This is a genomic window from Kocuria massiliensis, assembly GCF_900169715.1.
GTDB lineage: Bacteria > Actinomycetota > Actinomycetes > Actinomycetales > Micrococcaceae > Rothia > Rothia massiliensis.
This window is the reverse complement of the sequence record NZ_LT835161.1, coordinates 115343-230685: the sequence shown is the minus strand read 5'-3', so window position 1 is coordinate 230685 and position 115343 is coordinate 115343. Positions and strand designations below refer to the sequence as shown.

At 62.8% G+C, this 115343-nt stretch carries 99 protein-coding genes and 1 pseudogene (2 of these 100 running past the window's edge); 45 read left to right on the top strand and 55 right to left on the bottom strand.

The window, feature by feature from the left end:
• From B9Y51_RS05305 to serS, 4 genes are all read right to left on the bottom strand, one after another.
• Positions 1-440: the 5' portion of a hypothetical protein gene (locus tag B9Y51_RS05305; RefSeq protein ID WP_085529053.1), read on the bottom strand. The gene continues 253 nt to the left of window position 1, outside the view; the window shows 440 of its 693 coding nt (coding positions 1-440); it begins with the start codon at positions 438-440; its stop codon lies off the left edge, out of view.
• A 133-nt stretch (positions 441-573) separates the two neighbouring features.
• A complete protein-coding gene (locus B9Y51_RS05300) occupies positions 574-1374 on the bottom strand; it encodes a carbon-nitrogen hydrolase family protein (RefSeq protein ID WP_085529052.1) in 801 nt (266 codons plus the stop codon).
• Positions 1375-1438: 64 nt separating this feature from the next.
• Positions 1439-2296 carry a Cof-type HAD-IIB family hydrolase gene (locus B9Y51_RS05295; RefSeq protein ID WP_048681476.1) on the bottom strand — a complete coding sequence of 286 codons (858 nt, stop codon included), beginning with the start codon at positions 2294-2296 and terminating at the stop codon, positions 1439-1441.
• Between the two features lie 144 nt (positions 2297-2440).
• A complete protein-coding gene (gene serS, locus B9Y51_RS05290) occupies positions 2441-3748 on the bottom strand; it encodes a serine--tRNA ligase (RefSeq protein ID WP_085529051.1) in 1308 nt (435 codons plus the stop codon).
• A 98-nt stretch (positions 3749-3846) separates the two neighbouring features.
• On the opposite strand from serS, the gene B9Y51_RS05285 reads away from it, so the two are divergent.
• Positions 3847-4998: a diacylglycerol/lipid kinase family protein gene (locus B9Y51_RS05285; protein WP_085529050.1), complete on the top strand. Its 1152-nt coding sequence runs from the start codon at positions 3847-3849 to the stop codon at positions 4996-4998.
• On the opposite strand, the gene B9Y51_RS05280 is transcribed toward B9Y51_RS05285, so the two are convergent.
• Genes B9Y51_RS05280 through B9Y51_RS05270 form a run of 3 tightly spaced genes read right to left on the bottom strand, consistent with a single transcriptional unit; the run spans position 4995 to position 6625 of the window.
• Positions 4995-5318 (bottom strand): hypothetical protein, encoded by a 324-nt coding sequence (locus tag B9Y51_RS05280; RefSeq protein ID WP_126855814.1) that lies wholly within the window; start codon positions 5316-5318, stop codon positions 4995-4997. The genes B9Y51_RS05285 and B9Y51_RS05280 overlap by 4 nt on opposite strands.
• A 43-nt stretch (positions 5319-5361) precedes the next feature.
• Complete coding sequence (pheA, locus tag B9Y51_RS05275; protein WP_048681489.1) at positions 5362-6282, bottom strand: prephenate dehydratase; 921 nt, start codon at positions 6280-6282, stop codon at positions 5362-5364.
• 13 nt (positions 6283-6295) lie between these two features.
• Complete coding sequence (locus B9Y51_RS05270) at positions 6296-6625, bottom strand: rhodanese-like domain-containing protein (RefSeq protein ID WP_048681492.1); 330 nt, start codon at positions 6623-6625, stop codon at positions 6296-6298.
• A 231-nt stretch (positions 6626-6856) separates the two neighbouring features.
• On the opposite strand from B9Y51_RS05270, the gene hutG reads away from it, so the two are divergent.
• A complete protein-coding gene (gene hutG, locus B9Y51_RS05265; protein ID WP_082156790.1) occupies positions 6857-7879 on the top strand; it encodes a formimidoylglutamase in 1023 nt (340 codons plus the stop codon).
• 65 nt (positions 7880-7944) lie between these two features.
• A complete protein-coding gene (pgm, locus tag B9Y51_RS05260; protein WP_085529049.1) occupies positions 7945-9579 on the top strand; it encodes a phosphoglucomutase (alpha-D-glucose-1,6-bisphosphate-dependent) in 1635 nt (544 codons plus the stop codon).
• Here pgm and B9Y51_RS05255 read toward each other — a convergent pair.
• Positions 9576-11279, bottom strand: coding sequence for an ATP-binding protein (locus B9Y51_RS05255; RefSeq protein WP_048681499.1), 1704 nt, complete (start codon positions 11277-11279; stop codon positions 9576-9578). The genes pgm and B9Y51_RS05255 overlap by 4 nt on opposite strands.
• Before the next feature lie 221 nt (positions 11280-11500).
• Between B9Y51_RS05255 and B9Y51_RS05250 the strand changes: the two genes are divergently transcribed.
• From B9Y51_RS05250 to B9Y51_RS05215, 7 genes are all read left to right on the top strand, one after another.
• Positions 11501-12976 (top strand): peptide MFS transporter, encoded by a 1476-nt coding sequence (locus tag B9Y51_RS05250; RefSeq protein WP_048681502.1) that lies wholly within the window; start codon positions 11501-11503, stop codon positions 12974-12976.
• 259 nt (positions 12977-13235) lie between these two features.
• Positions 13236-13772: a DUF4242 domain-containing protein gene (locus B9Y51_RS05245; RefSeq protein WP_085529048.1), complete on the top strand. Its 537-nt coding sequence runs from the start codon at positions 13236-13238 to the stop codon at positions 13770-13772.
• An 849-nt stretch (positions 13773-14621) separates the two neighbouring features.
• A complete protein-coding gene (locus B9Y51_RS05235) occupies positions 14622-15707 on the top strand; it encodes an acyl-CoA dehydrogenase family protein (RefSeq protein ID WP_245826078.1) in 1086 nt (361 codons plus the stop codon).
• Positions 15708-15713: 6 nt separating this feature from the next.
• Positions 15714-16463, top strand: coding sequence for an ABC transporter ATP-binding protein (locus tag B9Y51_RS05230; protein WP_143468009.1), 750 nt, complete (start codon positions 15714-15716; stop codon positions 16461-16463).
• Entirely contained in the window at positions 16460-17656 is a 1197-nt protein-coding gene (locus tag B9Y51_RS05225) for an ABC transporter substrate-binding protein (protein WP_085529046.1), read from the top strand. The genes B9Y51_RS05230 and B9Y51_RS05225 overlap by 4 nt, the downstream gene beginning before the upstream one ends.
• Positions 17653-18501, top strand: a complete 849-nt coding sequence (locus B9Y51_RS05220; RefSeq protein WP_245826077.1) for an ABC transporter permease — start codon at positions 17653-17655, stop codon at positions 18499-18501. The genes B9Y51_RS05225 and B9Y51_RS05220 overlap by 4 nt, the downstream gene beginning before the upstream one ends.
• 78 nt (positions 18502-18579) lie before the next feature.
• On the top strand, positions 18580-19944 hold the full coding sequence (locus tag B9Y51_RS05215) for a uracil-xanthine permease family protein (protein ID WP_085529045.1): 1365 nt from the start codon (positions 18580-18582) through the stop codon (positions 19942-19944).
• Here the strand turns inward: B9Y51_RS05215 and B9Y51_RS05210 are convergent.
• Genes B9Y51_RS05210 through B9Y51_RS05195 form a run of 4 tightly spaced genes read right to left on the bottom strand, consistent with a single transcriptional unit; the run spans position 19941 to position 23037 of the window.
• A complete protein-coding gene (locus tag B9Y51_RS05210) occupies positions 19941-20765 on the bottom strand; it encodes a glycerophosphodiester phosphodiesterase family protein (RefSeq protein WP_085529044.1) in 825 nt (274 codons plus the stop codon). The two genes, B9Y51_RS05215 and B9Y51_RS05210, sit on opposite strands and share 4 nt — an antisense overlap.
• Positions 20758-21561 carry an HAD family hydrolase gene (locus tag B9Y51_RS05205; RefSeq protein WP_048681519.1) on the bottom strand — a complete coding sequence of 268 codons (804 nt, stop codon included), beginning with the start codon at positions 21559-21561 and terminating at the stop codon, positions 20758-20760. The genes B9Y51_RS05210 and B9Y51_RS05205 overlap by 8 nt, the downstream gene beginning before the upstream one ends.
• Positions 21558-22085, bottom strand: coding sequence for a YbhB/YbcL family Raf kinase inhibitor-like protein (locus tag B9Y51_RS05200; protein ID WP_048681521.1), 528 nt, complete (start codon positions 22083-22085; stop codon positions 21558-21560). The genes B9Y51_RS05205 and B9Y51_RS05200 overlap by 4 nt, the downstream gene beginning before the upstream one ends.
• Positions 22072-23037, bottom strand: coding sequence for a carbohydrate kinase family protein (locus B9Y51_RS05195; RefSeq protein WP_048681523.1), 966 nt, complete (start codon positions 23035-23037; stop codon positions 22072-22074). The genes B9Y51_RS05200 and B9Y51_RS05195 overlap by 14 nt, the downstream gene beginning before the upstream one ends.
• 251 nt (positions 23038-23288) lie before the next feature.
• Between B9Y51_RS05195 and B9Y51_RS05190 the strand changes: the two genes are divergently transcribed.
• Positions 23289-24731, top strand: coding sequence for a glyceraldehyde-3-phosphate dehydrogenase (locus B9Y51_RS05190; RefSeq protein WP_281252074.1), 1443 nt, complete (start codon positions 23289-23291; stop codon positions 24729-24731).
• A gap of 102 nt (positions 24732-24833) precedes the next feature.
• Here B9Y51_RS05190 and B9Y51_RS05185 read toward each other — a convergent pair whose 3' ends face one another.
• Together B9Y51_RS05185 and B9Y51_RS05180 are read right to left on the bottom strand one after the other, a co-directional pair.
• Positions 24834-26147 (bottom strand): M18 family aminopeptidase, encoded by a 1314-nt coding sequence (locus B9Y51_RS05185; RefSeq protein ID WP_085529043.1) that lies wholly within the window; start codon positions 26145-26147, stop codon positions 24834-24836.
• Positions 26144-27307: a CPBP family intramembrane glutamic endopeptidase gene (locus tag B9Y51_RS05180; RefSeq protein WP_158088257.1), complete on the bottom strand. Its 1164-nt coding sequence runs from the start codon at positions 27305-27307 to the stop codon at positions 26144-26146. Before B9Y51_RS05180 ends, B9Y51_RS05185 begins: the two co-directional genes overlap by 4 nt.
• Before the next feature lie 218 nt (positions 27308-27525).
• Between B9Y51_RS05180 and B9Y51_RS05175 the strand changes: the two genes are divergently transcribed.
• The 3 genes from B9Y51_RS05175 (at position 27526) to B9Y51_RS05165 (ending at position 32309) form a co-directional block, all read left to right on the top strand.
• Positions 27526-28716 carry a hypothetical protein gene (locus B9Y51_RS05175; RefSeq protein ID WP_085529041.1) on the top strand — a complete coding sequence of 397 codons (1191 nt, stop codon included), beginning with the start codon at positions 27526-27528 and terminating at the stop codon, positions 28714-28716.
• A gap of 126 nt (positions 28717-28842) precedes the next feature.
• Positions 28843-30519: a 5-oxoprolinase subunit B/C family protein gene (locus tag B9Y51_RS05170; RefSeq protein WP_085529040.1), complete on the top strand. Its 1677-nt coding sequence runs from the start codon at positions 28843-28845 to the stop codon at positions 30517-30519.
• Positions 30504-32309: an acetyl/propionyl/methylcrotonyl-CoA carboxylase subunit alpha gene (locus B9Y51_RS05165; protein WP_085529039.1), complete on the top strand. Its 1806-nt coding sequence runs from the start codon at positions 30504-30506 to the stop codon at positions 32307-32309. Before B9Y51_RS05170 ends, B9Y51_RS05165 begins: the two co-directional genes overlap by 16 nt.
• Before the next feature lie 84 nt (positions 32310-32393).
• Here the strand turns inward: B9Y51_RS05165 and B9Y51_RS05160 are convergent, their stop codons facing one another.
• A complete protein-coding gene (locus B9Y51_RS05160) occupies positions 32394-33617 on the bottom strand; it encodes an NRAMP family divalent metal transporter (protein WP_048681662.1) in 1224 nt (407 codons plus the stop codon).
• A 243-nt stretch (positions 33618-33860) separates the two neighbouring features.
• The gene (gene rarD / locus B9Y51_RS05155; RefSeq protein ID WP_085529038.1) at positions 33861-34937 is read right to left on the bottom strand and encodes an EamA family transporter RarD; all 1077 of its coding nucleotides are present in this window, start codon (positions 34935-34937) and stop codon (positions 33861-33863) included.
• Positions 34938-35238: 301 nt separating this feature from the next.
• On the opposite strand from rarD, the gene B9Y51_RS05150 reads away from it, so the two are divergent.
• Genes B9Y51_RS05150 through B9Y51_RS05140 form a run of 3 tightly spaced genes read left to right on the top strand, consistent with a single transcriptional unit; the run spans position 35239 to position 37695 of the window.
• On the top strand, positions 35239-35976 hold the full coding sequence (locus B9Y51_RS05150; RefSeq protein ID WP_048681537.1) for a GntR family transcriptional regulator: 738 nt from the start codon (positions 35239-35241) through the stop codon (positions 35974-35976).
• A gap of 60 nt (positions 35977-36036) precedes the next feature.
• Positions 36037-36927, top strand: a complete 891-nt coding sequence (gene iolB, locus B9Y51_RS05145) for a 5-deoxy-glucuronate isomerase (protein ID WP_085529037.1) — start codon at positions 36037-36039, stop codon at positions 36925-36927.
• Positions 36928-36930: 3 nt separating this feature from the next.
• Positions 36931-37695, top strand: coding sequence for a sulfite exporter TauE/SafE family protein (locus B9Y51_RS05140; protein ID WP_085529036.1), 765 nt, complete (start codon positions 36931-36933; stop codon positions 37693-37695).
• 22 nt (positions 37696-37717) lie between these two features.
• Here B9Y51_RS05140 and B9Y51_RS05135 read toward each other — a convergent pair whose 3' ends face one another.
• The gene (locus B9Y51_RS05135; protein ID WP_048681544.1) at positions 37718-39181 is read right to left on the bottom strand and encodes an NCS2 family permease; all 1464 of its coding nucleotides are present in this window, start codon (positions 39179-39181) and stop codon (positions 37718-37720) included.
• Between the two features lie 135 nt (positions 39182-39316).
• Positions 39317-40663: a guanine deaminase gene (guaD, locus tag B9Y51_RS05130; RefSeq protein ID WP_202975615.1), complete on the bottom strand. Its 1347-nt coding sequence runs from the start codon at positions 40661-40663 to the stop codon at positions 39317-39319.
• Positions 40664-41278: 615 nt separating this feature from the next.
• Here guaD and B9Y51_RS05125 point away from each other — a divergent pair.
• From B9Y51_RS05125 to xdhC, 3 genes are read left to right on the top strand one after another with little or no spacing between them, the layout of a single operon-like run.
• Positions 41279-42748, top strand: a complete 1470-nt coding sequence (locus tag B9Y51_RS05125; RefSeq protein WP_048681547.1) for a xanthine dehydrogenase small subunit — start codon at positions 41279-41281, stop codon at positions 42746-42748.
• Entirely contained in the window at positions 42745-45186 is a 2442-nt protein-coding gene (gene xdhB, locus B9Y51_RS05120; RefSeq protein WP_085529035.1) for a xanthine dehydrogenase molybdopterin binding subunit, read from the top strand. The genes B9Y51_RS05125 and xdhB overlap by 4 nt, the downstream gene beginning before the upstream one ends.
• Positions 45186-45974 carry a xanthine dehydrogenase accessory protein XdhC gene (gene xdhC, locus B9Y51_RS05115; RefSeq protein WP_085529034.1) on the top strand — a complete coding sequence of 263 codons (789 nt, stop codon included), beginning with the start codon at positions 45186-45188 and terminating at the stop codon, positions 45972-45974. Before xdhB ends, xdhC begins: the two co-directional genes overlap by 1 nt.
• A 72-nt stretch (positions 45975-46046) precedes the next feature.
• Here xdhC and B9Y51_RS05110 read toward each other — a convergent pair whose 3' ends face one another.
• Positions 46047-47261, bottom strand: coding sequence for a Gfo/Idh/MocA family protein (locus B9Y51_RS05110; RefSeq protein ID WP_085529033.1), 1215 nt, complete (start codon positions 47259-47261; stop codon positions 46047-46049).
• 110 nt (positions 47262-47371) lie between these two features.
• Positions 47372-48490: a PLP-dependent cysteine synthase family protein gene (locus B9Y51_RS05105; protein WP_048681555.1), complete on the bottom strand. Its 1119-nt coding sequence runs from the start codon at positions 48488-48490 to the stop codon at positions 47372-47374.
• A gap of 400 nt (positions 48491-48890) precedes the next feature.
• Here B9Y51_RS05105 and B9Y51_RS05100 point away from each other — a divergent pair, with 400 nt between their 5' ends.
• The 3 genes from B9Y51_RS05100 to B9Y51_RS05090 all read left to right on the top strand — a co-directional run bounded on the left by B9Y51_RS05100 (position 48891) and on the right by B9Y51_RS05090 (position 52127).
• Positions 48891-49742 (top strand): siderophore-interacting protein, encoded by an 852-nt coding sequence (locus tag B9Y51_RS05100; RefSeq protein WP_085529032.1) that lies wholly within the window; start codon positions 48891-48893, stop codon positions 49740-49742.
• A gap of 125 nt (positions 49743-49867) precedes the next feature.
• Positions 49868-51076 (top strand): Gfo/Idh/MocA family protein, encoded by a 1209-nt coding sequence (locus tag B9Y51_RS05095; protein WP_048681563.1) that lies wholly within the window; start codon positions 49868-49870, stop codon positions 51074-51076.
• A gap of 1 nt (position 51077) precedes the next feature.
• The gene (locus tag B9Y51_RS05090; protein WP_143468008.1) at positions 51078-52127 is read left to right on the top strand and encodes a Gfo/Idh/MocA family protein; all 1050 of its coding nucleotides are present in this window, start codon (positions 51078-51080) and stop codon (positions 52125-52127) included.
• Here the strand turns inward: B9Y51_RS05090 and ald are convergent.
• From ald to B9Y51_RS05050, 8 genes are read right to left on the bottom strand one after another with little or no spacing between them, the layout of a single operon-like run.
• The gene (gene ald / locus B9Y51_RS05085) at positions 52124-53251 is read right to left on the bottom strand and encodes an alanine dehydrogenase (RefSeq protein WP_085529030.1); all 1128 of its coding nucleotides are present in this window, start codon (positions 53249-53251) and stop codon (positions 52124-52126) included. The genes B9Y51_RS05090 and ald overlap by 4 nt on opposite strands.
• Before the next feature lie 35 nt (positions 53252-53286).
• Positions 53287-54756 (bottom strand): NAD-dependent succinate-semialdehyde dehydrogenase, encoded by a 1470-nt coding sequence (locus B9Y51_RS05080; RefSeq protein WP_245826076.1) that lies wholly within the window; start codon positions 54754-54756, stop codon positions 53287-53289.
• Positions 54753-56057, bottom strand: coding sequence for an aminotransferase family protein (locus tag B9Y51_RS05075; protein WP_085529028.1), 1305 nt, complete (start codon positions 56055-56057; stop codon positions 54753-54755). The genes B9Y51_RS05080 and B9Y51_RS05075 overlap by 4 nt, the downstream gene beginning before the upstream one ends.
• A gap of 28 nt (positions 56058-56085) precedes the next feature.
• Complete coding sequence (locus B9Y51_RS05070) at positions 56086-56841, bottom strand: SDR family NAD(P)-dependent oxidoreductase (RefSeq protein ID WP_085529027.1); 756 nt, start codon at positions 56839-56841, stop codon at positions 56086-56088.
• Positions 56842-56844: 3 nt separating this feature from the next.
• The gene (locus tag B9Y51_RS05065; protein WP_218189203.1) at positions 56845-58317 is read right to left on the bottom strand and encodes an MFS transporter; all 1473 of its coding nucleotides are present in this window, start codon (positions 58315-58317) and stop codon (positions 56845-56847) included.
• 48 nt (positions 58318-58365) lie between these two features.
• Entirely contained in the window at positions 58366-59598 is a 1233-nt protein-coding gene (locus B9Y51_RS05060; RefSeq protein ID WP_085529026.1) for a M20 family metallopeptidase, read from the bottom strand.
• Between the two features lie 2 nt (positions 59599-59600).
• Positions 59601-60827, bottom strand: coding sequence for an aminotransferase-like domain-containing protein (locus B9Y51_RS05055; protein WP_085529025.1), 1227 nt, complete (start codon positions 60825-60827; stop codon positions 59601-59603).
• Positions 60828-60829: 2 nt separating this feature from the next.
• Complete coding sequence (locus B9Y51_RS05050; protein ID WP_085529024.1) at positions 60830-62044, bottom strand: M24 family metallopeptidase; 1215 nt, start codon at positions 62042-62044, stop codon at positions 60830-60832.
• A gap of 148 nt (positions 62045-62192) precedes the next feature.
• Here B9Y51_RS05050 and B9Y51_RS05045 point away from each other — a divergent pair, with 148 nt between their 5' ends.
• A complete protein-coding gene (locus B9Y51_RS05045) occupies positions 62193-63101 on the top strand; it encodes a LysR family transcriptional regulator (protein WP_085529023.1) in 909 nt (302 codons plus the stop codon).
• Here the strand turns inward: B9Y51_RS05045 and B9Y51_RS05040 are convergent.
• Positions 63094-64224, bottom strand: a complete 1131-nt coding sequence (locus B9Y51_RS05040) for a zinc-binding dehydrogenase (RefSeq protein WP_085529680.1) — start codon at positions 64222-64224, stop codon at positions 63094-63096. The genes B9Y51_RS05045 and B9Y51_RS05040 overlap by 8 nt on opposite strands.
• A 188-nt stretch (positions 64225-64412) precedes the next feature.
• On the opposite strand from B9Y51_RS05040, the gene B9Y51_RS05035 reads away from it, so the two are divergent.
• Both B9Y51_RS05035 and B9Y51_RS05030 read left to right on the top strand, forming a co-directional pair.
• Positions 64413-66170 carry an ABC transporter ATP-binding protein gene (locus B9Y51_RS05035; RefSeq protein WP_085529022.1) on the top strand — a complete coding sequence of 586 codons (1758 nt, stop codon included), beginning with the start codon at positions 64413-64415 and terminating at the stop codon, positions 66168-66170.
• On the top strand, positions 66167-68092 hold the full coding sequence (locus B9Y51_RS05030) for an ABC transporter ATP-binding protein (protein WP_085529021.1): 1926 nt from the start codon (positions 66167-66169) through the stop codon (positions 68090-68092). The genes B9Y51_RS05035 and B9Y51_RS05030 overlap by 4 nt, the downstream gene beginning before the upstream one ends.
• Positions 68093-68226: 134 nt before the next feature.
• On the opposite strand, the gene B9Y51_RS05025 is transcribed toward B9Y51_RS05030, so the two are convergent.
• From B9Y51_RS05025 to iolC, 8 genes are all read right to left on the bottom strand, one after another.
• Positions 68227-69672, bottom strand: a complete 1446-nt coding sequence (locus B9Y51_RS05025; RefSeq protein ID WP_048681589.1) for a sugar porter family MFS transporter — start codon at positions 69670-69672, stop codon at positions 68227-68229.
• A 79-nt stretch (positions 69673-69751) separates the two neighbouring features.
• Complete coding sequence (locus B9Y51_RS05020; protein ID WP_048681592.1) at positions 69752-70630, bottom strand: sugar phosphate isomerase/epimerase family protein; 879 nt, start codon at positions 70628-70630, stop codon at positions 69752-69754.
• Between the two features lie 200 nt (positions 70631-70830).
• Positions 70831-71808, bottom strand: a complete 978-nt coding sequence (locus tag B9Y51_RS05015) for a Gfo/Idh/MocA family protein (RefSeq protein ID WP_085529020.1) — start codon at positions 71806-71808, stop codon at positions 70831-70833.
• Between the two features lie 45 nt (positions 71809-71853).
• On the bottom strand, positions 71854-72780 hold the full coding sequence (locus B9Y51_RS05010; RefSeq protein ID WP_085529019.1) for a sugar phosphate isomerase/epimerase family protein: 927 nt from the start codon (positions 72778-72780) through the stop codon (positions 71854-71856).
• A gap of 131 nt (positions 72781-72911) precedes the next feature.
• A complete protein-coding gene (locus B9Y51_RS05005) occupies positions 72912-74417 on the bottom strand; it encodes a CoA-acylating methylmalonate-semialdehyde dehydrogenase (protein ID WP_085529018.1) in 1506 nt (501 codons plus the stop codon).
• Between the two features lie 65 nt (positions 74418-74482).
• Entirely contained in the window at positions 74483-76399 is a 1917-nt protein-coding gene (gene iolD / locus B9Y51_RS05000; protein WP_048681693.1) for a 3D-(3,5/4)-trihydroxycyclohexane-1,2-dione acylhydrolase (decyclizing), read from the bottom strand.
• A gap of 36 nt (positions 76400-76435) precedes the next feature.
• A complete protein-coding gene (locus B9Y51_RS04995) occupies positions 76436-77386 on the bottom strand; it encodes a Cgl0159 family (beta/alpha)8-fold protein (protein WP_245826075.1) in 951 nt (316 codons plus the stop codon).
• Positions 77383-78357 (bottom strand): 5-dehydro-2-deoxygluconokinase, encoded by a 975-nt coding sequence (gene iolC / locus B9Y51_RS04990; RefSeq protein WP_048681603.1) that lies wholly within the window; start codon positions 78355-78357, stop codon positions 77383-77385. Before iolC ends, B9Y51_RS04995 begins: the two co-directional genes overlap by 4 nt.
• 247 nt (positions 78358-78604) lie before the next feature.
• Here iolC and B9Y51_RS04985 point away from each other — a divergent pair, with 247 nt between their 5' ends.
• Positions 78605-79618: a sugar phosphate isomerase/epimerase family protein gene (locus B9Y51_RS04985; RefSeq protein ID WP_048681606.1), complete on the top strand. Its 1014-nt coding sequence runs from the start codon at positions 78605-78607 to the stop codon at positions 79616-79618.
• A gap of 95 nt (positions 79619-79713) precedes the next feature.
• Here B9Y51_RS04985 and B9Y51_RS04980 read toward each other — a convergent pair whose 3' ends face one another.
• Both B9Y51_RS04980 and B9Y51_RS04975 read right to left on the bottom strand, forming a co-directional pair.
• Positions 79714-80709 (bottom strand): aldo/keto reductase, encoded by a 996-nt coding sequence (locus B9Y51_RS04980; RefSeq protein ID WP_085529017.1) that lies wholly within the window; start codon positions 80707-80709, stop codon positions 79714-79716.
• Positions 80710-80744: 35 nt separating this feature from the next.
• Positions 80745-81701, bottom strand: coding sequence for a CE1 family esterase (locus B9Y51_RS04975; RefSeq protein ID WP_158088256.1), 957 nt, complete (start codon positions 81699-81701; stop codon positions 80745-80747).
• A gap of 341 nt (positions 81702-82042) precedes the next feature.
• On the opposite strand from B9Y51_RS04975, the gene B9Y51_RS04970 reads away from it, so the two are divergent.
• Both B9Y51_RS04970 and B9Y51_RS04965 read left to right on the top strand, forming a co-directional pair.
• Complete coding sequence (locus B9Y51_RS04970; protein ID WP_085529015.1) at positions 82043-83509, top strand: NCS2 family permease; 1467 nt, start codon at positions 82043-82045, stop codon at positions 83507-83509.
• Between the two features lie 17 nt (positions 83510-83526).
• Positions 83527-83943 (top strand): YchJ family protein, encoded by a 417-nt coding sequence (locus tag B9Y51_RS04965; RefSeq protein WP_085529014.1) that lies wholly within the window; start codon positions 83527-83529, stop codon positions 83941-83943.
• Between the two features lie 37 nt (positions 83944-83980).
• On the opposite strand, the gene B9Y51_RS04960 is transcribed toward B9Y51_RS04965, so the two are convergent.
• Both B9Y51_RS04960 and B9Y51_RS11335 read right to left on the bottom strand, forming a co-directional pair.
• Positions 83981-84898 carry a LysR family transcriptional regulator gene (locus B9Y51_RS04960; RefSeq protein ID WP_085529013.1) on the bottom strand — a complete coding sequence of 306 codons (918 nt, stop codon included), beginning with the start codon at positions 84896-84898 and terminating at the stop codon, positions 83981-83983.
• Positions 84899-84932: 34 nt separating this feature from the next.
• Positions 84933-85076, bottom strand: coding sequence for a hypothetical protein (locus tag B9Y51_RS11335; protein ID WP_245826074.1), 144 nt, complete (start codon positions 85074-85076; stop codon positions 84933-84935).
• On the opposite strand from B9Y51_RS11335, the gene B9Y51_RS04955 reads away from it, so the two are divergent.
• The 3 genes from B9Y51_RS04955 to B9Y51_RS04945 all read left to right on the top strand — a co-directional run bounded on the left by B9Y51_RS04955 (position 85075) and on the right by B9Y51_RS04945 (position 87649).
• Positions 85075-86088, top strand: coding sequence for a TDT family transporter (locus tag B9Y51_RS04955; RefSeq protein ID WP_245826073.1), 1014 nt, complete (start codon positions 85075-85077; stop codon positions 86086-86088). The genes B9Y51_RS11335 and B9Y51_RS04955 overlap by 2 nt on opposite strands.
• Before the next feature lie 38 nt (positions 86089-86126).
• A complete protein-coding gene (locus B9Y51_RS04950; RefSeq protein ID WP_173834738.1) occupies positions 86127-86522 on the top strand; it encodes an SRPBCC family protein in 396 nt (131 codons plus the stop codon).
• A gap of 554 nt (positions 86523-87076) precedes the next feature.
• The gene (locus B9Y51_RS04945; protein ID WP_143468007.1) at positions 87077-87649 is read left to right on the top strand and encodes a hypothetical protein; all 573 of its coding nucleotides are present in this window, start codon (positions 87077-87079) and stop codon (positions 87647-87649) included.
• A gap of 25 nt (positions 87650-87674) precedes the next feature.
• Here the strand turns inward: B9Y51_RS04945 and B9Y51_RS04940 are convergent, their stop codons facing one another.
• Both B9Y51_RS04940 and B9Y51_RS04935 read right to left on the bottom strand, forming a co-directional pair.
• Positions 87675-88562, bottom strand: a complete 888-nt coding sequence (locus B9Y51_RS04940; RefSeq protein WP_218189201.1) for a spermidine synthase — start codon at positions 88560-88562, stop codon at positions 87675-87677.
• A gap of 34 nt (positions 88563-88596) precedes the next feature.
• Positions 88597-90066, bottom strand: coding sequence for an MFS transporter (locus B9Y51_RS04935; protein ID WP_085529011.1), 1470 nt, complete (start codon positions 90064-90066; stop codon positions 88597-88599).
• A 308-nt stretch (positions 90067-90374) separates the two neighbouring features.
• Here B9Y51_RS04935 and B9Y51_RS04930 point away from each other — a divergent pair, with 308 nt between their 5' ends.
• A complete protein-coding gene (locus B9Y51_RS04930; RefSeq protein WP_143468006.1) occupies positions 90375-91073 on the top strand; it encodes a TetR/AcrR family transcriptional regulator in 699 nt (232 codons plus the stop codon).
• Between the two features lie 101 nt (positions 91074-91174).
• On the opposite strand, the gene B9Y51_RS04925 is transcribed toward B9Y51_RS04930, so the two are convergent.
• Together B9Y51_RS04925 and B9Y51_RS04920 are read right to left on the bottom strand one after the other, a co-directional pair.
• Positions 91175-91798 carry a GNAT family N-acetyltransferase gene (locus B9Y51_RS04925; protein WP_158088255.1) on the bottom strand — a complete coding sequence of 208 codons (624 nt, stop codon included), beginning with the start codon at positions 91796-91798 and terminating at the stop codon, positions 91175-91177.
• Positions 91795-92103: a thiamine-binding protein gene (locus B9Y51_RS04920; protein WP_085529008.1), complete on the bottom strand. Its 309-nt coding sequence runs from the start codon at positions 92101-92103 to the stop codon at positions 91795-91797. The genes B9Y51_RS04925 and B9Y51_RS04920 overlap by 4 nt, the downstream gene beginning before the upstream one ends.
• A gap of 248 nt (positions 92104-92351) precedes the next feature.
• On the opposite strand from B9Y51_RS04920, the gene B9Y51_RS04915 reads away from it, so the two are divergent.
• The 3 genes from B9Y51_RS04915 (at position 92352) to B9Y51_RS04905 (ending at position 96333) form a co-directional block, all read left to right on the top strand.
• On the top strand, positions 92352-93371 hold the full coding sequence (locus tag B9Y51_RS04915; protein WP_085529007.1) for an LCP family protein: 1020 nt from the start codon (positions 92352-92354) through the stop codon (positions 93369-93371).
• A gap of 124 nt (positions 93372-93495) precedes the next feature.
• Entirely contained in the window at positions 93496-95604 is a 2109-nt protein-coding gene (gene pta / locus B9Y51_RS04910) for a phosphate acetyltransferase (RefSeq protein WP_085529006.1), read from the top strand.
• A gap of 123 nt (positions 95605-95727) precedes the next feature.
• The gene (locus B9Y51_RS04905; RefSeq protein WP_085529005.1) at positions 95728-96333 is read left to right on the top strand and encodes a short chain dehydrogenase; all 606 of its coding nucleotides are present in this window, start codon (positions 95728-95730) and stop codon (positions 96331-96333) included.
• A gap of 5 nt (positions 96334-96338) precedes the next feature.
• On the opposite strand, the gene B9Y51_RS04900 is transcribed toward B9Y51_RS04905, so the two are convergent.
• A complete protein-coding gene (locus B9Y51_RS04900) occupies positions 96339-96800 on the bottom strand; it encodes an acyl-CoA thioesterase (RefSeq protein WP_082156899.1) in 462 nt (153 codons plus the stop codon).
• Between the two features lie 151 nt (positions 96801-96951).
• Here B9Y51_RS04900 and B9Y51_RS04895 point away from each other — a divergent pair, with 151 nt between their 5' ends.
• Complete coding sequence (locus B9Y51_RS04895) at positions 96952-97443, top strand: GyrI-like domain-containing protein (RefSeq protein ID WP_085529004.1); 492 nt, start codon at positions 96952-96954, stop codon at positions 97441-97443.
• A gap of 29 nt (positions 97444-97472) precedes the next feature.
• Here B9Y51_RS04895 and B9Y51_RS04890 read toward each other — a convergent pair whose 3' ends face one another.
• Positions 97473-98054 (bottom strand): NADPH-dependent FMN reductase, encoded by a 582-nt coding sequence (locus B9Y51_RS04890; protein WP_085529003.1) that lies wholly within the window; start codon positions 98052-98054, stop codon positions 97473-97475.
• Positions 98055-98269: 215 nt separating this feature from the next.
• Here B9Y51_RS04890 and B9Y51_RS04885 point away from each other — a divergent pair, with 215 nt between their 5' ends.
• From B9Y51_RS04885 to B9Y51_RS04875, 3 genes are all read left to right on the top strand, one after another.
• Entirely contained in the window at positions 98270-99505 is a 1236-nt protein-coding gene (locus B9Y51_RS04885; protein WP_085529002.1) for an acetate/propionate family kinase, read from the top strand.
• A gap of 111 nt (positions 99506-99616) precedes the next feature.
• Positions 99617-100552: a class A beta-lactamase gene (bla, locus tag B9Y51_RS04880; protein ID WP_158088254.1), complete on the top strand. Its 936-nt coding sequence runs from the start codon at positions 99617-99619 to the stop codon at positions 100550-100552.
• Positions 100553-100648: 96 nt separating this feature from the next.
• Positions 100649-101425, top strand: a complete 777-nt coding sequence (locus B9Y51_RS04875) for a VC0807 family protein (protein ID WP_085529000.1) — start codon at positions 100649-100651, stop codon at positions 101423-101425.
• Here the strand turns inward: B9Y51_RS04875 and B9Y51_RS04870 are convergent.
• The 8 genes from B9Y51_RS04870 to B9Y51_RS04840 all read right to left on the bottom strand — a co-directional run bounded on the left by B9Y51_RS04870 (position 101416) and on the right by B9Y51_RS04840 (position 109599).
• Complete coding sequence (locus B9Y51_RS04870; protein WP_245826072.1) at positions 101416-102621, bottom strand: hydroxymethylglutaryl-CoA synthase; 1206 nt, start codon at positions 102619-102621, stop codon at positions 101416-101418. The two genes, B9Y51_RS04875 and B9Y51_RS04870, sit on opposite strands and share 10 nt — an antisense overlap.
• Complete coding sequence (locus B9Y51_RS04865) at positions 102622-103668, bottom strand: hydroxymethylglutaryl-CoA reductase (RefSeq protein WP_085528999.1); 1047 nt, start codon at positions 103666-103668, stop codon at positions 102622-102624.
• Positions 103669-103686: 18 nt separating this feature from the next.
• Positions 103687-104007: a hypothetical protein gene (locus B9Y51_RS11330; protein ID WP_245826071.1), complete on the bottom strand. Its 321-nt coding sequence runs from the start codon at positions 104005-104007 to the stop codon at positions 103687-103689.
• A gap of 48 nt (positions 104008-104055) precedes the next feature.
• Positions 104056-104835 carry a beta/alpha barrel domain-containing protein gene (locus tag B9Y51_RS04860; protein ID WP_245826070.1) on the bottom strand — a complete coding sequence of 260 codons (780 nt, stop codon included), beginning with the start codon at positions 104833-104835 and terminating at the stop codon, positions 104056-104058.
• Positions 104832-105962, bottom strand: coding sequence for a phosphomevalonate kinase (locus B9Y51_RS04855; protein ID WP_085528998.1), 1131 nt, complete (start codon positions 105960-105962; stop codon positions 104832-104834). The genes B9Y51_RS04860 and B9Y51_RS04855 overlap by 4 nt, the downstream gene beginning before the upstream one ends.
• Positions 105959-106951, bottom strand: a complete 993-nt coding sequence (gene mvaD, locus B9Y51_RS04850) for a diphosphomevalonate decarboxylase (protein WP_085528997.1) — start codon at positions 106949-106951, stop codon at positions 105959-105961. Before mvaD ends, B9Y51_RS04855 begins: the two co-directional genes overlap by 4 nt.
• On the bottom strand, positions 106948-107892 hold the full coding sequence (mvk, locus tag B9Y51_RS04845; RefSeq protein ID WP_158088253.1) for a mevalonate kinase: 945 nt from the start codon (positions 107890-107892) through the stop codon (positions 106948-106950). The genes mvaD and mvk overlap by 4 nt, the downstream gene beginning before the upstream one ends.
• A gap of 348 nt (positions 107893-108240) precedes the next feature.
• Positions 108241-109599 carry a gluconate:H+ symporter gene (locus B9Y51_RS04840; RefSeq protein WP_085528995.1) on the bottom strand — a complete coding sequence of 453 codons (1359 nt, stop codon included), beginning with the start codon at positions 109597-109599 and terminating at the stop codon, positions 108241-108243.
• A gap of 168 nt (positions 109600-109767) precedes the next feature.
• On the opposite strand from B9Y51_RS04840, the gene B9Y51_RS04835 reads away from it, so the two are divergent.
• From B9Y51_RS04835 to B9Y51_RS04815, 5 genes and pseudogenes are all read left to right on the top strand, one after another.
• Positions 109768-110661: a LysR family transcriptional regulator gene (locus B9Y51_RS04835; protein ID WP_085528994.1), complete on the top strand. Its 894-nt coding sequence runs from the start codon at positions 109768-109770 to the stop codon at positions 110659-110661.
• 121 nt (positions 110662-110782) lie between these two features.
• Positions 110783-111730, top strand: coding sequence for a 5-dehydro-4-deoxyglucarate dehydratase (kdgD, locus tag B9Y51_RS04830; RefSeq protein ID WP_085528993.1), 948 nt, complete (start codon positions 110783-110785; stop codon positions 111728-111730).
• Positions 111727-113298, top strand: a complete 1572-nt coding sequence (locus tag B9Y51_RS04825; RefSeq protein ID WP_085528992.1) for an aldehyde dehydrogenase (NADP(+)) — start codon at positions 111727-111729, stop codon at positions 113296-113298. The genes kdgD and B9Y51_RS04825 overlap by 4 nt, the downstream gene beginning before the upstream one ends.
• A 21-nt stretch (positions 113299-113319) precedes the next feature.
• Positions 113320-114665, top strand: a pseudogene (locus tag B9Y51_RS04820) (enolase C-terminal domain-like protein).
• 8 nt (positions 114666-114673) lie between these two features.
• Positions 114674-115343, top strand: partial view of an L-talarate/galactarate dehydratase gene (locus B9Y51_RS04815; protein ID WP_245826069.1) — the 5' portion only. The gene runs 464 nt beyond the window's last position; only the first 670 of its 1134 coding nucleotides appear in the window; it begins with the start codon at positions 114674-114676; its stop codon lies beyond the right edge, outside the window.

Here is a 115343-nt window from a genome sequence, read left to right as displayed (position 1 = left end):
CAGCTCTCGGACGTCGGGCTTTCGGCCGGTCGAGTTCCGAACCAGAGGAGATCTTTGTCTGTGTCCTCAACGTAGCCAATGGGCTTATCGTTCTGGTACAGCGCGTAGGCCGCGTTGCCCCGCGGCGGCCCGTCACCTTCAGAGCGCTTATCCCAATAGGACACCACGGTCATGGGTCCATAACGGGGATGTTTGACCTCGACGCTGCCGCCCTCCACGCAGTAGTCGTGGCAGGGGTCGTCAATGACCCTGAGCTGCTGATACTTCCCGGAGGACGAGGCTGACCCCGATGACGAGGCAGATTGTGCCGCGCCCGTGGGTTCGGCACTCGGAGAGACGACCGTCGAATCGCTGGGAGGTTCGGTGCACCCCACCATCAGCGGAACGGCCACCACCGCCAACACGATGAATCTGCCCACCATCACGGAGCGGTCCATCATGGCTTCCTCCTCCGGCCCTTCCCGTCTCTTGTCATTGAGAATTCCAATCGATCAGGGGTTCGTCAATGGTCTGACCAAGATTCGGAACACCATCCGTGGCACCACAGGCGTCCAGCACGCTGGACGTCTCCGACTAGTACCCCAGCTTCGCGTTCTCCAACACCGGAATCGACTTCTCGGCACGACGCACCACGTCCAAGTCCAGCTCGATGACGCGCAACTGCTCATCCTCACCGAAACTGTGAAGGACGTGACCGAAAGGGTCCGAGACCAGGCTGTGCCCAATGCCCGTGGGCGCGCCGGGAGTCACCGAGATCCCGGAAGCCGCGGGGTCGGCCTGATCTACCGAAACCACAAGAGTGTTGCTATCCAGAGCTCTCGCCCTCGCCAAGGTCTCCCACTGCTCGACCTTGCCCTCTCCGCCAGCCCACGAAGCACTCACGACACAAACATCGGCGCCCTTCCGGGAGAGTTCGGCGTACAACTTGGGAAAGCGAATGTCGTAGCACAAGCTCAGACCCACATTGACCCCAGCAATGTTGACGACCACCACGTCCTGGCCCGCTGACACGGTCTCGGACTCGGTAAACCCGAACGCGTCGTAAAGGTGCATTTTCGCGTAGTCCAGCCGCTCCCCTGACGGCGTGTACACCGCCAGGATATTGCGCACCTTGCCGTCTTCCGCGGGGGCGAACTCGCCCACGATCACGGTGATCTCCGTTTCGGCCGCGAGCCACTGCAACTCGGTCTTCCAGTGTTCGCCGTGCTCCTGTGCGGCCGCGGCAAGATCGGAACCAAACGCCGTCATCGTGGCTTCGGGAAAGACGACGACGTCGGCCCCCGACTCGGCCGAACGTCGCGCGTAATCCTGAACCTTCGTCAAGTTCTCGGCCACCGTGTGGCTGCTGTTGATCTGCGCAATCGCTACCTTCATGAATCCTCCCAGGTCCGTTGTTCTCACTCGAGACTACGGCGTGCGCGCGCCAGGGAGGAACCGGTTAGGCGAGGATGGTGCGGAGAATTCGGGCCGCGCCGTCGTCGTACACCGATTCGGTCACTTCGTTGGCCGCCGCGATGACCTCTTCCGGGGCCTGACCCATGGCCACTCCGCGCGCGGCCCATTGGAGCATCTCGACGTCGTTGTGTCCGTCGCCCATCGCGATCGTATGGGCCGGGTCCACACCCAGCTGGCGACGAATCAATTCCAGGGCAGAGGCCTTAGAGACCCCACTCGCGGCAATATCCAACCACGGCGTCCAACCCACGGCGTACGTCACGCCGTGCAAACCCACCTCGTCGATGATCTCGGAGAAGGTCCCCAAGTCGATTTCACTCGAGAAGACCACCACACGCACGGCCTCGAGCTTCAGCAGCTCCTCGAAGGAAACCTGCTGCGCCTCCATGCCAAAACTGCGATCTTGAAATTGCGCGGTGGAGTAAAAAGAGCCGTCGGCGGCCTCCAACGCGAACTTCGCGCCGGGCAGACGGTCTCCGAGGGCCGCGAGCGCCTTGGCGGGCTTAAAGGTTACGGCGTCCACCACGCGGTATCCCTCCCGAAAATCCGGGCCGATCTCAACGGTCACACCGCCATTCGAGCTCACCGCAAATCCGCGTTCGATCCCGGTGAGTTCCACAATGGGGAGGGTGGCGCCTTTCGACCGACCCGTGGACACGACCACATGGTGCCCCTCGCGGGCGACGTCTTGGACGGCTTGCCGTACCGCGTCGCTCATGTGGCCGTCATGATCGACGAGTGTTCCGTCGACATCAAGGGCCACCAGGTACTTCACCCCTGCTTCTTGGTGCCAGTGCCCTTGCACCGGCGGGTGAATCATCTCTTCTGTCATAAGTTCCATGCTTTCATCCGACAGGCCCGCCCTAACGGGACAACGCCATTTCGGCGACGTCGCGGTGAACCCACGGCAAAAACTGCGTCGTGGAAGCGAATTCTTCGAGTTCTGAACCGCGCCCCGCGAGGCCGGGCGGTTTAACGACTGTTCTTACTCGCCGGCGGCGTCGAGAACTTCCATGCCGCCCATGTAGGGTCGCAGCGCCTCGGGGATGCGAACCGATCCGTCCCGCTGCTGATGGGTCTCCAGGATCGCGACAAGCCAGCGCGTGGTCGCCAGCGTCCCGTTGAGGGTGGCGACCGTGCGAGTTCCGCCCTTTTTCGTTTTGCCTTGTCCGTCCACGAAATCCGGCTTACGCTCGCGAATATTCAATCGACGGGCCTGGTAGGTCGTGCAATTCGAGGTGGAGGTCAGCTCGCGGTACGTGCCTTGCGTGGGGATCCACGCTTCGCAATCGAATTTCCGGGCCGCGGAGCTCCCCAAGTCCCCTGCGGCGGTATCGATCACGCGGTACGCGAGCTCGCACTTGGCCAGCATCTCTTCTTCCCACGCAAGCATTTTCTCGTGCATGCCTTCGGCCTCTTCGACCGGGCAATACACGAACATCTCAGCTTTATTGAACTGGTGAACGCGAATGATTCCGCGGGTGTCCTTGCCGGCCGAGCCCGCCTCGCGGCGGTAGCAGCTGGACCACCCCAGGTACTTTTTCGGGCCCTTCTCGAAATCAATGATTTCGTCGGCGTGATACCCCGCGATGGCAACCTCCGAGGTTCCCACGAGGTAAAGGTCGTCGCGTTCCAGGCGGTAGATTTCGTCGTCGTGCTTGACGTTAAATCCGGTTCCGGCCATCGTTTCGGGACGCACGAGGGTGGGCGAGGTCAGCATGGTGAAGCCGGCCTTGGTGGCCTGATCGAGGGCCATCCAGAGCAGGGCCTGCTCGAGGCGAGCGACGGCTCCCTTCAGGAAGTAGAAGCGGGCACCGGAGACCTTGGCGCCGCGCGCCATGTCGATGCCGTCGACCAATTCACCGATTTCCAAATGATCCCTCGGTTCGAACCCTTCCGCGCTGAAGTCCCGAGGTTCGCCAACGGTCTTGAGGGTAACGAAATCGTCCTCGCCGCCGGTGGGGACGCCGTCGATAATGAGGTTCTCCATGCGGGACAGGAGATCGTCCTGAGTCGCCTGTGCCTCGTTTGCGGCAGCTTCAGCGGCCTTGACGCGCTGGGACAGGTCCTTAACCTCGGCGAGCAAATTCTGCTTTTCCTCGCCCTGAGCTTGCGAGACCTTCTTGCCGAAGGACTTCTGTTCGGCTCTCAAAGACTCGAAATCACTCACCGATTGGCGCCGATGAGCGTCGGCCTCAAGGATTTGGTCCACGAGTTCGACGTCGGATCGGCGGGCTCGCTGTGAAGCCCGGAAGAGGTCAGGATTTTCGCGCAGCAGGTTAATGTCGATCACGCCCCTAACTTACCGCACCGCCGGGGAAGTGCCACGCGCGGTTCGAGGCACACCGGCGTTGTCACGGCAATCACGACGGCGACCGGTAACCTGGGTATATGCGCCTTCCCGGAAAAGCCGTCGGCATCGCGAGTTTCGTCGGGCTCGCCGTCGCCGCAGCGGCCAGCGTCATCACGACTTCACGAGGTCGTCCTCCCCTCTTGACCCAAGCGGTTCCGTGGCGTCCCCGGCTCGAGCCGGGCGAGCCCCGCCACGTGGGCGTCGTGTACAACCCCACCAAGTCCCTGGCGCATTTTTCGTGCGACGCCCTGACCCACGCCACACGTCGCGCCGATTGGCCGACGCCACGGTTTTACGAGACCACCGAGGACGATCCGGGGCACGGCATGGCCCAGCAGGCACTGGCCGATGGCTGTGACCTCCTGATCGCGATGGGTGGAGACGGGACGGTCCGGCAGGTCGCAGAGGTCCTTCAAGGGACCACGGCGAACTTGGGCATTGTGCCCCTCGGCACCGGCAACCTTTTGGCACGGAATTTGGAATTGCCGATCTCGGATCTGCATTCGGCCATCGACACGGCCCTGCACGGTCGACCTCGTCGGATCGACACGATTCGCTTGAACGTGCGTCGACCGGACAAATCCTCCGACGAGACGACGTTCCTGGTCATGGGCGGCGCAGGTTTCGACGCACAGGTCATGACGGACACCCGTGAAGACCTCAAATCCCGATGGGGATGGTTGGCCTACGTGGAGGCGGGATTGCGGAATCTCGTGTCGCCTCGGAGCGCCGTCTCTCTTCAAATGGACGACGAACGGCCCATCCGACGCAAGATTCAGTCGGTTCTGGTGGCCAATTGCGGCGAAATCACCGCCGGAATTCACCTGGCCTCGCGCTCCACCGCCGACGACGGCCAGCTCGAACTCATTTTGATGACGCCGCGGAACCTGATTGGGTGGGCGTCCCTCACCCGTCAGGTCATTATGCGCAATCGGAGCGGACTACCGGTGATCGAGCATCTTCACGGCTCGAGAGCGGTGCTCGACTTCGGTCATCATCCCCAGCCGGTAGAAATCGACGGCGACCTCATCGGAACTGCCGAGCGGCTGGTTGCGGAGGTGCTCCCCGCAACGCTCAGCATCAATACCTACCCCGAAACCATGACTCCATTTCGGAGCTTGGCGAATCTCAGCAAGTCCGCAGGCGATTCACGCTCCGGGTGGAATTGGCGCCGTCTCGTGCGGCGCTAGGCCGGTAGGGAAGGCGACTTCTCCGACGACGACGTCTGAGCAGCCTCCTGCATCCGCTTCTCGATCAACTGATCGCGAGCGCGTTTTTCACCCACGAGCCCCGAGATGGTCATGATGAGTCCCAGGATGAGCAAGGGGATGCCCGCGAGCATCATGATGGGGGAAGCGATCTTGGCTCCGCTATCGGCTTCCGTATCGTGGCCAAGCTCGAGAGCCCAAATGCCGAGACCGTAGCCACCCACAAAAATGCCCAAGACGAGCATGATCACGCCCGCCTGCAGCCAACCGGGTACCCGCATTCCGCCTCCAAAGTCGTTCATCAGCTTAAGTGTTCAGGATCGGCCGACATGGGTCAACATGGCCTCAGAGGCCGTCGACCCAGGCATTCGCACGGGCAAAGGCCTCGTCCGTGTGGTGCGGATCGACAATCGGCTTGCGCCCATCGGCCCGGGGATAAGAACCGAGGAATTTCACTCCGGGTGAGACTCTATGAAGCCCACGCAAGGCATGACGCATCCGCAAGTTGTCCACGTGACCTTCGGCGTCGATCGAGAAGAAGTACATGCCAAGGGCCTCGCCTGTGGGGCGGGATTCGATGCGCGAAAGATTGACACCTCGAGCAGCAAATTGCTCGAGCAGATCCATCAGGGCTCCAGCGCGATCCTTGGGGAGTGGAATGACCACGGTCGTTTTGTCCGCGCCGGTGGGTGCCGGCGTCGGCAATCCTCCCTTTACGGCGGTCACGAGGACGAACCTCGTGATCGCATTGGCGTTGTCGCCGATATCGGTCGCCAAGACGTTCAATTCGGGGTGATGGTCGGCCACGATGGGAGAACACACGGCGGCGTCGTAATCGGGGGTTCCATCGAGCAGGGCGACGGCGGCGGCGGCCGTCGAGCTGGCCGGAACGTAGTCGGCCCCCGGAAGGGTTTCTTCCATCCAGCCGCGCACCTGGGCCCACGCGTGGGAGTGCGTCGAGACCACGCGCACCTCATCCAGACGGATGCCGGGCGCACCCACGAGGATGAAGCGAATCGGCACGAGAACTTCTCCAACGATGCGGAGGTCGTCGCCCGCGGCGATGGCATCGAGAGTTGCGGTGACCCCACCCTCGACCGAGTTCTCGATCGGCACCATGGCGGCGTCGACCTCCCCCTGACGGACCTTGCTGAGTGCAGCAGGCACCGAATGCGACGGAATGCGTTCGGCTTCGGCCGCCTCCGGGACGGAGAGCAACGCGGCCTCGGAGAAAGTTCCCTCCGGGCCCAAATAGGTGTACTTCATGAGGGCAGCCGGCCTACCGAACCTGCGGGGTCTGGCCGTTTTCGGACACCATCGGTTTTTCGGCGTCTTGCCAGGCGCCCATTCCGCCCACGACGTTGTACGCATCAAATCCGTACTGGTTCAGGTACGCCGTGGCCCGCAGGGACCTGCCACCGGAACGGCAGATGACGTAGACGTCCTCGTCCAACGGGACCTCGCCGTATCGTGCGGGAACCTGATCCAACGGCAGGTGCTGAGCACCAGCGATATGGCCTTCTTCCCACTCGTAATCTTCGCGGACGTCGAGGATCTTGGCGCCTTCCGGAATGTCGTCGACCTTGACGTTGGGAACGTTCTCGTCCATGGGTACCTCCTGAATAGCGGCCGGTGAACGGCTCGTCGTACTTCTTCCCCACAACTTACCGCGCATCGCATCACCGAACGAAGTTCTCCACAGGATTCCGATATCTGGTCTTTCGACCCCCGAATATCCACTTTCGAAGGGAATCCAGCGTGTGTCCCTTGCCACAGAGCTCCCGAAGGTGTTACTTGTTCAACAAGCACAAGGGCCCAATTTCAACAGTTAGGACACACCATGGAAACGACACCGTGGATGGGACGCGACGAAGGTCCGGGGGCCGTTCATACCCGCTGGCACCACATGGTCTATGCGGGACAGGTTCAACGGCAGCATGAGCCCAAGGGCTTGGCGATCTGCGGATTCGCATCCCACGAAGGAACAATTCGCGACCAAGGCCGTCCCGGAGCGAACAAGGGGCCCTATAACCTGCGCCATGCTCTGGCTCAGCTCGCCTTTCACGGTGGCCAGATCGTGCACGACCGCGGGGACGTGACCGTCACGGACCACGACATGGAGTCCGCTCAAGCCGCGGCCGGGAAGAAACTGGCCGACATCATTCCGGAGCATCGCATGACGGTGCTGCTCGGCGGAGGACACGAAACCACCTACGCCGGTTACCTCGGATTGGCTGCCTCCGGCGCCCTCGACTCGGCGAAAACCTGGGGCGTTATTTCCCTGGATGCACACTTCGCCATGCGCAACACGCCCAAACCCAGCGAGGTCACGTGCGTGCGTCAGATTTTCGCGGACGAGAAGAAGGCTGGCCGAGACTTCCACTACAGCGTTCTTGGCATCAACACCGCAGACAACGTCCGCGCTCAGTTCGAGCACGCCATCAACTTTGGGGCCAGCTACCTCAAAGACACCGAGTGCCAGGAGACCAAGTCCGCCGACGTCGCCGCCTTTGTGGCCGAGCAGATCGCCGGTCTCGACCTCATCTACCTGAGCCTGGACCTCGACGTCTTGCCCGGTTATCAGGCTCCGGGAGTCAGCGTCCCCTCGAGTCTGGGCGTTCCACTGATCATCGCCGAAGAGGTTGTCACGCAGGTGGCTCAAAGCGGCAAGCTCCTCATGATGGACGTCGTCGGACTCATCCCGGAGCTGGACCTCGACGACCGAACGGCTCGAGCCGGTGCACGCCTCATCGAACGGGCCACGCTCGAGGCATTCAACCGTCCGTCACCCGACGCCGGAAACCAAGAAGAGCTGGACGTCTTGGCTCAACGCGAGGAGGCGTTGCATTCCCGCGGCCTCTAAAGATGGTTCGCGCGCCCACCACGGTGTGGGCGCGCGAAGAGGCGCATTCGGGATAGGTTAGACGCATGGAAAGCCGTGCCGGAACCCCCGCCCAGACTGAAGACCTCGTCGACCTGGATGCCCTGATCGATGCCTACTATTCCGTGGCACCCGACCCGGAAAACCCCGATCAACGTGTTGTGTTCGGGACCTCGGGGCACCGAGGGAGTTCACTCAAGGGATCCTTCAACGAGGCCCACATTGCCGCGGTGACGCAGGCAATCGTCGAGTATCGCGCCCGCGAAGGGTATACGGGTCCGATCTACATGGGTCGGGATACCCACGCACTCTCTGGGCCCGCACAAGACACCGCGCTCGAGGTGCTCGCCGGCAATCACGTGCCCGTACTCCTGGATTCCAATGCCGGATACGTGCCAACCCCCGCGCTCTCGCACGCGATCCTCAAGCACAACGCCCAGCCCGATGCCCCGCGTGCAGACGGCATCGTCATCACCCCGAGCCACAACCCGCCCTCCGACGGCGGCTTCAAATACAACCCACCTCACGGCGGCCCGGCCGATTCCGACGCGACCACCTGGATCGCCAACCGCGCCAATGAGCTCCTGTCCGACCGTCTCCGCGGGGTGCGGCGCGTGGACCTCGCCCAAGCCAAGACGGCGGACACCACGGGGCTCTTCGACTACATGGCGTCCTACGTATCCGAATTACCCGAGATCATCGATCTGGACGCGATTCGCAATTCCGGGCTACGCATCGGCGCCGATCCCATGGGGTCCGCCTCCGTCGAATACTGGATCACCATTTCCGAGCGTTTCGGCCTGAACATGAACGTGGTCAACCCGGAAGTCGACCCTCAGTGGGGCTTCATGACCCTCGATTGGGACGAGAAAATCCGCATGGATTGCTCCTCCCCGAACGCGATGGCTTCCCTCATTTCCAACCGTTCGAGCTACGACATTGCCACTGGCAACGACGCCGACTCCGACCGGCACGGCATCGTCACCCCCGACGCGGGTCTGATGAATCCAAACCACTTCCTCGCCGTGGCCATCGACTACCTCTACCGGAATCGTTCCGGATGGAACCCCGAGACCGGAATCGGCAAGACCTTGGTGTCCTCCTCGATCATCGACAAGGTTGCGGATTCGCTGGGCCGTCGGCTCGTGGAGGTGCCGGTCGGCTTCAAATACTTCGTCCCCGGTTTGTTGGATGGCTCCCTGGGCTTCGGTGGAGAAGAATCAGCGGGCGCCTCGTTCCTCCGAAAGAACGGCTCGGTGTGGACCACCGATAAGGACGGCATCATCCTCGCGCTGCTGGCCTCGGAAATCACGGCCGTCACGGGCAAGACGCCGTCCCAGCGGTACGCCGAGCTGACCGAGGAATTCGGCGCCCCCAGCTACGCCCGGATCGACGCGCCGGCCAACCGGGAGCAAAAGGCACAGCTCAAGAAGCTCTCACCGTCCGACGTCACGGCCACAGAACTCGCGGGCGACCCCATCACGGCGACGCTCACTGAGGCCCCCGGCAACGGCGAACCCATCGGAGGGCTCAAGGTGGTCACGGACAACGCCTGGTTTGCCGCTCGCCCTTCGGGTACGGAAGACGTCTACAAGATCTACGCCGAATCCTTCCGCGGGGACGAGCACCTCGCGCAGGTTCAGGACCAGGCGAAAACCCTCGTGGACGGCGTCTTAGGCTAGAACGCGGCGCTGCGACGGGCGGCCCGCACCTTGGCGGGGTCAGCCAAGACATAGGCGCGGCGGTGGCTGCGCGGCGGAGCGGTCGGTTTCACGTGTCCGGCGTCGATCATTTTGCGGAGCAACCGATTCGCCGCCGACTGCGACAGGCACAAGGCATCTTGGACCCGATGGCTCGTGACCGGTCCGGACCATCGACTCATGAGCTCGAGCAATTCGTGCTCATGCGCGTAGTCCCCCGGGTCCACCGGTGTTGCCTCTCGCGCTCGGGCTCCGCTGCCCCTCGGTCGGAGGCGACGTCGAGCGGCCGGCCTGACCGTCTGGACCGACCGCTCGTCGTCATACCCGCCCTCCACGGAAACCAACGCCCCACGTACCTCATGCGCGAGGACCGGGGCCACCGCAGGCTCACGTTCCTCCACGCCGGACCACGCTGGCTCCCGACGCCGCGACCGTACCGGCGCGTGGCGCAGAATGACGGTCACGGAGGTGGGTGTCACCCGGAACTCCGGGGCGGCCTTACCCGCTTGTTCCATGGCGAAGGCCATGCGCGCGATGCCGGACCCACGGTTTTCGCACACCGATGATCCCGTGCGAGGCATCTCGACTTCTTCCAAGAGCTTGGCCAGCGCGGCATTACGGGACGACGAGGTGAAAACGCGGCCCAATTCTTCGACCCGCACACCGCCGTAGAGACCACCGGGGTTCCGAATTTCGAGCCGGTCCGAGTACATCTCCATCTGCACTTGGATCCCCCGGGCGTACGAGCTGTAGTCCCGATGCATGAGGGCGTTGGTGATGGCTTCTCGGACCGCGACGTCAGGATAGTCGTACACATCGGTCCGCCCTTCGCCGGTGATAATCGCGGCACGATTCGAATTCCGGCGTACGGCCTCCACGGAGGCGGTGATCAAAGCCGGAATGGGCCCATTGAAGGACTGATTATCCGTGAACGCGACGCCGCCCGCATCCACCTCACCGAGGGACGTTCCCGGCACGGCCACAAAGGTCACGTTGAGCTGCGGGAAGAATTCCTGCGGATAGACACCCAGCGCAAGCAAACCGGCCAACGTGGGACGAGCCCTCTTGGTGGCCTCGGTGGTGACGTTCAGCCTTTTCAGGGCGATCCGCGGCTCAACCCCAGCAAAAGCCGACGGCGTGCGCGCCCGAGCCTTGTCCAAGAGGGTTTCCACGGCCTGATGATTCAAGGTCTCTTGGTTACCGTTTTCCACGGGTTCGCGGTCGTACCCGGGCTGGACGCGATTATCGCGCAGTTGCGAGACTTCATACTCCGAGAGTTTGTGGTCGCCTTCGCCGATCCGAATGTACGAACCCCCATAGGCGCCCTTACTGCCGACGAAGCACGGCTTGTCGAAGTAGGGCATTTCCTCGACGTCGGCCCGCACCACCCGACCTCCCTCGAACTCCTCCACCGAGAGTTCCACGGCCGGATGAGGAGTGAGCTTGGCACGCACCGCATTGGAGACGGCGTCGTGAACCCGCTGAGCGTCGAAGCCCTTGACGGGGCGAAAAGTTTGGTCCGTGAGGCCGAATAAAATCGTGCCACCCGAACCGTTGGCGAAGGCGCTCATGGTCTCCAGAGCGGACTTGGGGAACCCGTGCAGACCGGACTTCACCTCAACCTCGGTAGACTCGGATCCCGCGGCTCTTAGTTCCTTGACGAGCTGTTTGGTGCTCTTCATAGTCATGATGCTAGTCACATAGTCCCTCATCGTCACCCAAATTTTTGGTGACTATGAGGCAACGATCAGGCGGTATTTCACGGCACGAGAGTAAAGGTCATTTCAGATTTAACGGTTGTGACCAGCTGACCGGCAGGCCATCCGATTATGCGTCGGATCACATATTGGAGCTAGAGTTGCCAACGGCATAATTCTCAACTATTCATGAACGGTGCAATCCGATGTCCAGTCACATCGCTGAAGGCACGGAGGTTGACCCTCGGAATCCGAGCGGCAAGACCTTCTTCGGCCATCCGCGCATGCTCGCCAATCTCTTCTCCGTCGAGATGTGGGAGCGCTTCTCCTTCTACGGGATGCAAGGCATCCTCGTGTACTACCTTTACTATTCGGCCGCCGACGGAGGCCTGGGTTTTGACCAGGCCGCAGCGACCGGAATCATCGGCGCCTACGGCGGCATGGTCTACCTCATGGCCATCGTGGGCGGGTATCTCGGCGACCGAGTCTTCGGCCCCGAAAAGACCTTGTTCTACTCCGCCATCGCCATCATGTTTGGCCATTTGGCACTGTCCGCGATTCCGAACTTCGCCGGTGTGATCATCGGCCTGGTGCTGATCGCCGTCGGCTCGGGATGCCTGAAGACCAACGCGTCGGTCCTCGTCGCCTCGCTTTACGACACCAAAGACATGCGCCGCGAGGCCGGCTTCACGGTGTTCTACATGGGCGTCAATATCGGCGCACTCTTCGGTCCGCTGCTGACCAACTTCGGCTGGGGAGCCCTCGGCTTCCACTTCGGCTTCCTCCTCGCGGCGATCGGCATGGCCTTCGGTCTGCTCCAGTATTGGATGACCCGCAAGAATCTGCCCGAATCGGTGCACTATGTGAACAACCCGGCCAGCACTCGGCAAAAGTCGCTGTTCGTGGGCGCCGTCGTCGTGATCGTGGCCCTGGTGCTGATCCTGAGCGCCGTCGGCCTCATTACCCCGGACAACATTTCCAACTGGGTCATCGGTGTCACCTTGATCGGCGCGATCATCTTGTGCGTCATTTTGGTCCGCAGCAAGCAGACCACCGCTGACGAGCACTCCCGCGTTTTGGCGTTCATCCCGCTGTGGATCGGCAACGCCGTCTTCTGGGCCCTCTACCAGCAGCAATTCACGGTGATGGCCGTCTATTCGGATTCGCGCCTTGATTGGCATCTCTTCGGCATGGAGTTCAAGCCGGGGCTGTTCCAGTCGATCAACCCGGTGTTCATCATTCTTTTGGGAACCGTCTTCGCGACCCTGTGGACCAAGCTGGGCAACCGGCAGCCCTCCACGGTGACCAAGTTTGCGCTGGGCATGGTCGGCGTCGGCATCGCCTTCCTGATCTTCCTGCTGCCCGCCGGGCATCACATCGTGAGCCTCTGGTGGTTGGTGCTGATCCTGTTCGTGTGCACGATCTCCGAGCTCACGCTGTCCCCCACGGGAACGTCAGCCACCACGCGGTTCTCGCCGGAGGCCCACAAGTCGCAGATGATGGCGTGGTACTGGACCTCCGTCGCCATGGGCACGGCGCTGTCCGGCTTCCTCGCCAAGTACTACTCGGAGCCCAATGAGGTTCCATACTTCGCGACCATGGGTCTGATCAGCGTGATCGCGGGCATCATCTTGTGGCTCTTCCGCAAGCCGATTCTCACGATGATGCGCGGACTGCGGTAACCCTCACGGGCAAGGTCGCCGAGGCACCTTTCCGGAGAGCGAACGGGCGGGACTCCACACGGGGTCCCGCCCGTTCGTCGTCTCTGGCGCGACATTGCGGAGAAGAGCCTCGCCGAGGGTTCTGTGACGGGCCGAGGCAACATTGAGTTATGTGTCGCGAGGCTTGGAATGCTTTCCGGCGCGGTCCTAGGTTGAACAGCAGAACGAGCCGGAGGACCGCTTGAACCACCATGCGGCCTCCCCAACCGAAAGGATCCACATGTCACTGTTCCTCATGGAAATCGCCCCGCAACAGCCCTCCAAGGATGAGGCCGGCCAGATCATCAAGCGGGTCTCGAATGCCCTGGGCGCCGACGACGTCGCCGCCGAATTCATCGAATCTCAGGTCACCGCGGACCACGCACAGGTCTTCGTGATCGTCGAGGCCGATTCGGCTGAGGCCATCACCCCCGCTGTGGAGTCGGCCGTCGCCGAGCGCGCAAAGGTGACCGGCCCCGACCCCGTGCGCTTGGTCGGCGCCGAGCTTGAGGACATCAAGAAGCTCAAAAAGAACGCCGATTACCTCGTGGAGTGGGACATCCCCGCCGAGATCACGATGGATCAGTACCTCGCCCGCAAGAAGGCCAATTCGCCCAAGTACGCCGAGGTCCCGGAGGTTTCGTTCCTCCGCACCTACGTGCGTGAAGACACCGTCAAGTGCCTGTGCTTCTACGACGCACCGGACGAAGACGCCGTGACCCGCGCCCGCGCAGCGGTCTCGACGCCGATCGACCGCCTGCACAAGCTGGACGCGTAACACCCTCATTGTCGGGGGCGCGTGCTCGATCGGTCTTCTCGAATCGGCGGGTGTGAGCGTTTCGGGTTCCGGCGCTTCGCTGTGTCCTGGAATTTCGGGGTTGACTTCAGTGTTTGCGCTGGTCGGTGAAGATCGGTGGAGGTAGCGCTACGGTTGCCGGGTGTCTGCGCACGGGCCGACGTCGGCGTTTCAGGGGTGCAGACGGTTTCGCTTGGGACGTGTGGCGTTCGGGGTGGCGTGGTGCGTGGTGCGCAGCGGTGCGAGACGCGCGGTTTGGAGCGGTGCGTAACGCGCGGTGCGCAGACGGCGTCTCCCCCAGCCCCCCCTTTCGTGGCGGTTGCCCGACTGGGCCGTCACCCGATTCCGCGGTGGTTGCCTCGCCCGGCGGTGGCGGTTACCCGGTTCGGTGGCGGTTACCCGATTCGGAGGGGTCCACCGCTATTAGGTGACGGTTAAAGCACCACCTAATAGCGGTAGGCGCCACCAAAGGCGGGAAACCACCACCGAACGACGTCGCCCAGCCACCCGCCAAACGCGGGTAAACGCCACATAACCCGGGAAACCGCCCCCTGAGAGCCGCATCCCGCCAACGAACAACGCGGGCAATCACCACATCACCAGGGAAACCCCACCAGATAGCCGCTTCCCGCCAACCAGGCCGACGACGACCAGCAACCCCCGACGGGAAACCCCACCAGATAGCCGCTTCCCGCCACCGACCAGCCCCGGCAAACGCCCACCAGCCGGAAACCCCCACCAAAGAGCCCCTTCCCGCCGCCCAACCAACCGGCCAACCACCACCCAACGGGCCCCACAACCACACCCCGGGCCATCGCTAGGAGCCACACCATGACCGCCACGCCGAGCATCCAGTCCCGAACCTCTTCCGAAACCGCGGAGTCCCACAGCAAGGTCCCCGCGCTGGTCGAATACCCCGAACGCGCAACCGTGCTGAGTTTGGCCGCGGAACAGGCCGCGAGCGTGGACGCCGACGAGGCCTCCCCGTTCGAGACCCTGCGGCGTTTGGGAGAACTCGGCCTGCTGACGAAGGGGCGTCACGGCTCACTACTCCCGCAGGCTGCCGTGATCTATGACCTGGCGACCGAATGCATGTCCACAGCCTTCTCCCTCTGGGCGCATCGGTCCACCATCACGTTTTTCGACGCCGTCGGCCGTTCCTTGCCGGATGGCCTGGCTGACGGATCGGTGAGCGGAAGCACGGCGATGGCTGCGGCGTTCAAGGACGCGGCCGGCGTCGGGAACATCGCGGTCACGGCCGAACCTACGGAGGACGGCTACGTTCTCAACGGCGTGATCCCCTGGGCATCGAATCTGTACCCGCACGGCGTCGCGGTATTACCCGTGGTCACCGCCGAAGGCCACAAGCTGATCGTGACCGTTCGGACGGACGCCGCGGGTTTCGACGTCAAACCCATGAAAAATCTCTTGGCCTTGGACGCCACCGCCTCGGGATTCACCAAGGTCACCAATGTTCACGTTCCTTCCGAGGACGTGCTCTCCGACGACGTTCCCGGCTTCCTCGCCTCGGTCAGTGCGCCATTCTTGCTGATGCAGGCGTCGTTTTGCCTCGGCTTGAGCGCGGCCGCCCTCACCAGCGCCCAGGAATACCGGGACTCCAGTAATGGGGTCTTCCGCGAGGACTTCGACCGCCGCGAACAAGAATTCCGCGAGTTGTCGGAGGAGGTCATACGCCTCGCCGAGGATCCTGCGGCCGCGGGTCGGCTAGACGTCCTGAAGGCTCGGCTGAACGCCGCCCACCTCGCGCAAGCTGCGGCCCACCTGGAACTCACGGTCGTGGGAGGTCGCGGATACGTCGCCACCTCGGCCACGGCCCGGCGATTCCGCGAAGCGAGCTTCCTTCCGGTGCAGTCGCCCACGGAGGGCCACCTGCGGAGCGAAATTCGCAGAGGGTAGGTCGACGTGGCACAGCTGAGCGTCGCCAAGGCGCGCAAAACCTACCCCGGAGCGCAAGAACCGGCCCTGGACGACGTCGACCTCACCGTTGAAGACGGCGAGTCCTACGTCATCCTGGGCCCCTCCGGCTCCGGCAAGTCCACCCTGTTACGTTCCATCGCCGGCCTCGAAAACCTCGATTCCGGCGAGGTCCGTTTAGACGGATCCCCCTTGGCCGAGTCGTCCGAGCGGCTCGCGATGGTGTTTCAAGACGCCGCCCTCTACCCGTGGCTGACCGTCTCGCAAAACATCGCACTGTCTGGGCGCTTCTCCAAGAATCGAGACCGCCTCAGCGATACCACGGTCGATGATCTGCTCGGCACGCTCGGCTTGCGACACCTCAAGGACGCGTATCCTGAGCAACTCTCCGGCGGCCAGGCCCAACGCGTCGCCGTGGGGCGGGCCTTGGCGCTGACGCCGGACGTCCTCCTCCTGGACGAGCCCCTCTCCGCCCTGGACCCCGCGACGCGCGAAGACCTCCAGGGCTGGTTGCGGGATCTGATGCGCCGTCTGTCATTGACGTGCATCACGGTGACTCACGACGTCGACGAAGCCACCGCCCTGGCCGACCGCGTGGGATTTTTCGACGGTCCCGGAGGCTTCTCCCAGGAGTGGTCCGTGAACCGGGACCAGGCTTCACCGGAGGCCGATCCGGGAGCCTTGACGGCCTCCATCCGCGGTTACTACCGCCAAGCCCGCGGTGACTACTCGATATGACACGTCCCTCCTCAAATCAACCTTCGGGCGGGGTGTCCGGGTTCTCCGCGAATCGCCGCACCGTGTTGGGAGCCGGCGCAGGCCTTGCGGTGGCCGCCTCGGGGACGTGGGCGGCCGGCGTCGGGCTGGGATCCACCAGCGCGACGTCCTCACAGATTCGCATCGGCTACCTCCCCATCACCGACGCCGCCCCATTGCTTGTGGGCCACGCCCGCGGCCTGTTTGCCGAACACGGTGCCGACGTGCAGAAACCCACGCTGTTTCGCTCGTGGTCCTCACTCTCTGAGGCCTTCATCAGCGGCGAGATCGACGCCATGCACCTTCTCATGCCCATGGCCCTCCACCTGAAATACGGGCTGGGAGCCGACGCCCGAATCACCGCCTGGAACCACATCAACGGCTCCGCGTTGACCGTTTCCCCGACCATCGACGACGTCGGGGATCTCGCCGGAGCCACCGTCGCGATTCCCGCGTGGTGGTCCGTGCACAACGTCGTCCTCCAAAAATTGCTCCGGAGTGAAGGGCTCACCCCGGTCATTCGAACGTCTCCTTCGGCGTCGGCGGGCGAGGTTCAGCTCGTGGTCATGGCTCCCTCGGACATGATTCCGGCCCTGGCCAACGGGGTGATCAGGGGGTTCGTGGTCGCCGACCCGTTCAACGCGGCGGCTTTTGTCCAACACATCGGCAAAACCCTCCGTTACCTTGGCGATGTGTGGAAAGACCACGCCTGCTGCGTGACGGTGCTCCGTGGATCGATCGTGGACGACGACGCCGACACGGCTCAATCATTCATGGACGGCCTCGTGGCGGCGCAATCGTGGACCCGTGAGAACCGGGCCGAGGCCGCGAAAATCCTCAGCGACTCCTACCTGCCCCAGCCGCTGCCCGCGATTCGTCGGGCCCTCACGGACCACGCCGCCGACTTTCCGGGCGCGGTTCACCACCCGGGTTGGGGCGGGCAGCTCATCGACTTTGCGCCGTACCCGTACGAGAGTTTCACCGCCGAATTACTGACCGCGATGCGCGAAACGGTGGTCGACGCCCCGAGCGACTTCCTCTCGGGGCTTGACCCCGCCCAGGCCCAGCGCGACCTCATCGATACGCGCCTCGTCTCCCGATCCATCGAGAAGGTTGGCGGCATGGGCACCTTCGGCGCGTCGTCCACGCAGAGAACCGAGGAGATCGAGCCGTGACCCACCCCAGTGATCCGCAGGCGCCCGAGCGCACGACGTCGGCTCCACCCCGCGAGGCCATCGCTCCCCGGACGGCAATTCGCCGGCGGGCTTCCGCGAACAATCCGTGGCTCACCGGGGCCGTGGGTGTGATGATCGCGGTCCTCTTGTGGTGGATCTTCACGCACGCCGCGGGTGCCCACAACACGCTGTTGGCGGCCCTCGAGCCGGAACGCATGCCCGGTGCGTTTGCTTCCCTCTTCGGGCGCGGCGTCATCCTCCCGGACATCGGCGTGTCCCTCCTCCGTTTGGTCTTGGGACTTGGCCTTGGCATCGTCTTGGGCGTTCCCCTGGGTGTTGCGGTGGGCTCGTTGCCGCGCTTCGCCGGTGCGTCCTCGCCCGTCATCCAATTCTTGCGGATGGTCTCGCCCCTCTCGTGGGCGCCCATCGCCGTCGCATTATTTGGCGTGGGGCACGCGCCGGTGATTTTCCTGGTGGGAATCGCCGCGATCTGGCCCGTGGTCATCAACACCGCCGCCGGGGTGCGCGCCGTCGACCAGCATCACGTGGACGTGGCTCGGGTCCTGGGAGCCACCAGCTTCGAGGTCCTCCGGCACGTCGTCCTCCCCAGCGCGAGGGCGCACATGCTGACCGGAATCCGCACGGCATTGGGAATTGCCTGGGTCATCATCGTTCCGGCCGAGATGCTCGGCGTCACGTCCGGGCTGGGCTACGAGATTCTCAATGCGCGGGATCGCTTGGCATATGACGAGATGCTCGCGGTGATTCTGGTGATCGGCCTCTTGGGCATCGTCCTGGATGCCCTCGCCCAACGACTACTCCGCGAGCGCAAGACCCGAGGGTAGACTGGCCGAGGCCCAGAGGACGGAAGCCGTCCGGCCGCGGGCCGATTCGTCGTCAGTCATCACCCTTCAGGAGTCTGCGTGAGCTCTGCACCTCAGCCCCCGTCGTCGGAAAAGTCCCGGAAGGCAAGCTTCGGTTGGTCCCTTCACGGTGACGGCAAGACGGTCGCGCCAGGGAACGTCGTCGGCCCGCTCGAACGGTTGTCGTGGGGCCGCACCATCAGCATCGGTGCGCAGCACGTCGTCGCGATGTTTGGGGCCACGTTCTTGGTGCCGCTCATTACGGGGTTCCCGCCGGCGACGACGTTGTTTTTCTCCGGCATCGGGACCATCCTCTTCCTGCTGCTGACGGCTGGGAGGGTTCCCTCCTACCTCGGCTCCTCCTTTGCGTTCATCGCCCCCATTGGCGCGGCGATGAACCAGTATGGCCCCGGTGGTGCCCTCGGCGGGATCGTGATGTCTGGGCTGGCCCTCTTCGTGATCGGTGTGATCGTCCAGGTGGCTGGCACGGCGTGGCTCCAGAAGCTCATGCCGCCTCTGGTCACGGGGTCGATCGTCGCGCTGATCGGCTTCAACCTGGCGCCGTCGGCCAAGGATAATTTCATGAAGGCACCGATTACGGCGCTCGTGACCTTGGGCTCGATCGTTCTGATTTCCGTGCTTTTCCGCGGGATTATTGGCCGACTGTCGATTCTTCTCGGCGTCATCATCGGGTATGTCACGGCGGTGATTCGAGGTGAGGTTGATTTCAGCGCGATCCATGAGGCCTGGAAAAACGAGGGACTTTTCGGCCTGCCCCAGTTCCATGCCCCGGAATTTCATCTTGCTCTGGCCGGCCTCTTCGTCCCCGTGGTGCTCGTGCTGGTCGCCGAAAACATCGGGCATGTGAAGTCCGTGGCGCTGATGACCGGTGACAACCTCGACCACTACGCTGGCCGCGCCATCATGGCGGACGGTCTGGCGACCACGATCGCCGGCAGCGGCGGTGGGTCCGGCACCACGACGTACGCCGAAAACATCGGCGTCATGGCCGCGACCAAGGTATATTCCACGGCAGCGTATTGGGTCGCGGCGATCGTCGCACTGTTGCTCTCGGTCTTACCCGTCTTCGGCGCCGCGGTAGCCACCGTTCCCGCGGGCGTGCTCGGAGGCGCCGCGACCGTGCTGTACGGCATGATCGGCATGTTGGGTGTACGTATCTGGGTCCAGAACCGCGTGGACTTCTCGAATCAGGTCAATCTCACGACGGCGGCCGTGGCCCTGATCGTCGGCATCGCGGATTACACCTGGGATATCGCCGGCCTGCAGTTCGCCGGTATTGCCCTGGGCACGGGGGCCACGCTGGTCGTGTACCACCTCATGGCCTTCATCGCGCGGCGACGTCGCTCCGTGGGGTCGGACCCGCTGGAACCGGACGCCACCGAGCATCCTTCTCCGCTGGGCTAGTCCGCGGCGCCCGGGCCGAGCGTCGCCTGCGCTACGTCCGCCCGGTTGGTGACGATGCCGTCGACCCCGAGCTGCGCGAGCCTCATCATGTCGCGCGGGTCGTCGATGGTCCACACATCGACGCGCAGGCCGCACCGATGCGCGGCCGCCAGGAAGCGCGGGGTCACCACGCGCACCGTCAGCGGCCCCACCCGTTGCGTTTCGGGCACCTGCATCGCTCCGAATTCGGCCACCCACGGACGGATGACCCGAGAGATGACCGTCCACACTGCCGAACATGCCCGCAGTGGAATACACGCGCTCACGAGTTTGAAGGCCGCGATGCCGCCATATCCGGCGCTCGACGCGACGCCGCCCGGCAACTTTCGCAACACTCGGCGACGTCTTGATTCCGAGAACGAGGTCACGAGCACCCGGCCCGCGGCCCCAGAGGCCTCAATGGCCTGGGGCAGGGCCCCGACCGAGCCTTCGTCCTTGACGTCGATATTGAAGTAAGCGTCCGGAACGGCCGCGAGAGCTTCTTCCACGGTGGGGATTCTCTCCCCATGCACCAACCGCACACCGGAGATCTCCGCCGCGGTCATCTCGCCGACGACGCCGTCCACGCCCGCGACGCGCGAAAGGTCCGGGTCATGAATCGTCAGCGCCACACCGTCCGCGGTCGCGTTCACGTCGGTTTCGATCCATGTCACCCCAGCCTCCCGGGCGGCTCGAAACGCCGAGAGGCAGTTTTCGTCGCCGTCGCCCGCCAGCCCGCGATGGGCCAAAATGCGCACGGGCTCTACCCGAGTATGTTTCGGAGACTCGGATCGATCAGCCATGGCTCAAGATCTCCTCGATCACTTGGGCGACGCCGTCGTCCTCGAAACCGGGGCAGGTGCGGCCCACCTCTTCGATGACACCCGGCCACCCGGAAGCCATCGCGTACCCATGGCCAGCCCACTGAAGCATCGACGTGTCGTTCGGCATGTCCCCGAAGGCCAGCACGTCCTCCGCTGCGATCCCCTCGAGATCACACCACCGGGCCAACGTTCTCCCCTTGGACAGTCCGGGCTGCCCCACTTCAGCTAGGGGCAGATCGGCGACGGCGTGGGTCACGGAAACCGCATCCTCACCCAAACTCCGCACTTCCTCGTAGAGGTGTCGCGGCTCGAGAGAGTCATCCCGGACCAGGAATTTGATGACCTGGTCGCCCGGGGACAGCGCCTGATTCAGCGGCCCGAAGGTACGGCGCTCGACTTCTCGAAGGTTGGTCTCAGGCCACCCCTCTTCGGAAAAGATTCCGTCCAAGGTTTCGACCGAATAGGACGCGTGAGGAAGGCGCTCCGCGAGACGGTTTCGCAACGCGAGGATTACCTCGGCGTCGACCGTCTCGGCCTCGAGAACTTCTTCACGGGCGACGTCGTAAACCACCGCGCCGTTAGAACATATAGCTATCGAGTCATACTCCATTTGCTCGCGGACCGGCTCGATCCACCGGTGCGGTCTGCCCGTGACGTACACGATCTGCAGGCCGGCGGATCGAGCCGCCCGGAGCGCACGGATCGTCCGATCGCGGAACCTGAAATCGGGACCGAGAACGGTGCCGTCCAGGTCCGTGGCGATCAGTTTGATCACTCGGCGACCTCGTATGTTCCGGTCAGGAATGCCCGACCAATTCCGTGGAAGAACAGATTGAAGTTCACGACGGCGGGGGAGGCGCTTTCGTCGAGGTCGAGCTTTTCGGTGTCCACCGCGGTGACGCAGAAGATGTAACGGTGTGCGCCGTGCCCTGGGGGCGGAGCGGCGCCGGTGAACTCGCGGTTTCCTCCGTCGTTGAGGTGCTTAATGGCGCCCTCCACCTCCTGGGAGGCCCAATCCGTGGGAAGCTCCGTGACCGAGGCCGGGATATTGGACACACACAAGTGCCAGAACCCGGAAGGGGTCGGCGCATCGGGGTCGAAGCAGGTCACCACGTAGCTCTTGGTGCCCTCCGGGGCCCCCGACCAGGCCAGCTGCGGGGCGCGGTCTTGGCCGCCCTCAATCCCCATCGCGGCGGATGCCTGCTCGAGGGCGAGCGGCTGGCCTTCGGTCACGTCCGTGGAGGTCAGGGTAAATTCCGGCAGATCCGGCAAGTCGGCGTAAGGTTCACGATTCAGCATGGTGGTTCTCCTTGTCTCGTTGTTCAAAAGCGTCCAATTCCTCCCGGGTCGGCGAATCCGCCCCGTCCCGGGAAACCGTGATAGCGGCCGCAGCCGCGGCACGCGTCAGAATCTCGCGGAGTTGCTCCGTGCCCAGCTCGGAGAGCTTCTCGCCGGCCTGCGCGCCAGATATTCCGCGATCCACCAACGCCGAGAGCAGGGCCGCCATCAGGGAATCTCCGGCCCCCACCGTATCGGCGACCGTCACCTTCGGCGGCGACACCCGGACACCCTGCGGCCCCGTGCCGCGGGTCAACGCCCACGGTCCTAGCTGTCCGCGGGTGATCACCATGAGTCCGACCCCGCGGTCCAGCCACGCGCGAGCCGACTCTTCGACGGTGCGATGCGGATAGAGCCAGAGGAGATCCTCGTCTGAAGCCTTGACGACGTCGGCAAGATCCACCACGGACTCTGCCCACGCGCGAGCCTGACCGGCGTCGGGAATGATCGCGGGGCGGCAATTGGGATCGTAAGAAATGAGGGCGTGGTGGGCGGCGTCGCGGGTGGCCTCCACGACGGTTGTGGCTCCCGGCTCGAGCATCGCACCGATGGAACCAACGTGCAGGAGGTCAGTTTCCCGCAGCAATTCCGGCAATTGGTCCCGAGCGGACTCGAGGTTCCAGTCCAGATCGAAGCGGTAGGAAGCGCCACCCTCGGCATCGAGCGTGGATTCCGCGACGGAGGTGGGCGCATCGTCCGGGCCGACCGGCCGTTCGACGCCGGATTCACGGAGGTGCTCGTCGATCACCTCGCCGTGTTCGTCCCTGCCATAACGGCCAATAAACCGAGTGGCATGCCCCAAGCGGGAGAGGCCCACGGCGACGTTGAGGGGGCTACCACCCGGGTGGGTCCGAGGTGCCGCCCCTTCACGGTTCACGATGTCTACGAGGGCTTCGCCCATGACGGTCAACATGACTTCAGTCTATCGATCCTCGGTTCGGAGGAAACAGACGGGCTCGAGAAGCTCCTCGCAACCCGCCCTATGAGTACTCCGACATGGCGTGATGTGTCCAGTGCCACGTTGTTTTCCGGGTCAGATTCCCACAATTCGCAACGTGACCATCGAGACATCCTTTACGCTGGGAGGTGCTCAGTACGCAAGGAAGCGTCCAACGGACATGCCCGGGTCAGCGAAGCCTCGGGCGAGAAAGTGAAGGTCGAACCGTGGCCCATCCCGTCACCCCTACCGAATGGTCCCGTCGCGAAGAACTGGCCGAAGCCATGATTCCGCTCATCGGACGTCTGCATCGCGAAAACCGCGTCGTCGTGAATATCCACGGCCGCAGCCTGATCAACCAGTCGGTGACCGACATCATTAAGGCCCACCGTTGGGCCCGGCAGATCGACACCGTTGAGCTCAGCCTGGAAGAGACGTTCCCGATCGTCGAGGCCCTCAGCTCGTTGAACCTCGGCCCGGCCTCCGTGGATTTGGCTCGCCTCAATAAGTTGCACAAGGCTCAGGGCGCCGACGGCGACCTGACCGGTTGGCTCCGGGAGCAGCTCGCCGAGGTGGTCGATCAGAAAGGCTCCTCCGAGCATCCCAGCAAGGACATCGTGCTGTACGGCTTCGGCCGCATCGGCCGCCTCCTGAGCAGGATTCTCATCGAACGCGGCGTCGACTCCGGATTGAATCTGCGCGCCGTCGTGGTCCGCAAGAATGGCGAGAACGACCTCTACAAGCGGGCCTCGTTGCTCCGTCGCGACTCGGTACACGGCGCATTCCAGGGAACCATCCAGGTAGACCCGGACACCAACATCGTCACCGCCAACGGCGTTCCGATTCAGTTCATCTACTCCTCGGATCCTTCGACGGTCGACTACACCGAATACGGCATCGATAACGCGCTGGTCATCGACAACACCGGCCGCTGGCGCGACGAGGAGGGGCTCTCGCAGCACCTGAAGTCCAAGGGCGTGTCCAAGGTTCTGCTGACCGCCCCCGGCAAGGGACAACTCAAGAACATCGTGTGCGGTGTCAACGACGGCATCATCTCCGACGACGACCAAATTCTCTCCGCGGCGTCCTGCACCACCAACGCGATCACCCCGGTGCTCAAGGTGCTCGACGACGAATACGGCGTCAACCACGGACACGTCGAGACGGTTCACTCGTTCACCAACGACCAGAACCTCATCGACAACTTCCACAAGGGCGACCGGCGTGGACGTTCGGCGGCACTGAATATGGTGCTCACCGAGACGGGTGCGGCCAAGGCCGTGGCCAAGGCCCTCCCCCATCTGGAGGGCAAGCTCACGGGCAACGCCATCCGCGTTCCTACCCCGGACGTCTCCATGGCGATTCTGAACCTCCAGCTCGAGAAAGCTCCGGAGTCCAAGGAGACGCTGAACGCCTACCTCCGTGACATGTCCCTGAACTCGACCCTGCGGAAGCAGATCGACTACACCGATTCTCACGAGGTCGTTTCCACGGACTTTGTGGGCTCCCGTCGAGCCGGAATCGTCGATGGCCTGGCCACGATTGTCACCGGTCATTCCGTCGTCGTGTACGTGTGGTACGACAACGAATTCGGGTACTCCTGCCAGGTGATCCGGGTGGTCGAGGAAATGGCCGGCGTGCACCCCGCCAGCTTCCCGCGCGAGGCCTAAACGAGGCTCTCCGGAGCCTCCTGATACACCAAAACGGCCCGGGGCCGGCATCCATGACGATGCCGGCCCCGGGCCTCTTCATACCCTCACGGCGGCGAGGCCTTAGTCGAGGCGGTAAAAGCCGTCCAGCGCCTTCGCCAGGTTCAGCGCATCGCCGACGTGGCACATTTCCCGAGCGGAATGCATCGAGAGCAGACCGAGGCCGACGTCGATGGTCCGGATGCCGAGTCGCGTGGAGGTAATGGGGCCGATCGTCGAGCCACACGGAACGTCGTTATTGGACACGAATTCTTGATAGCTCGCACCGCCCTCTTCGCAAGCCTGCGCCCAGATTGCTGCCCCGACGGCGTCGGTGGCATACCGCTGATTGGCGTTGATTTTCAGCAACGGACCGGCACCCGGCCGCGGCTGATTTACCGGGTCATGGTGGGAGGGGTAGTTCGGGTGAACCAGGTGACCGGCGTCCGAGGAGAGGCAGACCGAATCCGCGAGCGCCCGTCGGTAGTCTTCTGAGGTGCCGCCACGGGCCGCGGAGATCCTCGTCAAGACATCTTCCAAGATGGGCCCCGCCGCACCGGAGCGCGACGAGGATCCGATCTCCTCGTGGTCGAAGGCCGCGAGCACGAGCGTCCGGCTGCCGTGCACGTCGCCCTGGGCGGCTCGAATCAGCGCCTCGACGCCCGCGTGAACGGAAGAGAGATTGTCCAGACGGCCCGAGGCCAAGAACTCTTCGGAGGCACCAAAGAGGCGGGGACGTTGAGAGTCGACCAGCACGACGTCGTACCCGAGAATTGCTTCCGCCGTGGCAGGCCGATCGGCCTGAGAGGCGAGGAATTCCAGCACGTCCCCAGGCTCTTCACCGGCACCCCAAATGGGCTGGACATGCTGCTGGCGGTCCAGCTTGAGACCCTCGTTGACCGAGCGATCGAGGTGGATCGCGAGCTGGGGAATGCGAGCGACCGGGCCGGTACTCACCAGCCGCTCCCCCACGGTGCCGTCCTCCTCGCGGACGGTCAGCCGTCCTGCAAAGCGCAGCTCGCGGTCTAGCCATGAGTTCAGGAGAGCCCCGCCGTAGACCTCCACCCCGGCCTGATGCCACCCGAAGCGGTCCACGGAGGAACGTGGCTTGAGCTTGAAGGAGGGCGAATCGGTATGTGCGCCCACGATCTTGTAACCGCCCTCGGCACCCGCACCGTCCGGGGCGAACCACGCGATGAGCGCGCCATCGCGAAGGATATACCGCCCGCCGGGTGTCGAGGAGAAAGGCTCCGACTCGGATTGCTCCACGAAACCGGCCCCATCTAGACGACGAGCGGCCTCACGAGCGGCATGAAAAGACGACGGGGACGCTTCGACAAACGCTCCGAGGTCTTCGGCGTAACGACGCGCTTCGTTGAGCGACGCGGACGGGGTCATGACTTCCTCCAAGTGATGGTGTGGTGCTGATCGGTGACCGGTTCGAGGCCCGCGTTATGCAGGGCCCAACCCGGCCAGGATTGGGCGGCCACAACGGCCGGACGGCGCGTTTCGACTTGTTGACGGCGTGCCATCCACAGCACGACGACGGCGTAGAGACCGTCGATGATCACCGTCATCACGGCTTCCGAGGGGCCGATGTCGGTGGCGCCAAAGGGGTCCGCCATTCCGAAAACACCCAAGAGAATGGTGGTGAGATTGTTGCTGACGTGCAGTCCTATCGAGGCCTCCAGGCCACCGGTGGCGATGCACAGGAATCCGGCGATAATCGCTAGGATACCCACGCTGATGAGCCCCCACAGGTCGTAACCGTGGCTCAGCACGAAGAGCGGCACCGGCAAGAGCACGGCCCAGGCAGGGTGTTTGAGCCACCGGCCGATGGACTGCAAGAGAAATCCGCGAAAAGCCAGTTCCTCACCCACGCACTGGATGGGCACCAGGATGATCGAGATGATGAGAAGCCACACGGTCACGGAGCCGTGGAGCGTGGGGGACGGCATGCCGCCGCTCAGGAGGACCCCCACCAACTGGGCGAGGATGAAAATCACCAGTCCGGCGATGAAACAGCGCATCAGCCATCCCCATCGCATCCGACCGGTGACCGAAAAGATCAATCCGAGAGGCCGGGGGCCCATGAAGAACCTGGCCAGGAGCACGCACGGCACCATGATCGCGATACTCAAGAACATCAGGCCGAAGATCGAGGGATGATCCAACATGGAATCGGGGTATCCGTTGGGACCCACGGTGAGTCTCGGACCCCCGGTGATCGCCGGTGCGGCAAACATGAGAACCGTAATCAGCACGGCCAGCACCATGTAGAGCGGACCGGAAATGCAGAATTCGACGAGAGGCTTCCACCACCGATGGGTGGGGTCCGAACGCCATAGTCGGTGGTAGGGAATATCCTCGATCGGCACGGGATTCAGCGGAGGTGCTCCGGCCTCTTTATAGGCTCGGGCCGCCTCCAGGCTCGCACGATCCGCTGCCTGCGGATGGCCTTCATCGGCAGGCTCTGAAATCCCCCAAGTAGGGCGCGGGGAGCCTTGAGAGGCTTGAGGCGGATCGGGGGTGCTCGGTCTGCCGGCGTCGTTTTCCATGGTCATCAGTCTAGGCGGCCCCTGAGGAGGCTCTCCACGAGCGGCTCTGGACGGCGGAGGAGACCCCTCATCAGGTGGAGTCCACGGAGAACCTCCGGATTCTGACACGACGAAGTCCCCCGATGAATTCATCATCTCTTAGTGCCAGGTGGGAATTTTGGAAGAGTTTTCTGTCAAAATGGCAATTATTAGCCACATCACTCGACCAAGGAACCCAAATGGCTCTCCGATTTAACCCACCACCGAATTGGCCGAAGCCGCCCGAGGGATGGCAGCCCGATCCCGGTTGGCGTCCGGATCCGCAATGGGGCCCGGCGCCGCAAGGTTGGCCTTTTTGGGTCGATGAGCGCGGGAACCCGGTTCCCTCGGCCCGACCGGAAGACCCCTCCGCCATCCCGGAGGAACCGACTCCGGAACCCGCGGCGACGCAGCACTATCCTCAGCAATCGTGGGATTCCCAGCAGAACAGCCAGAACGGTTCGTCGGCTCCGAACCCTTATGCCGCTCAGGGTGGGCAAAACACCGCGTGGAATCACGACAACACGTGGAACCAGCCCCCGAAAAAGAAGAATTTCTTCGCATCCCCCGGTGGAATTCTGTCGATCATCGGCGCCATCCTGGTGGTGCTCGTCGTCTTGTTGGTCTTGGCCCTGACGGGCGTCATCGGCGGACACCGGAATGACTCCGAAGCAACCTCCCAGGTTTCCTCGAATTCCGAGGCCGCCGACTCCAGCGGGAAGGCGACATCGTCCGGCGACGGATCCGCGAGCCATCCCGCCCAGGCTTCCGCCACCGGTGCGGGTCCCAGCGGCACCAAACCCCAGCAGAAGAACATTCCCGCGAACGACAGCAAACCGATCGTGGAGTTCTCCGGAAGCGGAGAGCAGTCCGTCAAGACCGACAAACTCGAAGACGGCAAGGTCTACTACCTCGAGTATTGGTACCAGGGCGATTCAAACTTTTCGATCTGGGGCTTGGATGACAAGAATGAGCACGCTGGCCTCTACGCCAATGACATCGATTCGTCCGTAGGGTCCAACTGGCTGGATCTTGACGGCCTCTTTGGCAATCCGAAGGGCTTCGACGTTGAGACCGAAGGCCAATGGGAGATCAAGGTCTACGATGCCAACGCGGTCCAGTCCAAGGGCGATCGGGATCTGAAGACCAACGGTTCTGTGGCCTTTGCCTACCAAGGGCCCAAGAAGACGGGCGAATTGACCAACCTCAGCAAGGAGAACATCAGAATCACGGCCTACGATCTCAAGGGCGATCTGGTCTTCCAAGAGCATCTGGATCAGGGCAAGAAGGCGACCCTCGATTTTCCGGATTCATCCAAGGATGACCAAACGGTTCTGGTCCAAGTGAAGACGGCGTACAACGACTCGGACTGGAAGATCACCTACAAATAATCCGCGGTCCGCACCGCGTCTGCCTCACGAGCCGAGCGTTTCGGGATGCCGAAACGCTCGGCTCGTGTGCCGTCTGGCTCAAGCACGGTGCTCCAGCCCACTACGATGGGACTAATGGAGAGACACATGACCCACGACTCGGCCGATTCGGCCCATCAGAGGACTGTCCACACCGTTGGACGCTCTGCCCTCCTCGTGACCTGCCCCGACCTCAAGGATGTCTTGGCCCTCCACGAGGCGCTGACGCATTCGCCACTACCGGGCCAGCTCGAACTCATTCCGGCTGCGACCACGGTGCTCGTTCGATTCCGGTCCAGGCTCTCCACCGACGCGGCGCACCGGACGGCAGCACACCTGCGATCTCTGCGTGGGGTCTCGGGATCAGCCTCCGAGGCGAACACCGTGGAGCTGCCTGTGCAGTATCACGGCGAGGACCTGGACGACGTCGCGGAACACCTGGGCATTTCGACCGACGCCGTCATCGACCGCCATTCGGGCCGCAATTGGACCGCCGCATTCTCCGGATTCTCCCCCGGATTCGCCTATCTCGTCCCCGCCGATGGCGATGACACCGCACCACTCACCGTGCCCCGACGCAGCAGCCCTCGAACCAAAGTTCCCGCGGGATCCGTCGCCTTGGCTGGTGATTTTTCCGCCGTTTACCCCAGCGATTCTCCGGGCGGTTGGCAGCTGATCGGCACCACGAACTCTCCGGTGTGGGATCTTTCCCGCGAGGTGCCCGCCCTCATTACTCCAGGCACGAGGGTTCGCTTTACCGCGACCCGGGAAAGCATGGAATTACAAGAATCCGCGTCGGCCGAACCGAGCGACTCTCCGGATGAGGGCACGATACGCATCGAAGCGCCGGGGCTCTCGACGATCGCTCAGGACCCGGGCCGTCGCGGACACATCGACTGGGGTGTGAGCCCCTCAGGGTGGGCCGACGCCGAGGCGGCCGAGTCGGCGAACCGGCTCGTGGGCAACGATCCCGCAGCGACCGTGCTCGAGAATACCGCCGGCGGCTTGAGCCTAACCGCCCTTCGGGACACGGTTTTGGCGGTCACGGGCGCCCGCACCGAAGTCACTGTGTCCGGCGACCAACCGCCACGCCGGCCGGAAAACCGGCCCTTTGCTCTCCTGGAAGGGCAACGTCTCACCCTCGGGCCGACGACGCGCGGCCTGCGGGTCTACGTCGCCGTCCGGGGCGGATTCCAGATCGACGCCGTGCTCGGCAGTTCCGCCACGGACACCCTTGCCCGGCTTGGACCGCCCCCAATCACCCGCGGCACCATGCTTCAGGCCGGCCCGGAACCGCGGCATGCCGTCCTCATGTCATGGCCCGCCGTCGACCTTCCGCCGGCCGACGGCGTCACCGACATCCCCTTCACCCCCGGCCCTCGCGACGACTGGTTCACCGAGGACTCCCTCAACCGGCTGAATGACTTCACGTGGCGGGTTGCCCAAGAAAGCAACCGTGTGGGGGTTCGTTTGGCCCCTCCCGAAAGCACCGAGGGCGCCACTCCCCTGGTCCGCACGAATGCGGCGCAGGCTAAGGAATTGCCGAGTGAAGGCGTCGTCGCCGGTTCGATCCAGGTTCCCCCGAATGGTCACCCCGTGATCTTCATGGCGGACCACCCCGTGACCGGCGGATATCCGGTGATCGGCGTCGTGGAGCCCGAACATCTTCGGCTGCTGGCCCAAGCGCCACCCGGCACCGCAGTCCGACTTCACCACAAGACATCCAACGCATACCCCGAATCACCCACCAACCTCACGGAGAACATCCCATGCGCAAAGTTCTGATCGCCAACCGCTCGGAGATCGCCGTCCGCGTGATCCATGCCTGCGCCGAACGGGGTATCGGCACGGTCGCCGTCTATGCCGAGTCCGACGCCGAATCCCTCCACGTGCACCTCGCCGACGAGGCGTACGCTCTGGAAGGCAATTCTCCGGCGGAGACGTACCTCAACATCCAGAAACTCCTCGACATCGCCCAGCGCGCCGGTGCCACCGACGTCCACCCTGGGTACGGATTCCTGGCCGAGTCCGCGGAGTTTGCCCGGGCCGTGGGCGATGCCGGCATGACGTGGATCGGCCCGTCCCCCGAAACCATCGAGGCCTTAGGCGACAAGATTCAGGCCCGCGCGATTGCGACGGCGGCCGGCGCCCCGTTGGCCCCGGGCACGGACGGTCCCCTCGAAGACGAGGCTCAGGCCAGGGCCTTCGCCGAGGAGCATGGTCTGCCGATCATCATCAAGGCGGCCCACGGAGGTGGCGGCCGCGGAATGCGCGTGGTCCGGGACCTAGACGAGGTCGAATCGGCGTTTGAGTCCGCAGCCCGCGAGGCCAAGGGCGCCTTCGGGCGGAGCGAATGCTTTGTGGAGCGCTTCCTGGAGAAGCCGCGGCACGTGGAGGCGCAGGTGATTGCCGACGCGCACGGTGGCGTCGTCGTGGTGGGCACGCGCGACTGCTCCCTGCAGCGACGCAATCAAAAGCTCGTCGAGGAGTCTCCGGCACCGTTCCTCACAGAGGAGCAGTTGCGCCACATTGAGGATGCCTCCGGTGCCATCTTCCGCGAGGCCGGATACGTCAACGCCGGCACCGTGGAATTCCTGGTGGGATCGGACGGACTCATCTCGTTCTTGGAGGTCAACACCCGCATCCAGGTCGAGCACCCGGTCACGGAAGAAACCTTCGGCGTCGATCTCGTGGGTCTGCAACTCGACGTCGCCGCGGGCGAGAAGCTCTCCCTCGAGTCCCCGCTCCGACCAAAGGGCCACTCGATCGAGTTCCGCATCAACGCGGAAGATCCGGGCCGGGGATTCCTTCCGGCGGGAGGGTCCGTGACCTCCCTGACCGTGCCGAGCGGCCCCGGGATACGCTGGGATGCCGGAGTGGTCGCCGGATCCTCCGTCGCCGGCGACTTCGACTCTTTGCTCGCGAAACTGATCGTGACCGGACCGACGCGCGAGGCCGCACTTCGACGAGCCCGCCGCGCCCTGAATGAGATGGTGCTGACCGGCGTCGCAACAACGCTCCCCTTCCACCGCGCCGTCGTGGACAACGAGGACTTCACGAACGATCCGTTCCGTGTGTACACCACGTGGATCGAGGACGTGCTGACTCCCTCTTTGGAAGCGGACGGTGGTTACCGTGCGCCGGAGTTGAGGGACCGCACGCTCTTCGGTGAGCCCGACGGCGGCTCCACGGGGTCCGTGACGGCCGGCGTCGAGATCGAGGGCCGCCTGACAAAGGTGCGGTTCCCGTCCGACGCACTGGCTGCCATCGGTGCCGGCTTGGCTCAGGGCCTGGGCGGCGTTCAGTTCTCGGGCGACAATGCCGCGACTCATTCCGCATCCGGCGAGGGAGACGACCTCGAACTCACCGCACCCTTGAACGGTTCCCTGGTTCGTTGGGTCGCGGAAGATGGCGCCACCGTGGAGCTGGGCGAGGTCGTGGCCGTTCTGGAGGCCATGAAGACCGAGATGCCTCTTGAAGCCGAGGCCGCGGGCGTGCTGCACCGTGGAGACGTTGAACCGGGCCAGAAATTGACCGCCGGCCAGGTCATAGGGCGCATCGACACCACGGCCTAATCGCGGCCGTTAACGCCAACGCGCCGGTGGACCCGTGATGGGCCCACCGGCGCGTTGTGTATCTCTGGACGTGAGAGCCAGAATTTATCCGTTCCAGAGCTTGGCGAGCCCCTGCACGGCGTTCACGCCGAAGTACAGCGTCAGCAACCACACGAACACACCGGCCACGATCAACCACTTGGGGTACTTGTAGCCCTGCAAGAGGTCTCGTCGGAAGATCGCAACGATCAGGATCACCGTGAAGCCCAACGGCAAGATCAAGCCGTTGATGGTTCCGGCGATGACCAGCAGCGTGGCCGGGGGCTTGCCGAGGCTCATGAACACGAGGCTCGAGAGCACGATCATGACGATGGTCAGCAAGTTGCGGATCCACGTTTTCGTGTGACGGGTGGTCATGAACGACACCGAGGTGTACGCGGCACCGATCACAGAGGAAATCGAGGCGGCCCACAGAATCACGCCGAAGAGGCGCAAACCGATGTCACCCGCCGCGTGCTGGAAAGCCTCCGCCGCCAGGTTCGAGCTGGTCAGCGCCACGCCACCAGCGACGACGCCGAGGATCGCCAGGAACAACAGGTAACGCATCACGCCGGTCACCACGATCGAGGTGATCGACGCTCCGGAAATGGCCTTGACGTCCTCGATCCCGGAAACACCGGCATCGATCATGCGGTGCGCACCGGCGTAGGTGATGTACCCACCCACGGTTCCGCCAATGAGCGTGGTCACCACGACCATGTCCACGTTGTCCGGCAAGACGGTTTGCCGGAAAGCATCCCCCACCGGAGGGCCGGAAATCACGGCCACATATCCGGTAATCAGGATCATCAGGACACCCAAAACCACCACGATCTTGTCCAGGGCCACCCCGGCTTTCTTGGACAAGAACACGAGGATTGCCAACACCGAGGTGATGATTCCGCCCCAGGTCGGGTCCAGCCCCGTCATGGCGCTGATGCCGAGTCCACCACCGGCGACGTTGCCGACGTTAAACACGAAGCCGCCGAAGACCACAAAGATGCCCAAGATGACGCCGATGCCCGGCAGAATCTTATTGCCCAGTTCGCCCGCGCGAAGGCCACTCACACCGATCACGCGCCACACATTCAGCTGCACGGCGATATCCACGATGATCGAGAGGAAGATCGCGAACGCGAAGGCGGCACCCATCTGAACCGTGAATGTCGCGGTCTGGGTGATAAATCCCGGGCCAATGGCCGAGGTGGCCATGAGGAACAGGGCGCCAAGAAGGATCGACCGTTTCGATTCCACCTTGGGTAGCTTCTGCTTGGTGACGACGTCGCCCATGGCGGTCTGGGGACGTGCTGCCTCGGACGAGCCGGTTGCGGCGTCGTCGCTCCACGGGGGCGTGCGATGCGCCCCGGAATTACCGTGCTGTGTCATGTGAGCCTTTCAGGGCGCGAAGTGATCAGGATGAAGATGACGGCGGGTTGACCGCCAGGGATGAAAGAGTACCAGAGAGTTAGTGCCCCAGAGCACATCCCCCCGAAGGGACAACGCCAAGGCCCTCTCGCGCTCCCCGCGTTTGCCCTAGCCAGCCAATTTTCGTGAGGCCCGGAGGGCCATGCGGTAGGAGCGAGCGGCTCGGAGAGCATCGATCACGAGAATCAGGATGGCGATCCACACGATGCCGAATCCAACCCACCGCCCCAGGGACATGTGTTCGCCGAGCAATAGGTAGCCCACGAGGAACTGCATGATGGGGTTGAAGTACTGCACCATTCCCACGTACGAGAGCGGCAGTCGAGAGGCCGCCCCGGCGAAGGTCAGCAACGGAACGAGCGTGATCACACCCGTCCCCACCAAGAGGGCCGTTTTGACCGCTCCGATGTGCCCAAAGGCCAGACCGCCGGCGAAGATCTGCACCAAGCTGAGCACCACACCCGCCGGGACGATCAACCATGCGGTTTCAAAGGTGAGCCCGGTCAGAGAGTCAACACGCCCACCTACATTCTTTTTGACCAGCCCATACAGGGCAAAGGTCCCCGCGATCGCCAGAGAAATCCACGGCACGGAGCCGTACTCGACCGACAGGACCCCGATCGCTACCAGGCTTACACCCACCGCCGCCCACTGGAGCTTGCGGAGTTTTTCGTGGAATACGACGACGCCGAGCACGATGGTTGCGATGGGGTTAATGAAGTAGCCGAGCGAGGCTTCCAGTACGTGCCCGCTGGTTGTCGCGATGATGTAAACCAACCAATTGATCGAGACGATTCCGCCCGCTAGGCCGAGCGTCAAGACGACCCGACGGTTCCGCAACGTCGAGGACACCCGCCCCCAGGTCCGAGTGACGGTCACGAGAATGAGGCACAAGATCAGGGAGAAGACGATGCGCCATCCCAAAATCTCGAAGGCTCCGGTGGGGGTGATGGCCGCGAAATACAGCGGCAGGAAGCCCCAGAGGCCGTAGGAGATAAAAGCGAGGATGAATCCCGTCTTCAGGGACTTCCCCGGGGCGGACCGAGGTAAGGGCTCGTCGGGGGCGATCACCTCAGGTAGGGCACCGGTAATTGCCAAGGGCTCGGGCCCGGACGCCGACTCTGTGGGTTCAGAGCCTTCCGCAGGGTTCCCCTGGGGCGAGGGGAAACCAGGGGTGTTGGTCATGCGACCGTCCTTCCAGTGTGATGAGGTGCCTCGAGGAAACAGGTCGGTCGCGCAGGCTGCCGATGTAGCTACGTGGCGCGAGAGACCGTGCCGAGGTGCGGAGCCCACCTTACCCGCCCGAAGCCCCAAGCGGCACGGAGTTCATCCAGGTCAGACCCCGAACCAAAGGGCCTCAGCACATGCCCTTCAATCTCCCCCGGAACAGACTGGCGGGTAGACCGCCGGTAGGTGACACATGCTACGGTTAACTCCTATTGTCTTTACATAGAGACATTCTCCCGGAACCAACCATGGAGCCACGATGACTGCCCACCTCGACATCACGATCGACCGATCGTCTCCCGTCCCGCTGTACCACCAACTGGTCCACGGAATCGAGACGGCCATCTCCGACGGCCATTTGCCTCCGGGAAGCATGCTCGACAATGAACTCTCCTTGGCGAAGAACTTGCACCTTTCGCGGCCCACCGTTCGCAAGGCGATGGATGAGCTCGTCCGTTCTGGCCTGTTGGTTCGCAAACGCGGCGTCGGCACGCAGGTCGTCGCGTCGGAGGTACGCCGCTCGGTTGGCCTCACCTCGCTCTTTGAAGACCTCAGCCAAGACAAGGAACTGCCTACCACCGAAGTCCTCGATTTCGAAGAGATTCCTGCGCCGGAAGACGTCGCCGAACGCCTCGCCGTCAAGCCGGGCAGCACGGTGTATCACGTCAAAAGGGTGCGGAGCCGCAATGGTGCACCTCTAGCGATCATGGAGAACTGGGTTCCGCAAGAGATTGCGCAGCTGAGCCGCGAAGCTCTGGAACAGCACGGTCTCTACACGATTCTGCGGCAACAGGGCATCAACTTCCGCCTCGCGCAGCAGAAGATTGGCGCCGCGGTGGCCACCAACGAGCAGGCCAAATTGCTCCACACAAGCCCCGGGTCGGCGCTGGTCACGATGTCTCGCACCGCGACCGACGATATCGGGCGGCGCGCGGAAACCGGTCGGCACATGTACCGCGCCGACTCCTATTCCTTCGAGGTCACCCTCTCCGCCTAAACACAGCGAGGGATCTCGACGAACCCGTCCGGAAACACCACCACGAAAGGACAGCGGAACATGACGAACTGGGTTTACCCTGCCGGAAGCGCAAGTGACGGCCCGTGGGATCTCTCCCTCGGAACTTACGACTCATCCCTGACGGTTGACGGCTGGGAGCACACCGGCCTCAAAACCGCGACCCTCTCCGGATCCCCTGTGACACTGGATGCCGCGGCCGAAGAGCGCATCATCATCCCGCTTTCCGGAGACGTGACGGCCGTTGTCGACGGCGAGACGTATGAGCTTTCGGGCCGCGAGTCCGTGTTCGCCGGACCAACGGACGTCCTCTACACCGGCGTTCAACGAGCCGTGGAGATTTCGGGCCAGAAGGGCGTGCGCGTGGCCATCGCCTCCGCGCCCGCGAGCAACGAGTACCCCACGCGCTTGATCACCAAGGACGAGGCCCCGCTCGAATTGCGTGGCGCGGGGAACTGCTCCCGTGAGGTCCGCAATTTCGGCACACCCGCTGCCCTCGAGGCTGACCGGTTCATCGTGTGCGAGGTACTGACGCCCGCCGGCAACTGGTCGTCCTACCCACCGCACAAGCACGACGAGGAAAAGGAAGGTCGCGAGACTCGGCTCGAAGAAATCTACTACTTTGAGACGCGCGTGACCCCCGATGCTCCCGTCGAGGCCACGGACCCCATCGGATACCAGCGCGTGTACGCCTCGGATGAGCGTCCCATCGATGTCAACGCCGAAGTTCGCACGGGCGACGTCGTGCTAGTCCCCTACGGCTGGCACGGGCCCGCGATGGCACCTCCCGGCTACGACATGTACTACCTCAACGTCATGGCCGGCCCCGGCCCCGTACGCAGTTGGCTCATCAGCGACGATCCGCACCACGGGTGGGTACGTCAGCAGTGGGACGCCCAAGAGATCGACGATCGCCTTCCGTTCGGTCGCTAAACCGTGACCTTTTCCGATCTGAGCGTGTTGGCCTGGGCAGGGCTCGCGCTGGCCGCTCTCCTGGTGGGGTTTTCCAAAACGGCCCTGCCCGGCATCAACACCCTCTCGGTGGCGCTCTTCGCCGCGATCCTCCCCGCTAAGTCCTCGACGGGGGCCCTCCTGGTGCTCCTGATGATCGGTGATGCCTTTGCCCTGTGGGCCTACCGCCGGAGTGCGCACTGGCCTACACTCATCCGCATGATCCCTGGGGTTCTCGCGGGCCTGGCGCTGGGTGGTGTGTTCTTGGCGTGGGCGGGCGACGGTACCGTGCGTCGCGTCATCGGCGTCCTGCTGCTCTTCCTGATGGGACTCACCCTGTGGCAACGCGCACGACCCGCCACGACGCCTGGGCCTACGGGCGACGCCGTCGGAAGCTCCTCGTGGCTCGCAACCGCCGGCTACGGCTCCGTGGGAGGTTTTACCACCATGGTGGCCAACGCCGGAGGCCCGGTCATGTCGATGTACTTCCTGGCCGCGCGATTTCCGGTGCACGCCTTTCTGGGAACGGCCGCGTGGTTTTTCGCCATCATGAACCTTCTCAAGTTGCCGGTCTCGATCGGTCTGGGACTGATCAGCACCCACACGTTGCTCCTGGACGTCGTGTTAATCCCGGCCGTCGCGGCTGGAGCCCTCGTGGGCCGGTGGGCGGCCCGACGGATCCGACAGAGCATCTTTGATCTGGCCGTCATCGTGGTCACGATCTTGGGTGCTGTCTACTTGCTTATCTGACGAATCCGCCGTCTGCCGTTGCCTACCCTCCGATGAGGGCCGTGATGCCGCCTCGAGTGAAGTAGAGCAGGAACCCCGCCGACACGACCCACATGAGCCAGTGCACCTGACGGGCCCGGCCGGTCAGCACGTGGATCACGGACCAGGAGATGAATCCGACGCCGATCCCGTTGGCGATGGAATAGGTCAGCGGCATCGAGACGATGGTCAGGAACACGGGGAGGGAAACCCGGAAATCTTTCATCTCGATGTCCTGAATCTGCACGACCATCATGGAACCCACGACGACGAGCGCGGCGGCGCCTGCTTCCATCGGGATCACCTCAATCAGTGGGGTGAAAAACATCGAGACCAGGAACAACACCCCGGTCACGCACGCGGCGAGGCCGGTCCGGGCGCCTTCCGCAACACCCGCCGCGGAGTCGACGAACACGGTATTCGACGAGGCCGAGGCGCCACCGCCGGCGACCGCCCCAAGCCCTTCGACGATGAAGGCTTGACGGATACGCGGGAAGGTTCCGTCCGGACGAGCCAGACCGGCATTTCCCGCCAGACCCGTCATGGTGCCCATCGCGTCAAAGAAGTTGGTGAAGAGCAAGGTAAAGACCAGCATCACTACGGACAAGGCACCGATCCGCTCGATCGAACCGAAAAGGTCGAACGCACCGACCAAACTAAAATCAGGCATGGCCACCACGTGGCTGGGCAATTCAGGGGCGCTGAGATTCCACCCCTGGGGGTCTGGGTTTTTCGGGTCACCCACCGTACCGAGGTGCGCGAAGGCCTGAACAATGATCGAGAGGATGGTCGCGACGATCATGCCGATCAGGATTCCGCCGGGAACTCGCCGCGTCACCAGCACGCCAATCAGCAATAACGCGAAGATGAAGATCACCGTCGGCAATGCGGTGATCGACCCGCCCTGGCCCAGCTGCACCGGCGGCCCATCCGGCGTCCTGGTCACGAAGCCGGAATTCACGAATCCGATGAAAGCGATGAAGAGGCCGATGCCGACGGTGATCGCCGTCTTCAGCTGAGGCGGTACCGCGTGGAAGATCGCGGTGCGAATTCCGGTGGCCCCTAGGACCACGATGATGATGCCGTTGATCATCACCAATCCCATTGCCTCAGGCCAAGTCACGTCTTGGACCACCGAGACGGCGAGGAAGCTGTTCATGCCGAGCCCCGCAGCCAAGGCAAAGGGAAGGCGAGCGACGAGGCCGAAAAGCAGCGTGATTCCGCCGGCCACCAACCCCGTGACGGCGGTGAGCTGCGCGAAATTGAGACTGTTTCCATCGACGTCTTGTGCCGCCCCAAGGATCAGCGGGTTCAGGACCACGATGTACGCCATGGCCACGAACGCCACCAACCCACCTCGCAATTCCTGCTTGATCGTCGAGCCTCGGGAGGTGATCTCGAAAAACCGGTCAATCGCGGATCGACGTTGACCCTGCGTTTCCTGTTCGGTGTGTTGATCGACAGCCATGATGTGCCTCTTTTCCCTGCCATTACGGGGAATGCAATGGAGATCGTTGTGGGGAGTGGCGAATAGGGTCATCCTGAGGCCCTACGGCACACGGGATGAGTAATGGACGTACGGGCTAGGCCCGTCGGGGGATGGTCATCGCGTCTTGGACCCAGCGACGTAGACGCCGTGGATGGTGCGGTCGTCGCCGAGCATCATCGTCGCGAAAAGGAGCTCTGCGGTGGTCTTCGCGTGGGAGGCCCGCATCCGCAGGACGGGGTTGGTTTCGGGATCGAGGATCACCACGTCAGCGTCCTTTCCGGCTTCCAAACTTCCGACGGAATCCTCGATGCCGAGAGCCTCGGCGCTGTCCAACGTCGCGAGCCTCAATGCCTCGAAGGAATCCAGCGGACCTCCCACGGACCGGCTGACTTTGTAGGCCTCGTTGAGCGATACCAACGGTGACAGGCTTGTTCCCGCCCCGACGTCGGACCCCAACCCGATCTTGAGGCCCGCGATCTGGGCGTTCTTCTTGAGAGTAAATAGTCCCGACCCCAAGAAAAGATTGGACGTGGGGCAATGGGCCAGAGAGGCTTGGCCGGACCCCAACCGGCTCAACTCGCTGTCCGAGACGTGCGTCGCGTGCCCGAAGACCGCACGCTTGCGCACCAGACCGAACCGTTCGTACACGGCCGTGTAGTCGGCCTCCTCTGGGAAGAGCTCCGAAACCCACGCGCACTCGGCGGGATTCTCCGAGAGATGAGTCTGAATCACCGCTTCCGGGTGCTCCTGAGCCAGCTGGCCCAAGAGTTCGAGCTGGCGCACGGAGGACGTGGGAGCAAAGCGTGGCGTGATCGCATACTCAAGGCGGCCGACGCCGTGCCACTCCTCGAGCAATTCTCGGCTCTGTTCGTAGGCCAGCTCGGGCGTGTCCAGCAGATGCTCCGGGGCGTGGCGGTCCATGCACACCTTGCCGGTCATGATCCTCAGGTTCTTCGATTTGGCCGAGCGGAAGAGAGCCCGCACCGACTCCGGGTGCACCGTGGCATAGACGCAGGCCGAGGTCACCCCGTGAGCGATCATCTGCGTCGTGAAGAAGTCGGCCATCTCGGCGCAGTGCCCGGCGTCGGCGAATTCGGACTCAGCCGGAAAAGTGAAGTTGTCGAGCCACTCCAGTAATTGCAATCCCGGCGAGGCGATCATGGCCATTTGCGAGTAGTGCGCGTGACAGTCGATGAACCCGGGGATGATCAGCCGGTCGCCGTAGGATTCGACGGACGCTTCGGGGTAGTCGTCGATCATGGTGCGAGCTTCCCCCACGTCGAGGATCCGACCATCGCAGACCACCACGGCTCCTCGTTCGAGGTCCAATGTTTCCCGGTCCGCCCCGCTGAGCGGGGACACCACATGACCCGTGATGATCTTGGTCGTCGTGGTGACGGACTGTGAAACGTTCTGCCGACGTCTTTCCAGAGTCGTGAACATCGTTGGTTCTCCATTCATCGGGCGTCGTCTCCTTAAGGCCGGCGCGGGCGCTCCTGCACAACGAAAGAGTCACGATGGCTGCAGTCTTCACGGAGTCATCCGAGACGCGCTCCTCGCGTCCTTCTCGTACGTAGCCGATGCGGGAGATTATTTCGCCATGCGGTAATTATCATCCGCATCGTGGACCCCAGTGTAACCTGGTCCACTTGAAATTTGACAAGGGGCTCGGGAAATTTCCTCCCTCACTCGAGGTTGAATCCGTGATCCACACACCCTGAGGCCCAGGTTTTGGCGACGAGTGACGCCAGACACCTCAAGGGTTAAAGTACTGAATAACCTGGCTTTCCCACCGAATGCGAACTGGCTCATATCCGCCTTTCAGGTGCCGCAAAACTGCACGTCAAGGGGTCAGAGGCGTGAATTAACGCCGAAAATACACCGGGTTTTCACGATGTGGAGTTTTAATTCCACCATTGGTGTTACGCTGATCTCACATAAATTTTGGAAGGATTTACTCGGCACACCTCAGCGTGTGATGGAGCACCTCCGACGAGAAAAGGCGATGTCTTCGCGAGTCCTTCCTGGGCATCGCCTCCTCGGGTTATTCACGAACGCTCAATCAAGGAGGACGTGATGGTGTCATTTCGCATCACCGTCAACGGCCAAACACGCGAGGAGACAGCTCCTCCCGTTCGACTCAATCTCTTGGACTGGCTCCGCGAGAACGGTCTGACCGGCGCCAAAGAAGGGTGCGCCGAAGGCGAGTGCGGGGCGTGCGCGGTCATGGTGGCTCGACCCGATCCCGACGGCACCTCGCGCTGGACCTCGGTCAACGCGTGCCTCATTCCCGCCGTCGCCTGCAACGGTCAAGAGATCGTGACGTCCGAGGGCCTCGGCACCGGCCCCGGCCCGGGATCCTTCGAAGACCTCCACCCGGTACAGCAGGAAATGGCGTACAGGGGTGGCTCCCAGTGCGGCTTTTGCACTCCAGGCTTCATCTGCTCCATGGCCGCCGAGTACTACCGGCCCGAGCGCAAGGCCGTACCCTCTGCTCGGGATACCGAAGAAGAAGGTGCCAACGGTTTTGATCTCCACGCACTCAGTGGAAATCTCTGTCGGTGCACCGGGTACCGACCCATCAAAGACGCGGCCTATGCGTTAGGCGCTCCCGACACCGAAGACCCCCTCTTCCAACGTCAGTCCACGTCGGCACCACGGCCCGCACCCACCGAAGTCACAGCCGAGGCCTCGACGTTCGTTCGACCCGCTGATCTTGCCGAACTCTCTGAACGCCTCGAGGCACACCCGGACGCCGTCCTCCTCGCCGGCGCAACCGACGTCGGCGTCGAAACCAACATTCGACACACGCGCCCCGAGACCGTTTTCGCGATCGATCACCTGGAAGAGTTGCGGACCTTCCGCCTCGAGGAGGACTACGCCGAGCTGGGTGCCGCCATCACCCTCTCCGAACTGGAGCGCCGTTTGGACGGCCGGATCCCTCTCTTGGCGCAGCTCTTCCCGCAATTCGCCTCGCGACTGATCCGGAATAGCGCGACGTTGGGTGGCAACTTGGGCACGGGTTCTCCCATCGGAGATTCTGCTCCGGTGCTTCTGGCCCTGGACGCTTCCCTCGTCCTTCATTCCACCGCGGGCGAGCGCACGGTTCCCCTGTCCGAATACTTCACGGGATACCGGAAGACCGTTCGGCAACCGGGGGAATTGATTCGCGCCGTCCGCATCCCGTTGCCCTTGGCCCAGACGACGGCGTTCTACAAAGTGGCCAAGCGCCGCTTCGACGACATCTCTTCGGTGTCCACGGCGTTCGCCTTGCAGCTCGACGACGGTCGGGTCAGCTCGATCCGGATCGGCATGGGCGGCGTCGCCGCAACACCGATTCGTGCTCTCGCCGCCGAGGAAGCCCTTCTCGGCCAGCCGTGGACGGAAGAAACGGCCCGCACGGCGTCGGCCGCCATGACCGCGGAAAGCACGCCGATGGACGATCATCGAGCCAGCTCGCGATACCGATCGGCGATGCTCGAGCAGTCCATGATGCGCTTTTTCGCCCAATACCGTCCCTCCGAATTATCAGGAGTGATCTCATGACCATCGTTCACGAACCCGCACATCCCGTTCCGGCCGGAGTCGGCACCCGAGTTGCCCACGAGTCGGCCGCCCTGCACGTCACGGGGGAAGCCCTGTACACGCATGACCTCGCGACCCGCGATCCTTCGTGCCTACATGCATGGCCCGTACAGTCCCCTCACGCGCACGCCCGCATCACGGACCTCCGCATCGACGCGGCTCGGGCCACGCCCGGAGTCGTGGACGTCCTGACTGCCGAGGCCGTCCCCGGGCTCAACGACGCAGGCGTCAAGCACGATGAGCCGCTCTTTCCTTCCGAAGCCATGTACTTCGGACACGCGGTGTGCTGGGTGATCGGCGAGACCGCCGAGGCCGCCCGGATCGGGGCCGAGGCCGTCGAGGTGGATTACGAGCCTCTCCCGTCGATCGTCACCGTGCCCGAGGCCATCGAAGCCCAGAGTTTCCAGGGGCCACAGCACCTCATGGAACGTGGTGATTCCGCGGCCGGTTTGAAGGATTCCGCTCATCGTTTCAAGGGCACCTTCGAATTCGGTGGACAGGAACATTTCTACCTGGAAACCCACGCCTCTTACGCCCGAGTCGACGAGGGTGGCCAGGTCATGGTCAATTCCTCGACCCAGCACCCCACCGAAACGCAGGAGATCGTCGCTCACGTCTTGGGCCTCTCCAGTCACGACGTCACGGTCCAATCCCTGCGTATGGGTGGTGCCTTCGGAGGCAAGGAGATGCAGCCGCACGGTTTGGCGGCCGTTGCCGCGCTTGCCGCCGTGCGCACCGGGCGTCCCGTGAGCCTGCGTCTGACCCGAACGCAAGACATCACGATGACCGGCAAGCGACACCCCTTCCACGCCGAGTGGGAGGTCGGATTTGATGAATCCGGCAAGTTTACGGCCCTGGAGGCCACCCTGACCTCCGACGCCGGGTGGTCCTTGGACCTCTCGGAACCGGTGCTGTCGCGAGCCATGTGCCACATCGACAACGCCTACATGATTCCCAACGTCAAGGTCCACGGCCGCATGGCGCAGACCAACAAGACGTCGCAAACCGCATTCCGTGGATTCGGTGGGCCGCAGGGCATGCTGGTGCTGGAAAATATCCTGGGACGCTGCGCTCCCTTGCTCGGCATCGAGGCCGGTGAGTTGCGGCGTCGGAATTTCTACCAGCCGGGCGACACCACCCCCTATGGGCAACCGGTGCGTCACGCCGAAGGGATGCCGGACATCTGGTCCACGCTGATGGAACGTGCGGAGGTCGTGCGTCGTCGCGCCGAGATCGCGGAATTCAACGCCGGTCACACGGACGTAAAACGGTCCCTGGCGATGACCCCGGTCAAATTCGGCATTTCCTTTAACTTCGCGGCCTTTAACCAGGCCGGTGCCCTGGTGCACATCTATAAGGACGGCTCGATCCTCATCAATCACGGCGGCACCGAGATGGGCCAGGGCCTGCACACCAAAATGCGGCAGGTGGCTGCGACGACCCTCGGAGTGCGGCTCGACCGCGTAAGGCTCGCTCCCACCAGAACCGATAAGGTTCCGAATACTTCGGCCACGGCCGCGAGCTCCGGAGCGGATCTCAATGGTGGTGCGGTCAAGAATGCCTGCGAGCAGATCCGCGAACGTCTGGCTCAAGTTGCGGCCGGGAAGTTCGGCGCGAATCCGCACGATATTCGCTTCGAGGACGACGGGGTCGCCGCTTTGGGCCACGAACAGATCCCCTTCGAGCAGGTCGTTTCCGACGCGTACATGCAACGAGTGCAGCTCTTTGCCGCAGGTTACTACCGCACTGAAGGCATCCATTGGGACTCCGCGTCGATGCACGGCTCCCCGTTCAAATACTTTGCGTACGGGGCCGCCGCGACCGAAGTCGAGGTCGAAGCGTACACGGGGGCTTACCGCGTGCTGCGCACCGATATCGTGCACGACGTCGGTGACTCGCTCTCCCCGCTCGTGGACGTGGGCCAAATTGAAGGTGGATTCGTCCAAGGCACCGGTTGGTTGACCTTGGAGGAGCTCCGGTGGGACACGTCCGACGGCGAACGACGCGGCCGGCTCGCGACCCAAGCGGCCAGTACCTACAAGCTGCCGAGTTTCTCCGAGCTTCCTGCCGAATTCAACGTGCACCTCTACGAGCGAGCCACCGAAACCGGCGTCGTCTACGGTTCCAAGGCCGTGGGCGAACCGCCGCTGATGTTGGCCATGAGCGTTCGTGAGGCGTTACGCACCGCCGTCGAGGCCTTTGGTCCGGAAGGTACAGAGGTGGACCTCGGTTGCCCGTCGACCCCCGAGGCCGTGTTCTGGGCGATCCAGGAGGCGTCGAAGGCGGAGGTCGTGGACGAACCCGCGGTTGACGCCAAGGATTCCGCCCCGGCGCAGACCTCGAGGGCCGACACCGTCGGATCAGGGGAACCCCAGGAACGCGAAGTCGAGTCCGTGTGATGCAGTGGTTGACCGGGCTCCAACGGCTCCGGGAGGAAGGGTCGGCCGGGGTTCTCGTGACCCTGATTGAAACCCGAGGGCATTCCCCACGGAGGGCGGGCGCCAAGATGCTCGTGTCCCGCGACCGCGCCTGGGACACCGTCGGCGGTGGGAATTTGGAAGCAACGCTGACGGACCTGGCCCGGCGCATGCTCGAGGAAGGTTCTGTGGTCCCCGTGACCGAGGAAATGTCCCTCAACGAACATGCGGTAACGCGCTACGGCCAACAGTGTTGCGGGGGTCGGGTGACGGCGTTGTTGGAACCTGTGGCCGCTCCACCGGTGGTGGCCGTCTTTGGAGCTGGGCACGTGGGTTGGGAAATCATCCGGGCGCTGGGTCGGCTTCCGCTAACCCTCCACCTCGTGGACAGCCGGCAAGACGCCGTGGACGAGGCTGACTCCCTGAGCGACGTCTCGTCTCTCCAGGTCCACCATGCCCCAGCCCCTGAGACAGCTCTGAACGAGCTACCGGCGGGAAGCCACGTGCTCATCATGTCCCACGATCACTCTGAGGACCTCATCCTGTGCGATGCGGCCTTGCGTCGAGGCGACCTTGGAAGCATCGGTCTGATTGGGTCCGCGGCCAAATGGGCTCGATTCCGCAAAAAGTTACGGGAATTAGGGCACGCGGACGCCGAGGTCGACAGCATCACCTGCCCGATCGGGATGCCCGAAATTACGGGAAAATCACCGGCCGTCATCGCGGTCAGCGTCACGGCGGCACTGACCCAGGCCCTCGAGCTCGCATGAGATTGGGCGCTCGAGGCCTGGCGAGTACCGGACGGCGACGTTCGGCGGCGGCGCTGAGGCAGGTAGGGGCGGCTAGGAGCCTACGGCCTGTTGGGCACTGGTGCCTTCGACCGGCTCCACCCGCTCCCAACGGCCACTCTCGGCGGAGGCTTCCGCGGCGCTGACCACACGGTTGGCGGCCAGCCCGTCCTTAATGTCCGCGTGTTGAGAGTCTTGCCCCAAGTAGGCCAACAGGAATTTTTTGGCCTCGATGGTCTTGAGGTCGTCGTAGCCCATGGGCGTTCCGGCGCCTGGTTGGAACACCGAGAAGTCACCAAAATCGGGTCCGGCCATGATGGTCGTATACCCCACGTGAGGCGCGGAATTCAGGGCCAGCTGCAATTCATTCATGCGCTCGAAGTCCCACCGGAGCGATCCTTGAGTTCCGTAGACCTCGAGGCCGTATTCGGCACGCGGCCCGTTGGCCACGCGAGAAGCCTCAAGCGTTCCGATGGCCGGGGACGCGCCGTCGTTCGACGGATAGCGGACCAGCATCGAGGCGTAATCCTCGTTTTCGACGGGCTTCATCTCGCCGTTCTCGACCACGGCAAAATGCGTGCCGCTGCCCATCGGCATCTCGGGCCGCTCGGCATATACCGTCGAGGTCGCCGCCGTCACCTCGGAGATCGGGCCGACGACGTAGTGCGTCAGATCAATCAGGTGGCCCATGAGGTCACCGAGCACGCCGGAGCCGGCCAATTCGCGGCGGAAGCGCCACGAGAGCGCCCCGCGCGGATCGGCGGAATAGTCGGCAAAGAATGCGCCACGCACGTTGGTGATTCGCCCGAGCTTGCCCTCTGCGACGAGCTGTCTCGCGTATTCGATGGCCGGGGTATTCCGGTAGTTGAACCCGACGGCGCTGACCACGCCGGCCTTCTCGGCGGCGTCGGCAATGGTTTGGGTTTCATCCGCCGAACGCCCCGCCGGCTTCTCCAACCAGAAGGCCTTGCCGGCCTCGGCCACGTCCCGGGCAATCTGGGCGTGCAGGAAGTTCGGCGCACAGATGGAGACGACCTCGATCTCGGGATCGGCGAGAACGTCGTGATAATCCGTGGTCCCGCGCTCGAATCCCAAGACGTCGACGGCGTACTGAGCGCGATCAGGCGCCGTATCGGCAGCCATCACGAGGCGAGGGCGGATGCCAAGTTCCGGGTAAAACACCGGGAGATTCGCATAGGCACGAGAATGGACCTTGCCCATCCATCCGACACTGATGAGACCGACTCCGACAACTCGCTGATCCGCCACGTTTTCTCCTCTGCGAGACAATGAGACCGCCACCACGGAGCGGTCCAGACGTCATCACCCTATGAGTCGCCTTGTTTTAATGTCAAGACAAATGAGCTGGTGGGGAACCTTTAGAACCGCCCCGTCGTCATGAACTCCTCGAGCCGCTGGCTGTACCCTTCGACGTCGAAACCCGATTCGCTTAGCCACTCAGAGCAGTAGTACTTGTCCAGATAACGGTCGCCGGAATCGCACATCAGGGTGACAACGCTGCCTTGCTCACCTGCCGCCACCATTTCCGAGACGATTTTGAGGGCCGCCCAGAGGCCGGTTCCCGTGGAACCACCGGCTTTGCGCCCGGTGAGCTGTTCGAGCAGACGAATCGCGGCGATGCTCGCGGCGTCGGGAACATGCATCATCCGATCGATGCTCGCTGGCATGAAGCTGGCCTCCATCCGCTGCCGGCCGATGCCCTCAATCCTCGAACCGGTGTCCGTGGTGGCCTCGGGATTCTCGTCTCGCCAACCGGCGAAGAACGCCGAATGGTCCGGATCCGCGACACAGATACCCGTGGCCCGACCCGTGTACCGAACGTAGCGAGCCAGGGTGGCCGACGTTCCGCCCGTTCCGGCAGTCGCGACGATCCACCGGGGTTCGGGATGTTCCTCCAATTCGAGTTGCTGGAAGATCGATTCGGCAATGTTGTTATTGCCACGCCAATCGGTGGCCCGCTCGGCATATGTGAACTGGTCCATGTAGTGGCCGTCCGACTCCTTCGCGAGCTGTGCCGCCACCGCGTAAACCTGATCGGGGCTGTCCACAAAGTGGCACTTTCCGCCGTAGGACTCGATGAGTTCCACCTTGCGGGCACTCGTGGTTTTCGACATCACCGCAATAAACGGGACGCCAATGAGGCGGGAGAAGTAAGCCTCAGAGACGGCGGTGGAACCGCTGGAAGCCTCAACCACGGGCTTTCCCGGGCGAATCCATCCATTGCATAGCGCGTGGAGGAAGAGCGAGCGGGCCAAGCGATGCTTCAACGACCCCGTGGGATGGCTGGACTCGTCCTTGAGGTAGAGGTCCACGCCCCAGGCCTTGGGAAGGGGAACCTGAACAATGTGAGTGTCGGCCGAACGTTGCGCATCGGCCTTAACGGCCTTGATCGCATCGGCTAACCATCGACGAGCCTGGGCGTCGTATCGGTTGATATCTTCTTCGACGGGGAGCACTCCAGCCATTGGGGTAGTCATTTCGGCCTTCTCTCAGCTTGTCGGGATTTTATGGTCGCGGTGGGGGCCTTCCCCCATCCCACGGGAAGCGGACATCTTTGGTCATTCTCGCCAGAGGCCACAGTTTCCGCAGACCAGCGGTTCATTTCAAGTCTTGACAGAAGCCTGGCATATTTTCCCGGCGATATCCTGTGAACCGCCGAGGTCGTCAATGAGCCACCAGGAATCGTGAACCGCGCGGAGCGATGCCCCCTGGTTTGCCCATCGTATGGCAACCCTCGCGGCCTCACGCGACGCGTCTCACGCCCAGAGCCTGGCGTCTCGCCACAACGACGTTGGGCCGACTTTTCACGGTGGAAGGTCACCGAGCCGGAGGGTTATCGTGAGGTCAGACTTACCAAACCACGCCCAGGAGAGCCGCATGACTGACGCACAGACGAACGAACCCCGCGTGGCTCCGGCCCGGAAGCCCGCCAAACCCCAAACACTGCTCGAGGTGATCGAACGTCGCCAGCTGACTCCCCATATGGTTCGCTTGACCCTCGGCGGCAAGGGCTTCGAATCGTTCCAGGACAACGGCATGACGGACCAATACGTCAAACTCGTCTTCGCCAAACCCGAGCTGAATCTCGTGGCGCCCTTTGACATGCGGGAGCTCAAGCGCACCCTCCCCCCGGAGGACGTCCCCGTGACCCGCACGTACACGGTGCGCTCGGTGAATCGCGAGGCCAAGACTCTGACCATCGACTTCGTGACACACGGGACCTCGGGCCTGGCCGCCCCCTGGGCCGCTCAGGCCTCCCCCGGAGACACATTGCTTCTCATGGGGCCCGGCGGCAAATACCGACCCAACGACGACGCCGAATGGCACCTCTTTGCCGGAGACGCCTCCGCGTTACCCGCCATCTCAGCTTCCATCGAAGCACTCCCGGAGGATGCACGCGGCCTGGCCGTGATCACCTTGGAACACGAAGAAGACCAGCAAGAGATCCGCACGCCGCACGGCGTCGAGATCGATTGGGTGATTCAGCCGGGAGTTGGCGGAGACCCCAACGCCCTAGCGGCGGCCCTTGGACGCCACGCCTGGCCGGACGGCACCATCAGCGTCTTTGCCCACGGTGAGCGGGAAGCCATCAAACAGGTGCGTCGCCTTCTCAAGGAGCGCAACATCCCCAAGGAAAATATTTCCATCTCAGGCTATTGGGCCTTCGGCCGCACCGAGGATAAGTTCCAGGCCGAAAAACGAGAACCGATCGGCGCCATCGAAGACTAGGTCGGAGACGGCAACCACCGCCCACCAGATTTAGCCAAAATTTATGGGGCGCAAAGCCTTGACCTTGTGATCTGCAACTCAGAATAATTGTCCTGACATACGGTCAATACGTCCAAGGAGAAATTATGGCTGAGCAGACGCTCTCCGTTGCGGTCATCGGTGCAGGCATGGCGGGACGGTCCCACGCCTATGGATATCGACAGGCGGGTTCCGTCTTCGACTCGGAGTTCCCCTCCGTACGCCTCGCGGCCGTTGCGGACATGAACCAAGAACTTGGCCGGGACACTGCTCGACGGTACGGCTTCGAGAAGGTCTATGGAGATTGGACCGAGGTCGCTGAAGATCCCGAGATCGATGCGGTCAGCATCGTCGTCGGCAACGCGTTGCACCTGCCCATCGCCCGAGGCCTTTTAGAGGCCGGCAAGCACGTCCTGTGCGAAAAGCCCTTGGCCGGGACCTTGGAAGATGCCCAGGCGATGGTCCAGCTCGAGAAAGAATACGGGCAGAAGACCGACCGCTACGGTCGACCGCTCATCACCTCCGTGGGCTACACCGTCCGCCGTATGCCGGCGATTAACGCGATCAAGGAAAAGATCACCTCCGGCGAGTTCGGGCCAGTCACAAACTTCCTCTCGACATACCTCTGCGACTATTCATGCGACGAGAATGCTCCCATGTCCTGGCGATACAAGGGCGGGCCCGGTTCGGGGGCGCTGGGCGATCTCGGCTCGCACGTCATCGACACCGGCGAGTACCTCAACGGTCCCGTCACCGCGGTTCGCGGAGCCGTCATGGACACCATCTACAAGGAACGTCACCTTCCGCTGGGCGCCGTGGTCGGCCACGGTCACGTCGAAGTTTCCGACGAGGTCGAGCCGGTGGAAAACGAAGACTTCCTCACCTTCACCTGCACCTTCGCCAACGGCGCCGTCGGAACCTACACGATCTCTCGCGTCGCCTTTGGAACCCCGAATTCGCAGACCTACCACGTGGTGGGTCCCCGAGCTCAAGCGTCCTTCGACATCACCAAGCCCGCCGAGTTCATGTACGACGACGCTCAGGCATCCGCCGAAACCCGAGGCCAGCGCCGAGTTCTCATCAATTCCGAAACCCCTCTCTACGCGAACTCTTGCGCCATGGACGCACCCGGAGTGGGTTGGAATTACAACGATAACTTCGCGATTCAGGCCCGTGCGTTCCTCGAACAGGTCGCTGGTATCGAAAGCTCCCTGGCCCCATGCGGATCGTTCGCAGAGGGGCTCCACACCCTTGAGATCATTCAGGCGATCGCCGAGTCGGCGAATCAGGGTGGTCGGGAAGTCTCGGTGGGTTGAGATGAGAATCGCTGTGGTTGGGGCGGGAACCATCGGACAGATGCATGCCGCCCACCTGATGGCTACCGACGGCGTGACACACGTCGAGCTCGTCGGCCGTGACCCGGGCCGTGTGACGCTGCACGCGGCCCCGGTCACGGAGCGGGCTGGGCAAGCAGGGGCGGGAGTCCGGTTAACCACGTCCACAACCTTCGACGAGTCCCTCGCTACCGCGGACGGCGTCGTCATCACGACGCCGGGGTCCACACACCCCGACCTGGTGAGACGCGCGATTCGCACAGGCAGCCCGGTATTCGTCGAAAAACCGCTAACCCTCGGAGCCTCCGACTACGCCCGGCTACTCGACGACATCGAGGCGGCCGGAGCCGACGAGAAGGTGATGGTGGGGTATCACCGCAGGCACAGTCCGGAATTTACGGCTCTCAAAGGCGTGCTCGACTCGGGCAGAGCCGGAGCCCTCCGCGCGGTCTTCGCTTACGATCACGACAAATACGCCGCTGATCCCGAAGGCCTCGCTGGGTCCGGCGGTATTTTCGCGGACATGATGGCTCACGATTTCGACCTCATCCCTTGGTTGGTCGAGGAACAGGCCGAGAGCGTCTATGCCGTGGGTTCGGTGGTCGCTCATGAGGAGTATCGCCGTCACGACCAGTTGGACACCGCGAGCGCGCTGCTGTCTTTCTCTTCGGGGCTGACGGCAACGATCTCGGTGATGCGGGGGCATGCTTCGGGTCAAGACGTTCGGACCGTCGTGCACGGAACCGATGGATCCTTTGCCGTGGGCGAGGTCGACGGTCGTGCCGTCACCCAGATCGACGTCGACGGACAGGTCAGCTCTCCGGGACGCGCCTTCGAGGGGTATCAAGACCGTTTCGAGACCGCGTTCGTCCACGAAATGCAGGACTTCGTGGCGCTCATTTCGGGGCGTGGACCGAACCACAGCACACCCTCGTCGGGGGTGCACGGCGTGGAGCTGCTCGATGCCGCCCAGCGATCCTTCGCAAGCGGCCGCCCGGAACCGGTGCGGCCGCTTCGAGAGGTTTCGCGTTAGACACCCAACGGCACGGCCGTTGCGTCGTTGGCCGACGGCGTTCCCAAGTCAGGGAACGCCGCCGCGACGCCGGGTTGAAGCAACCTGCCGCTCCATGTGTTGACGCCCTTGGCGATCGAGGGGTCGGACTCAACCGCGTGATCGGCGCCGAGGGCCGCGATCTTCTTGATGTACGGCATCGTCGCGTTGGTCAGCGCCGATGTCGCGGTCTGCGGTACGGCACCCGGCATGTTCGCCACGCAGTAGTGTCGAATCCCGTCTACCTCGAAGATCGGATCCTCGTACGTCGTCGGGTGCGAGGTCTCGAAGGCCCCGCCTTGATCGATCGCGACGTCGATCAGCAGCGCGTCTTTTCGAAGCAACTCGAGGTGTTCGTGTCGAACGACCTTGGGTGCGGCCCTCCCCGGCACCAAGACGGCACCGATCACGACGTCAGCTTGGGCGAGTTCCTCTTCGACCACCGCCGGATTAGACATCAAGACCCGTGCGCGACGGTCCAAGAGCGTCTCGAGTTCACGAATACGACGTGGTGACATGTCCAGCACGGTGACCTCCGCCTGAAGGCCAATCGCCAGCAGGGCGGCGTTCAGTCCTACCGCGCCTCCCCCAATAATGACCACGCGACCTGGCGAGACTCCTGGCGCGCCGCCCAGTAGTTTCCCAGGTCCATTCCCGGCACGGGACAGATGCCGTGCCGCCGCGTGAATCGCCAGGCGTCCGGCGATTTCGCTCATGGGCGTCAACAGCGGAAGGCCGGTCTCGTCCTGAACGGTTTCGTAAGCGATACCGATCGTTCCCGCCTCGAGAAGTGCCTGAGTCAAGGGTCGGTCCGCTGCCAAGTGCAGGTACGTGAAGAGCACCAGGTCCTTGCGGAGGAAGCGGTACTCCGACTCGATGGGTTCTTTGACCTTGATCAAAAGCTCCGCCCGCGCCCAGGCCTGCTCTTGATCGGTCAGTTCTCCGCCAGCCCGAACGTAGGCTTCGTCCTCGAATCCCGAGGCGTCACCAGCACCGCGCTCGACGTAGACGGTGTGGCCCGCCCGCGTTAGTTCCTCAACATTCGCCGGGGTCAGCCCGACCCGCTCCTCCTGGGGCTTAATCTCCCGCACTACCGAAATGCGCATTCCCGTTTCCTCCTCTTCGTTCCGTAGGGTTCGGCCTACCTGGCCGCAATGTTGTAAAAACGAATGTTCTGATATTCCTCGAGTCCTTCGGAGCCGCCTTCCCGGCCCAACCCGGATTGTTTGACCCCGCCGAAGGGTGCCGCAGCATTCGACGGCACGCCCTGGTTGATGCCGACGAGCCCGCATTGGATGGCGTCCGATACCCGGAAGGCACGATCCAGACTTTCCGTAAACACGTAACCGGCGAGACCAAACTCGGTATCGTTGGCTCGCTGGATCGCCTCTTCTTCGGTCGTGAATCGTTGGATCGCGGCAATGGGTCCAAAAATCTCTGAACCAGATATCGCGGAGTCCGGACGTACATGGTCCAGCAGGGTCGCGCTGAAGAAGCTCCCATCCCCTTCGGGCGCGTTCCCGCCTTCAAGGAGTTCGGCTCCTTCAGAGATGGCACCGGCCACGATCGCTTCCATATCCGTCACGGCCCGAGGGCTGACCAGTGGACCGAGGTGGGCACCCTCTGAGAGGCCATGTCCCATTCGAACCGAGGCGATCTTCTGCCTGAAGGCCGCCACGAAGTCGTCCGCAATGCCGTCTTGCACATAGATCCTGTTGGCCGCGATGCACGACTGCCCGCCATTGCGCATCTTCGCTGCGAACACTCCATCCACCGCTCGGTCCAGGTCTGCGTCGTCGAACACCAAAAGCGGTGCATTTCCGCCCAGCTCCATCGAGGTTCGTAGCACTCGTTCCGAGGCCAGGCCCAGAAGAGTCCGGCCGACCTCGGTCGACCCGGTAAAGGAGACCTTCCGGGCGTGAGGGTCACGCAGGGCGGTTTCGCTCATGGTCCGCGAGCTCGACGTCGTGATGACGTGAACCAAGTCCGCCGGAACACCGGCCTCGCGAGCAAGCTGCACCGCGAAGTACGTGGTGAGGGGCGTGGCGGTGGCAGGCTTGATGACCACGGAGCATCCCGCAGCGAGCGCCGGCGCGATTTTTCGGGTCGCCATCGCCAACGGGAAGTTCCACGGCGTGATCAGCACGGAGAGTCCCACTGGGCTACGCCGAGTCACGATGCGCGAACCGCCGTCGGGTGCCTCTTGGAAGTTGCCTCCGGCGCGCACCGCTTCTTCCGCGTACCACCGCACAAAATCGCTGCCGTACTTCACCTCACCCTTGGCCTCGGCCAGGGTCTTGCCCATCTCCCGGGTGATGAGCAGGGCGAGGTCCTCGGAGTGCTCGACCAGGAGCTCCCACCACCGATGCAAAATATTGGACCGTTCGCGAGGAGTCGTTCGGGCCCACGACGCCCCGGCGCGATCTGCCGAAGCCATCATCGAGGTGATCCCGTCCCGACCCACATCTGGGACGTGAGCGATGACCTCGGCCGTGCCTGGGTCAGTCACCTCGATGCCTTCGTTCGGTAAGCCCAACCGGCCCACGACGTCGTCGGCCCGGCGCAGAGCATCGGCGTCTGCGGTGAGTATCGATTTTTGCCGGTTGCTCACGATGTCGCCTCCTCGGTGATCGCCTCGCTCATCGCGGCGAAATAGTCCTTCAGTTCCTGCTCTTTGACGATGAACGGAGGACTGACCTGGAGGGTGTTGCCCCGCAGCGGGCGGGAAATGAACCCTTTGTCGATCATGCGGTCGCAGACCTTTTCCGCGGCCACCCCTTCCCGCAGAGTCACGCCACCCAGGAGCCCCGCATGACGGACCTCGGCGACGTCGTCGTGCTGCTGAGCGAGCTCCTCGAGATCCGCCGCAAAGATAGGCTCGAGCTCGCGCACGCGGTCGACGAGGTGCTCCTCGCGAAGGATGTCGAGGTGCTTTATGGCAACCGCCGACGCCGTTGCGTGACCCGCATACGTGGAACCGTGGCGGAAAATCGGGGCGTCATCGGAATCTTCGAAGAACGGCTCCCAGACACGACGGCTCACAAAGATCCCGCCCAGCGGTGCATAACCCGAGGTCACGCCTTTGGCGAAGGTCACCAGGTCCGGTTGTAACCCATAGCGTTCCGCGGCAAACATGGTGCCCACACGGCCGAATCCGGTGATGACCTCGTCCAGAATCAACAGAATCTCGTGTTCCCGACACAGCTCCTGGATGGTCTCGAGGTAACCCTCGCCCGGCGGATTCACCCCGCCGGTACCCTGGACGGGTTCGGTCACGATCGCCGCAATATTCTCCGGACCGATCTCGGCAACGGCGCGACTCACCTGTTCCGGATCATTGAAGGACACCCGTGCGGTCTCGGGCACCAAGGAATCGGTTCCGTAACCCTCGCGGTTAAACTCAAGGCCCGCGATACTCGTTCCGTACGCGTGGAGTCCGTGATACGCGAACTCACGGCTCAAAATGATCTGTTTCTCGTGGCGCCCCTCGCGCTGCCAATGCCGCCGAGCCAGCTTGCACACGACGTCGATCGCGTCCGACCCTCCGCTGTTCAGGATGATCTTGGGATCCGGAATCGGAGAGATTTCGGCGAGCTTTTCCGCGAGCTGCGCCGCCTGATCGTTCGTGAACCGCGCGAACGTATGGTAGGTCTCCAGATTCATCATCTGGTCGTACGCCGCCTGCGCGAGCTCGGGCCGGCTATGGCCAATATTGGCGTGCCACAGGCCTGCGGTCCCGTCGAAGAGCCGACGTCCGTCCTCAGTCTCAATGTACGATCCTTCGGCTTTGCTGATGACGAGCTGGCGCCCGTACACCTGGCTCGCGCGCGCTTGGGCCGGCCACAGCGCCGATCCCTGAGCGATTTTCGTGGTGGGGTTCGCGGTCGATGTGTTCTCTGCGGTGGTCGTCATGATGTTCTCCTTTCGTCATCCGCGGTCATTACTGAGCGAGATATCCGCCTTCGACCGGGATGGTGGTTCCTGTGATGTACTCGGCGCCCGGGCTCGCGAGGTACGAGACCGCGGCGGCGACGTCGGAGGGCAATGCGATGCGTCCCAAAGGGATCTTGCTCGCAACCTCCCGTTCGGTGGCTTCGGGATCTTCCTGTTCGGAAACCCAAGTGTCGTACAACGGCGTCTTAGCCATACCCGGGGCCACCGCGTTAACCCGAATATTGTGGGGAGCCAGTTCGACGGCACCCGCGGTGGTGAGCGACTGAATCGCGCCTTTACCAGCGCTGTAGAGGCTCATCGTGGGGACCCCGATCATCGCGAGCCTCGAGGTGATGTTGATGATCGCTCCGCCGTCGCCCTGATCGCGCATGACTCGTCCGGCGGCTTGCAGCGCGAAGATCGTGCCGAAGACATTGGTCGCGTAGTTCTCCCGAATCTGCTCTTCGGAGACTTCCAAGAGCTGCCCTACCAGGTCTACCCCGGCGTTATTGACCAGAACATCCAAGCGGCCGCCCGTACGCACCGTTTCGTCAATGAGGTTCTGGACACTCGCCGCATCAGACAGGTCCGCCTGGATCCAGAACGCCTCAGGCCCGAGTTCCTCCGCCACCGCTTCCCCTCGAGAGGAATTACGGCCGCTCACGATGACGCGGAACCCATCCGCCACGAGCCGTCGCGCAATCTCCACGCCGATTCCGGAGTTCGCCCCGGTGACCAGGGCAACTTGTGGTTGCTGCGTCATGTTTTACCGTCCTTTCGTCGTGGTGTGTGCCGTTCCGTCGTCCTCAACGGTCGGGACCGAACCGGTCTTGGTTCCAATCAGTTCCTCACCGCGGGCCAGCCTCAGATCGTCGTCGCTGCCCGGGACCACGTTGCCGCGCAGGGAGCGGCCCGCCGTCTCGCGGAAGGTCAGCACCGAGATCAAACCAATCACCCCGGCGACCGCCAGATACCATCCCGGCATCAAGACGTTGCCGGTCTTGTCGATGAGCAGCTCGTTGAACATCCCCGCGGTTCCACCGAAGAGCGCGGTCGAAATGTTGTATCCGACCGCGAACCCCGAATACCGCACTTTGGTGGGAAACAGTGCCGGGAGAGTCGCCGAAATGGTGGAAATCAGCATGACCAAGAACAGGCCAAGGATCCCGATGCCCAACAGTTGCGACCAGAAGGTTGCGCGCTGGATCAGCATCATCGCGGGGACGGAAAGGAGGATGAATCCCACCGACGCTGTGATCAGGATGGGGCGACGTCCGATCTTGTCACTCAACGCGCCGAACGGAACGATCACCGCGATCATGACGAGCTGAATCACCACCAACGAGAAGTTCGCCTCGGCCGTGCTGTGGCCCAAGGTCGCCGAGAGGTAGCTGGGCATGTAGGTCAGCACCAGATAAAACGCGACGTTCAGCAGGGTCACGAACCCGATGAGCTTGAAGATCTGCGAAGGGTAAGACTTCAGCAGGTTGCCCAAGGCCTTGAGCGCCGAGGGATGGTCGACGGCCTCTTCGACGTCTTCGGTGAAAGCGGCCGGGTCGTGCAAGTGACGCCGCATCCACAACGCCAAGACGCCCATGAACGCCGTCAGGATGAACGGGAGCCGCCACCAACCGGCCATCATGCCGTCTTCACCCACGATCATGGTCAACACGGTGCACAGAATCGCCGCCGCACTAAACCCCACGAGTGTTCCGAATTCGAGGAAGCATCCGTAGATTCCACGACGGTTATCCGGGGCGTGTTCCGCCATGAACACCGCGGCGCCGGCGTACTCGCCACCCGCCGAGAAACCCTGAATCGCACGCAACACAATCAACAAGATGGGGGCGATGAAGCCTGCCGTCCCATATGTGGGCAACAGGCCGATGCACGCCGTGGAACCGCTGATCAGCACGATCGTGATGACCAAGACTCGCTGCCGCCCAAAGCGATCCCCGAGCGGACCAAAGATGAAACCACCGAGCGGCCGGACGAGGAAGGAAACCGCGAAGGTTCCCAACGCTAGGACACGGGCGAGGGTTTGGTTTCCGGCGTCGAACGTAAAGAACAACTGGGAGATGTAGACGAGGAGATAGCCGTAAATGCCGTAATCGAACCACTCGATCGCGTTGCCGACGGCGGAGCCGGCCACAGATTTCCGAGCCGTCTTCTTCTCGTCGATGCTCATGTCGATCTCGGAGGTGATCGGTGGGGGTTCATACACAGGAGCGTGGGACATGGGTCCTCCCGAGGTGCGGGGCGGTGATTCCGCCCGTTGATATGGTGTTTAGCCGCGCAGACGGTCCGTGCAGCGAAGGGCAAGTAGTGCGTACGTCTTGGAAGCCATCAGGAGTTCGGAAATCTCGACCTGTTCGTCGGGTTGATGAGCTTGGTTGTTCACGTCCCCCGGGCCGAGAACCACGGTCGGAATGCCGTGCACCTGAGACATGAATCCGCCCTCGCAGGCGGCCGTCCAGGTGCCAGTGCGGCCCAAACCGCCCGCACTGCGAACGGCATCTCGACACGTCAGGACGAACGGATCCGCTGGGTCGGTCTTGAATCCCGGCATCACCATCTCGACGGCGCCCGTCAACGAGAGCCGTCCCGACCGGGCGCGATCCGCGGAGTGAACGGCCTTGGTGGCCGAGGCGAGCAGGGACGAAAGAATCTGTTCGGGGTCCTCACCGGGCAGGGTACGGCGGTCGATGGCGAGTTCGCACCGATCGGCGACGATCGAGGTTCCATGGCCGCCGGAAATCATGCCCACATTCCAGCTGGCACGCCCCAAGAGTGGATCGGGCGTCTCACGAAGAGCACGATCGTCGGTCTCGATCACCCGGAGAACCTCGCCAGCGGCCAGGATCGCGCTCGCGCCATCGTCCGGGTTCCCCGCGTGGGCGCTCGCCCCCGAGATGTTGACCCGGAGGTTGGTGGCTCCGCGGCAGGCCGTGATGATCTCCATCCCGGTCGGTTCCGCGGCGACGCACCCGAGGTATTCGCCGTCGGGCTTCGAGGCCACGTATCGGCGGGCTCCTGCGGCGTCGCATTCCTCGTCCACCGTCACCAACAAGGTCATGGGCACTTCAGGGCACGCCCGGTGCACCGCGGACATCGCAACGATGACGGCTGCGAGGCCGCCTTTCATATCGACGGCTCCGCGACCGATGAGCCGCCCGTCCACGTGCCGGGGTTCGAAGGGATCCCCGGTCCAACCGGCCCCGGCGGGGACGACGTCGCTGTGGCCCAAAAACAAGATGCCCCCAGTTCCTGTGCCATCACCGCCGAGATGAGCGATGACGTTGGCCCGTCCAGGCATCACTTCGTCGTGCTCCACGCGGGCGCCGATTGCGGTGAGCGCCCCGGTTAGGGAGGACACGGTCGCGCTCTCGGCCTCCCCCGGGTTTTCGCCGCGGGCACGAATCAGCTCGTCGGCGAGCGCAAGAATCCAGTCTGCGTCGATGCGTTCGAGAACCCAGTCCTCCGTGGTGGCCGCGGTCGGCGACGGATAGGTCTGTGTCATGGCTAGGCTCCCGAGTTTTTCTCGACGTATTCGTCCAGTGCTGTGCCGAGCCGCTCGACGCCTTCCCGAATGCGTTCCGGTGACGACGTCGCGAAGCACAAACGCAGGGCGTGACGCTGCGAGGCCGAATTCGTGAAGGCCGGGCCAGGGATGTAGGCGACGCCGTGCCGCAAGGCCAGCGGGAATAGATCCTCGGCGTCGACGCTCGCGTACTTCCCGGTGAGGTCCACCCATAGGAAGAATCCCCCGTCCGGGTTGGTGGTTACGACGTCGTCGCCGAACCGCTCGTCGAGGGCCCGGATCATGGCGTCCTTGCGCTGCTGATACACCGAGCGCAACCAGGACACGTGGGCGTCGAGCCCGCCTTCTGCGAGGTAGTCCGCGATCATCTTCTGCATCGGCACGCTCGTGCAGGTGTCCATCGCAGGTTTCGCGTTGACCGCGATCTCGCGCAGGCTCGGGTCGAGGTCCAACCATCCGACACGAAGTCCTGGAGCGAGAATCTTGGAGAAAGTCCGGACTTGGATCACCCTCGGGTTGTGGGGACTGAGTTCGAGGAAACCGGGGACCTGTTCACCCTCAAAACGCAGGAGTCCGTACGGGTCGTCGTCGACGATGTACGCGTCCCATTCTTCGGCCAGTTCGAGGAGCTGCTCGCGCCGTTCGCGGGAAAGGGTCGTGCCACTTGGGTTCTGGAAATTCGGGATCGTGTAGATGGCCTTGGGCCGTTTCCCGGAGGCCGCCACCAACTCGGGTAAGGCCTCGACCACAAGCCCGTTCTCATCCATCGGCGCCTCGAGAATATTCGCTTGGTAGCTGAGGGCGGTGCCGATTCCGTTGGTGTATGTCGGGCATTCGACGACGACGGTGTCGCCCGGGTCGACGAGCATCTTGAAGGCGATGTCGAGCCCTTGCATTCCGCCGGTCGTGACGACGATGCGGTCGGCGCTGGAGCGATGGCCCTGGCTGGTTTGGATGTGGAGAATCTGCTCGATGAGGGCGTCCTCGCCCTCACTCGCCCCATAGCCGAAACGACCGTCCGCTGAGTTGCCCAAGAGTCGGCCGAACTCTTCGGTCGGAATCAGCTCGTCGTTGGGAGCGCCCATCGCAAATTTGACGATGTCGTGAGTCTGGCTCGCGAGCAACGCCGTCGAGGCATCGATCACCGAGCCGTTGAGCTCCGCGGCGCGCTGAGCGAGCGGTCGGTGAGAAATTGTGGGGGTCGTCATGCCTACCTCCTGGAGTCGAGGGAGATTAGTCCGCGCGGGACCGAGCTGAAGGTTTCGTGGCCGTGGTCGGTCACGCGGATGGATTCGGAGACCTCAAATCCCATGCCGCGCAGCCACATGCCGGCGATCAGGTGGAACGTCATGTTGGTTCGCAGGGTGGTGGGGTCTTCGGCCCGAATGCTCACGGTCCGCTCGCCCCAATCCGGCGGGTATCCGACGCCGATCGAATACCCGAGGCGCGAATTCTTGCGGTACCCGTGACGCCCGAGCACGTCCGTGAAAGCTTTGGCGACCTCCGACGCCGGAACGCCGTCTCGAAGAGTGTCCAAGGCCGCCTCGAGGGCCTCGACCGTAACCTTCGAGAGGCGGTCGAGGTCGGGGTCGGGCTTGCCGATAATCGCCGTCCGAGCCAGAGGAGCGTGGTATCGGCGATGTGCGCCGGCGAGTTCCACGGATATCGGGACGCCGCTCGGCGTCGGAACATCCGCCCACGTCAGGTGGGGAGTATCGGCACCTGCTCCCATGGGGAAGAGCGGGACGATCGAGGTGTAGTCGCCATCGATCCCGTGGCTACCCCGGGCCTGAGCGGCCATGACGTCGGCGGCCACGTCATTCTGGGGACGATCCAGGGTAAACCCGTCCAAGGCGGCTTCCATGGCACCCTGGCAGACGACGCCTGCCTTGCGCATGTAGTCGATTTCGATGTCTGACTTCACAAGCCTGACCCACCCGACAAGATGCCGGGAGTCCTCAAACTCCCATTCGGGCAACCCGGCCTCGAGGGAACGGAAGGTCCTGACCGTGAAAAAGGCTGTGTCGCCTTCGTACCCGACCCGGCGGGAGGTGCCATAACCGAGATCGCGGATGGCCTGTGCCATCCAATCACCGGGATGCACCTCGTCCTGGTCGATATACCGCTCCGGGTAGGCCAGGATTCGGTCCTGCGGAATCACGGCAATGGTCCGGTGTGCCCCGTGCGCGTCCATCTCGCGGGCGATGAAGTACATCGGCCCGTCCACGGGCAGGAAGAGAATCTGCGGCATGTAGAAGGACCAGGCGTCATAGCCGGTCAGGTAGTACATGTTGGCAGGATCCGAGATGATGAGCGCGTCGAGTCCGCGCTTCGCCGCTAGGGCCCGGACGGCTTCAAGCCGGGCGTCGTATTCCTGTGCGGAGAACGGGGCTTCCCTCGTACCGTCGATGTTTTGCCTAGACAATTCCCCTCCTTCACGCGCTCTGTGAGTCACGTCTCGATCACTGATGAATCGATGCTATTCGTGTCCCACCAGGGGAAACAGAAGGGAAGACTTGCTCTAGGAGTTAAGTTGTACTTAAAGCTGGCAACATCGGACATAAGGAGTCGCCATGCTCAACGTTCACCGCCTGATTCTGTTGCGGGAACTCGATTCTCGCGGCAGCCTCTCGGCCGTCGCCCGAGACCACGACGTCAGCCCGGCCGCCGTCTCACAGCACCTCTCTGGCCTCGAGAAGGACGTCGGCATCGCCCTCACGGAACGGGTGGGGCGGCGCATCCTCCTGACCCCCTCAGGGAAAAAATTGGCTCGCCGGGCGGATCAAATCGTGGAAATTCTCGAGGCCGCGGAAGCAGAGCTCGACGACGGCCGGGCTCGCATCCACGGCACCGTGCGCCTCTCCTCGTTCGGCTCCTTCGCGGTCTCGTATTTTGCGGACATCCTCCACCGCATGAAGAGCTCCCACCCGGACGTCACGGTCGAGTTCAACCTCCTCGAGCCCGAGGCCGCGGTATCCAGCTTGTTGGGCCGTCGCACCGACGTCGCCATCACGGATGAGTTCTCTGGCCGCCCGCAACCCGTCGACACCGAGATGAATTCGGTGCACCTCTTTCGCGATCGCATCGTGGCATATTCTCCGTGGCCCGTCGCGAGCCTGGAGGACCTGCGCGAACTTCCGTGGGTCTTCGAGACCTCCGGCACCACAGCTTCCGACTGGGCCAAAGGAATGTGCCGACGCGCGGGATTTGAACCGAAGGTCTCCTACGAATCGTCGGATTTACGTTTCCACCACGACCTCGTGCAGGCGGGAATGGCTGCCGCGTTCTTGCCGGACATGGTCTTCGACAACGGAGTTAATCCGCTAGACCGACCCCCTCACCCCATCACCTGGCCCGAGGCGATGGCCACCGAACTGTATCGGGACCTCTACGCGCTGACCAGGCGCGGAGCCCGGCTTCGTCCCGCGACCGCCGCCTTACTCAACCACACGGTCGAGGCGACCCGGGCGGCGATCACATGACGACGATCGCTCGGCCGGTAATCTCGCCACGGTTGAGGGCTTGGTAGGCGTCATCGACGTCGTCCAGAGAGTACTTCCTCGTCACCGCCTCTTTAACGCGGTAACCGCCGTCGCTGGCAAGTTGCGCCACCGCGGGGAGATCGATGCGCGTCACCGCACCAAAGGATCCCGTGATGGTCTGACCCCGGCGCACGAGCGGCGAAATTTCCACCTCACCCGTCACGCCGCCCGGGGCAATTCCGATGGCCACCATCCGACCGCCCTCACGCAAGAGCGACGCGGCCTGGGTGAAGGTTTCCGGGCGCCCGAGGGCTTCGAAGGCCACGTGGACCCCTTTACCGCCTGTCAGTTCGAGGACGGCTTCGCGAACGTCCCGGTCCGTCGAGTTGACCGTCGCATCGGCCCCGAGGCCGCGGGCCGCCTCAAGCTTTTCGTCGGCGACGTCGATCGCGATCACGGTCTCGGCTCCCTGATACTTGGCCACCTGGATCAGGCTCGAGCCGACGCCACCCACCGCGACCACAGCGACCGTCTCACCTTCGGCTAACCCGGATTTCCGCACCGCGCCGTACGCGGTGAATGCGGCGCACCCGAGGATCGCGCCTTCTTCGGCCGGAACGTTCTCGGGGCGGGATGCAAGAGCGGACATCGGCACGACGGCGTATTCAGCCATTCCCGCCATCGAATACATGGACAACCGCTCGCCCTGTGCACCCGTCAGACGTGACGTGCCGTCGAAAAGATTTCCCTTGAGCCGGTTTTCCGCAAAGAATTTTTCACACAGGTCATCTCGGCCTGCACGGCACTGCTCACACTGGGTACACGGCATGATGAAGGCACCTATGACCTGCGTCCCCACCTCGATTGAGCCGTCCGAACGTGTCCCCTCCCCGATGGAGACGACCTCACCACTGATCTCATGCCCCACCACTGCCGGGGCTGGGAAGGCCACCTCCCCCTTGAGAACGTGCAAATCCGTGTGGCAGACACCGCAGGCGGTGATTTTTACAAGTGCCTCGTCGGCTTGTGGAATCGGTACGGGAATGGTCTCGACGGTCAATCGCGATGATTCACCGCCCCATACGGCGGCACGCATTTTCTGGGGAATAGTGGCATGAGTCATATCTCGATACTTCATCTCTCATCTCATGGATGCAACCTGTCATCCATCAATTCACCCTTGATGGGGTTTCTCAGAAGAAAATGAATATATTTCAACTCTTGACCGGGCCAAGAAATGCTGGTCTCCTGGAACCACGCTGTGTTTCGACCCCGAACACGATCATCTAGCCCCAGGACCCCAGGTGGCCCATGCTCTTTACAGTGCTTCGACGATTTTCAAAACCTTATCGACGTCACATCGTTATTGTCGTGCTCCTCCAGCTCATTTCGATGTTGGCCATCCTGTACTTACCAAGTCTTAACGCGCGCATCATCGACGACGGCGTGGCCACGGGTGATACCGACTTCATCTGGCGCACGGGCGGGCTCATGCTCCTCGTAGCGCTCGCCCAAATCATTTCGGCCATCGTGGCGGTGTACTTCGGGGCAAAAACCGCAATGGCTATAGGCCGAGACCTCCGAGCTGCCGTGTATGCCTCCGTGGACAGATTCGGCACCCAGGAAATCTCCGAATACGGTGCGCCGACCCTCATCACCCGTGGAACCAACGACGTCCAACAAGTGCAGATGTTGGTCGTCATGGTCATGAATTTCATGGTCACGCTGCCGTTGATGGTGATCGGCGGGATCATCATGTCCCTTCAGGAAGACGTCGGTTTGTCCTGGCTCGTGGTGGTGGCCGCTCCACTCGTCGTCGGCACCATGACGGTCCTCGTTCGCAAGCTGATCCCTCAGTTCACGGTCATGCAAGACAAGGTCGATGCCGTCAACGGCGTGCTTCGCGAACAGATCATGGGCATTCGCGTCATCAGAGCGTTCGTGAGAGAACCCTTTGAAACGCAACGGTTTGACGTAGCCAACCGCGAGATCACCGACATCTCCGTGAAGATCGGACGCATCTTCGTTCTCATGGGGCCCATTCTGACGATCCTGCTTCACGGAGCCGAAGTCGCCGTTCTCTGGTTTGGTGGGCACCGGGTCGACGCCGGACACATGGAGGTTGGTTCCCTGACCGCGTTCCTCCAGTACCTCATGCAGATCTTGCTGGCCGTCATGATGGGTTCGTTCGCGGCCATGATGTTTCCACGAGCCATGATCTGTGCTCGTCGCATCGGCCAGGTGCTCGAAACCGTACCCGCCGTTCATTCCGCTGATCGGACCGTTATTCCCGACCGGTGTCACGGCGTCGTCGAGTTTCGCGATGTCGAGTTCCACTACCCCGGTGCGGACGACCCCGTGCTCTCAGGCATCAGTTTCCGTGCCGAACCAGGAACTACCACGGCCATCATCGGGTCCACCGGCTCCGGCAAGACGACGGCTGTGCACCTCATCCCGCGCCTACACGACGTCACGCGCGGAGAAGTTCTCCTCGACGGTGTGAATGTTCGAGACCTGGCCGCGGCCGATATCACCCAACGTGTAGCAATCGTGCCTCAAAAGCCGTACCTGTTCTCGGGCACTGTCGGTTCCAACCTGCGCTTCGGCAACCCAGAGGCAACCGACGAGGAGCTGTGGGACGCCCTTCGCATCTCGCAGGCCGAAGATTTCGTTCGGCATCGGAATACCGGCAGCGAGGAAAATCCCGCGAGGGGGTTGGAATCCGAGATCGCGCAAGGAGGCACGAACGTTTCCGGAGGCCAGCGTCAACGCCTCTGTATCGCCCGCGCCGTCGCATCACGGCCGGTGATTTACCTTTTCGACGATTCCTTCTCCGCCCTGGATGTCTCGACCGATGCTCGCCTGCGGAGCGCTCTAGCACCCGCCACACGAGACGCGACCGTGATTGTCGTGGCACAACGCGTCTCGACCGTGACTGGTGCCGATCAGATCCTCGTTCTTGATGCCGGCCGCATCGTCGCACGGGGCACCCACGACGAGTTGCTGGCCAGCTCGGAAACCTATCAAGAAATCGTCGAATCCCAGCTCTCGGCGGAGGAAGCCTCATGAGTGAGTTTCCCGAAGGCGCTCAGCCTGGACCCGCCAAAGCCTTCTGGCCCACGACCCTCAGAATCATCCGGGAATTGGGCCGCCGCCCATGGCACGTGGTCATCATGACGGTGTTGCTTGTCGCATCGGTGGCGTTGAACGTTATCGCGCCGCGGGTTCTGGGCCACGGTATCGACCTCATTTTCGCCGGAATCATCGGGGCGCGGATGCCCGCCGACGCCAGCCCCGACGCCGTGATCGCCGGCATGCGGGCCAAAGGCGACCACCAGATGGCAGACATGTTAACGGGCGTGCATTTCGTCCCCGGTCACGGCATCGATTTCGGTGAGCTTGGGGCATCGTTGTTACTCGTGCTGAGCATGTACGTCCTCTCAGGATTGTTCTTCTGGATTCAGGAACGCATGCTCAACGACCTCGTGATGCACGTGGTCTACGACATGCGCTCCCGGGTCGAAGATAAACTCAACGCTCTGCCGCTCAGCTACTTCGACACTCACACACGTGGCGACATGCTGTCCCGTACCACCAACGACGTCGACAACGTTCAGCAGGCGCTACAACAAGCGCTGGCGGCCCTGGTTCATGCGATCCTCATGGTCGTGGGCGTGGCCGTGATGATGTTCGTGCTCTCGTGGCAGTTGGCTTTGGTCGCGCTCCTGGCTATCCCCATCTCGGCTGTGGTGGTTGGCGCGATCGGTCAACGCAGTCAGAAGCTTTTCGCTGCGCAGTGGAAGTCCACCGGTGAACTGAACGGGCATATCGAGGAATCTTTCACGGGGCACGACCTCGTATCGGTGTACGGACGCTCAGACGACATGACCCGGACCTTCCGGGAGCACAACGAACGCGTGTTTGAGGCGTCTTTCCGCGCTCAGTTTCTTTCGGGCACGATCATGCCCATCATGCAGTTCGTCTCCTACCTCGGGTACGTGGGCATTGCCGTCTTGGGAGGGCTCAAGGTCGCCAGCGGACAGCTCAGCCTTGGCGGCGCAACCGCGTTCATCCAGTACTCCCGCGAATTCAATCAGCCGCTCGGCGAAATCGCGGGAATGGCCAATATGCTGCAGTCCGGCGTCGCCAGTGCGGAACGCGTCTACGAACTGTTGGATGAGCCTGAGCAGTTGCCGGATTCCCCCTCGGATCATGAAAAGGCTTCCTCCGGAAGGCGAGCCGCTGGGCGCATCGAGTTTTCCAGCGTGAATTTCTCCTACACGCCTGAAACCCTGCTCATTAAGGACCTGAGTCTTCTCGCCACGCCAGGGCAAACGGTGGCGATTGTCGGACCCACGGGCGCAGGCAAAACCACGCTGGTCAACCTCATGATGCGGTTCTACGAGATCGACTCTGGTTCGCTCACCCTTGACGGGACGGATGTTCGAAACATGAGCCGTCGCCAACTTCGATCGGCCACCGGAATAGTGCTTCAGGACGCGGTCCTCTTCGAGGGAACCATCCGGGAAAATATTCGGTATGGGCGTTTGGACGCGTCCGATGACGAAGTGCTCGAGGCGGCCAAGGCCACGTACGTGGATCGATTCGTCCATGCCTTACCGGAAGGCTACGAGACGGTGATCGATCAAGAGGGTGGCACTGTTTCTGCGGGTGAACGCCAGCTCATCACAATTGCTCGAGCCTTCATCGCGAACCCTTCCGTCCTGATTCTGGACGAGGCCACGTCCTCCGTGGACACTCGCACCGAGGTGTTGGTGCAAAAGGCGATGTCTGCACTTCGAGCTTCCCGAACGTCCTTTGTGATCGCCCATCGGCTCTCAACCATTCGTGACGCCGACACGATCCTCGTGATGAACGACGGCCAGATCGTGGAACAAGGTCATCACACGGAGCTCATGTCCCGCCGCGGCGCTTACTACGAGCTGTATAAGGCGCAATTCGCCATGGCAGATCCCGTGGACGAGGACTAGCCCGACTTCGCGAATCCCGGTTGCTGAGCCACACGCAAACGGGGCCGCTCGCGACGTGCGAGCGGCCCCGTTCATATCCTCAACGACACCCCCAAGAATGGCCGGGTGAAGAGACCATCCTGCGCGTCGCCGGGTTACTTCTTGCGTCCAACCTGGAAGATCGCACCGGTGGTGACATCTTCTTCGACCGACTCGAGGGTGCGGCCTCGAGTTTCGGGGAGGAACCGGTACATAACCAGGACGGCGATGGCGTTGATGACGGCGAATCCGAAGAAGGATCCGGTCAGGCCAACCGCGTTAAGCACCACCGGGAACATGTAGCTCACGAAGGCGTTGGCGATCCACAGGCAGAACACGGTGAAGCCCATTCCGACCGCACGCATGTGAAGCGGGAAGATTTCGGAGAGCAGCACCCAGGTGGCCACGTTGAGGAAGGTCTGCATCGATCCCACGAACCCGACCACCAGGATCAGGATGATGAAGGGTCGAATGGCGCTGTCCTCGGGAATCGTCATGGACGCAATGCCGATCAACACGTGGAAGATGGTCACGAGCGAGTAGCCGGTGATGATCGTGGTGCGCCGGTTGACCTTTTCCATCATCCACAATGCGATGAACGCACCGATCACGGCGATCACACCCGGCGCGATGTTAGCGATCAACGCGGCGTTCGCGGCGAAGCCGGACTGCTCCAGAACGATCGAACCGTAGTACATGATCGAGTTGATGCCCGTGAACTGCTGGAATACCGCGACCGCAACACCCACCAAGAGGATGCGCAACAGCCACTTATTCTTGAAAACGGCCGACAGACCGGACTCATGCTTTTTCTCTTCGAGCTTGTTGACCTGCTCGACGTCCTCGATCTCGGCGATCGCGCGCTCCTCGGAGCGGATCGTCTTGAGGACCGTGAGGGCTTCGTCGCGACGACCTTGGGTGATCAACCAGCGCGGCGATTCAGGCATCCGCAACATTCCGATGAACAGGAAGATCGCGGGAAGAGCACACACGGCCAGCATGATGCGCCAGACGTGGTCCAGGTGACCCAGAGTGTTTCCGAGAATAGCGTTGACCACGAACGCGGCCAACTGGCCGACGACGATCATCATTTCATTCCGGCCCGAGAGCGAGCCTCGGATTTCGAATGGTGCCAGCTCGGCGAGGAACACGGGAACCACAGCGGAGGCGCCGCCCACGGCGAGGCCCAGCAAGAAACGACCCACGAGCAACGTGAACAGCTCAGGCGCAAAGACGCACACCAGCGTGCCCAAGAAGAACAGTACGGCCAACAGAAGAATGGTCTTTCGGCGGCCCCACGCGTCGGAGAGCTTTCCAATGCTCACCGCGCCGACGGCAGCGCCAACCAGCAAAGTACTCGTAACGAGACCCTGGGTATCAGCGGTCAAGCCGAGAGTCTCGCTCATCGGCTCCAGCGCACCATTGATCACGCCAGTGTCGTAACCGAACAACAGACCACCGAAGGTCGCGACTAAGGCGACGACGCCCAATCGCTTCTTGTGGGGCCCATCGGTCAAGGGAGGGAGAGACGTCGAAGGTCTCTCCGGTGTGACGGCGCTCATGATGACTCCTTTATCAACAGGCGAGGGACATCCAATCCCACGCTCAATGAACTACAGGTGATGGGTGGTGGGGCGTTCTTTAACCCCGGCGAACCGCTTCAACCCTCTTCCTCATCGTGTCGAGTTGATAGCGGGAAACTTTGGCGGCATCTTCATTCTCTGCGAAAACGCTCGAAACCATGACGGTCTCCTCGGAGTCCAAGAATCCGATCTCATTCAGTCCCCCAAAGAATTCCTCCCAGTTGACGTCGCCATCACCGATCTTTAGGTGCTGGTGGACGCGCGCGGGACTCCCGGGAGGATTGGTGATGTACCTGAGGCCATTGGATCGATGGTGATCCATGGTATCCGCAACGTGGACGACTCTGAGTCGGTCGCCTGCAGCTCGCATGATGTCGAGCGGTTCATCTTCCATATGGAAGGTGTGGCAAGCAACGTAAACCATTCCAAGATTCTTGGAGTTCACCCCGCGGATTACCCGCCATGCCTCGAGCCCCTGCTCGACAAAATCGTCAGGGTGGGGGTCGATGGCGACATGGAGGTCCTCTCGCTCGATGATCGGGAGCAGTTCCTCCATCGAGCGGTAAAAAGCACGCTCGGATTCTTCGGCAAGTTCCGGCCTTCCGGAGAACTCCGTATTGAGCTGTTGCACCCCGAGGTCCACGGCGATCTGGATGATGCGTTTCCAGTGCCGCACCGCCGCCTCGCGAGCGTCCGGATCGGGGGATGACCACCGCATGACCGGCAAGACCGACGCGATCTCCACGTCAGCGTCGCGGCAGGCCTTCGCCAACTGCGCGACCAGTTCGTCGTCGGCCTTGGGGTGGCGAAAGAAGGGGATGAAATCCGGATGGGGAGTCATCTGGAGATAGTCGTACCCCAGATCTTTGACCACCCGCGGGAATTCAAGAAGCGAATGTGTGGAATGGAAAGGTGTGGGATCTAGAGCGTATTTCACAGAGTCTCCCTACTCAGTTGGTGGAGCACACGTCCAGTCATGTGATTTGCATCGCAATGGAAAGTTGGTCTGAAAATGGGGCCTGCCGGTTTCCCGAACAGGCCCCGATTCAGGGGCGCTTCCCTATTTGTCCTATCATATGCACAAATATGGGTCTTGCCTATAGGGATTTCAAATTTTTTGCCGTTTCTGCGAATGGCCTACCGGTACAAGTCGGGCTTCTCGTTCAGCACAACGTCGACTGACGTTCCGGGGTCTTCGATGGCACGCAATCCGGCCTCGCAGCACGCAGCTGCCGCGTAGCCGTCCCATGCATCGGGGCCATTCAATTCGCCACTCAGGCAGTCATCAATCCATTCCTGCACCTCGGTGTCGTAGGCATCGACGAACCGTTCCTCGAACCCAGGGGTTACGTGGTCGACGCCCTCTTGGAGGTGATTTTTTTCGAAGGTGGCTCTCGTCGATACCGCGTATCCGTATCCGGCAGTGACGTGGGTGTTGACCGAGACCCTGACACCGCCTTCGGTATCCGCGAGAACCTGCGCCGGATCCACCAAGCCTTCTTTAGCAGCACTGGAGTTTTTACCGGTGCGGACCTGAACCGTGGTGATTTCTTCCCCGGTCAGATACCGCACGACGTCGAACTCGTGGACCACGGTGTCATCAATCAAATTGCGACCCGTGTAGGAATCCGGGACGTTTGGGTTGATGTGCTCGCAGTCCAGCGCCAATAGTTCGCCATGTTCACCCGACTGGACGGCCGACCGGATGCGACGGTAGCCCTCGTCGAACCGGCGCATGAAGCCCACCTGGACCAGCTTGCGGCCCATTGCCGCCTCGGCTTCCACGATGCGCCACGCCGACTCGGAATCGGGCGTCAGCGGCTTTTCGCAAAAGACCTTGAACCCCCGGCTGAGCGCTGGCAAGAGCACCTGTTCATGAAGGAAACCTGGCGTCGCCACCATCACGGCATCGACGTTTCCGGAGTCGAGAGCCTCCGTAAAGTCGGTGTAGACCCGAGCTCCTTCAATTCCTTCCAGGGCGGCTTCGGCCTTGGGCTGGTCGATGTCAATCACCGCCGTGACACGCACGTTCTTCATGCGGTCACGCAGACGAATAATGTGGTCGGAACCCATGCGGCCGGCTCCGACGACGGCAACTTTCAATGGTTGTGTCATGGTCAGGCTTCCTTTCAGCGCTGCAGTCGTGACAGTAAGTGGAGGTTAGGCGACCGTGGTGCGCGAACCGCAGCCCAACAGGTATTTGCAGGTGCGGGTCGCAATCGGCAACGGAACATCGAAGTCCTGGAGCGGGTACATGTCTTGTTCCACGATGCCGAAGAAGGGACGGCCCAGTGCCTCGGCGGCTTCGATGACCGCTCGAAGGTCGGGCAAGCCCTGGGGCGGCTCACACATGACACCGCTCGCCGTGGCGTCCTTGAAGGTCATGTCTTCGGCTCGAACACGCGCCAAGATATCCGGATGCACCTGCTTCAGATGCAGGTATCCGATGCGTTCGGGGTACTTCTCGATGAGTTCAACCGACGACGCACCGCCGTACTCAGCGTGTCCCGTGTCGAGGCACAGCGTCACGAGCTTGGGGTCGGTGCGGGCCAAGAACTTCTCGATCTGTTCCATCGTTTCGACGTGGGAATCGGCATGCGAGTGGAATTGCTGGAACAGGCCAAATTCGCTCTGGAGACGCTCACCCAGCTTGTTGTGACCCGTCGCGAGAGACTCCCACTGTTCGTCGGTGAGGGTACGGTCTTCGAGGGCCTTGCCTGTCTTATCGTCACGCCACAGCGCCGGGATGACGACGACGTGCTTTCCACCCATTTCAGCGGTCAATTCAGCGACACGACGAGCGGGTTCCCAAGCCTCGTCCCATTGGTCGGCCCCTCGGTGGAACGCCGTGAAAACCGTGCCGGCACTGATCTGCAAGTCCCGGTCCTTCAGCTCTTTGGCCAAGGTTTGCGGATCGGTCGGGAGGTATCCATAAGGCCCGAGCTCAATCCAGCGGTAGCCGGCTTCCACGACTTCGTCGAGGAAGCGCTGCCAAGGGGTCTGCTGTTCGTCGTCAGGAAACCACACGCCCCAGGAATCCGGGGCAGTGCCGATGATGAGGTTTGAGTCGTGAGTAGTATCGGCCATTGTGGGACTCGCTTTCGCCGTTGAAAGAGTTATGAAGAAATTTGGGATGCTCGGGCGTCATCACGTGGACGGCGCCCGAGCTTTGGGTGCGGCCGTCACCGGCCGCGGGCCCGGGACAAGACCCCGGTTCGTTAGTCGTCCGAGCTGGAGGGGAAGTTGAAGGACGCTCCCGAGACAGCCTTCGGCTCGGGCCAACGCTGAGTGACGACCTTGCCGCGGGTGTAGAACTTCACTCCATCCGGTCCGTAAATGTGGAGGTCGCCGAACAGCGAGTTCTTCCAACCGCCGAAGGAGTGCCAAGCCACCGGCACCGGCAGCGGAACGTTCACACCGATCATGCCGACGCGTACCTTGCGCTGGAAGGTCCGAGCCACGGCACCGTTGGACGTGAATACGGCAGTGCCGTTGCCATACGGGTTGGCGTTGATGATCTCGATGGCCTCTTCCAGCGACTCAGCGCGGATGACGACGAGGACAGGCCCGAAGATTTCCTCCTCGTAGGCGCTCATCTCCTTCTTGACCTTGTCGATGATGGTCGGGCCAACAAAGAAGCCCTTCTCGTGATCCTTGACGATCACGTCGCGACCATCGAGCACCAACGCTGCACCCGCATCCTGAGCCTCGCCCACAATTTTGGTGATGCGCTCCTTGGCAGCCGATGTAATGACCGGCCCCATATCCGCCTGGGGATCGGTGCCCTCGGTGACCTTGATGCCCTGGGCGAGTTCCTTGACGCGAGAGACCACTTCGTCGGCGGCGTCTCCGACGGCCACGGCCACCGAAATGGCCATGCACCGCTGACCTGCCGACCCAAAGGCGGCGGCGTTGAGGTGCTCCGCAGCCAGCGTCATATCCGCGTCCGGCATGATCACGGCGTGGTTCTTGGCTCCGCCAAGAGCCTGAACGCGCTTGCCGTTCTGGGTTCCGGTCTCGTAAACGTACTTGGCGATGGGCGTGGAACCGACGAACGAGATGGCGTCGACATCCGGGTGAGTCAACAACCCATCCACCATTTCCTTGTCACCGTGCAACACGTTGAAGACGCCATCGGGAAGACCGGCTTCCTTCCAGAGCTTGGCCAACAGCAATGAAGCGGAGGGATCCCGCTCGGAGGGCTTCAAAATGAAGGCGTTGCCCGTGGCGATTGCGACCGGAGCCATCCACAACGGAACCATGACGGGGAAGTTGAACGGGGTAATACCGGCGACGACGCCCAGCGGCTGGCGGAACGAAAAGACGTCAAACCCGGTGGAAACCTGGTCCGAGTACTCGCCCTTCAGATGTTCGGAAATTCCACATGCGAATTCGATGACCTCAAGGCCTCGAGCCACCTCTCCGGCGGCGTCGGAGAGAACCTTGCCGTGCTCCGCGGTGATGATGCGCGCCAGATCGTCCGTGTGGGCGTGGACAAGCTCGCGGAACTTGAACAGGATGGCGCTCTTTTTGGCGAGGGAAAGGTCCGCCCAGGATTCGCTGGCCTTTTTGGCTGCGGCGACGGCCGCTTGCAGATCATCCTGGCCACCCAAATGCAGGGTGCCCGTCACATCGCCCGTGGCGGGGTTAAAAACCTCTTGACGGCGTTCACCGGAGCCTGGTGTCTCTTGTCCGTTGATGAAGTGCTGGATGCTCGTGGTCACTTTTTCTTCTCCTCACGTTGAGTGAACGCAATTGTCGCGTCCGATGATGGATGCACGGTGTGGAATCAGCCGAGCAAAGGCTTTTGTGTGGATTTCTTGTCTTCGTACACGGCATAGGCCTCCTGTGTGGATGACAGATCGGAGACCGACGCGACGGGAACGTCCCACCACGACTCCGAGCTCGGAGCGTCGATGAGGGGGTCCGAGTCGACGTGGATCAGGATGGGGCCCGAATCTTCCGGCGCGGCCTTAGCGGTACGGATGGCTTCTTCGAGGTCCTCCCCCACGGACTCGCCCGGCTCGACCCGGATTACCCGGACACCGAGGGACTCGGCGTTAGTCGCCAGGTCAATCGGCAGGGTGTCGCCGGAATCGAAGGACTGTTGCGCCTCGTCGTGGTACCGATACTTCGTACCGAAACGTTGCGACCCCAGGGATTCCGAGAGTGCACCGATCGATGCATAACCGTGGTTCTGAATCAGCACCACGATGAGCTTGATCCTCTCGGCCACCGCCGTCACCAGCTCCGTGTGCATCATCAGGTAGGAGCCGTCGCCAACGGTCACGACGACGTCGCGGCCATCTTGTTGATGCAAGCTCGCCCTCTTGACGCCCAGTCCGCCGGCAATCTCGTACCCCATGCAGGAGTACGCGTATTCCACGTGGTAGCCGTACGGGTCCTTGACCCGCCACAGCTTGTGAAGGTCACCTGGCAACGAACCGGCAGCGCAGATCACGACGTCGCGGTCGTCCATCGCGGAGTTAACCCGCCCAATGATTTCGTTCTGGGACATCACGGGGCGATAGCGTTCGGCAAAGGCCGCATCCGCGATACCGTCCCACCGCTTTTTCTCGGCGGCAACCTTCTCGCTCACCTCATCCGAAACGTGAATGCCCGAGACGGCTTCATTCATCGCCACGAGGGTCTTACGTGCATCGGCGACCACAGGAATTTGGGTGCCGTGCTTGTACGCGTCGAAGGCCGCGACGTTGATATTGACGAACGAAACATCGGGGTTCTGGAAGGCGGTGCGCGAGGCCGTGGTGAAGTCCTCATAGCGCGTCCCGATTCCGATAATCAGGTCCGCATCCGCAACGAGTTGGTTGGACGCGGTTGAACCCGTGGAACCGACGGCACCGAGGCATAACGGGTGGTCCCAGTCGAGAACGCCGACCGCAGCCTGCGTATACGCGACCGGAATGCCGGTGGCCTCAGCGAACTTTTGCAGCTCATCGGTCGCGAAGGCGTAGTGCACGCCGCCGCCGGCAATGATGACGGGCTTCTTCGCCGAACGGATTGCGTCCATCGCCGCCCGAAGGTCTTCTTCCTCAGGTGCGGGCCGCCGAATGCGCCATTCCCTTTCCTGGAAGAACTCCTCCGGAACATCGATGCGTTCGGCCTGGACATCCTGCGGCAGGGCGATCGTCACGGCACCCGTCTCCACGGGATCCGTGAGGACCCGCATCGCATTCAGCAGGGACGAGTACAGCTGTTCCGGTCGCCACACCCTGTCGAAATACCGAGAGACGGGACGCAGAGTGTCGTTAACCGTTATATCCCCAGCGTCGGGACGCTCCAGTTGCTGAAGCACCGGGTCGGTGGTTCGAGTCGCGAAGACGTCAGACGGGAACAGGAGAACTGGAAGCCGGTTGGTGGTCGCTAAGGCCGCCCCGGTCACCAGGTTCGTCGAGCCCGGGCCGATGGAGGTCGTGGACGCGTAGGTCGCCCGCCGACGTACGTGGCGTGCATAGCCGGTGGCCTGATGCACCATGGCCTGCTCGTTGCGCCCCTGGAAGTACGGCATGAGCGAGGGGTCTTGGCCCTGGAACTGGCGCAGAGCCTGGCCAACGCCGGCAACATTTCCGTGACCAAAGATTCCGAACATTCCGGGGATCGTCCGCTCGCGGTAGGTCTCCGAGCCCACACGGTCGACGGTGTACTGCTGGGACAGAAACTTCACGAGGGCCTGGCCCACGGTCATGGTCTGGGTAGTCATGTAAACCTCTTTCAATCCTCGTTAGTTGCGGCTGCTGCGCAGCAGGGAGGCTGCAGTCGCTACGGCTCCGGCAACGTCGTCGTCTTCCGGGTACAGCAAGGTGCGTCCAACGGTCAGCCCCTGGACTCCCGGCAGGGCCAGGGCATCTCGCCAAGTGGCAAAGATTTCGTCAGGGGCAGCCGTGGGATCCCCACCCAACAACACGGTCGGAAGGGTGCTCGCCGCGACGACGCGCTCCATGTCCGGCACCACCGGCAATTTCATCCATGTATAGGCACTCGTCGATCCCAGAGAGGAGGCGATTCCCACGGACTTCACGACGGCGTCGGTGCTGAGATCGTTGAAGATCGCGCCGTTGCGCGTGGCAGAGATGAAGGGTTCGACCATCGCGTAAAGGCCGCGAGCGGCCAGTTCATCGACCGCGTGGGCGGTGGATTCGAGGACCGAGGTGGTGTGCGGGTCTCCGTAATGAATACGCGTGAGCATTTTTCCGCCGTCGGCGCCGATTTTCTGGAGAGCCTCGGCAGTATGGGCGGTGAAACGATCGTCGATCTCGTTGACCAGGCCGGACAGTCCCCCGCGATTCAAGGAACCGAAAACGAGTTTGCCTTCGAGCGCCCCCAAGAGAAGGAGATCATCCAAAACGTCCGGGGACGCCAAGATGCCGTCGACGGCGGGATTTTGAAGCGCAATACGCAGCCGGTCCAGCAGGCCCCGGCGATCCGCCATGGCACGACCATCGCTGCGCACCTTGAGGGCCCCGCGAGCTGGGTGATCCGCGGCGACGATGAAGTTCTGTTCGCCGTACTTGATCCCTGGATGGCGAGTTCGGGCATCGGCGGCTCGTTGGACCACCCCCGGGTCCTCCAAACGAATCTGCGTGAGTTGTTCGTATCGCCGGGGATCCGTGGACCCGATCTCCGGAGCGTCGAACGTGGGAAGGCCGCTGGCCTGATTCCGCTGCTCGCTCATGCGTCAAACCCTCTTCCTCGTTCGTTAAGCAGGTTGAGAACCTCGCCCGTGGTCGGCATATCTTCCGAACAGGCGATGCGCGATGCGACGATCGCTCCGGCGGCGTTGGCAAAGTCCAGAACGTGCTGAAGCGACCAGCCGGAGAGAATTCCGTGGCAGAAGGCACCCCCGAAGGAGTCCCCGGCGCCGAGGCCATTGACCGTCTCCACGGTGACCGGCTCCGAAATCACGGTTTCCTCGGCCGTCTTGGCCATGACGCCCTGCGATCCCATCTTGACGACGGCGATCTTGACCCCTGCCTGCAAGAGACGGTCGGCCTGCTCTTCGGGCGAGCCGTCCCCGACCGCCACGGCGCATTCTTCGCGGTTACCAATCGCAATGGTCGCGTGCTTGAGGTTCTCCTTGACCTGCACTGTCGCGTCCTCGATGGAGTCCCAAAACATGGGGCGGTAATCGAGGTCCAAGATGGTGTGTTGCCCCTCCTTCAGCGCTTCCCGTGGGCGGGCCTCGTGGGCCTTCAGCTGGGCGGTACGGCTGGGGTCTTGGCACAGCCCGGTCACCGTGGACCAGAAAACGGTGGCCTCTTGGACCGCGTGGAGGTCAACCTCGTCGGGCTGGATTTTCAGATCCGGCGCCGACGGGAAGCGACCGTAGAAATAGAGCGGGAAATCCTCGGGTGGCATGATCGCGCAGAAGGTCGCGGGGGTCTGTAGACCAGCCACGGGGCTGACGTGGGCGTCGTCGACGCCGTATCGCTTCAGTTCACGGTGGAGATACTCGCCAAACGGGTCGTCGCCGGTGCGGGTGATGACCGCAGTATTGCGCCCGTGCTTGGCGGCCGCTACCGCCACATTGGACGGCGACCCTCCCAAATACTTGCCAAAGGACGTCACATCCCCCAGGCCAACCCCGATGTCATTGGGGTAAATGTCCACGCTGATTCTTCCCATGGTGAGCAAGTCATAACTCATGAACTGGCCGGTCCTTCCCGCGACTCGTGGTCGGTTTCATCGCTGCGTGCTTCCCCACATGTGATGAGGCGAGGGGCATCGTCGTCGATTGCTACCGTCTGACCCTTCCAGAGTGCACCACACCACTTTGTCCTGTCAATGTTTTGTACAGACAAAGTACGAAAATCTCGGTAGCCTGATGTGACCGGGGCAACTGTGAAGCATCCGCCGGACCCTGTCCCGTCCACGAGAAGATAAGGAATGTGCCATGAAGCTGGGCGTTTACAACGCGATCCTGCACCACCTACCCCTCGACGAGGCTTTGGAGCAGACGGCCCGCCTCGGACTCGACGGATTGGAAGTCAACTCCGGTGGCTTCCTTCCTCCCACTCACTTGCCCCTGGACGACATCCTCGCCAGCGACGCCGCGGCTGACGCCTACCGACGACGCTTCGAAGACCGCGGACTCTCGATTCTCGGCCTCAACTGCAACGGCAATCCCTTGAACCCGGACCCCGCTATCGGGCCCGATGATGCGGACGATATTCGACGCTCCGTTCGAGCAGCTGCGGCACTGGGGCAAAAGCGAGTTGTCACGATGTCCGGCCTCCCAGGTTCGGACCCCCAGGGCCAATACCCCGCCTGGAACGTCAACACATGGGGTTCGCACGCCCTCGATTCATTGGAGTGGCAGTGGGACCAGGCCGCAGATTTCTGGTCCGAGATTGACGAACTCGCCCGGGAGCACGATGTCAAGGTGGCTCTAGAACTCCACCCGCAAAACCTCGTCTTCAATCCGCCCACGGCCAAGCGCCTCGTGGATCGCATCGGGGCGACGAACATCGGAGTCGAACTCGACGCCTCTCACTTGTTCTGGCAGCAGATGGATCCCGTGGCGTGCGTCCGATGGTTGGGGCCGCTCGTCTTCCACGCTGCGGCCAAGGACGTGCGCATCAACCGTGAACATGCCGAAATCTACGGTGTTCTCGACGAGCGTTTCCGCCGCATGGGTGAGGAAGAGCAGCGGACCAACATGGGCGGAGACGAGTATGTCAACGAGTGGCCCAAGGATTCCGCATGGGACTTCGTCGCCGTCGGCGTGGGACACGACGCCGCCTACTGGGCCGAATTTTTGCGCGCCCTCGCGGAGGTTGAGCAGATCACCGGTGAAGAAATCAGCGTCAACATTGAGCACGAAGACACCTCGATGGGACCCATCGAAGGTCTGGAGTTCGCCACGTCGACCCTCTTCGACGCGGCACAGCGCGCCGGGGTGCGGTAGCCCCAGCCTCGAGGGCTTCACGTGCGCACGCCCGTGATGCATGCCGGTGGCCGGCGCGGCAGCTCCTGCGGAGTGCCGTCGCGCCGGCCATCGTTTTAGAACAGAGCGATTTTCTCCGGAGGCGGGAAGATTTGGTCGAGCTCCTCGAGGTCCTCCGAGGTCGGAACCCACGAAGCTGCCACAGCGTTGCTTCGCACCTGCTCCGGCGTGGTGGCACCCGCAATCACTGAGGTAACCTGTGGCCGCGAGGCTAGCCAGGAGAACGCGACCTGGATCGGAGTCAGCTCGCGGTCTTCCGCGAAGGACACAAATCTCTCGATCTGATCCCAGTCCGTGGATTCCAAAAGATTCTTCTTGGAGTGGGATAACCGCGACCCGTCAGGCGCCTGACCGTGGCGATATTTGCCGGTCAGCAGCCCATTGGCCAAGGGGAAATACGGTAGCAACCCGATACCGAATCGCTCCGCGGCGGGAAGGACCTCAAGTTCCGCGCGACGGTCCAGCAGGTTGTAATGGTTCTCCGCGGCGACGTAGCGGGTGCCGCCGTTCGCCCGTGCCAGATGGTCGGCGTCGGCAATTTGCCACCCCGCATGGTTCGACGTGCCCACGTATCTCACCTTTCCCGCACGGACCGCGTCGTCAAGGGCCGCAAGAGTTTCCTCCGGCGGAGTGACCCCGTCGGGTGTGTGATAGAAGTACAGGTCGATATGGTCCCGGCCCAATCGGGACAGCGAAGAGTCCAAAGCACGGTGAACATAACGTCGTGCTCCCCGCGCACCGTGGTCGGTCCCGTTGACACCACGCATATCCATACCGAATTTGCTCACGACAACGACATCCTCGGCGTCACGGCCCAACGCCTTCAGAGCTTGCCCAAACATTCGCTCCGAGGTTCCGGGCGTCTTGCCGTAGACGTCGGCGACGTCAAACAGCGTGATCCCGGAGTCCACGGCCGCCTCAATCACGGCGTCTGTGCCTTCTTGCGTTTCGGTTGGGGTGCCGGCGCGGCCGAGGTTATTGCACCCCAGCCCCACGCCGGACACCACTAACCCAGAATTGCCAACTGTGCGGTAAACCGGTGAAGTCGTCATGACTCAACACTAGACCGCATGTCGAGAACGACCTCCTAGTGATGCTGGGAAAGCCGATGATTCTGGAAAAACTCCCAGATCAGATCCGTGGCATGGAGGTTGGGGGTATCGCGTCCAGTTCCCATTCCTTCAGGAGCACCGGGCCACGTGTGGCCACCGCCGTCAATCCGGTATTGCTGAACCTCGGAACCGTTCTTGCAGTCATTCTTAAAGGAGTAATGTTCGACGCCGTCCACCGGCTGATCCACTTCGGGTTCATGGGAACACTGATTGCGCGCAACCCACTCGTCGATGTACTCCGGAACGGAAATATATTCACCGCCCTTGCCGTCACCACCGTCGTATTTCATGGTGGGATCGTCCGTTCCGTGAAATTCCATGATCGGGACGGCTCCGGCGGTGTTGCAGCCGGCACGAGTTCCGCCGTAATACGCCCCCGAAACGGAAGCGAAGGCCGCGATCCGATCCGACATCCGGCACGCCAAGAGGCTCGCGAACCCGCCGCCGTTCGACATTCCCGCCGCATATACCCGATCGGTATCCACGCAGAGGTCGGACTCCACCTTGTCCAGTACCTCTCCCGTAAATTTCACGTCGTCGGCATCCGAAGCGTAGCTAGCGCCCTGCCACGAGGTCCCCTTGCTCCCCGTGAGACCCTGCGGATACACGGCGATGGCCGGCTTGTCCGAGAATCCAGTCAAGGTCTTCATCTGCTCGGAATCCCGACCCCGCCCGTGGAATGCCATCACGACCGGCGTGGGGGTATCCGCCGAATAGTCCTTCGGAACGGTCACCACGTAGGAACGGTCGCGCCCGCCCGATGTAAGGTGCACGGTTTTGGACGATCCGGGGGCCATATTTCCCGAACCGCACGCCGAACCACTCGAGGAACCCGATGCGGCACTGCTGGACGCGCCCTCCGCTCCCTCCCCACTGCCGCCGCTGGAACCGCACGCCGTCAGGCCCAAAGCCAGAACAGTCACCGCCACCATGGAACTCCACGACTTTCTCATCACTACTTACGACCCCTCAAAGCATTGAATTTGGTAACCTGCATCACATCGAGTTGTATCACGGTTGCATTTTGTCCCACGACACAAAACTTATGATGCTAGGTATTGCGAGACTTCCGAGGAATTTCACCGTGGGCTCAATGCACTAGACTCGACCCGTAGCGGCGTCGCTTCGCCCCTCCCCGGGCAGAAGGGACGCCATCTTTTTTCAGGCGGCTGATCGATTCACTCGAGACGTCGCGTGGACGGAATAAACGCCGGCGGCTTCAAACCCAGGCACCACCCCCCCCCATCATGAGAGTATCTACGGATTTTCACGAATGACTTCTGAGAACACCGCGGCTCCGAGCCGCCCCCACCGTCCCCGCAACGGTTTTGACCGTTACTTCAAGATCACGGAACGCGGTTCCACTCTGGGCGCGGAGGTCAGAGGCGGCCTCGCGACCTTCTTCGCGATGAGTTACATCGTGGTGCTCAACCCGCTCGTCCTCGGCCTCATCGCCGATGCCAATGGCTCCGAGTTGGGTCTGGCACGAGTCGCGGCAACGACCGCACTCGTTTCGGGCGTCATGACCATCCTGATGGGCGTGATCGCCAACCACCCGTTCGCGATGTCTGCCGGCCTCGGCGTCAATGCCTTCCTGGCGGCAACCATTTCCACGACGCCGAATCTCACCTGGTCGGATCTGATGGGCCTGGTCGTTTGGGCGGGCATCATCATGTTTCTGCTGGTGTTGACGGGGTTCCGCACCGCCGTCTTCAATGCCGTACCGCAATCGCTCAAGACTGCCATCGTCGTCGGCATCGGCCTGTTTATCTCACTCATCGGGTTCGTCAATGCCGGGTTCATCCGCCGGATGCCCGACTCCGCGGGTACCACGGTTCCGGTCTCTTTCGGCATCAACGGAGACCTCATCGGCTGGCCCATCCTGGTGTTCATCGTCGGACTGTTCCTGACGATCGCTCTGATGATTCGCAACGTCCGCGGCGCCATCCTCATCGGAGTCGTCATCTCTACGATCCTGTCGGTGGTCCTCGAGGCCGTTACTCCTTCGGGTTCCTCGCACGACCACCCGACCGGCTGGTCCCTCGTCGCCCCGGAAATGCCTCACCAGTGGCTCGGCCTTCCCGACCTCAGCCTGCTCGGACAATTCAACCTCTTCGGAGCATTCCAGAGCTTGGGCGGCATGGCCGCGACCCTGATGGTCTTCGCGATCCTGCTCTCGGTGTTCTTCGACGCGATGGGAACATCCGTCGGCTTGGCGACCGAGGCCCACAACGTGACGCCGGACGGCAAGATTCCCGGTATCAACCGTGTCCTCGCCGTCGACGCCATCGGCTCCGTCGCGGGCGGCGCAGGCTCGGCGTCGTCGTCTCAGATCTTCGTCGAATCGGCCACGGGCATCGGCGAAGGAGCTCGCACGGGCTTCTCCGTGGTCATCACCGGCGTGATGTTCTTGTTGGCCATGTTCATCTCTCCGCTGGTCAATATCGTGCCGTTCGAGGCCGTCGCGCCAGCTCTCGTGGTGGTGGGATTCCTCATGGTCCGCCAGGCCGTCCATGTGCACTGGGACGACTGGGGTCTCGGTATACCGGCCTTCCTGACCATTGCCATGATGCCCTTTACGTACTCGATTGCCGACGGCATCGGTGCGGGCTTCGTCTCGTACACCTTCATCCGTATCGTCCAAGGACGGGCCAAAGACGTGCACCCCTTGATGTACATCGTGTCCGTGGCCTTCGTGGCGTACTTCGGCATGGGCATCATCCAAGGCTGGACCCACTAGTTCGAAGGTCGTCCCTCATGAGAATCCCTGCGGAAGACCAACGCTGCCCTTGCGGCACAGGTGAAATATTTGGTGCATGTTGCGCACCCGTCCTCCGCGGGGATTCCGTTGCCCCGACCGCCGAGGCCCTCATGCGTTCCCGGTTTACGGCCTTCGCCGTCGGCGACCGAGAGCACCTCCTCGCCACGTGGCACCCCAGCTCACGTCCCGCGACCCTAGACCTCAGTGACTCCCTGATGTGGCAACGGCTGGACATCTTGAACACCGAGGGCGGCCCGTTCGACGACGTCGCCCACGTGGAATTTGCCGCGCACTACCGTTCACCACCGGGCACTCCGGTGGAAGAGCGCATCAAGGGGGTGCAACGAGAGAACAGCCGCTTCGTCCGCGAACGAGGCCGCTGGTACTACGTCGATGGTGACCTTCAGGGTTAATTCGAGCTGACCGGGCAACCAGCCAGCAGGGTAACCGTCACATGAGAGGCGTTCGCCTCGCCCCGGACTGTGGGTCGCGGGAAGCGGCGAGTAAATCGGACGCCGGCCGGGCAAGCTCTCGAGGTCCCGCCCAGATCGCCCGCAGGACCCGCTCGGTGCGAAGCCCTTCCACGGGAACTTCAACCAATTCATCCCGAGCAAGGTAGTCCTCAACGGCCAACCGGCTGAGCGCAGTGGGACCCGCCCCAGAAAGCACCGCCACACGAACGGCGGCATTACTTTCCAACTCAAGAAGGGGGCGCACCGGCCCTTGGTCCCCGAGAGCACGGTCGAGCGTCGTCCTCGTACCGGAACCGACTTCTCTCGTCACGAGCTGAGTCTCCGCGAGCTCTCGACGCGAAATCGGAGATGTGCGCGAAGCCCACTCGTGAAGGGGAGGCACCACGACCACCAGTTCATCACGAGTGACCGTGGCGTGATGAAGCCCCTTGGGCACCTCTGGGCCTTCCACGAAACCCAATTGCGCCCGGCCCGAAATAATGTCAGCGACGGCGGTCTCAGAATTAGCCACGCGAATATCGACGTGCACCTCGTGGACGGAACGCAATTGCGAGATCCAACGGGGCAATAAGTGTTCGGCGACCGTTTGAGAGGCGACCACCACCAGGGAATCCATTCCCGTGGAGGCCAACCCTTCCGCGCCTCGCATCAACTTTTCACCCGCAGCAAGTACGTCCCGCGCCCACTCAACTATGGTCAATCCCTTGGGCGTCACCACCGATCCTTGCGTTGACCGCGTCAATAACACCACGCCCAGGCGGCGCTCCAAGCGCGAAATCGCTCTGCTGGCATTCGGTTGCGCGACACCGATCTGCCGCGCGCCGGCGGATAAACTGCCGTGGTCCGCGACGGCCACCAATATCTCCAAGGTTGTTAGATCAGGCCACTGGTACATATCCGCAGGATATATGCATATGCCCATTTCCTCTCTACCCCCGTCGGGCAGAGGGAAGAATAATCACCAGTGTGTTCATGCCCATGGCCCCCGGTGCCCATACCCAGCGAGTGACTTCCACATCCCACCCCGTACCTGCCTTACCGCCCATCGGGCCTGCCTGGTATGGATCGGTCATGGGAACCGGAATCCTCGCAACCCTCACCGAAAAATTGCTGGACCACATTCCCTTCGCGCACGACGTCGCTATCGCATTCCTGGCGGCCAGCTGGGTTCTCCTGGTGGTGTTATCCGCTGGTTTCGCGCTACGCATTGTGCAGCGACCTCGGACGTTCCGGGAATCGGCCCTCCATCACGCCACCACGCCCCAGTGGGGCATGGTGTCGATGGGAATCATGTCCGTCGGATCGGCCACGCTCACTGTCGCGCCGGCCGTGAACCCGCAATTCTCCGCGACCGCTACATCCTTGAACATCGTCTTGTGGAGCGTCGGCACCGTCGTTGGCATCGTCTCAGCGGTGGGCTTCGGCGCGCGACTCATTGGAAGCGACGTCGGCTCGCCCACCACGGTGTGGGGGCTGGCGGTCGTGCCTCCGATGGTTTCGGCCACCACCGGCTCCCCCATCGTTCCGATACTGCCCGGCGTCAGCGCCCAGTTGTGGATGCTCACGGGTCTGGTCGCGTGCTTCTTTCTGTCCCTCTTCGTGGGCGCGATCGTCTTCATCACCGCCTATCACCACCACTGGTCGAGGCAACGGATCCCACTTGCGGCTTCTGCCTCCGCGTGGATCCCCCTGGGGGTCGTGGGACAATCCACGGCCGCGGCGCAATCACTAGCCTCACAAGCACGGCACCTGGTGATCCCCGAGGCACTTGATGCGGTGCAGGCCCTAGCTAACGCGTACGGAATCGCGATGTTCACCCTAGGAATTCCCCTGACGTGCTGGGCCACCTTCGTAACCATCAGGGGTTTTATGGGACGTATGGCCTTCAACCCCGGATGGTGGTCCCTGACCTTCCCGATCGGCACCCTATCTCTGGGGACTCACCTACTAGGCAAAGGGACGGATGTGCCCATCTTCGGGACGGTTTCACTCATTCTGTGCTGCATCCTGATGTGCACCTGGACCGTATGCGCCATCGGTTCCGCATCCGCCCTTCGAGCTCAGTTATCCACACCGCCTCGTTGATACGTGGTGAATCGACGAGTCGGTGGCACACTGGCCTCATGATGAGCCGTCACATCAGTCAGACTTCAAGTGCCGACCCCGACGCCGTGTACCGGTTTGCCGCGGATCCTCGAAATCTCCCGCGCTGGGCCTCGGGACTCGCACAGTCCGAGGTCAAGGTTATTGAAGGCACCCTCGAAGTCGAATCACCCATGGGTACCGTGACCGTGACGTTCGCGCCTCATAACGAGTACGGCGTGCTGGACCACGACGTCGCGCTGCCTTCGGGCGACGTCGTCACCAATCCGCTTCGAGTGATGTCACATCCGGACGGTTCGGAAATCCTCTTCACTGTGCGGCAGTTAGATCTCACCGATGAAGAGTTCGACCGAGACTGCGCCACGGTGCGCGAAGACGTTGAGCTTCTGGTCAAGCTCGTCGAAAACCAGAGCTAACGGCCTCCAGAGGCCCACGGTTCCTCTTTCGCTGTTTACTCGTCACATCGGCCCACTTCAATTGACGGGACCAAGCCATGAGGTGGCGGTTGCCCAGTGTGGCAGCGCTTACCTTCGTTAGGCGGCGGCTAGACCGCCCCCTAACTGCGGTAGGCCCCACCGAATTGGGTACTCGCGGTCACGCGATGCCCACGCGCTCATCGTCACCTTCCGATGACGCAACCCTGGAAATAGATTCTTTCACTAGATTTAGTTTTTCTGACTAGCGCAAACAGTGGAATTCAATTCATCCACCCTGAACCTCTTGACGCAGGAGCCGGTTCGGAATATTAATAATCACCAACAGATGCTCTCAAAGTCCGAGCACATATGCAGGGAGGGGCATCCGGCGGAAACCAAGGCAAAGTATAGTTTCATAAACTATTAGCCGAAGGCCCCAGAAGATTTGAGAAACACCATGATTAAAGGACAGGTCATTGCGGGATTAGTGTTTATCTCACGAATTGCGCGCAATGCGTAAGACATTTCTTTCTCTCATCATAGGATTCACTCTCATGACACTCGCATCAGGTTGCACTCCCTCCGAGGACTCCGTCGGCAATGGCGAGGAATTTTTCCCCGATGAAGCAGCCTCCCGAGGCAACGTCCCTGTCTCAGATAGCGGGTGGGTTGAGGTCAGCGAAGTCCAGTCCAGCATCCCCGAGCTCACCGTCAACGGTTCCGCAGTCGAGTGGCACCAAACGGATTGGCTCTTCGAGGATGGTCGTCTTCAGCACGAGGAGAAGCCGCAAGATTTCGCGACCGTCCCCAAGCTCACGGTATCCGGCGAGACCCTGACCTTCAGAATTTCCAGCCATATACCGCCGGCCAACTTGTTTGTTGACGTGCACGAAGGTGCGATCAGCGAATCGGTTGACCCCGAAAGCCCGCACACCACGTATCAGCCGATGGACGAGGGGAAACTGAGGTTCGATGACACTTCGGTGAGCTTCGATCTTCCGATCACCCCGGGGAAGCCCCTCATCCTGAACGTGTACTGCAGTTATTACGCGCCACCGGAGTCTCACCAAGAACGCTGGACCAACGAGGTCAACTGGCCCGTACTCATCAACCAGGTCGAACCGTAGTTCCCAGGCGGCGACGTCGTTAGCCTTAGTACCCGTCGCGTCGAGCCTCGGCCCCAGCGGCAAAGGTTCTGGTCCACGCCTCGTCTTTATACTGAGCAGGAACCGCACCGCCCAACAGGTCGCGAGTTAACCGAGCCGCTTCCGGCGCGAGGGCCTCGGGAAATGGCGCATCCGATGCCATCAGAATGATGTTGCCGTAGCGGCGCCCCTTGAGCATCGGCGGGTCAGCGATGCACGCGACGTGTGCAAATACCTCGGCCAAACCGGCAATCTCCGCCTTAGCGCCACGCAGTTCGCGGGTATCGCCACAATTCGCCACGTACAAGCCACCCGGCGCCAGTGAGCGGTGCGCGTGCCGAAAAAACTCAGCGGTGGTCAGGGGATTGGGCGTCACTGCCCCCGCGAACACGTCACGGATCATCACGTCCCGAGAAGCATCCACGAACGTTTCGGTTACGGCCCGTGCTTCCCCCACACGAATTTTGACGGTGGGAGACCTCGGAATATCGAACCATTCACGCACGTAGCTGGCGAGTTTTCCGTCCAGCTCGACGACGGTGTGGCGGCTGCCAGGAAACGTCGCTGCGAAATAGCGCGGCATCGAACATGCCCCGCCGCCCAGGTGAGTCACGCGAAGCTGCTGGGGGTCGAGGCGCCCTTCGACGAAATGCTCGACGCCGGCTGCAATCCATCGCATGTATTCAAAGGCCAGTTCCCGCGGCTCACCCACGATCACGTGGCTCGATTGCACGTTATTGATGCGCAATAACCATGCGCCGGGGTGAAACGTATCTTTTTCCAGCTCCGCGGTGCCGCTATCGATCTCAAATACGCCTTCGGCGGGGCCGCCCCCAATCTCGGTGGTCCGAGGATCTGGGGGCGACGCCCGCCGTCGGCTGTTCTTCTTGCTCACGAATCCACCCTAACGGGCAGATCCCGCCCCCGAATTAGTGTTCTTCGGTCTCGGTGGAGTTCGTCAACGTGCGAACACCGATCAGCGACATCACCACAGCAGCGGCGGCGAGAATCCAGAAGGAGATGCGCGTTCCATGAACGAATCCGGCAACCGTCGCGGGATCCCAGGCGCCCTGGGGCAGCATCGTCCCCACAGCTGCGGCCATCACGGTTCCGACGACGGCCACACCCACAGAATTGCCGAGTTCCTGGGCGGTGTCGTTCATCGCGGACCCGATCGAGGTGTGCGTTTCAGGCAGGGCCCCGACCAGGGCGACGGCACCCGTGGTCATGATGGTCCGCATACCCATGGTCATGATGAGCATGCCGATCGCGCACCAGAGGTAACCGTGTCCGACGGCGTAGATCCAGATGAGCAGACTGCCGATCACGAAGGCGGCGCCGACCATCGACGTCTTACGGTGGCCCAAGCGAGCCACCATCCTGTCGACGAACGGGCCCGCACCCAGCATGCCGAGGACGAACGGCAGGTTGGCGAGTCCGGCCATCATTGGTGACCATCCCCAAGCGAACTGGTACAGCTGAGTCGAAACGAACATAACCCCGGCCATCGCGACCATCACCCCGGTCTGCAGAATGGCCGAACCGCGCACGGTCGGGATAGCGAGGAGGGTCAGATCCAGCATCGGATCCTTCGCGGTTTTCTCCCGCCAGACGAATGCCACGAGGCACGCGATACCGCCGACGAGCACGCCGATCGTGATCGGGCTGCCCCAGCCGTTCTCCGTACCCGAGGTAAACGAGTACAGAATCAGACCGAGCGCACCCACGGAGAAGATTCCACCGGGGATGTCGGTACCTCCACGACGTCGATCCGCGGGGTCGTCCTTCGAGAGACCGAAGCGCACGCCGAACCACGCGATGAGCGCCATGGGAGCGTTGAGCACCAATAAGGCCTGCCAAGGCCAGTGCTCGACGGCGAGGCCGGCCAGCGTCGGACCGACCGCGAAACCACTCATGGAGACCACCATGATCAGACCGATGGCCTTATTGCGCAGGTCGTCCCGGTCGAAGAGCCGGAAGATGAGGGACATGGTCAGCGGTGCCATCAGGGCCGCAAAGGCCCCTGACACGGCCCGGACGGCAATCAGCTGCCCCGGGGTCTGCACCAGCAGGACCGCAAGCCCGGCGAGGCCGAAGAGAGCCAAGCCGGTCAGCAGCGTCCGGCGACGTCCGAGCTTATCGCCCAGGGTTCCGCCGACCATGAGCAGTCCGCCAAAGGTCAAGGAGTAGGCGCCAACGATCCATTGCAGATCCGTCGGGCCAGCGTGTAAGTCGCGCCCCACGGAGGGCAGGGCAACGTTGAGGATCGAGTTGTCGACCATCTCGACCAGCATTGCCAGGCACAGGCCCAGCAGGGCGGGCCAGGCCGCACCCAGAGATTGCGGCTTCGTGGAGGCTCGTGGCGGAGCCTCCGGGGCGAGGGTTTCGGAGAGTGACATGGAAAAACCTTTCGTATGGATCGAACGTCGTTCGACTAATGGAACAGCGTTCGAGTTATCGAACTATGTTCGAGAATAGAACGTTGTTTGATATGGCGCAACGGTCTGCGTAGATTTTCTGTCATGACCCAGCCCACTCCCCGTCGCCCATCCCGCCCCCGCACACCGGAAGATCGCGCCGCAATGCGCGAGGAACGACTCCAGGCCAGCCGCGACGCCACACAGCGAGAGGGCCAACCGCCTCATGGGCCGGGCGGAGGCGCGGGCGCGGCGGACGGACGCGCACGACGCTGTCCCTCGAATCGATCTTGGATGCCGCCATAGCGACTCTGGACCGAGAGGGAGCCGAAAAGCTGACCCTCCGCGGTCTCGCTGCAGAGCTCCAGAGCGGCGCCGCAAGCCTCTACTGGTATGCGTCGGGCAAAGAAGAACTCCTCGCCCTGGCCTCTAACGAGTTACTGGGACGCGCGCTGGCGGAGGACGAGCACCTTCAGCGTCTCGGCCACGCCGCCCCTCGCGGATTCGCCGACCACGCACCGTTTTCGACGGACGCACGCACCAGCTCGGAATCGGCCTCGGCCCTAGTGAACCTGCGACGCATGGTGCTATGCCTCATGGAACAGATGTTGGAACACCGTTGGCTCGCCCACCAGCTCCTCAAGTCGGGTCCCGACCAAGAGAATTCGTTGATGTTCTGGGAAAAGATCGGCCAGCAGCTCATGCGCACGGAACTGACCCTCAGTCAGCGGTTCCACGCCTCGTTGGCCCTGGTCAACTACGCCTCAGGGATGGGAGCCGAGGTGTCCCAGCGCGACGTCTATGAAGATCAGGACGTGGAGAAGGAGCTATTCGACGAGCAGGTCGCCGAATGGAGCCACTCGGACCCCGCCCGATACCCCTTCGTCCATTCGGTTCTCGGGGAGTTCCGGCACCACGACGACCGCTCCGAGCTGGTCGCGGGCCTGGAACTCCTTCTACTCGGCCTCGAACGTCAGACTTGGTCGTAGGCCCATCGGGTTCTTATTGAGACGACCCAAGCTGTCACCGGCGAAAATGGGCAACTTCGCCGAACGCGCCGGTCGCAGGACTCCCGAGTGACTGTGCTCGGCTACAGGCCACGGACCATGCGGCCGGTCGTCGACGACGCCCACGTCCCCTGGGTCGGAAAGTCTTCGCCCAATCCGCGAAAGCCGTGTCTTCGGTAGAAGCGTTCGGCGCCGTCGTTGCCGTTGATGAGCCAGAGAAATGCGGGCGAGTCTTCGGGCAGAACCTCCCGCAGGAGTTCCGCGCCGAGCCCCTCACCCTGGGCTTCCGGAAGGACATACAGATTCACCAGTTGTCTGGCACCGGCCTCGACGGCTCCGGGGATGGGGACCGCACCAATCTCACGCTCCCATGCCTCGAGTGGGCCGGCGTCGATGGTCAGGGCGATGCCCACGGGCCGGGTCCACAAGTCCGGATCCGCCCCGACGCCGCAGCACCCGAAATCGTTGGTCTCCTCGAACTGGGGGTTGGACCAGGCGATGACCGCTTGCGCGTCGGAGCGTCGCAGATAGGCCCGATCTTCGTCGGCCACGGAAGCGGCCTCCGCGCGAATCGTCGTCGAGAATTCCTCGCCAATGATCTCCCGGTACGAGGCAGCCAACGCCTTGACGTGGACCTGCGAATACGCGGATTGCTCCGACGGACCCACCGGGGTCAACGCGTATTTTCCATCGTGGACAAAACTCACGCCTCTGACTCGATGGCCTTCTCGAGACGTTCCAACTTTCCGGTGAGTTCCCCGTCGTAGCCGGGACGAATGTCCGCCTTCAACACCAGCGAGACTCGGGTTCCATATTTCCCGACGGCCTCGGTCGCGCGCTTGATGACGTCCATGCACTCGCCCCAATCGCCCTCGATCGTGGTGAACATCGCGTCGGTTCGATTCGGGAGGCCGGATTCCCGGACGATCTTCACAGCATCGGCGACGGCGTCGTGGACGGAGGCATCCGGGGCGTCTCCACCGGACGGGGCAACAGAGAAAGCAAATAACATGCCTCCAGCATGCCACCGTCCCCGCGAGACGGCACCCCACTCAATGCCACGATTCCCCACTAGTTCACACGGCGGCATCAGCATTTCCGCAGGCAGACTGCATAAAATTTGCATCTCGAGCACCTGACCGCAGCCGGCGACCTCATCACCGAGGCCCGAATCGGTCGGCACTCCCCGTGCGACGTCGCACCAGACCTGCCCGGCACCAACGCCGTGCGCCGTCCTTCTCCACGCCTCAAGGAACCACCATGCCGCACTACCAGCAACGCGACCCGCACACACTGACGACCGAGCCGATGGCCGCCGTACCCGCTGCAAACGCGCAAACGGGTTTCCGTATCCGGTGGACGCGAGTGACCATTGTGCTCATCGTGGCCTTGCTGCTTGCGCTGGGAGGCATTGCTTTCGCGGCTTTCCAGCACCTTCACCACAACATCAAGACCACTCAGGTCCAAGGGCTCACCAACACCTCGAGCACCAAGGGCGCGATGAACGTGCTCATTATCGGCTCCGATGAACGCGACGGTTCCATCGATGCCGGCGAGGCCGAGGGACGACGCAGCGACTCGATCCTGGTGGCCCACATCAATGCCGCCCACGACAAGGTCACCGGCATCCAGATTCCCCGCGACACGATGGTCCTTCCCCCGAAGGGATCGACGGCGTACTCGACCGCACCCAACGTGCCGGTGCAGATCAACTCCCTTCTCGCCGACGGTGACTCTCAACTTATTGAGGCCGTCTCAACCCTCACCGGGCTGGGGATCAACCACTACGTGGACGTGAACTTCGGTGGCTTCATCTCCATCGTCGACGCCCTCGGCGGTATCGACATGAATCTCCCCGAGGCCCTCAAGGATCCGGACGCCAACCTCGACCTCCCCGCGGGACAGCAGACACTCAATGGGACGCAGGCCCTCGCCATGGCCCGGGAGCGCCACGCGATCGGCGACGGCAGCGACCTCGCCCGCATCGGGAATCAGCAGACCGTCATGAAGGCCATCTTGGACAAGGCGCAGAGCTCATCCACTCTGTCCAACCCGATCAAGCTCTATTCGTTTCTGAATCAGTCCTCGTCCTCGATCATGGTCGACGACGGCCTGAAGTCCTCGACGCAGTTCCTGAGCTTCGTCCGAACCTTTACCCAGGTCCCCCGGGACCAGATCTCCTTCGAACAACTTCCGGTGGAGCCCTACCCTTGGGACACCAACCGGGTGCAACTCTCCGACGAGGGTGTAGCGCGGCTGGCCGAGATCGCGAAGAGCTGACGCGTCCGTACGATCGTCGGGCCCCTCGAGTGCTCGGCACCACGTATCCTCGGCATCGAGGACCGCTTAAAATCGTGGGAGAGGCAGCGACGCTGTCCCGAGTTACTGAGCGTAAGGACGATTCATGACGACCGGTATTTTCCTCGATGCGATGACCCCGCTTGCCGGGAAGACCTTAGTGGCCCTGGGGCTGGCCGACTCCCTCATCCGTCGAGCGGATTCTGTGGGGTATTTCCGGCCGGTCTTCGAAACCGACTCCGCGGACACCGACCCTCGCATCCGTTTGATGCGTGAAACCTTTGATCTTGACGAATCCTCCGCCCGCGGCGGCGTCAGCCTCGCGACGTGCCGCGAGGTCCTCGCTTCCGGGGACATCAGCGAGCTGCTCAACATCTCGCTGTCGATCTACTCGGAAATGTCGCAAAAGTACGACGCCGTGATCGTGGATGGCACCGACCTCCTCGCCCACAACGCCGCAACCGCCGAATTCGACCTCAATGCCCGGCTCGCCAACACCATGAGCTGTTCCGTGCTCGCCGTCATTTCGGGCGCCGAGGCCGAGTCGGTTGAAGACATCATCAACGCGGTGGAGGTCACCCGGGCCGAGCTGCATGCCGCCAAGACCGACCTCCTCGGCATCGTCGTTAACCGGGTTCATCCGGACGTGGCCCAAGAGGTCGAATCCCGCATTCCGGCGGGTCGGCGCGGTGGCCACGTGTACGTTCTCCCGGAAACCCCGGCCATTTCTCAGCCGACCGTCGCCGAGGTGGTTCACGAGATGGGACTGTCCGCCGACGACGTCAGCGCTTCCCTCGACCGCGACATCCAGGGCGTGAAGGTGGCTGCCATGACGGTCGGAAACTTCCTGGAGCAGATGGCCGACGGCGATTTCGTGATCACCCCGGCGGATCGATCGGACGTCGTCATGGCCACCTTGGCTTCGGCCTTCTCCCCCACATTCCCGGTGCCTTCCGGCGTTCTTCTCTCCGGGGATCTCCACATCAACTCCGCGACCAAAGCACTGATCGGTTCCGCCCCCTTCCCCATCCTGCGAACTTCTCTGGATACCTATTCTGCGGCGCAATCGGTGGGGTCGGTGCACGGTGAACTCCGCGCTGGCGCGCCTCGAAAGATCGCTGCGGCCATGGGCGAATGGTCCAAGAGGGTTGATGACAAGGAACTTCTCGGACGCCTGGATCTCCCGCGCCCGGCTACCATGACGCCGCTTCGTTTCCTCCATGAACTCATCGAAACGGCTCGCTCCAACCGACGTCGGGTGGTCCTTCCCGAGGGCGAGGACATCCGCATCCTCCGCGCTGCCGAAATCATCGTCCGCCGAAACTTTTGTGACCTCACGATCCTCGGCAGCGATTCGAGCGTCCGCGAGCTGGCCCAGTCGGAAGGCATCGACCTGACCTTCACGGCCTCGGAAAACCCGGCGGCCGGCGAGGTACGGCTGATCGACCCGGCCACGTCGCCCCTGCTCGAAGAATACGCCGCGGAATATGCCCGCGTGCGCGCCCACAAGGGCGTGGACCTCGATCAGGCTCGCGAACGCATGCTCGATGGCTCCTATTTCGGAACCATGATGGTTCAGCTCGGCCACGTGGATGGCATGGTTTCGGGTGCCGCGCACACCACCGCGAATACCATTCGACCGGCCCTGGAATTCGTGAAGACCAAGGAAGGCGTCAAGGTCGTATCCTCGGTCTTCTTCATGCTTCTCGAAGATCGCGCGCTCGTTTACGGCGACTGCGCCGTCAACCCCAATCCCAACGCCGAGCAGTTGGCCGATATCGCCAAGGCGAGCGCCCAAACGGCCCGGGAATTCGGCGTCGAACCTCGGGTAGCCATGCTCTCCTACTCGACGGGCGGATCCGGGTCCGGCGAAGACGTCGACAGAGTCCGCGAGGCCACCGACCTAGTCCGGGCCTCCAACCCGGACTTCGCTATCGAAGGTCCCATCCAGTACGACGCCGCGACCAACGCCTCAGTGGCCAAGTCGAAATTGCCGGACTCTCAGGTGGCCGGCCGCGCGACGGTCTTCGTCTTCCCGGATTTGAACACGGGCAACAACACCTACAAAGCCGTGCAACAGTCCTCCGGGGCGGTCGCCGTCGGCCCGGTCCTGCAGGGCTTGCGCAAACCGGTTAACGACCTCTCTCGCGGCTGCACCGTGGACGACATCGTCAACACGGTGGCCATCACGGCGATTCAGGCCCAGGCGCAGTAAGCAACCGGTCGCAGTCTTAGATAGGCTTGCAATATTGTTTCCGCGAGAGACTCCGGCGTCCGCTGACACGCGGTCGGGTGAGCGGAAGAATCGCCTCAACACTTCGAGAAGGGTGCCGTCATCATGGCTCAAAGAATCATCGTCGTGGGAGCATCGGGTCTTATCGGTAGCGCCGTGGCCCAAGCCCTGGAACAGCAGCAGCACGAGGTTATCCGCGCCTCGCGTAGCAGCGGCGAACGCGTCGACATGTCCGACCCTGCCTCGGTCCGGGATCTCTTCGAGCGCGTCGGCACCGTCGACGCCGTGGTCAGTTGCGCCGGCGGCGCCCCGTTCAAGCACGTCACAGAGCTGACCGCGGAGGACTACATGGCCGGCCTGCAGGACAAGGCCATGGGGCAAATCAACATCGCGACCGAGGCCCTGAAGCGCCTGACCGACGGCGGTTCCATCACTCTGATCTCCGGGATTCTCACGACCGTCCCGATCCACGGCAGCGTTGCGTCGGCCGTGGCCAATGGCGCGGTCGAGTCCTACGTGCGAACCGCCGCGGCGGAATTGCCTCGCGGCCTGCGGATCAACGCGGTCAGCCCCACGGTCCTGCGCGAAGCCACCGGATACCACCCCTCGTTCCCGGGGTTCCGGCAAGTTCCCGCCGCCGACGTCGCCCAAGCTTTCGTGCGGTCGGTCGAGGGCGTTCAGAGCGGGGAAGTCTTCACCCTCTGGGGGTAACGCCCCTAGAGTCCGGGCTCCTTGTTGCGGAGCTCCTCAGGAAAGCGATCGCGCTGGTACGTCACGCCGGTGAATCCGTGCTCGAGTGGCTTGCCGTCGGCGTCGAGCCCCACGAACACGATGCGCTCGATCGACAGGATCGCGCGTCCGGTAATGATGTTCCGGACCTCGCACCGCATGGTGAGCGAAGTTCGGCCGAAGGCGATCGCCTGCAGCCCAATCTCGATGATGTCTCCCTGCGTGGCCGAAGAGACGAAATTGATCTCGGAAATGAACTTGGTGACGATGCGCTGGTTGCCGAGCTGGATCATCGCGTAGACCACCGCCTCGTCGTCGATCCAGCGCAGCAGGCTGCCGCCGAAAAGCGTGCCGTTCGCATTGAGATCTTCCGGGCGTACCCACTTGCGGGTGTGGAAGTTCATGTCGTCAAAGGACCCCTGAGACCCTTCCGCCTGGTGGTATGCCATGGTGATTCCCTCTCCACCCGATTCCATGTCGATGAGACTTATGGTGACACGATGCCTTCGCCCGCTCCAGGCTTTGTCCTTACATGACGTCCCTGACGCGCCGCCCCGAGAACCGTAGACTGTGAAGCCCCTACCCTAGGAGTTCAGACCCATGAGTCTCAGCGACGTCGAATACATCGAATTCCCCGGATTCCCCACTGTGGTCGTCCGGTTCCGCGAATACCCCATGCGCGAGATGCCGACCGCGATGGACCAGGCTTTCTCCGCGCTAGGCCAGGCCATCGGAGAAGGCGCCTTCACACCCACCGGTCCGGCCTTCGCCCGTCACGAGGTCAGGCCCAGCGATACCGCGACTTTTGAAGTCGGCTTCCCCGTTGACTCACCCTTGCCCTCAAACACCACGGTCAATGACGTCGAGATCGTCAACTCCGAGTTGCCAGCATGCGAGACCCTGGCCATCGCCAAACACCACGGACCGTACGACGGCCTCGCCGCATCGTGGCAGGCCTTCATGGAGGCCATCGACGCCGACGGCAAGTCGCCGCTCCTACCCTTCTGGGAGGCGTACGACACCAAGCCCGGGCCTGACGTGGACCCCGAAACGCTGATCACCGGTCTGGCGGTTCCGGTCAAGGAGAAGTAGGCAAATCCTCGGCGGCAGGGTGACGGCGATCAGCGCCGCCCTGCCGCCGCCTGCGAGCGGACTAACTCGCTGAAACGATCAATGTAGTCCTGGAGAAATTCGCGCGTGCTCTCGGCATTGAGCCTCCCCTCGTCGTCGAATAATTCGGGGGAACGCCCCAGGAACACCTCCGGTTGCCCCAGCGTCGGCATGTCGAAGTAGGAAAGCGCGAGTCGCAGGTTCTTCTGGGAGCTATACCCGCCCATCCGGCCGACCGAGTGGCTGAGGATGCCCACCGGGAGTCCGCGCCAGGCGACGTCGTCGTTCGGCTTGGACCCGACGTCGATGGCGTTCTTGAGGCAGGCGGGAATGGTGCGATTATTCTCCGGTGTCACGAAAAGCACCCCGGAGGACTCGTGGATCGTACGACGGAATTCGGTGTACTCGCCGGGGAGGCTCACGTCCGAAACGCTCGGGTCGTCGTAATCGAAGTTGTACAGCGGAAGCTGCCCAATCTCCACGATGGAAGCCTCGATGCCCTCCCCGAAATATCCGGCGACCTCCCGCGCGATTTTGCGGGCAAAGGAGCCCCGCCGCAGGCTTCCCACGATGATGCTGACCGAATACGTCATGACGACCGAATCCTTTCTGCGCCCCGACGAGCGGTGGCACGGTCCTGATAAAAGTACGCCTAGGCGAACAATTTTGTTCTATTAATGCATCTTCCGCAAGATCGGGTATGCCCCGCTGTACCCACACTGAGGGAGACGACGCCCACAGAGACCCCCACGGCGATATGACGGTGGAATAATTGGGCTACATACGTTTTTGACGCGAAGGGAACACCATGCTCGTCCTGGTCATTAATTCGGGTTCCTCCTCCATCAAGTATCAAGTGCGCGAGGTCGCCACGGAGGAAGAACAGCTCGCTCCGTACACATCCTCGATGCCCGCGATCAACGAACGGATCACGCTCGAAAGAGCGACCGTCGGCGCGGATGGCGGCCAGGTTCTCACCAAGGGCTTGATCGAGAACATTGGTGAAGGCGGCGAGATCGCCGATCACGCGCAGGCGCTGGACCTCATGGCTGAGCGCCTCGACGAGGCCCTCGAGGGTAGAACGATCGACGCCGTCGGCCACCGTGTGGTCCACGGAGGCGAGCGGTTCTCCGCACCCGTGATCGTCAACAACGAAATCGTTCGCGCCATCGAGCGCCTCGCCCCCTTGGCTCCATTGCACAATCCGGCCGCGGCCTTGGGCCTGCGCGCTGTCGAGAAGAAGTGGCCGAACCTTCCGCAGGTCGTCGTATTCGACACTGCCTTCCACCGGTCTCTCCCCGAAAAAGCCTGGCGCTACGCGATCCCCGATTCCTTCTACCGCCTGCATGGCATCCGCCGCTACGGTTTCCACGGCACCAGCCACGACTACGTCACGGGCAAGGCCGCTGAGTTTCTGGGCGTGGAGCGAGAATCCTTCGACGCCGTGGTGGCGCACCTGGGCAACGGCGCGTCGGTCACGGCCATTCAATCCGGCCAGTCCGTGGACACCTCCATGGGGTACACGCCCCTCGCCGGGCTCATCATGGGAACCCGCGCCGGCGACGTCGACCCTTCGGTCCTGACCGGAATTCTCACGCGCGACAAGTCGATGACCGCCGAGGAACTTGACCGGATTCTCAACAAGGAGTCCGGTCTCGTGGCGCTGGGCGGATCTAACGACATGCGAGATTTGGAGCAACGAGCCGAATCCGGCGACGACAAGGCGACGTTGGCGATCGACATGGCCGCCTACCGTTTGGCCAAGTACATCGGCGGTTACCACGTGGCCGTCGGCGGCATGAAGGCTCTTATCTTTACCGCCGGTATTGGTGAGAATTCTCCGGAGTTCCGCCAGCTCGTGGTGGATCAGCTCCGCGCGCTCGACATCCACCTCGACGACGAGGCTAATCTGGTCCGTTCGGGAGAGATTCGTGTGATCTCCACCTCGGAGTCGGCGATACCTGTTCTGGTGGTACCGACCGACGAGGAACGTGCCATCGCCGAGGCCACGGCCGGTCTCGTGACCGCACGCATCCGAAACTAACCCTCTGATGGGCGGCTCCCACGGGAGTCCGCCCGTCAGATTCTCGGAGCATGGGTTGCTACCCTGTGACTTCATCACTTGCATCTCTTCGCCAGAACGGAAAGAGATTCCTTGACTTCCTCACCTCGTCGCCAGCACCTCCCGGGACGCTCCACCTCCCGCCGCAGCCTCCTCGCTGGGGCCACGGCACTCATCCCGCTGGCATACGCCGGCACCACGTCGGCCTCGGCGTACAACCCGACGGAGAATTCCCACCGCCTCGATGCGGCACAGAAGCTCCGCGACCTCGAAACGCGGCTCGACGGCCGCATTGGCGTCCACGCGATCAACACCGGGACCCAGGTTCGCTTCGGTTATCGGTCCACCGAGCGGTTCCTCTTCTGCTCGGTCGGAAAGGTCCTCGCGGTCTCAGCGATCCTCCATCGCGCCGCAAGCGACTCGACGCTATTGACCCGCCACATACCCATCGCCGCCGACGATATTCTCGCCTACGCCCCCGTCACGAGCCAGCACGTGGGCGGTTCCATGAGCGTGGAAGACCTCTGCCACGCAGCGATCACGGTCAGCGACAATACCGCCGCGAATCTACTCGTCGAGGTGTGTGGAGGCCCGAGCGCGGTGACGGAATTTGTGCGCGGAGCGGGCGACGTCGTCACGCGCGTGGATCGTACCGAACCGACCCTGAACGATGCCGATGCAGACCTGGACACCACCACCCCGTCGGCCTTCTGCACCACCTTGGGAAACCTCGCCCTGGAGTCGGTGCTGACCCCCGAGCATCGGTTGCGCCTGACGACGTGGCTAAAAGCAAATACCACCGGAGCCGATCAGATTCGCGCCGGGGTGCCCGACGGCGTGACGGTGGGCGATAAGACCGGGGCCGGATCACACGGTGAGTCCAACGACGTCGCGGTCTTGTGGCCTACGAAGGGGTCACCGGTGATTCTCTCGATCTTCACGGTTTCAAGCCACACTCAAGACACCGCCCTACAGAAGGAAGCCATCGCGGAGGCGACCCGCATCGTCACCCCGATCGTTCTGGGCTAATACGGCGCGGGCCGTGGGGGTGTCATGACACTTGTCATGGGCAGATCATGACTTTCGATAGATGTACCCGCCTCGAAACGCGACCATGCTGGGGATATGGACATCACGAACGTCGCCCCACGTGACATCGAGTATTCGACCCCAAAACCGACGGAACAACCAACCCCGGGAACCTCATCGCACGATGCCGCCGAGGGCGCGAAGAAGCCCCCGCGCTTCTCCGTCCGCAACAACCTCTTCATGTGGGCGCTGACGGCCGCCGAAATCGTCGCGTCGATACTGGTGGTGCAATGGGTGACCTCCCACGGCGGCACGGAATTCGCGGCATACCTGTGGTCTATGCTTCCGCCGTTGGTGGGCGGGGTCATCTACTGGGCCAAGACTCGCGTCCTCGGAGGGGCATCACTGGCGATCCTGGTCTTCAATCTGCTTTCCGCGGGGGTCGCGTTGCTCGGAAGCCACGACGCGAAAGTCCTGCTGTACAAGGATTGTTTCGTGACGGGGATCATCGCCGTGATCTTCGCGGCCAGCACGGTGGTCGGTAAGCCCGTGACGTACTGGTACGGCCAACGATTCGCGACGGGAGGCACCCCCGAGGGCCTCGCCTGGTGGCGAGACCTATGGGCGAATGTCCCCGGATTTCGCAAGCTCCAGCGTCAGGTGTGCCTCGTTTGGGCCGCGATCCTCATGATCGAAGCCGGTTCTAAGGCCTTCGCGATTTCCCAGAATTCCTTCGACAACGCCTATGTGTGGACGCAGGTTCTGCCCATCGCCGCCATCGTGCTCGGAATGGTCATGACCATGAGGATGGTCCGGCGTACGTTGGCTCGAGTCCGCAGTACGCCGGCCTCCTCGGACCGTTCCTACCGGTAGAGCCGCGACCCTTCGCTCACGCCCTCGAAGCGGAACGGCCCCTGGGTCTCGCGCTCGGTGCGATAGTTGTCCAGCGGCTGCACCAAGGTTCCCGGGTGCAGTACTCGGTACCGGTCGTAACCGATCGGCACGCGGGCATCCAAGATCGCCTGATGCTCTTGAGCCCGCAGATGCTTGCGGTATCCGGGCTGGATGATGCCGGTAAAGAACTCCGCGACGGCGCCAGAACCGTAGGAGAAGAAGCCCACGCGCTGGCCTTCAAGGTCCTTCTCAGAGTCCAGCAACGCCAGGAACCCCAAGAAGATCGAGGCGGAGTAGCTGTTGCCGAGCTGCTTGTTGTAGCCGAATGTCGGTTCCAGGGCCTGGGCCGCCTCGGGCTTATCCAGGGGAACACCGGCTTCCCGGGTCAGCCGCATGTGGGCCTTGACCGCCATCTTCGTGAACGGCTGATGATAACAGAACCAGTCGATCTCGTCGAAGTCGACGCCGTCGTGGTCCCGGTAATCGTGCCACGCGCCCACCAAGGCGTCCATGTACGCACCGACAGAGAACTTGCCGTCCACCAACGCCGTGTTTCGGAAATTCGGACGCCAGAAATCCTGAACGTCGCTCGTGTACACGCCCTGCGAGGACTCGATGGCCAAAATGTCCGGGGAGGCCTGGACCAGGAAGGCGACGGCGGCCGCACCCTGGGTCGGTTCTCCAGAAGTGTCGATGTCGTAGCGCGCGACGTCGGCGGCGATCACCAGAACCTTTTCCTTCGGATTCCGGGCCACGAGCCCCAGGGCCATCTGCAAGGCACCAATCGCCCCGTAGCACGCCATTTTGGTCTCGATCGTGCGGATTTCGCGCGGCAACTTCAGGAGCCCGTGCACGTACACGCCCGCCGACTTGGACTGGTCGATTCCCGACTCGGTCGCAAACAGGAGCGTGCGGATGCCCTCGGTGCCGTTCCGTTCAATGATGCGCTGGGCCGCCGCGGCACCCATCGTCACGATGTCTTCGTCCGAGGCCGGGATGCTCATCGTCTCCTGTCCGATACCGACGTAGAACTTATTGACGTCAATCTCGTGCTGGTCGGCCAAGTTCTTCAGATCGAAGCTGTAGTGACCGGTCGCGAAGGCGATGTCTTGGATACCCGCGGTGGGCACGCCGGCTTCCTCGCCGGCCTGCTCATGATTCGTGTGAGTGCTCAACTATCGATTCCTTTCGATCTTGACGTGAGCCTCCATGAGCTCACCGGGGTTGGTCTGTGCGGCCAACAGGGACAGTTCCCCGCAGAATACCGAGGCGGCGCACAAAACCGCTAGCCGTTGGGCGTTGAGGCCGGGTTCGCGGTCCTCACGGCAGCCCAATCGACGCAGGCCGTCCTCGACGATCTCGAGCCCGGCCCCCTTTCCGTTACCCACGGTACCCACGATCAGATTCGGCAGGTTGCAGGCGAAGTAGAGATCTGCGTCGCGGACCTCGGCGGTGGTGATGCCTTGGGAGCCTTCGACGATATTCGCCGCGTCCTGTCCGGTCGCCAGGTAAAACGCGAGGAGCATGTTGGCGTAGTGGGCGTTCGCCGAACGAAGCCCGCCGGCGAGGTTGGTACCGACCAAGTTTTTGCGTGTGTTCAGGTCAGCGATGCGTTCCGGGGTGGACTTCAAGAATCGCCGAACGACGTCGCGCGGGATCAACATCTCGGTGACCACGTTTTTACCGCGGCCCAGGATGCCGTTGACCGCCGTCGGCTTCTTGTCCGAACAGAAATTCCCGGAGATCGAGCCGTACCGAAGCTCGGGGTATTCCTGGAGGATCCACGGCATGAGATTATCCGCGGCGAGCGTGACCATGTTGTGCCCCGACGCATCGCCGGTCGTGAAGTCAAAGCGCACAAACAAGAGATTGCCGGCGTACTGGAAGTGCAGGTCAATGAGTCGCGCAAAGCGGGAGGCCCCTGCCACGACGGCTTGAAGGTCGTCGCGCCGGGAATCCAACTCCTGGGCTACCCGGTACGCTGCGCCGGCGTCAGGTGCCTCGAAATAGACCGACCGCGTCATGCGATCGTCCACGAGGGTCGCCCGGATGCCGCCTTCCACCAGGCGGGAGATTTTGGAGCCGCGTTTGACCGAGGGCCACAACGGGGTTTCGTAGGTCGCCAAAGGGACCTCGACCTCTTCACCGTCGACCACGTTGCCGCTCAAACGGATCGGGCCAATCCACTGGGTCGGGATGGGGGTCTGGAAAGGTTCGTGCATTCTTCCTCCGGTCATGGTCTAATGTGCCGTCCGCGCGGCTGCCCGCCGGTTCGCCAACGACGAGGGATGGACGCCGCGCAGCTGGGCCGCGTGCGCCAGTTCGCCGCTGATCAACACGTCCGTGGTCCGGAGGTCCGCTGTAGTGCGGGCCCCGAACATCGCGTACATTTCGTGCAGCCGCTCTTGCCAGTCAGTGATCTGGGCGATGAGTCGGCGTGTGCCATCGGCACCGGCATCCAGGCCAGCTTCTCCGAGGACGGTGTGTAAGAACGTTCCCGCAACACCCACGGCACGGGCACCCAAGGCCAATCCGCGGACGACGTCGTAGGGGTGACGCACGCCCCCCGAGGCCGGCCGCAGCCGCCCGGCATCTCGACTCGGCCGGGTTCACTGCGCGGCGATATCCGCGAACTCTCCATGGGTCGCGGCGTCGAGCAGGGAAGCGGGGGCCGACTGGCCGAAATCGGCGAGGAAGGCGTAGTCCTTTCCAGCTCGGCGTTCATTCTCGACCCGGGCAAAATTGGTTCCGCCGTTTCCCGCGGCATCGGCGATCTCCACGCCTAAGGTGCCGAGCTGCGCGATCGTTTCGCGGGACAAGCCGAAGCCGACCTCCTTGACGACCACGGGAACGGGAAGGCTCTCCACGAGCGCGGCGATATTGTCGCTCCAGGCGCCAAAACCTCGGGACCCTTCAGGCATGACCGTCTCTTGAACGGAATTGATGTGAATCTGCAGCGCGTCGGCTTCCATGGCCTCAACGACGCGGTGCGCCGCGTCGGGTGTGGCGTCCGCGCTGAGGTTAGCCATCACAAATCCGTTGGGGTTCTTGTCCCGAAGCACGCGGAATGTCGGAAGCACAGATTCGTCGCGGAGATAGATGCTCATCGAGCCCGTGGCAATCGCGATGCCCGTCTCAGCGGCTGCCTCCGCGAGGGCCGCGTTGACTTTCCCGGTGGTCTCGGTTCCGCCCGTCATGCCGTTGATATAGAACGGCAAGGACCACTCGATCCCGCGGGGAAGAGACGTCGCGATGCTGACCTGATCCACGTCGATGCCTGCCAGGCCGTGGTGTACGAGCCGGACGTCGTCCCACTCGGTGTGCGACGGCGCCTCTCGCTGCTGGGCCGCGGCGTAGTTCAGATGGTCGTCTTTGCGGCTTCGAATCATGCGGCGTCCCTCGGGTTGGTGGAGCGGGCGTTTTCGGTATAGGTCGTGAGTCCTCGAGAAGATACGCGAAGGTCCAGGGGGCGAATATGGGCACGTTCCCAGGCACGGTCCAGGCTGGTGGACGGTGTACCGGCGGGGGCAATGGCCATGCCGCAATCCCCACCCCCAGATCCGGAAGACTTGGCCCACCAACCCACGGATAACGCGGCTTCGACGAGCGCCGTTAATTCCTGGGTTTCGATCACGGTGCCTCGTTGTTCGGCCAATTCTCCCAAAATCGCCCGAGCCTCGGCCACGATAGTTCCGATGTCAGACACGTTTCCGGTGGTCAGAGCCTTGCTGAAGGCTTCAACTCGAGAATCGCTGCGCGCCAAGAGCTCGGCCGGGATCGGTGCCTTCTGACGCATTTTTCCCACGAGTTCCGGGGTGTCGGCGGGTTCTCCGGTCCATCCCACACGGACGTCCAGCGGCGAAACGTCGAGGAGACCGTCGGGCCCATCGAGCCGCTGCAGACTAAGACCGGGCCACGGAATTGACAAGAGCTCTTCGACGCCGCGCTCTGTCGACGCGGCAGCCAGCCAGTCACGGTCAGGGGAGGAGTACGAAACCCAGCCACCCAGGCAGCTCGCGGCAAGGTCCCCGCCCGAGGTCGTGCGGGTGACCTGAACGGTCGCGATCATGGCCAGCCGGTACAACTGCTCCGGGGTCAGGTCCATCTCGTATACCCGCCCTATGGCACCCACGGCGGCCGCCGTCACGGCCCCCGAAGATCCCAATCCGAACTTCGCGCCCGTTGTGGCGTCGTCGAGCCCGCTGCTGACGTGAAGTTCATAGTGTTGCGGCTCGATCCCACGTTCACGACGCAGGGCCTCAACCGTCTGCAATGCGGCGATGAGGTAGCGGAAAAATCCCGCGACGTCGTCGTCAATCTCCAAGACATCGCCACGATGCCGCCACACCAGGGAGGATGAGCTGGCGGTCGAGCGCAAGGCTCCTTCGCGCGGTGCAGGAAGCACCTCGACGCGCACGTGCCGGTCGACGGCGATGAGAACCGCACGGTGACCAGGTTCGACCACCGCATATTCGCCCAGGACGTAGAGCTTGCCCGGCGCCTCGGAGACGATCATTCGCCCTCCGTGAGGTACGCCCCCGGCCCCGAGCGGGCGGCGATGAGGTCAAGGTCCGGGAACCGGACGGCGAAGGCGGCGCGGGTACGTTCCAGGTCGTCTTCACGGCACAGAATCGCAACGTTGGGGCCGGCGTCGGCGGTTGCGTACACTTCCAGGCCGTCCTCGCGCAGTTCGGCGGCGGCGTCGAAGAGAGCCACCGACGTGGGCGCGAGATATCGGATGGCCGGTCGAGTTCCATTGATCGCCGCGTGCATGCGCAAGGCGTTGGATTCGGTCAACTCTCCGACGCGTGTGTAGTCGCCAGCGGTGAGTGCGGCCTGCATGTCGTCGAGGTCTGCCGTCGTGCCCGAGACCCATCCGTCAAAGAACGGGGAAGATTCCGCGGTGAGTTTCATGGCGACGCGCGAAGAGATCGATTTCTGGGCTGCCGAAACCACGGCGATAACCATCGCGAGCCGTGGCCCGGGCACCTGTTCCGCGTACGACGTCGCGTCGGCGGCATGGCCCTCACCGTCGCCAGCGTGCCACACCGCGAGGTCCGCGATCACCGAACGGCAGGCCGAACCGGAACCGCGTCGGGCCAATCGGGAGAGGGCCGTGGTGTCCGTGGGAAGGCCATAGGCGGAGCTGGCGGCCGTCGCTAGTGCGGCAAAACCCGATGCGCTCGAGGCGAGGCCTGCGCCGGTAGGCACGGAGTTTCGGGACTCAACGTGAGCGTAGGTAGCCTGACCCGACCTCTCCCGGACGATGTCCAAAAAGGAACGAACCCGCTCGAGGGCATTTCCGGTGACCTCTTCCTCGTTGAGGATCAGGCGGTCGTTCGTGAGCTCCGGGTCGAGCCGCACGCTGGTGCGCGTCGGAAAGACGTCGAGGGTCAGGGAAAGACTTCCCGTGCAGGGAAGCACCAGGTCGTGATCGCGCTTGCCCCAGTACTTGATGAGGGCCAGGTTCGGGTGGGCGACGGCGGTCGCGTGCGGCGAGGTCACTTCTCGAACTCCTCAGGGTTCAGAATCCAGGTTTGGAGGGCTCCGGCCTGCTCCATGCTTCGCGCGAGATCTTGCCCGTGTTGAGCATCACGTGCGAGGGCTATGATGCATCCGCCACGGCCTCCGCCGGTCAGCTTGGCACCGAGGGCACCTGCTTCACGAGCGGAATACACCAATTGGTCGAGATGCGGACTCGACACGGACAACGAGCGCAAGGCTTCGTGTACCTCGTTCATGCGCCGGCCCAGCGTGGCTCGCTCATCCTTGAGCAAGTTCTCGCGTGCCGCGACGGTGTGATCACGAATGGTCGCGAAGTATCCGGCCACTTCTTCCGGATTGGTGCGCATCATGGCCGTCACCGCACCCACGGCGGAGTGGGTGTCGCCGGGTTGCCCGGAATCGGCCACCACGATGGGCGCACCGAGGTTCACCTCGATGTTTTCGGCCTGCCCGTCTTGGAACCAGATCGGCGATCGGCTGAGCACGGTGTACGCATCGAGCCCGGACGGATTGCCGTGGGCCACTCGCTCGCCGGTTTGCACCAGGCTGTGGCGCACGGGACGGGAGAGGTCATCGCCGGTGAGATCGGCGATCGCGTTGACGATACTTGCAGCGCCCGCGGCGCTGGATCCTAAGCCCCGTTCCAAGGGGAAGTCTCCGATGCAGGTGACGTGCAGGTTCCGAGGCTCACGGCCGATGAGGTCCAGGGTCGCGATGATCGTCGCTCGCAAGGGCGCCAGCATCGGCGGCGCACTGGCGAGGGGCCCATCGTAAATGTCGACGGTGAGCCACAGGGGTCCTGGCGACGGCGTCGCCGTGGCAGTCAGGCCAACCTGAGGCAGGGGGAAGGCGATGGCCGGATGGCCATGCACCACCGCATGCTCACCGAAGAGAATGACCTTCCCCCAGGCAACCGACTGGCCGACAGTCGAGGCCTGCAAGGATTCATCCTCTTTCAACTTGTGCAAAATTCAGTACTCCGATGGACCAGGAATAGATACTTTCCGAGACGGGTCAAGCATATTCCGTGTTCCCCAAGAGTCACATTTGCGTGACCTCGGTACGAGCCCCGACGCGGACCTCGGTGGTTGACGGTGACATACGGAGCCGTCCTGGCTGGTCCCCACCGCGACGGGTCGACGTCGTCGTCGATGGGCGACCTGGCGCGGCTCTGTTCAGGATATCGAACTTCGGCAGAGACGGGCTCCATGATTCCCGCGAGATCGGCTCAACCCACACGACGCGTGGCCGTTCTCATAGTCCTCAATGTCCCGATGAGGCCGTATCGCCTAGGCCGGGACCACGAGGTTCAACAACAACACCCCACCGAGGCCCAGGACGGAGAGAACCGTGGTGTAGGTGGTGCGAGCCCGGATTGTCTCCATCACACTGAGGTTGAAGTATTCCTTGAACATCCAGAACCCGGGGTCGTTGACGTGACTCACGGCAATCGATCCACACGCCGTCGCCAGGACCATGAGCTCCGGCGACACCCCACTTGAGGCCACCAGCGGAGCAGCAATGCCTGCCGCCGTCGTCACGGCGACCGACGCCGAACCGAGAGCCACACGAAGAATCACGGCGGTCACCCAGACCAGGATGATCGGGTGAACGGGCCAGCCCGAGGTCATATCTGCGATGTACTGAGCAATACCCGTCGAGACGAGGACTTCCTTGAACGCGCCACCGCCGGCGATCACCATGATGATCATGGCCATGGCTCGCGCGGATTCCGACATCGACGTCGCCACCTCGGCCAGCGGGCGGCCGCTCATCGGCCCGAACACCACGATCGCCACCAAGAGCGTAATGAGGAGCGCCACCATCGGAGAACCCACAAACGTCACCACTTTCATGAGGGTGCCTTCGGGGCCGACCATGATGAAGATTTCGGCTCCCGCGATCATGATGACGGGCAGCAACGCCACGAGGAGCGAACGGCCCATGCTCGGCATCTCATGGTCCTCGAACTGCTTATCCGAGATCATGCCCTGAGGGATACTCGGATTCATCTTCTTGACGAAAGCCAGGCGCGGCCACAGCATCGCAACCAGCGCGCCCGCCGGCACCGCAATGAACAAGCCGTATAGGAGCGCCAAACCGGGCGAGGCTTCGTAGATGCCTGCCGCGGCCGTGGGGCCGGGGTGAGGAGGCAGAAAAGAATGCATCGTGGACAGCGAGATCGACATCGGCAGGCCAACCCAGAGCAGATTCGTTCGGGTCGCACGAACCAAGGTGAAGGCGATCGGGACCACGATCACGAAGGCCGCCTCGTAGAACATCGTCACGCCGATGAGCATCGAGGTGATGACCATGGCCCATTGGACGCGCTTCTCACCCAAAACATCGACCACTCGGAGAGCTATGCGCTGCGCAGCGCCGGCGTCACCCAGAATGCGGCCAATCATGGCACCGAGACCGATCACCGCAAGGGTCTCTTCAAGCTGACCCCCGATGCCGGATCCGATGATCTTGGGAATATCGGCGATCGTGGCCGGTTTGTCCTCCAGCGTCAGCATTCCCGTGGCGGCACCCCAGCTTGCGACGAGCACCGAGACGACCAGCAACGAGACGAATCCGTTGAGTTTGAACCTCGTCATCAAGACGAGCAAGAGGGCCACGGCCAGCGCGACAATAAAGAGGGGCATCGGTTTCTCCTTCGAACCCAGAATGGCGGGAACAGATTCGCGACGCCCCACAAAAGGTTCGCCGTGTCCTGCTTCACATCGACTGAGCCTATGAGCCATGTTTCAATATTGTCTATAACTAGGTTTGCATTTTGTAATACCTAATCTGCATCAATCGTTTGGGGGCGCATGTACACCTTTGACCAGCTACGATGCTTCATCGCCGTCGCAGACCATCTGCACTTCGGACGGGCAGCCGAAGAACTCGCCATGACGCAGCCGCCTCTCAGCCGGCAGATCCAAAAGCTCGAGAAGTCGGTGGGCACCCAATTGATCGCGAGAACTCACCGAAGGGTCCAGCTCACCCCGGCGGGCCAGGCATTTTTACAACAGGCTCGTATTGTCCTCGAGTCAGCTCAACGGGCTGGGGAATTTGCCGTTGAAGCATCCAGGGGTCGACAAGGGCACTTGAGTCTGGGATTCACGGCGGCGGCCGGTTATACCGTCCTTGGTCCATTACTGTCGCTCGTCCACGAACACATGCCGGCGGTCGGCGTCGAGCTCCACGAAATGGTCACCGCCCAACAGCTCGAGGGGCTCAACGATGGCCGCATCGACATCGGCCTGGGTCGCCTCGCCACACCCCCAGAGTCGTACACCGCGACCTTGCTTCATTCCGAGGGCCTTGTACTGGCCGCACCCGAGGGGCATCAGCTCCTGTCCCAACGCCATCTTCACCGAGAAGATGTCGAAGGGCATCCCATGATCATGCACTCACCGCAGGGTGCCCGATACTTTTATGACCTCGTCATCAAGAACTTCACGATCAACCATGCAGACGTCTCGCATTCCCTCAATCAAGTAGCCACCATGATCAGCTTGGTCGCCGCGGGCCACGGCATTGCCCTGGTCCCCCACTCGGCCTCAAAGCTCAGCATCCCCGGGGTGCAATACCGGGCCTTCGACGACCTTCGCAAGGACTTGGTGGAGCTCCACGTCATCACCTCGCAAGAGTCCATGGGACCCACCGCTCGGAGGCTCAGCTCGATTCTCAGAGAATTCCCCGAAGGTTTGAGTCTCTGACGGAGGAAACTCAATTCATGCTTTATCAGTATCAATACATGCAGAATATAACTTAGACAGGTATGAGACCTGGCTCATAGACTCCGAATAGTCTCAGTCACTTGACCACTAAGGAGTCCACATGGCCCGGTATTCCCCACGGGAGTTGGCAACGCACCTCAAAGACGGGCTGCTCTCATTCCCCGTGACGGCCTTTCGCGCCGACGGCGAGCTCGATGAATCCGCCTACCGCCAACACATCGAATGGCAGTCAGCACATGGAGTCACCGGCCTTTTTGCGGCCGGTGGAACCGGCGAGGGATTCAGCTTGACCCCCGAAGAGAACGCGACGGTGACCGGTTGGGCCGTCGAGACCAGCAGGCCCGAGGTTCCGGTGCTCGGCTCGGCATCGGGTTCGACCCGCCAGGCCATCGAATGCGCGCGAGGCGCGGAAAAGGCCGGGGCCGAAGGCATTTTGCTCCTACCGCCATACCTGACCGAATGTAGCCAAGAGGGACTGCTCGCGCATGCCTCCGCGGTGTGCGCATCCGTCAACATTGCCGTGATCGCGTACAACAGGGCGAACGCGATCTACAGCGCCGAAACCGTTGCCACGCTGGCCGAACGCCACCCCAACTTCGTCGGCTTCAAGGACGCGGTCGGAGACATCGAGCACCTCGCCAAGGTGACCGCCCTCAATGGCGATCGGTTGTTCTACCTCGGTGGCCTGCCCACCGCCGAGACCTATGCGCTGCCCCTCCTCCAGATGGGGATGAGCACCTACTCTTCCGCGATCTTCAATTTTGCGCCCGAGTTCGCTCTGGCCTTCTACCGGGATGTGCGGCGTCAGGACGGCGCCGCGGTCCAAGAGAAACTGCGCCGATTCATCCTCCCCTACCTGGACATCCGGGATCGCGGCCGGGGATACGGCGTATCGATCATCAAGGCAGGCCTTCGGGCAGTGGGCCGGGATGCCGGTCCAGTCCGGCCTCCCCTCAACGATCTGCCCGCCGCCGACTTCGAGGACCTACAACGCCTCATCGAAACATCGGGCGTCGCCAAATCACTCACGAAAGGTGCGACTCAATGACCATCACTCTCGCTGGAACATCCCTCATCAACGGCCGGTCCACACCGGGTGCCGGCGCAACGACCCGCGCCATTAACCCCGCAACCGAAGAACCCCTCGAACCCGCATATTCGCTGGTCGACGCGGCCCAGTTGGACGAGGCGACCTCGGCCGCCGAAGAGGCCTTTCCCAGCTACAGCGCCCTGCCCCCGACGAAACGTGCCGATTTCCTCGACGCGGTCGCCGCGGGAATCGAGGACGCTAGGGAAGCCATCGTCGATCGGGCACGCTCAGAGACAGGGTTAACCGAGGCTCGACTCAACGGCGAGGTTTCGCGAACCGCCGGGCAGCTGCGTCTGTTTGCCACCGTTGTGCGCTCCGGTTCGCACCACCGCGTTCGGGTTGACCCCGCGCTCCCTGACCGCTCGCCAGCCCCGCGTGTGGACATCAGGCAACGCATGATCCCACTCGGCCCGGTCGCGGTCTTCGGGGCCAGCAATTTCCCCCTCGCATTCTCAACGGCCGGAGGCGACACGGCGTCGGCCCTCGCCGCGGGGTGCCCCGTGGTTTTCAAAGCGCACAACGCACATCCAGGAACCGCGGAGCTCGTCGGTCGGGCAATCATCGACGCCGCCGAGGCCCACGGCATTCACCCCGGGGTCTTCTCCCTGGTCTACGGCACCGGAGCCGAGATCGGTCAACGTTTAGTCGCCGACCCGGCGATCCACGCCGTCGGCTTCACGGGCTCGCGATCCGGTGGCCTGGCCATCGCGAGAACCGCCTTCGAACGGGAGACGCCGATCCCGGTATACGCCGAGATGAGCTCGATCAACCCGGTCTTCGTTTTCCCTGGCGCGTTGGACAATCCCCAGCCGCTTGCGGAGGCATTTGTCGGCTCGGTGACGGGTTCCGCCGGGCAGCTGTGCACCGAACCGGGAATCATCTTCGTCCCCGAAGGCTCGGCGGGTGACGACTTCCTCGCGGCCGCCGCCAGCGGCATCGATCAGTCGGTCGGACAGACCATGCTGACCCCGTCGATCGCCCGCTCCTGGCACGACGGCGTCGATCGCTTGGCCGCCCAGAACGGTGTGACCATCGCGGCCCGAGGAACGGACGGCGAGGGCCTGAACGCCCCCGGACCGGTGCTCTTTGAGGCCGACCTGGATACCTTCCTGACCAATGGCAACCTTCAGCAGGAGATCTTCGGGGCGACCTCGCTCGTCATCCGGTACTCCTCCCCGGATCGGTTGGCGGAAGCCGCCGCAGGCCTCGAGGGACAGTTGACCGCGACGATCCACGCCGCGGCCTCCGACCACAGCGACGTCGTCTCGCTGCTCCCCCGCCTCGAAGGCATTGCCGGACGAATTCTCTACGGCGGTTGGCCGACCGGTGTCGAAGTAGGCCACGCGATGGTCCACGGCGGGCCTTTCCCCGCCACCAGCGACTCCCGCACGACGTCGGTCGGAACGCTCGCGATCGAACGATTCCTCCGGCCCGTCGCCTACCAGTCCTTCCCGCAAGATCTCCTGCCGGAACCGACCCGAGACGACAACCCCTGGAACGCCGCCCAGTCCATCGACGGTCAGTAGCCCGGAGAAAACGAGGAACGCATGTCTACGAACACCCAACCGACCATTGACAAGATTGAGGTCGTGCCGGTCGCCGGTCACGACTCGATGCTGCTCAACCTCTCCGGCGCTCACGCGCCGTTCTTTACCCGCAACATCGTGCTGCTGACCGACAGCGATGGCCGCATTGGCCTGGGCGAGGTGCCTGGCGGCGAACCGATTCGCTCGACCATCGAGCAGGCCACCCAGCTCCTCATCGGGCAACCTGTGTCCCGCTACAAAACCCTGTTGCGCCACGTCTCACAGCGGTTTGCGGCCCAGGATGTTGCCGGGCGCGGAAACCAGACCTTCGACCAGCGCGTCACCATTCACGCGGTCACGGCGCTCGAGTCCGCTCTGCTCGACGTGACCGGACAGCGCCTCGATGTCCCCGTGGCCGAGCTCCTGGGCGATGGCCAACAGCGCGAGAGCGTCCCCATGCTCGGATATCTCTTCTACGTCGGCGATCCCGATCGCACCGACCTTCCCTATCTCCGGGAGCCGGATGCCAACGGGTGGGACCGCATTCGTCGCGAGGAAGCCGTGACCCCGGAAGCCGTCGTGCGCTTGGCTCAGGCAGCCCACGAGAAATACGGATTCAAAGACTTCAAGCTCAAGGGCGGAGCCCTGGCCGGAGAGGATGAGGTCGAGACCATTAAGGCTCTCAGCCGAGAGTTTCCCGACGCCCGCATCACGTTGGATCCCAACGGGGGTTGGCTGCTCGAGGAAGCGATCCGGTACGGACGCGAAATGGCTGGCCACATCGCCTACGCCGAGGATCCCTGCGGAGCGGAGGGACGCTTTTCCGGGCGCGAGGTCATGGCGGAATTCCGCCGGGCCACCGGTCTCAAGACCGCAACCAACATGATCGCGACCGACTGGCGGGAAATGGCCCACGCCATTCGCGAGGCGTCCGTGGACATTCCACTGGCCGATCCGCATTTCTGGACGATGTCCGGCTCGACCCGCGTCGCGCAGCTCTGCCACGACTTCGGACTGACGTGGGGATCCCACTCGAATAATCACTTCGATATTTCCCTGGCGATGTTCACGCACGTCGGCGCGGCGGCGCCCGGCAACATCACCGCCTTGGATACGCACTGGATCTGGCAGGACGGCCAACCCCTCACCGAAAAGCCATTGGAGATCCGTGACGGTCAGATCGAGGTTCCTCGCGAATCCGGCTTGGGCATCCGCATCGACCGCGAGCGCCTCGAGGAAGCTCACTCGAGGAAGCTCATCAGCTCTATCTCGAGCACGGCCTGGGTACCCGTGACGACGCCGTGGCCATGCAATACCTCGTCCCTGGCTGGACCTTCGACCCCAAATGCCCCGCCCTGGCCCACTAGGAGAAACCGTGAATACCACCCCCGATTCCATCCGCCACGTCGCACTCTCCACCGTCCGGCTCCCATTGGCCGTCCCCATTTCGGATGCCAAGGTTTTCACGGGCCGGCAGAAGCCCATGACCGAGGTCATTTTTCTGTTCGCTGAGATCACCACGGCACAGGGCCACGAGGGTATCGGCTTCAGCTACTCCAAACGCGCCGGCGGTCCGGCACAGTACGCCCACGCCCGGGAAGTGGCCGAGGGCCTGATCGGCCACGATCCGTCGGACATCGCCAAGATCTACACCCAGTTGCTCTGGGCAGGCGCTTCCGTGGGGAGATCCGGCGTCGCCACGCAGGCTCTCGCCGCGATCGACGTCGCCCTGCACGATCTCAAGGCAAAACGCGCGGGGCTCCCTCTGGCCAAATTGTTGGGAAGCCACCGCGACTCGGTGCGGACCTATAACACCTCCGGCGGGTTCCTCAACGCTTCGATCGAAGAGGTCAAAGACAACGCCACCCGGTCCCTAGAGGCCGGAATCGGCGGGATCAAGATCAAGGTGGGCCTTCCGGACACCGCGGAAGACCTTCGTCGCGTAGCTGCGGTGCGCGAGCACATCGGGCCCGACGTTCCCCTCATGGTGGACGCAAATCAGCAGTGGGACCGCACGACGGCCCTCCGCATGGGCCGTGCCCTGG

Excerpts from the sequence above, each read along its gene's own strand:
- B9Y51_RS04945 (WP_143468007.1), top strand. The coding sequence starts at position 87,077 with ATGACACTCGCATCAGGTTGCACTCCCTCCGAGGACTCCGTCGGCAAT.
- B9Y51_RS05210 (WP_085529044.1), bottom strand. The coding sequence starts at position 20,765 with ATGGCTGATCGATCCGAGTCTCCGAAACATACTCGGGTAGAGCCCGTG.
- B9Y51_RS04835 (WP_085528994.1), top strand. The coding sequence starts at position 109,768 with ATGTACACCTTTGACCAGCTACGATGCTTCATCGCCGTCGCAGACCAT.
- B9Y51_RS05185 (WP_085529043.1), bottom strand. The coding sequence starts at position 26,147 with ATGACCCCGTCCGCGTCGCTCAACGAAGCGCGTCGTTACGCCGAAGAC.
- iolC (WP_048681603.1), bottom strand. The coding sequence starts at position 78,357 with ATGAGTTATGACTTGCTCACCATGGGAAGAATCAGCGTGGACATTTAC.
- B9Y51_RS05025 (WP_048681589.1), bottom strand. The coding sequence starts at position 69,672 with ATGAGCGCCGTCACACCGGAGAGACCTTCGACGTCTCTCCCTCCCTTG.
- B9Y51_RS05035 (WP_085529022.1), top strand. The coding sequence starts at position 64,413 with ATGCTCTTTACAGTGCTTCGACGATTTTCAAAACCTTATCGACGTCAC.
- B9Y51_RS04975 (WP_158088256.1), bottom strand. The coding sequence starts at position 81,701 with ATGGTGGCGGTGACTGTTCTGGCTTTGGGCCTGACGGCGTGCGGTTCC.
- B9Y51_RS05090 (WP_143468008.1), top strand. The coding sequence starts at position 51,078 with ATGAGAATCGCTGTGGTTGGGGCGGGAACCATCGGACAGATGCATGCC.
- B9Y51_RS04920 (WP_085529008.1), bottom strand. The coding sequence starts at position 92,103 with ATGTTATTTGCTTTCTCTGTTGCCCCGTCCGGTGGAGACGCCCCGGAT.
- B9Y51_RS04875 (WP_085529000.1), top strand. The coding sequence starts at position 100,649 with ATGGACATCACGAACGTCGCCCCACGTGACATCGAGTATTCGACCCCA.
- B9Y51_RS05100 (WP_085529032.1), top strand. The coding sequence starts at position 48,891 with ATGACTGACGCACAGACGAACGAACCCCGCGTGGCTCCGGCCCGGAAG.
- B9Y51_RS05070 (WP_085529027.1), bottom strand. The coding sequence starts at position 56,841 with ATGACGCAGCAACCACAAGTTGCCCTGGTCACCGGGGCGAACTCCGGA.
- B9Y51_RS11335 (WP_245826074.1), bottom strand. The coding sequence starts at position 85,076 with ATGACCGATCCATACCAGGCAGGCCCGATGGGCGGTAAGGCAGGTACG.
- guaD (WP_202975615.1), bottom strand. The coding sequence starts at position 40,663 with ATGAATGGAGAACCAACGATGTTCACGACTCTGGAAAGACGTCGGCAG.
- B9Y51_RS04885 (WP_085529002.1), top strand. The coding sequence starts at position 98,270 with ATGCTCGTCCTGGTCATTAATTCGGGTTCCTCCTCCATCAAGTATCAA.
- B9Y51_RS05175 (WP_085529041.1), top strand. The coding sequence starts at position 27,526 with ATGGCTCTCCGATTTAACCCACCACCGAATTGGCCGAAGCCGCCCGAG.
- B9Y51_RS04825 (WP_085528992.1), top strand. The coding sequence starts at position 111,727 with ATGACCATCACTCTCGCTGGAACATCCCTCATCAACGGCCGGTCCACA.
- B9Y51_RS05125 (WP_048681547.1), top strand. The coding sequence starts at position 41,279 with ATGGTGTCATTTCGCATCACCGTCAACGGCCAAACACGCGAGGAGACA.
- B9Y51_RS05160 (WP_048681662.1), bottom strand. The coding sequence starts at position 33,617 with ATGGGCGACGTCGTCACCAAGCAGAAGCTACCCAAGGTGGAATCGAAA.
- B9Y51_RS05285 (WP_085529050.1), top strand. The coding sequence starts at position 3,847 with ATGCGCCTTCCCGGAAAAGCCGTCGGCATCGCGAGTTTCGTCGGGCTC.
- B9Y51_RS05095 (WP_048681563.1), top strand. The coding sequence starts at position 49,868 with ATGGCTGAGCAGACGCTCTCCGTTGCGGTCATCGGTGCAGGCATGGCG.
- B9Y51_RS05270 (WP_048681492.1), bottom strand. The coding sequence starts at position 6,625 with ATGGACGAGAACGTTCCCAACGTCAAGGTCGACGACATTCCGGAAGGC.
- B9Y51_RS05075 (WP_085529028.1), bottom strand. The coding sequence starts at position 56,057 with ATGACGACCACCGCAGAGAACACATCGACCGCGAACCCCACCACGAAA.
- B9Y51_RS04840 (WP_085528995.1), bottom strand. The coding sequence starts at position 109,599 with ATGCCCCTCTTTATTGTCGCGCTGGCCGTGGCCCTCTTGCTCGTCTTG.
- B9Y51_RS05135 (WP_048681544.1), bottom strand. The coding sequence starts at position 39,181 with ATGGCTGTCGATCAACACACCGAACAGGAAACGCAGGGTCAACGTCGA.
- B9Y51_RS05170 (WP_085529040.1), top strand. The coding sequence starts at position 28,843 with ATGACCCACGACTCGGCCGATTCGGCCCATCAGAGGACTGTCCACACC.
- B9Y51_RS05180 (WP_158088257.1), bottom strand. The coding sequence starts at position 27,307 with ATGGAAAACGACGCCGGCAGACCGAGCACCCCCGATCCGCCTCAAGCC.
- B9Y51_RS04970 (WP_085529015.1), top strand. The coding sequence starts at position 82,043 with ATGACTTCTGAGAACACCGCGGCTCCGAGCCGCCCCCACCGTCCCCGC.
- iolD (WP_048681693.1), bottom strand. The coding sequence starts at position 76,399 with ATGACCGTGGGCCAGGCCCTCGTGAAGTTTCTGTCCCAGCAGTACACC.
- B9Y51_RS04950 (WP_173834738.1), top strand. The coding sequence starts at position 86,127 with ATGATGAGCCGTCACATCAGTCAGACTTCAAGTGCCGACCCCGACGCC.
- B9Y51_RS05195 (WP_048681523.1), bottom strand. The coding sequence starts at position 23,037 with ATGTTGACCGTCATGGGCGAAGCCCTCGTAGACATCGTGAACCGTGAA.
- iolB (WP_085529037.1), top strand. The coding sequence starts at position 36,037 with ATGACGAACTGGGTTTACCCTGCCGGAAGCGCAAGTGACGGCCCGTGG.
- B9Y51_RS04895 (WP_085529004.1), top strand. The coding sequence starts at position 96,952 with ATGAGTCTCAGCGACGTCGAATACATCGAATTCCCCGGATTCCCCACT.
- B9Y51_RS05065 (WP_218189203.1), bottom strand. The coding sequence starts at position 58,317 with ATGTCCCACGCTCCTGTGTATGAACCCCCACCGATCACCTCCGAGATC.
- B9Y51_RS05235 (WP_245826078.1), top strand. The coding sequence starts at position 14,622 with ATGACCGCCACGCCGAGCATCCAGTCCCGAACCTCTTCCGAAACCGCG.
- B9Y51_RS05015 (WP_085529020.1), bottom strand. The coding sequence starts at position 71,808 with ATGACACAACCATTGAAAGTTGCCGTCGTCGGAGCCGGCCGCATGGGT.
- B9Y51_RS04935 (WP_085529011.1), bottom strand. The coding sequence starts at position 90,066 with ATGTCACTCTCCGAAACCCTCGCCCCGGAGGCTCCGCCACGAGCCTCC.
- B9Y51_RS05055 (WP_085529025.1), bottom strand. The coding sequence starts at position 60,827 with ATGACGACCCCCACAATTTCTCACCGACCGCTCGCTCAGCGCGCCGCG.
- B9Y51_RS05300 (WP_085529052.1), bottom strand. The coding sequence starts at position 1,374 with ATGAAGGTAGCGATTGCGCAGATCAACAGCAGCCACACGGTGGCCGAG.
- B9Y51_RS05010 (WP_085529019.1), bottom strand. The coding sequence starts at position 72,780 with ATGGCCGATACTACTCACGACTCAAACCTCATCATCGGCACTGCCCCG.
- B9Y51_RS04955 (WP_245826073.1), top strand. The coding sequence starts at position 85,075 with ATGGGAACCGGAATCCTCGCAACCCTCACCGAAAAATTGCTGGACCAC.
- B9Y51_RS05225 (WP_085529046.1), top strand. The coding sequence starts at position 16,460 with ATGACACGTCCCTCCTCAAATCAACCTTCGGGCGGGGTGTCCGGGTTC.
- B9Y51_RS05200 (WP_048681521.1), bottom strand. The coding sequence starts at position 22,085 with ATGCTGAATCGTGAACCTTACGCCGACTTGCCGGATCTGCCGGAATTT.
- B9Y51_RS05245 (WP_085529048.1), top strand. The coding sequence starts at position 13,236 with ATGTCACTGTTCCTCATGGAAATCGCCCCGCAACAGCCCTCCAAGGAT.
- B9Y51_RS04995 (WP_245826075.1), bottom strand. The coding sequence starts at position 77,386 with ATGAGCGAGCAGCGGAATCAGGCCAGCGGCCTTCCCACGTTCGACGCT.
- B9Y51_RS05045 (WP_085529023.1), top strand. The coding sequence starts at position 62,193 with ATGCTCAACGTTCACCGCCTGATTCTGTTGCGGGAACTCGATTCTCGC.
- B9Y51_RS04985 (WP_048681606.1), top strand. The coding sequence starts at position 78,605 with ATGAAGCTGGGCGTTTACAACGCGATCCTGCACCACCTACCCCTCGAC.
- B9Y51_RS04890 (WP_085529003.1), bottom strand. The coding sequence starts at position 98,054 with ATGACGTATTCGGTCAGCATCATCGTGGGAAGCCTGCGGCGGGGCTCC.
- B9Y51_RS04965 (WP_085529014.1), top strand. The coding sequence starts at position 83,527 with ATGAGAATCCCTGCGGAAGACCAACGCTGCCCTTGCGGCACAGGTGAA.
- ald (WP_085529030.1), bottom strand. The coding sequence starts at position 53,251 with ATGCGCATTTCGGTAGTGCGGGAGATTAAGCCCCAGGAGGAGCGGGTC.
- B9Y51_RS05030 (WP_085529021.1), top strand. The coding sequence starts at position 66,167 with ATGAGTGAGTTTCCCGAAGGCGCTCAGCCTGGACCCGCCAAAGCCTTC.
- B9Y51_RS04980 (WP_085529017.1), bottom strand. The coding sequence starts at position 80,709 with ATGACGACTTCACCGGTTTACCGCACAGTTGGCAATTCTGGGTTAGTG.
- B9Y51_RS05040 (WP_085529680.1), bottom strand. The coding sequence starts at position 64,224 with ATGACTCATGCCACTATTCCCCAGAAAATGCGTGCCGCCGTATGGGGC.
- B9Y51_RS04855 (WP_085528998.1), bottom strand. The coding sequence starts at position 105,962 with ATGATCGTCTCCGAGGCGCCGGGCAAGCTCTACGTCCTGGGCGAATAT.
- xdhC (WP_085529034.1), top strand. The coding sequence starts at position 45,186 with ATGCAGTGGTTGACCGGGCTCCAACGGCTCCGGGAGGAAGGGTCGGCC.
- pta (WP_085529006.1), top strand. The coding sequence starts at position 93,496 with ATGACGACCGGTATTTTCCTCGATGCGATGACCCCGCTTGCCGGGAAG.
- rarD (WP_085529038.1), bottom strand. The coding sequence starts at position 34,937 with ATGACCAACACCCCTGGTTTCCCCTCGCCCCAGGGGAACCCTGCGGAA.
- xdhB (WP_085529035.1), top strand. The coding sequence starts at position 42,745 with ATGACCATCGTTCACGAACCCGCACATCCCGTTCCGGCCGGAGTCGGC.
- B9Y51_RS05255 (WP_048681499.1), bottom strand. The coding sequence starts at position 11,279 with ATGAAGAGCACCAAACAGCTCGTCAAGGAACTAAGAGCCGCGGGATCC.
- pheA (WP_048681489.1), bottom strand. The coding sequence starts at position 6,282 with ATGAAGTACACCTATTTGGGCCCGGAGGGAACTTTCTCCGAGGCCGCG.
- B9Y51_RS05060 (WP_085529026.1), bottom strand. The coding sequence starts at position 59,598 with ATGACACAGACCTATCCGTCGCCGACCGCGGCCACCACGGAGGACTGG.
- pgm (WP_085529049.1), top strand. The coding sequence starts at position 7,945 with ATGGAAAGCCGTGCCGGAACCCCCGCCCAGACTGAAGACCTCGTCGAC.
- B9Y51_RS05280 (WP_126855814.1), bottom strand. The coding sequence starts at position 5,318 with ATGAACGACTTTGGAGGCGGAATGCGGGTACCCGGTTGGCTGCAGGCG.
- B9Y51_RS04915 (WP_085529007.1), top strand. The coding sequence starts at position 92,352 with ATGCCGCACTACCAGCAACGCGACCCGCACACACTGACGACCGAGCCG.
- B9Y51_RS05250 (WP_048681502.1), top strand. The coding sequence starts at position 11,501 with ATGTCCAGTCACATCGCTGAAGGCACGGAGGTTGACCCTCGGAATCCG.
- B9Y51_RS04905 (WP_085529005.1), top strand. The coding sequence starts at position 95,728 with ATGGCTCAAAGAATCATCGTCGTGGGAGCATCGGGTCTTATCGGTAGC.
- B9Y51_RS04860 (WP_245826070.1), bottom strand. The coding sequence starts at position 104,835 with ATGATTCGAAGCCGCAAAGACGACCATCTGAACTACGCCGCGGCCCAG.
- B9Y51_RS05150 (WP_048681537.1), top strand. The coding sequence starts at position 35,239 with ATGACTGCCCACCTCGACATCACGATCGACCGATCGTCTCCCGTCCCG.
- B9Y51_RS05295 (WP_048681476.1), bottom strand. The coding sequence starts at position 2,296 with ATGGAACTTATGACAGAAGAGATGATTCACCCGCCGGTGCAAGGGCAC.
- B9Y51_RS04865 (WP_085528999.1), bottom strand. The coding sequence starts at position 103,668 with ATGCACGAACCTTTCCAGACCCCCATCCCGACCCAGTGGATTGGCCCG.
- kdgD (WP_085528993.1), top strand. The coding sequence starts at position 110,783 with ATGGCCCGGTATTCCCCACGGGAGTTGGCAACGCACCTCAAAGACGGG.
- B9Y51_RS04960 (WP_085529013.1), bottom strand. The coding sequence starts at position 84,898 with ATGTACCAGTGGCCTGATCTAACAACCTTGGAGATATTGGTGGCCGTC.
- B9Y51_RS05165 (WP_085529039.1), top strand. The coding sequence starts at position 30,504 with ATGCGCAAAGTTCTGATCGCCAACCGCTCGGAGATCGCCGTCCGCGTG.
- B9Y51_RS05105 (WP_048681555.1), bottom strand. The coding sequence starts at position 48,490 with ATGACTACCCCAATGGCTGGAGTGCTCCCCGTCGAAGAAGATATCAAC.
- hutG (WP_082156790.1), top strand. The coding sequence starts at position 6,857 with ATGGAAACGACACCGTGGATGGGACGCGACGAAGGTCCGGGGGCCGTT.
- B9Y51_RS04900 (WP_082156899.1), bottom strand. The coding sequence starts at position 96,800 with ATGGCATACCACCAGGCGGAAGGGTCTCAGGGGTCCTTTGACGACATG.